The sequence below is a fragment of the Castellaniella sp. MT123 genome, from assembly GCF_039614765.1.
Taxonomy (GTDB): Bacteria; Pseudomonadota; Gammaproteobacteria; order Burkholderiales; family Burkholderiaceae_B; genus Castellaniella.
Window position 1 is genome coordinate 799,627 of record NZ_CP154879.1, and the last position, 113,124, is coordinate 912,750.

Annotated in this window: 107 protein-coding genes, 2 pseudogenes and 1 riboswitch (2 of these 110 cut by a window edge); of the genes and pseudogenes, 54 read left to right on the forward strand and 55 right to left on the reverse strand. The window is 63.1% G+C overall.

Annotation, left to right across the window (positions count from 1 at the left end):
• From ABCV34_RS03645 to ABCV34_RS03670, 6 genes are all read left to right on the forward strand, one after another.
• Window positions 1-898 carry the 3' portion of a D-2-hydroxyacid dehydrogenase gene (locus ABCV34_RS03645; RefSeq protein ID WP_345797871.1) on the forward strand. Its footprint begins 77 nt before the window's first position, so the window shows 898 of its 975 coding nt (coding positions 78-975); the start codon falls outside the window, past its left edge; the stop codon is at window positions 896-898.
• Window positions 899-961: 63 nt separating this feature from the next.
• Complete coding sequence (locus ABCV34_RS03650; RefSeq protein ID WP_345797872.1) at window positions 962-2,011, forward strand: glyceraldehyde 3-phosphate dehydrogenase NAD-binding domain-containing protein; 1,050 nt, start codon at window positions 962-964, stop codon at window positions 2,009-2,011.
• 58 nt (window positions 2,012-2,069) lie between these two features.
• Entirely contained in the window at window positions 2,070-3,473 is a 1,404-nt protein-coding gene (gene fumC, locus ABCV34_RS03655; protein ID WP_345797873.1) for a class II fumarate hydratase, read from the forward strand.
• A gap of 3 nt (window positions 3,474-3,476) precedes the next feature.
• Complete coding sequence (locus ABCV34_RS03660; RefSeq protein ID WP_345797874.1) at window positions 3,477-3,863, forward strand: DUF488 domain-containing protein; 387 nt, start codon at window positions 3,477-3,479, stop codon at window positions 3,861-3,863.
• Window positions 3,864-3,923: 60 nt separating this feature from the next.
• Window positions 3,924-4,307 (forward strand): NfeD family protein, encoded by a 384-nt coding sequence (locus tag ABCV34_RS03665; RefSeq protein ID WP_345797875.1) that lies wholly within the window; start codon window positions 3,924-3,926, stop codon window positions 4,305-4,307.
• Complete coding sequence (locus ABCV34_RS03670; RefSeq protein ID WP_345798689.1) at window positions 4,307-5,092, forward strand: slipin family protein; 786 nt, start codon at window positions 4,307-4,309, stop codon at window positions 5,090-5,092. Before ABCV34_RS03665 ends, ABCV34_RS03670 begins: the two co-directional genes overlap by 1 nt.
• Here the strand turns inward: ABCV34_RS03670 and ABCV34_RS03675 are convergent.
• A complete protein-coding gene (locus tag ABCV34_RS03675) occupies window positions 5,052-5,537 on the reverse strand; it encodes a redoxin domain-containing protein (RefSeq protein WP_345797876.1) in 486 nt (161 codons plus the stop codon). The genes ABCV34_RS03670 and ABCV34_RS03675 overlap by 41 nt on opposite strands.
• 214 nt (window positions 5,538-5,751) lie before the next feature.
• Between ABCV34_RS03675 and ABCV34_RS03680 the strand changes: the two genes are divergently transcribed.
• The 3 genes from ABCV34_RS03680 (at window position 5,752) to nadB (ending at window position 10,768) form a co-directional block, all read left to right on the forward strand.
• Window positions 5,752-6,084 carry a c-type cytochrome gene (locus ABCV34_RS03680; RefSeq protein WP_345797877.1) on the forward strand — a complete coding sequence of 111 codons (333 nt, stop codon included), beginning with the start codon at window positions 5,752-5,754 and terminating at the stop codon, window positions 6,082-6,084.
• Window positions 6,085-6,171: 87 nt separating this feature from the next.
• The gene (locus tag ABCV34_RS03685; RefSeq protein ID WP_345797878.1) at window positions 6,172-9,045 is read left to right on the forward strand and encodes an adenosylcobalamin-dependent ribonucleoside-diphosphate reductase; all 2,874 of its coding nucleotides are present in this window, start codon (window positions 6,172-6,174) and stop codon (window positions 9,043-9,045) included.
• An 88-nt stretch (window positions 9,046-9,133) separates the two neighbouring features.
• A complete protein-coding gene (gene nadB, locus ABCV34_RS03690; protein ID WP_345797879.1) occupies window positions 9,134-10,768 on the forward strand; it encodes an L-aspartate oxidase in 1,635 nt (544 codons plus the stop codon).
• A gap of 6 nt (window positions 10,769-10,774) precedes the next feature.
• Here nadB and nadC read toward each other — a convergent pair whose 3' ends face one another.
• Both nadC and nadA read right to left on the reverse strand, forming a co-directional pair.
• On the reverse strand, window positions 10,775-11,650 hold the full coding sequence (nadC, locus tag ABCV34_RS03695) for a carboxylating nicotinate-nucleotide diphosphorylase (protein ID WP_345797880.1): 876 nt from the start codon (window positions 11,648-11,650) through the stop codon (window positions 10,775-10,777).
• Window positions 11,647-12,783 carry a quinolinate synthase NadA gene (gene nadA / locus ABCV34_RS03700; RefSeq protein ID WP_345797881.1) on the reverse strand — a complete coding sequence of 379 codons (1,137 nt, stop codon included), beginning with the start codon at window positions 12,781-12,783 and terminating at the stop codon, window positions 11,647-11,649. Before nadA ends, nadC begins: the two co-directional genes overlap by 4 nt.
• A 150-nt stretch (window positions 12,784-12,933) precedes the next feature.
• Window positions 12,934-13,103, forward strand: a riboswitch (yybP-ykoY riboswitch).
• A 5-nt stretch (window positions 13,104-13,108) separates the two neighbouring features.
• On the opposite strand from nadA, the gene ABCV34_RS03705 reads away from it, so the two are divergent.
• The 12 genes from ABCV34_RS03705 (at window position 13,109) to ABCV34_RS03760 (ending at window position 26,920) form a co-directional block, all read left to right on the forward strand.
• Complete coding sequence (locus tag ABCV34_RS03705) at window positions 13,109-13,687, forward strand: TMEM165/GDT1 family protein (RefSeq protein ID WP_345797882.1); 579 nt, start codon at window positions 13,109-13,111, stop codon at window positions 13,685-13,687.
• On the forward strand, window positions 13,684-14,961 hold the full coding sequence (locus ABCV34_RS03710) for an arsenic transporter (protein ID WP_345797883.1): 1,278 nt from the start codon (window positions 13,684-13,686) through the stop codon (window positions 14,959-14,961). Before ABCV34_RS03705 ends, ABCV34_RS03710 begins: the two co-directional genes overlap by 4 nt.
• 171 nt (window positions 14,962-15,132) lie before the next feature.
• On the forward strand, window positions 15,133-15,690 hold the full coding sequence (locus tag ABCV34_RS03715; protein ID WP_345797884.1) for a sterol desaturase family protein: 558 nt from the start codon (window positions 15,133-15,135) through the stop codon (window positions 15,688-15,690).
• A gap of 211 nt (window positions 15,691-15,901) precedes the next feature.
• On the forward strand, window positions 15,902-17,794 hold the full coding sequence (locus tag ABCV34_RS03720) for an FAD-dependent monooxygenase (protein ID WP_345797885.1): 1,893 nt from the start codon (window positions 15,902-15,904) through the stop codon (window positions 17,792-17,794).
• A 23-nt stretch (window positions 17,795-17,817) separates the two neighbouring features.
• On the forward strand, window positions 17,818-18,987 hold the full coding sequence (locus ABCV34_RS03725; protein WP_345797886.1) for an ABC transporter substrate-binding protein: 1,170 nt from the start codon (window positions 17,818-17,820) through the stop codon (window positions 18,985-18,987).
• Window positions 18,988-19,030: 43 nt separating this feature from the next.
• Window positions 19,031-19,999: a LysR substrate-binding domain-containing protein gene (locus ABCV34_RS03730; RefSeq protein WP_345797887.1), complete on the forward strand. Its 969-nt coding sequence runs from the start codon at window positions 19,031-19,033 to the stop codon at window positions 19,997-19,999.
• 470 nt (window positions 20,000-20,469) lie between these two features.
• On the forward strand, window positions 20,470-21,237 hold the full coding sequence (gene badH / locus ABCV34_RS03735; RefSeq protein ID WP_345797888.1) for a 2-hydroxycyclohexanecarboxyl-CoA dehydrogenase: 768 nt from the start codon (window positions 20,470-20,472) through the stop codon (window positions 21,235-21,237).
• A 43-nt stretch (window positions 21,238-21,280) separates the two neighbouring features.
• Window positions 21,281-22,063, forward strand: a complete 783-nt coding sequence (badI, locus tag ABCV34_RS03740) for a 2-ketocyclohexanecarboxyl-CoA hydrolase (RefSeq protein WP_345797889.1) — start codon at window positions 21,281-21,283, stop codon at window positions 22,061-22,063.
• Between the two features lie 16 nt (window positions 22,064-22,079).
• Window positions 22,080-23,237: a cyclohexanecarboxyl-CoA dehydrogenase gene (gene aliB / locus ABCV34_RS03745; protein WP_345797890.1), complete on the forward strand. Its 1,158-nt coding sequence runs from the start codon at window positions 22,080-22,082 to the stop codon at window positions 23,235-23,237.
• A 39-nt stretch (window positions 23,238-23,276) separates the two neighbouring features.
• Window positions 23,277-24,917, forward strand: a complete 1,641-nt coding sequence (gene aliA, locus ABCV34_RS03750) for a cyclohexanecarboxylate-CoA ligase (RefSeq protein WP_345797891.1) — start codon at window positions 23,277-23,279, stop codon at window positions 24,915-24,917.
• A gap of 48 nt (window positions 24,918-24,965) precedes the next feature.
• Window positions 24,966-25,742: an enoyl-CoA hydratase gene (locus ABCV34_RS03755; RefSeq protein ID WP_345797892.1), complete on the forward strand. Its 777-nt coding sequence runs from the start codon at window positions 24,966-24,968 to the stop codon at window positions 25,740-25,742.
• Window positions 25,743-25,759: 17 nt separating this feature from the next.
• Window positions 25,760-26,920: an acyl-CoA dehydrogenase family protein gene (locus ABCV34_RS03760; protein WP_345797893.1), complete on the forward strand. Its 1,161-nt coding sequence runs from the start codon at window positions 25,760-25,762 to the stop codon at window positions 26,918-26,920.
• Window positions 26,921-26,938: 18 nt separating this feature from the next.
• Here ABCV34_RS03760 and ABCV34_RS03765 read toward each other — a convergent pair whose 3' ends face one another.
• Window positions 26,939-27,415, reverse strand: a complete 477-nt coding sequence (locus ABCV34_RS03765) for a MarR family transcriptional regulator (protein ID WP_345798690.1) — start codon at window positions 27,413-27,415, stop codon at window positions 26,939-26,941.
• A 203-nt stretch (window positions 27,416-27,618) separates the two neighbouring features.
• Here ABCV34_RS03765 and ABCV34_RS03770 point away from each other — a divergent pair, with 203 nt between their 5' ends.
• The gene (locus ABCV34_RS03770; protein ID WP_345797894.1) at window positions 27,619-28,650 is read left to right on the forward strand and encodes a zinc-binding dehydrogenase; all 1,032 of its coding nucleotides are present in this window, start codon (window positions 27,619-27,621) and stop codon (window positions 28,648-28,650) included.
• 13 nt (window positions 28,651-28,663) lie between these two features.
• Here ABCV34_RS03770 and ABCV34_RS03775 read toward each other — a convergent pair whose 3' ends face one another.
• From ABCV34_RS03775 to ABCV34_RS03795, 5 genes are all read right to left on the reverse strand, one after another.
• The gene (locus ABCV34_RS03775) at window positions 28,664-29,167 is read right to left on the reverse strand and encodes a DoxX family protein (protein WP_345797895.1); all 504 of its coding nucleotides are present in this window, start codon (window positions 29,165-29,167) and stop codon (window positions 28,664-28,666) included.
• Window positions 29,133-29,966, reverse strand: coding sequence for a DNA-binding domain-containing protein (locus tag ABCV34_RS03780; RefSeq protein ID WP_345797896.1), 834 nt, complete (start codon window positions 29,964-29,966; stop codon window positions 29,133-29,135). The genes ABCV34_RS03775 and ABCV34_RS03780 overlap by 35 nt, the downstream gene beginning before the upstream one ends.
• Complete coding sequence (locus ABCV34_RS03785; protein ID WP_345797897.1) at window positions 29,941-30,804, reverse strand: DUF692 domain-containing protein; 864 nt, start codon at window positions 30,802-30,804, stop codon at window positions 29,941-29,943. The genes ABCV34_RS03780 and ABCV34_RS03785 overlap by 26 nt, the downstream gene beginning before the upstream one ends.
• 13 nt (window positions 30,805-30,817) lie before the next feature.
• Complete coding sequence (locus ABCV34_RS03790; RefSeq protein ID WP_345797898.1) at window positions 30,818-31,138, reverse strand: DUF2282 domain-containing protein; 321 nt, start codon at window positions 31,136-31,138, stop codon at window positions 30,818-30,820.
• Window positions 31,139-31,275: 137 nt separating this feature from the next.
• Window positions 31,276-31,857, reverse strand: coding sequence for a peroxidase-related enzyme (locus ABCV34_RS03795; RefSeq protein ID WP_345797899.1), 582 nt, complete (start codon window positions 31,855-31,857; stop codon window positions 31,276-31,278).
• 377 nt (window positions 31,858-32,234) lie between these two features.
• On the opposite strand from ABCV34_RS03795, the gene ABCV34_RS03800 reads away from it, so the two are divergent.
• The gene (locus ABCV34_RS03800; protein ID WP_345797900.1) at window positions 32,235-32,405 is read left to right on the forward strand and encodes a hypothetical protein; all 171 of its coding nucleotides are present in this window, start codon (window positions 32,235-32,237) and stop codon (window positions 32,403-32,405) included.
• On the opposite strand, the pseudogene ABCV34_RS03805 reads toward ABCV34_RS03800, so the two are convergent.
• Window positions 32,402-32,623: pseudogene (locus ABCV34_RS03805) on the reverse strand (MerR family DNA-binding protein); the annotation flags it as partial. The gene ABCV34_RS03800 and the pseudogene ABCV34_RS03805 overlap by 4 nt on opposite strands.
• 267 nt (window positions 32,624-32,890) lie before the next feature.
• Between ABCV34_RS03805 and ABCV34_RS03810 the strand changes: the two are divergent.
• Window positions 32,891-33,358 (forward strand): DUF6789 family protein, encoded by a 468-nt coding sequence (locus ABCV34_RS03810; RefSeq protein ID WP_345797901.1) that lies wholly within the window; start codon window positions 32,891-32,893, stop codon window positions 33,356-33,358.
• 41 nt (window positions 33,359-33,399) lie between these two features.
• On the opposite strand, the gene ABCV34_RS03815 is transcribed toward ABCV34_RS03810, so the two are convergent.
• Window positions 33,400-34,083, reverse strand: coding sequence for a haloacid dehalogenase type II (locus tag ABCV34_RS03815; protein ID WP_345797902.1), 684 nt, complete (start codon window positions 34,081-34,083; stop codon window positions 33,400-33,402).
• Window positions 34,084-34,181: 98 nt separating this feature from the next.
• Window positions 34,182-34,739, reverse strand: a complete 558-nt coding sequence (locus ABCV34_RS03820; protein ID WP_345797903.1) for a carboxymuconolactone decarboxylase family protein — start codon at window positions 34,737-34,739, stop codon at window positions 34,182-34,184.
• Between the two features lie 126 nt (window positions 34,740-34,865).
• Here ABCV34_RS03820 and ABCV34_RS03825 point away from each other — a divergent pair, with 126 nt between their 5' ends.
• Window positions 34,866-35,717 carry an AraC family transcriptional regulator gene (locus ABCV34_RS03825; RefSeq protein WP_345797904.1) on the forward strand — a complete coding sequence of 284 codons (852 nt, stop codon included), beginning with the start codon at window positions 34,866-34,868 and terminating at the stop codon, window positions 35,715-35,717.
• Between the two features lie 91 nt (window positions 35,718-35,808).
• Here ABCV34_RS03825 and ABCV34_RS03830 read toward each other — a convergent pair whose 3' ends face one another.
• The gene (locus ABCV34_RS03830; protein WP_345798665.1) at window positions 35,809-37,086 is read right to left on the reverse strand and encodes an IS256 family transposase; all 1,278 of its coding nucleotides are present in this window, start codon (window positions 37,084-37,086) and stop codon (window positions 35,809-35,811) included.
• Window positions 37,087-37,109: 23 nt separating this feature from the next.
• Window positions 37,110-37,505 carry a MerR family DNA-binding protein gene (locus ABCV34_RS03835; protein ID WP_345798691.1) on the reverse strand — a complete coding sequence of 132 codons (396 nt, stop codon included), beginning with the start codon at window positions 37,503-37,505 and terminating at the stop codon, window positions 37,110-37,112.
• Window positions 37,506-37,647: 142 nt separating this feature from the next.
• Here ABCV34_RS03835 and merA point away from each other — a divergent pair.
• The 6 genes and pseudogenes from merA to ABCV34_RS03865 form a co-directional block, all read left to right on the forward strand.
• Window positions 37,648-39,111, forward strand: a pseudogene (merA, locus tag ABCV34_RS03840) (mercury(II) reductase); the annotation flags it as partial.
• Between the two features lie 24 nt (window positions 39,112-39,135).
• Window positions 39,136-40,191 carry a DMT family transporter gene (locus ABCV34_RS03845; protein ID WP_345798692.1) on the forward strand — a complete coding sequence of 352 codons (1,056 nt, stop codon included), beginning with the start codon at window positions 39,136-39,138 and terminating at the stop codon, window positions 40,189-40,191.
• A 116-nt stretch (window positions 40,192-40,307) separates the two neighbouring features.
• Complete coding sequence (locus tag ABCV34_RS03850) at window positions 40,308-42,146, forward strand: GGDEF domain-containing protein (RefSeq protein ID WP_345797905.1); 1,839 nt, start codon at window positions 40,308-40,310, stop codon at window positions 42,144-42,146.
• Window positions 42,147-42,254: 108 nt separating this feature from the next.
• Window positions 42,255-42,887: a LemA family protein gene (locus ABCV34_RS03855; protein ID WP_345797906.1), complete on the forward strand. Its 633-nt coding sequence runs from the start codon at window positions 42,255-42,257 to the stop codon at window positions 42,885-42,887.
• Window positions 42,884-43,732 (forward strand): YgcG family protein, encoded by an 849-nt coding sequence (locus ABCV34_RS03860; RefSeq protein WP_345797907.1) that lies wholly within the window; start codon window positions 42,884-42,886, stop codon window positions 43,730-43,732. Before ABCV34_RS03855 ends, ABCV34_RS03860 begins: the two co-directional genes overlap by 4 nt.
• Before the next feature lie 2 nt (window positions 43,733-43,734).
• Window positions 43,735-44,235: a TPM domain-containing protein gene (locus ABCV34_RS03865; protein ID WP_345797908.1), complete on the forward strand. Its 501-nt coding sequence runs from the start codon at window positions 43,735-43,737 to the stop codon at window positions 44,233-44,235.
• A 34-nt stretch (window positions 44,236-44,269) separates the two neighbouring features.
• Here ABCV34_RS03865 and ABCV34_RS03870 read toward each other — a convergent pair whose 3' ends face one another.
• A complete protein-coding gene (locus ABCV34_RS03870) occupies window positions 44,270-45,103 on the reverse strand; it encodes an isocitrate lyase/phosphoenolpyruvate mutase family protein (RefSeq protein ID WP_345797909.1) in 834 nt (277 codons plus the stop codon).
• Between the two features lie 295 nt (window positions 45,104-45,398).
• Between ABCV34_RS03870 and ABCV34_RS03875 the strand changes: the two genes are divergently transcribed.
• The gene (locus ABCV34_RS03875; RefSeq protein ID WP_345797910.1) at window positions 45,399-45,815 is read left to right on the forward strand and encodes a DUF411 domain-containing protein; all 417 of its coding nucleotides are present in this window, start codon (window positions 45,399-45,401) and stop codon (window positions 45,813-45,815) included.
• 48 nt (window positions 45,816-45,863) lie between these two features.
• Here the strand turns inward: ABCV34_RS03875 and ABCV34_RS03880 are convergent, their stop codons facing one another.
• Entirely contained in the window at window positions 45,864-47,984 is a 2,121-nt protein-coding gene (locus tag ABCV34_RS03880) for a copper-translocating P-type ATPase (RefSeq protein ID WP_345798693.1), read from the reverse strand.
• A gap of 358 nt (window positions 47,985-48,342) precedes the next feature.
• Between ABCV34_RS03880 and ABCV34_RS03885 the strand changes: the two genes are divergently transcribed.
• A complete protein-coding gene (locus ABCV34_RS03885) occupies window positions 48,343-48,840 on the forward strand; it encodes a cupredoxin family protein (protein ID WP_345798695.1) in 498 nt (165 codons plus the stop codon).
• Between the two features lie 83 nt (window positions 48,841-48,923).
• Window positions 48,924-49,412: a cytochrome c gene (locus tag ABCV34_RS03890; protein WP_345797911.1), complete on the forward strand. Its 489-nt coding sequence runs from the start codon at window positions 48,924-48,926 to the stop codon at window positions 49,410-49,412.
• Window positions 49,413-49,459: 47 nt separating this feature from the next.
• Here ABCV34_RS03890 and ABCV34_RS03895 read toward each other — a convergent pair whose 3' ends face one another.
• Window positions 49,460-50,365, reverse strand: coding sequence for a CopD family protein (locus ABCV34_RS03895; protein WP_345797912.1), 906 nt, complete (start codon window positions 50,363-50,365; stop codon window positions 49,460-49,462).
• Between the two features lie 3 nt (window positions 50,366-50,368).
• Window positions 50,369-50,743, reverse strand: coding sequence for a copper homeostasis periplasmic binding protein CopC (gene copC, locus ABCV34_RS03900; protein WP_345797913.1), 375 nt, complete (start codon window positions 50,741-50,743; stop codon window positions 50,369-50,371).
• Window positions 50,744-51,250: 507 nt separating this feature from the next.
• Between copC and ABCV34_RS03905 the strand changes: the two genes are divergently transcribed.
• Window positions 51,251-52,054 (forward strand): MotA/TolQ/ExbB proton channel family protein, encoded by an 804-nt coding sequence (locus ABCV34_RS03905; protein ID WP_345797914.1) that lies wholly within the window; start codon window positions 51,251-51,253, stop codon window positions 52,052-52,054.
• Window positions 52,051-53,313, forward strand: a complete 1,263-nt coding sequence (locus ABCV34_RS03910) for an OmpA family protein (RefSeq protein ID WP_345797915.1) — start codon at window positions 52,051-52,053, stop codon at window positions 53,311-53,313. Before ABCV34_RS03905 ends, ABCV34_RS03910 begins: the two co-directional genes overlap by 4 nt.
• Before the next feature lie 18 nt (window positions 53,314-53,331).
• Here ABCV34_RS03910 and ABCV34_RS03915 read toward each other — a convergent pair whose 3' ends face one another.
• Window positions 53,332-53,628 (reverse strand): acylphosphatase, encoded by a 297-nt coding sequence (locus tag ABCV34_RS03915; protein WP_345797916.1) that lies wholly within the window; start codon window positions 53,626-53,628, stop codon window positions 53,332-53,334.
• Window positions 53,629-53,849: 221 nt separating this feature from the next.
• On the opposite strand from ABCV34_RS03915, the gene ABCV34_RS03920 reads away from it, so the two are divergent.
• The 7 genes from ABCV34_RS03920 to ABCV34_RS03950 all read left to right on the forward strand — a co-directional run bounded on the left by ABCV34_RS03920 (window position 53,850) and on the right by ABCV34_RS03950 (window position 60,896).
• The gene (locus tag ABCV34_RS03920; protein ID WP_345797917.1) at window positions 53,850-55,112 is read left to right on the forward strand and encodes an FAD/NAD(P)-binding oxidoreductase; all 1,263 of its coding nucleotides are present in this window, start codon (window positions 53,850-53,852) and stop codon (window positions 55,110-55,112) included.
• 63 nt (window positions 55,113-55,175) lie between these two features.
• Complete coding sequence (locus ABCV34_RS03925) at window positions 55,176-55,928, forward strand: SDR family NAD(P)-dependent oxidoreductase (protein ID WP_345797918.1); 753 nt, start codon at window positions 55,176-55,178, stop codon at window positions 55,926-55,928.
• Between the two features lie 143 nt (window positions 55,929-56,071).
• The gene (locus ABCV34_RS03930) at window positions 56,072-56,884 is read left to right on the forward strand and encodes an RsiV family protein (RefSeq protein WP_345797919.1); all 813 of its coding nucleotides are present in this window, start codon (window positions 56,072-56,074) and stop codon (window positions 56,882-56,884) included.
• Between the two features lie 165 nt (window positions 56,885-57,049).
• Window positions 57,050-58,057: a sulfate ABC transporter substrate-binding protein gene (locus tag ABCV34_RS03935; protein ID WP_345797920.1), complete on the forward strand. Its 1,008-nt coding sequence runs from the start codon at window positions 57,050-57,052 to the stop codon at window positions 58,055-58,057.
• Window positions 58,058-58,906 carry a sulfate ABC transporter permease subunit CysT gene (cysT, locus tag ABCV34_RS03940; protein ID WP_345797921.1) on the forward strand — a complete coding sequence of 283 codons (849 nt, stop codon included), beginning with the start codon at window positions 58,058-58,060 and terminating at the stop codon, window positions 58,904-58,906.
• A 17-nt stretch (window positions 58,907-58,923) separates the two neighbouring features.
• Complete coding sequence (gene cysW, locus ABCV34_RS03945) at window positions 58,924-59,811, forward strand: sulfate ABC transporter permease subunit CysW (RefSeq protein ID WP_345797922.1); 888 nt, start codon at window positions 58,924-58,926, stop codon at window positions 59,809-59,811.
• The gene (locus ABCV34_RS03950) at window positions 59,808-60,896 is read left to right on the forward strand and encodes a sulfate ABC transporter ATP-binding protein (RefSeq protein ID WP_345797923.1); all 1,089 of its coding nucleotides are present in this window, start codon (window positions 59,808-59,810) and stop codon (window positions 60,894-60,896) included. The genes cysW and ABCV34_RS03950 overlap by 4 nt, the downstream gene beginning before the upstream one ends.
• A gap of 22 nt (window positions 60,897-60,918) precedes the next feature.
• Here the strand turns inward: ABCV34_RS03950 and ABCV34_RS03955 are convergent, their stop codons facing one another.
• The 5 genes from ABCV34_RS03955 to mltG form a co-directional block, all read right to left on the reverse strand.
• Complete coding sequence (locus ABCV34_RS03955) at window positions 60,919-61,830, reverse strand: ankyrin repeat domain-containing protein (RefSeq protein ID WP_345797924.1); 912 nt, start codon at window positions 61,828-61,830, stop codon at window positions 60,919-60,921.
• A gap of 85 nt (window positions 61,831-61,915) precedes the next feature.
• A complete protein-coding gene (locus tag ABCV34_RS03960; protein WP_345797925.1) occupies window positions 61,916-62,692 on the reverse strand; it encodes a TatD family hydrolase in 777 nt (258 codons plus the stop codon).
• A 20-nt stretch (window positions 62,693-62,712) separates the two neighbouring features.
• Complete coding sequence (gene holB, locus ABCV34_RS03965) at window positions 62,713-63,750, reverse strand: DNA polymerase III subunit delta' (RefSeq protein ID WP_345797926.1); 1,038 nt, start codon at window positions 63,748-63,750, stop codon at window positions 62,713-62,715.
• Entirely contained in the window at window positions 63,747-64,412 is a 666-nt protein-coding gene (tmk, locus tag ABCV34_RS03970) for a dTMP kinase (protein ID WP_345797927.1), read from the reverse strand. Before tmk ends, holB begins: the two co-directional genes overlap by 4 nt.
• Before the next feature lie 15 nt (window positions 64,413-64,427).
• The gene (gene mltG / locus ABCV34_RS03975; protein WP_345797928.1) at window positions 64,428-65,438 is read right to left on the reverse strand and encodes an endolytic transglycosylase MltG; all 1,011 of its coding nucleotides are present in this window, start codon (window positions 65,436-65,438) and stop codon (window positions 64,428-64,430) included.
• Between the two features lie 258 nt (window positions 65,439-65,696).
• Between mltG and ABCV34_RS03980 the strand changes: the two genes are divergently transcribed.
• Entirely contained in the window at window positions 65,697-66,686 is a 990-nt protein-coding gene (locus tag ABCV34_RS03980) for a folate-binding protein (protein ID WP_345797929.1), read from the forward strand.
• A gap of 74 nt (window positions 66,687-66,760) precedes the next feature.
• Here the strand turns inward: ABCV34_RS03980 and mmsB are convergent, their stop codons facing one another.
• The 5 genes from mmsB to ABCV34_RS04005 form a co-directional block, all read right to left on the reverse strand.
• Window positions 66,761-67,660 (reverse strand): 3-hydroxyisobutyrate dehydrogenase, encoded by a 900-nt coding sequence (gene mmsB, locus ABCV34_RS03985; protein ID WP_345797930.1) that lies wholly within the window; start codon window positions 67,658-67,660, stop codon window positions 66,761-66,763.
• A 120-nt stretch (window positions 67,661-67,780) separates the two neighbouring features.
• Window positions 67,781-68,947, reverse strand: a complete 1,167-nt coding sequence (locus tag ABCV34_RS03990; RefSeq protein ID WP_345797931.1) for an enoyl-CoA hydratase/isomerase family protein — start codon at window positions 68,945-68,947, stop codon at window positions 67,781-67,783.
• On the reverse strand, window positions 68,944-70,098 hold the full coding sequence (locus ABCV34_RS03995) for an acyl-CoA dehydrogenase family protein (protein WP_345797932.1): 1,155 nt from the start codon (window positions 70,096-70,098) through the stop codon (window positions 68,944-68,946). Before ABCV34_RS03995 ends, ABCV34_RS03990 begins: the two co-directional genes overlap by 4 nt.
• 184 nt (window positions 70,099-70,282) lie before the next feature.
• Window positions 70,283-70,555, reverse strand: a complete 273-nt coding sequence (locus tag ABCV34_RS04000; protein WP_345797933.1) for an RnfH family protein — start codon at window positions 70,553-70,555, stop codon at window positions 70,283-70,285.
• 1 nt (window position 70,556) lies between these two features.
• Window positions 70,557-70,991 (reverse strand): type II toxin-antitoxin system RatA family toxin, encoded by a 435-nt coding sequence (locus ABCV34_RS04005; RefSeq protein ID WP_345797934.1) that lies wholly within the window; start codon window positions 70,989-70,991, stop codon window positions 70,557-70,559.
• A gap of 124 nt (window positions 70,992-71,115) precedes the next feature.
• Between ABCV34_RS04005 and smpB the strand changes: the two genes are divergently transcribed.
• Window positions 71,116-71,598 carry an SsrA-binding protein SmpB gene (smpB, locus tag ABCV34_RS04010; RefSeq protein ID WP_345798696.1) on the forward strand — a complete coding sequence of 161 codons (483 nt, stop codon included), beginning with the start codon at window positions 71,116-71,118 and terminating at the stop codon, window positions 71,596-71,598.
• 498 nt (window positions 71,599-72,096) lie between these two features.
• Here the strand turns inward: smpB and ABCV34_RS04015 are convergent, their stop codons facing one another.
• The 3 genes from ABCV34_RS04015 to ppsA all read right to left on the reverse strand — a co-directional run bounded on the left by ABCV34_RS04015 (window position 72,097) and on the right by ppsA (window position 75,987).
• Complete coding sequence (locus ABCV34_RS04015; protein WP_345797935.1) at window positions 72,097-72,537, reverse strand: pyrimidine dimer DNA glycosylase/endonuclease V; 441 nt, start codon at window positions 72,535-72,537, stop codon at window positions 72,097-72,099.
• Window positions 72,538-72,802: 265 nt separating this feature from the next.
• Entirely contained in the window at window positions 72,803-73,486 is a 684-nt protein-coding gene (locus ABCV34_RS04020; RefSeq protein ID WP_345797936.1) for a methylated-DNA--[protein]-cysteine S-methyltransferase, read from the reverse strand.
• Between the two features lie 122 nt (window positions 73,487-73,608).
• Window positions 73,609-75,987 carry a phosphoenolpyruvate synthase gene (gene ppsA, locus ABCV34_RS04025; RefSeq protein WP_345797937.1) on the reverse strand — a complete coding sequence of 793 codons (2,379 nt, stop codon included), beginning with the start codon at window positions 75,985-75,987 and terminating at the stop codon, window positions 73,609-73,611.
• Between the two features lie 218 nt (window positions 75,988-76,205).
• Between ppsA and ABCV34_RS04030 the strand changes: the two genes are divergently transcribed.
• Complete coding sequence (locus ABCV34_RS04030; protein ID WP_345797938.1) at window positions 76,206-77,039, forward strand: pyruvate, water dikinase regulatory protein; 834 nt, start codon at window positions 76,206-76,208, stop codon at window positions 77,037-77,039.
• Between the two features lie 59 nt (window positions 77,040-77,098).
• Here the strand turns inward: ABCV34_RS04030 and ABCV34_RS04035 are convergent, their stop codons facing one another.
• From ABCV34_RS04035 to rpsB, 16 genes are all read right to left on the reverse strand, one after another.
• On the reverse strand, window positions 77,099-77,899 hold the full coding sequence (locus tag ABCV34_RS04035; protein WP_345798697.1) for an RNA methyltransferase: 801 nt from the start codon (window positions 77,897-77,899) through the stop codon (window positions 77,099-77,101).
• Between the two features lie 32 nt (window positions 77,900-77,931).
• On the reverse strand, window positions 77,932-78,528 hold the full coding sequence (gene rnhB, locus ABCV34_RS04040) for a ribonuclease HII (RefSeq protein ID WP_345798698.1): 597 nt from the start codon (window positions 78,526-78,528) through the stop codon (window positions 77,932-77,934).
• Window positions 78,529-78,652: 124 nt separating this feature from the next.
• The gene (lpxB, locus tag ABCV34_RS04045) at window positions 78,653-79,912 is read right to left on the reverse strand and encodes a lipid-A-disaccharide synthase (RefSeq protein ID WP_345798699.1); all 1,260 of its coding nucleotides are present in this window, start codon (window positions 79,910-79,912) and stop codon (window positions 78,653-78,655) included.
• A gap of 64 nt (window positions 79,913-79,976) precedes the next feature.
• Complete coding sequence (gene lpxA / locus ABCV34_RS04050) at window positions 79,977-80,774, reverse strand: acyl-ACP--UDP-N-acetylglucosamine O-acyltransferase (RefSeq protein ID WP_345797939.1); 798 nt, start codon at window positions 80,772-80,774, stop codon at window positions 79,977-79,979.
• On the reverse strand, window positions 80,771-81,226 hold the full coding sequence (gene fabZ / locus ABCV34_RS04055; protein ID WP_345797940.1) for a 3-hydroxyacyl-ACP dehydratase FabZ: 456 nt from the start codon (window positions 81,224-81,226) through the stop codon (window positions 80,771-80,773). Before fabZ ends, lpxA begins: the two co-directional genes overlap by 4 nt.
• Complete coding sequence (gene lpxD, locus ABCV34_RS04060; RefSeq protein WP_345797941.1) at window positions 81,226-82,371, reverse strand: UDP-3-O-(3-hydroxymyristoyl)glucosamine N-acyltransferase; 1,146 nt, start codon at window positions 82,369-82,371, stop codon at window positions 81,226-81,228. Before lpxD ends, fabZ begins: the two co-directional genes overlap by 1 nt.
• A gap of 6 nt (window positions 82,372-82,377) precedes the next feature.
• A complete protein-coding gene (locus ABCV34_RS04065; protein ID WP_345797942.1) occupies window positions 82,378-82,929 on the reverse strand; it encodes an OmpH family outer membrane protein in 552 nt (183 codons plus the stop codon).
• Window positions 82,930-82,996: 67 nt separating this feature from the next.
• On the reverse strand, window positions 82,997-85,369 hold the full coding sequence (gene bamA, locus ABCV34_RS04070) for an outer membrane protein assembly factor BamA (RefSeq protein WP_345797943.1): 2,373 nt from the start codon (window positions 85,367-85,369) through the stop codon (window positions 82,997-82,999).
• Between the two features lie 69 nt (window positions 85,370-85,438).
• A complete protein-coding gene (gene rseP, locus ABCV34_RS04075) occupies window positions 85,439-86,776 on the reverse strand; it encodes an RIP metalloprotease RseP (protein WP_345797944.1) in 1,338 nt (445 codons plus the stop codon).
• 12 nt (window positions 86,777-86,788) lie between these two features.
• Window positions 86,789-87,997, reverse strand: coding sequence for a 1-deoxy-D-xylulose-5-phosphate reductoisomerase (gene ispC, locus ABCV34_RS04080; protein WP_345797945.1), 1,209 nt, complete (start codon window positions 87,995-87,997; stop codon window positions 86,789-86,791).
• Window positions 87,998-88,000: 3 nt separating this feature from the next.
• Entirely contained in the window at window positions 88,001-88,840 is an 840-nt protein-coding gene (locus ABCV34_RS04085) for a phosphatidate cytidylyltransferase (RefSeq protein ID WP_345797946.1), read from the reverse strand.
• A gap of 10 nt (window positions 88,841-88,850) precedes the next feature.
• Window positions 88,851-89,612: a polyprenyl diphosphate synthase gene (gene uppS, locus ABCV34_RS04090; protein WP_345797947.1), complete on the reverse strand. Its 762-nt coding sequence runs from the start codon at window positions 89,610-89,612 to the stop codon at window positions 88,851-88,853.
• Window positions 89,613-89,640: 28 nt separating this feature from the next.
• Window positions 89,641-90,201, reverse strand: coding sequence for a ribosome recycling factor (frr, locus tag ABCV34_RS04095; protein ID WP_345797948.1), 561 nt, complete (start codon window positions 90,199-90,201; stop codon window positions 89,641-89,643).
• Window positions 90,202-90,209: 8 nt separating this feature from the next.
• Window positions 90,210-90,926: a UMP kinase gene (pyrH, locus tag ABCV34_RS04100; RefSeq protein ID WP_345797949.1), complete on the reverse strand. Its 717-nt coding sequence runs from the start codon at window positions 90,924-90,926 to the stop codon at window positions 90,210-90,212.
• 102 nt (window positions 90,927-91,028) lie between these two features.
• Entirely contained in the window at window positions 91,029-91,904 is an 876-nt protein-coding gene (tsf, locus tag ABCV34_RS04105; protein ID WP_345797950.1) for a translation elongation factor Ts, read from the reverse strand.
• A gap of 102 nt (window positions 91,905-92,006) precedes the next feature.
• On the reverse strand, window positions 92,007-92,759 hold the full coding sequence (gene rpsB / locus ABCV34_RS04110) for a 30S ribosomal protein S2 (protein ID WP_345797951.1): 753 nt from the start codon (window positions 92,757-92,759) through the stop codon (window positions 92,007-92,009).
• A 170-nt stretch (window positions 92,760-92,929) separates the two neighbouring features.
• On the opposite strand from rpsB, the gene map reads away from it, so the two are divergent.
• From map to ABCV34_RS04125, 3 genes are read left to right on the forward strand one after another with little or no spacing between them, the layout of a single operon-like run.
• Window positions 92,930-93,748: a type I methionyl aminopeptidase gene (gene map, locus ABCV34_RS04115; RefSeq protein ID WP_345797952.1), complete on the forward strand. Its 819-nt coding sequence runs from the start codon at window positions 92,930-92,932 to the stop codon at window positions 93,746-93,748.
• Window positions 93,745-96,375: a [protein-PII] uridylyltransferase gene (locus ABCV34_RS04120; protein ID WP_345797953.1), complete on the forward strand. Its 2,631-nt coding sequence runs from the start codon at window positions 93,745-93,747 to the stop codon at window positions 96,373-96,375. The genes map and ABCV34_RS04120 overlap by 4 nt, the downstream gene beginning before the upstream one ends.
• Window positions 96,372-96,860 carry a disulfide bond formation protein B gene (locus ABCV34_RS04125; RefSeq protein WP_345797954.1) on the forward strand — a complete coding sequence of 163 codons (489 nt, stop codon included), beginning with the start codon at window positions 96,372-96,374 and terminating at the stop codon, window positions 96,858-96,860. The genes ABCV34_RS04120 and ABCV34_RS04125 overlap by 4 nt, the downstream gene beginning before the upstream one ends.
• Before the next feature lie 90 nt (window positions 96,861-96,950).
• On the opposite strand, the gene purF is transcribed toward ABCV34_RS04125, so the two are convergent.
• From purF to aceE, 7 genes are all read right to left on the reverse strand, one after another.
• On the reverse strand, window positions 96,951-98,453 hold the full coding sequence (gene purF, locus ABCV34_RS04130) for an amidophosphoribosyltransferase (protein ID WP_345797955.1): 1,503 nt from the start codon (window positions 98,451-98,453) through the stop codon (window positions 96,951-96,953).
• 22 nt (window positions 98,454-98,475) lie between these two features.
• Entirely contained in the window at window positions 98,476-98,964 is a 489-nt protein-coding gene (locus tag ABCV34_RS04135; protein ID WP_345797956.1) for a CvpA family protein, read from the reverse strand.
• Entirely contained in the window at window positions 98,961-99,830 is an 870-nt protein-coding gene (locus ABCV34_RS04140; RefSeq protein ID WP_345797957.1) for an SPOR domain-containing protein, read from the reverse strand. Before ABCV34_RS04140 ends, ABCV34_RS04135 begins: the two co-directional genes overlap by 4 nt.
• 46 nt (window positions 99,831-99,876) lie before the next feature.
• The gene (gene folC / locus ABCV34_RS04145) at window positions 99,877-101,289 is read right to left on the reverse strand and encodes a bifunctional tetrahydrofolate synthase/dihydrofolate synthase (RefSeq protein WP_345797958.1); all 1,413 of its coding nucleotides are present in this window, start codon (window positions 101,287-101,289) and stop codon (window positions 99,877-99,879) included.
• Between the two features lie 107 nt (window positions 101,290-101,396).
• Window positions 101,397-103,190, reverse strand: coding sequence for a dihydrolipoyl dehydrogenase (gene lpdA / locus ABCV34_RS04150; protein ID WP_345797959.1), 1,794 nt, complete (start codon window positions 103,188-103,190; stop codon window positions 101,397-101,399).
• A 10-nt stretch (window positions 103,191-103,200) separates the two neighbouring features.
• Window positions 103,201-104,553, reverse strand: coding sequence for a dihydrolipoyllysine-residue acetyltransferase (aceF, locus tag ABCV34_RS04155; RefSeq protein ID WP_345797960.1), 1,353 nt, complete (start codon window positions 104,551-104,553; stop codon window positions 103,201-103,203).
• Between the two features lie 14 nt (window positions 104,554-104,567).
• Window positions 104,568-107,276: a pyruvate dehydrogenase (acetyl-transferring), homodimeric type gene (gene aceE / locus ABCV34_RS04160; RefSeq protein WP_345797961.1), complete on the reverse strand. Its 2,709-nt coding sequence runs from the start codon at window positions 107,274-107,276 to the stop codon at window positions 104,568-104,570.
• Window positions 107,277-107,538: 262 nt separating this feature from the next.
• On the opposite strand from aceE, the gene ABCV34_RS04165 reads away from it, so the two are divergent.
• From ABCV34_RS04165 to ABCV34_RS04185, 5 genes are all read left to right on the forward strand, one after another.
• Window positions 107,539-109,296, forward strand: coding sequence for a PAS domain S-box protein (locus tag ABCV34_RS04165; protein WP_345798700.1), 1,758 nt, complete (start codon window positions 107,539-107,541; stop codon window positions 109,294-109,296).
• Window positions 109,293-109,922 (forward strand): response regulator transcription factor, encoded by a 630-nt coding sequence (locus ABCV34_RS04170; RefSeq protein WP_345797962.1) that lies wholly within the window; start codon window positions 109,293-109,295, stop codon window positions 109,920-109,922. Before ABCV34_RS04165 ends, ABCV34_RS04170 begins: the two co-directional genes overlap by 4 nt.
• Window positions 109,919-110,773: a bifunctional methylenetetrahydrofolate dehydrogenase/methenyltetrahydrofolate cyclohydrolase FolD gene (folD, locus tag ABCV34_RS04175; protein WP_345797963.1), complete on the forward strand. Its 855-nt coding sequence runs from the start codon at window positions 109,919-109,921 to the stop codon at window positions 110,771-110,773. The genes ABCV34_RS04170 and folD overlap by 4 nt, the downstream gene beginning before the upstream one ends.
• A gap of 31 nt (window positions 110,774-110,804) precedes the next feature.
• Complete coding sequence (locus ABCV34_RS04180; protein ID WP_345797964.1) at window positions 110,805-112,886, forward strand: M3 family metallopeptidase; 2,082 nt, start codon at window positions 110,805-110,807, stop codon at window positions 112,884-112,886.
• A 128-nt stretch (window positions 112,887-113,014) separates the two neighbouring features.
• Window positions 113,015-113,124, forward strand: partial view of an SCO family protein gene (locus ABCV34_RS04185; RefSeq protein ID WP_345798701.1) — the beginning only. The gene runs 448 nt beyond the window's last position; only the first 110 of its 558 coding nucleotides appear in the window; its start codon is at window positions 113,015-113,017; its stop codon lies off the right edge, out of view.

A 113,124-nucleotide genomic window follows, 5' to 3' on the forward strand; every position in this document is an offset into this window, starting at 1 on the left:
CCATGAACTGGTCTGCCATGCCCGCACCGCGCCCGATCAGGTGGTCGAGCGCATACGCGAAGCCGATATTGTCGTCACCAACAAGGTAATCCTGACAGCCGACATGCTGCACCAGGCTCCGCGCTTGCAGATGATCGCGGTGGCGGCCACCGGGACCGACAACATCGATCTGGACGCTTGCAATCAGCGCGGCATTGTCGTGTCCAATGTGCGGGATTACGCGGTTCATACCGTGCCGGAACATACCTTCGCCCTGATGCTGGCCCTGCGGCGCAGCCTGCTGGCTTACCGCCAGTCCGTGGCCGACGGCCATTGGCACGAAAGCGGCCAGTTCTGCTATTTCGACTTTCCGGTACACGACCTGGCCGGATCCACACTGGGGATCATCGGCCGGGGCGCGTTGGGCGAAGCCGTCGCCGAGATCGCCCGCGCTTTCGACATGAAGGTGCAGTTCGCCGCGCGGCGTGACGCCGATTCGCCGGCCGAGGACTACACGTCCTTCACGCACGTTCTGCGCACGAGCGACGTGATCACCCTGCATTGTCCGTTGAATCCGCAGACCCGGGGCATGATCGGGGCCAACGAATTCGCCCTGATGGAGCGCAAGCCGCTGCTGATCAACACGGCTCGGGGCGGGCTGGTCGACGAATACGCGCTGGACCACGCCCTGCGCACGGGTCAGATCAGCGGCGCCGGTTTCGACGTGGCCTCACAAGAGCCGCCCGCTCCCGATCATCCTCTGATGAAATTGCTGCGCTATCCCAATTTCATTCTGACGCCACACGTGGCCTGGGCCAGTCTGGAAGCGATCCAGGCCATGGCCAATCAAGTGCGCGACAACATCGAGGCATTCTGCCGCGACGCGCCTCGCAACGTCGTGGCGGGCTTCCATGCCTGACCCGCGCGCCATGACTGTGTTTGCCGCTTATCTGGCCAGCCTGCCGCCATATCGCTGAAATTCATGTCCGCTCCTCTTTGTCTTGCCATCAATGGGTACGGCCGTATCGGCCGCTGCATCGTGCGCGCCCTGATCGAGTCCCGCTACCGGGAAACCATGCATATCGTGGCCATCAACGAACCCGCGGACCTCGAGTCCATGGCCTACCTGACCCGGTTCGACTCGACGCATGGCGTGTTCCCGGGCGAGATCCAGGCCATCGAATCCGGCCTGCGCATCGACGGGCGGGACATCCCCGTCTTTCATGAGCGCGAGCCGGCTGCGGTGCCCTGGGGGCGGCTGGGTCTCGATGTGCTGCTGGAATGTTCCGGTGCTTACGCGACACGCGAACGCCTGCAGGCGTTTCTGAACGCCGGGTGTCCGCGTCTGCTCGTCTCGAACCCGGGGCGCGGCGCGGCCGACGTGGACTGCACTGTCGTCCACGGCGTCAACGACGCCTGCCTGAGGGCGGACCAACATATCGTCTCGGCCGCGTCGTGCACCACGAATGCCATTGTGCCGGTGCTGGATCTGCTCGATCGGCAGCTGGGGGTGCGCAGCGCCTTTCTGACAACGCTGCATTCGGTCATGAACGACCAGCCCATGATCGATGGCTATCACCATTCCGACCTGCGCCGCACACGCTCGGCCATGCAATCCATCGTACCGGTCACCACCGGGCTCGCCCAAGGGGTGGAACGCCTGCTGCCGCAGCTGACGGGCCGGGTCCAGGCCAAAGCGGTGCGGGTGCCGATCCTGAACGTCTCGGCGATCGACCTGACCGTGAACCTGACTCAGGCAACGTCCGTGGATGCCCTCAATACGCTCTTCACGGATGCGGCGAGTACGTGTCCCGGCCTGCTGGCCTGCACCCGGCAGCCCCATGCATCGATCGATTTCAACCACGATCCACACTCGGCCATCATCGATCTGGGGCAGACCCGTGTGAATAATGGACACTTTGCGAATCTGATGGTCTGGTTCGACAATGAATGGGGCTTTGCGAACCGCATGCTGGATATCGCGTCAGGCTGGTCCGACCTGTTCAGACAGATCGCCGCGCCCTCAGCCTGAGCGTCCGGATCCGCTCGATTCTTCACTATTTCGCCGATACGACAAGGAGCATGACATCATGGCTGACAGCCGCACCGAAACCGATTCCATGGGCGCCGTCCAGGTGCCCTCGGCACATTACTGGGGTGCCCAGACGCAGCGCTCGATCCAGAATTTTCCGATCGGCGTGGACCGTTTCCGCTGGCAGCCACCCATCATCCATGCCCTGGGGGTACTCAAGAAGGCGGCCGCCCAGGCCAACGCCGAACTGGGCGAGCTGCCGGCCGATATCGGCAACCTGATCGTGCGCGCCGCCGACGAGGTCATCGAAGGCAAACTGAACGGAGAGTTCCCCCTGGTGGTGTTCCAGACGGGGTCGGGTACGCAGTCCAACATGAATGCGAACGAAGTCATCGCCAACCGGGCCATCGAGCTGGCCGGCGGTGTGATCGGTTCGAAGGCCCCTGTGCATCCGAACGATCATGTCAATCGCGGGCAGTCGTCCAACGACACGTTCCCGACCGCCATGCACATCGCCGTGGCGACCGAACTGCAGCACCGGTTCTTCCCCGCGGTGGGCAGGCTGCGCTCCACATTGGACGCGAAAGCCCACGCCTACCGGGACATCGTCAAGACCGGTCGCACCCATCTGCAGGATGCCACTCCGATCACATTGGGGCAGGAGATCAGTGCCTGGGTAGCCCAGCTGGACTTTGCCCTGGATGCGGTCCAGGCGGCGCTACCGGGCATCTACGACCTGGCGATCGGGGGTACGGCGGTGGGAACCGGCCTGAATGCGCATCCCCGCTTCGGCGATCTTGCGGCCGCCCGCATCGCCGACATCACAGGTCTGCCGTTTCGCAGCGCCCCCAACAAGTTCTTCGCCCTGTCGGCGCACGATGCCCTGGTGAACTTGTCGGCGGCCTTGCGCACATTGGCTGGCGCCCTGATGAAAATCGCCAATGACGTGCGCTGGCTGGCCAGCGGCCCGCGATGCGGCATCGGCGAGCTGAACATCCCCGAGAACGAACCGGGCTCATCCATCATGCCGGGCAAGGTCAACCCCACGCAATGCGAAGCCATGACTATGGTTTGCGTTCAGGTCTTCGGCAATGACGCGGCCGTGGCGTTCGCCGGATCCCAGGGCAACTTCCAGCTGAACGTCTACAAGCCCGTGATGGTGCACAACGTGCTCGAGAGCATCGGCCTGCTGGCCGACGCCTGCCTGTCGTTCGACGAGCATTGCGCCACCGGCATCGAGCCCAATACCCAGCGCATCGAACAGAACCTGGAAAAGAACCTGATGCTGGTGACGGCGCTCAACCGCCACATCGGCTACGACAAGGCTGCGGCCATCGCCAAGAAGGCCCACAAAGAGCACAGCACCCTGCGCGAAGCGGCGCTGGTGCTGGGCTTTCTGACCGATGCGCAGTACGATGAATGGATCGTCCCTCTGGATATGACGCATCCCAGCAAAGGCTGAATCATGTCAATTCGCGTGCGGATCAAGCGGGTCTACGAGGCACCCGATGCCTCGGACGGCCTGCGGGTTCTGGTGGACAGGCTCTGGCCACGCGGTCTGTCCAAGGCCGGTTTTCAGCACGATCTGTGGTGCAAGGATCTGGCGCCCAGCACGGATCTGCGTAACTGGTTCGGACACAAGCCCGAACGCTGGGAACAGTTCCGCCGCGACTACACGGCGGAACTGCAGGCCGATACGGCTCAGGCCATGCTCGGCGACGTGGTCGCCGCTGCGCACGCCGGAACCGTGACACTGCTGTATGGCGCGCGGGATACCGAACACAATCAGGCTGTCGTATTGGCCGATGCACTCAGGGCATATGCCAGCCACCACGCGTCGAAACCGGGGTAATCGATCCCGATAGGATCCGGAAGGTCTTAGGCCGCAGGTGCCGTGGGTGCCGGCACGGAAATGCGCACCATCGCCCGGCGCAACTGCCGGGCGCGAGCGACAGAGGGGGAAGGGATGCTGCTGGTCTATTTCAGTTCGCAGTCCGTCTGGGCGCTCGGGTTGCTGGGCTTGGTCATCCTGTTGGCGGTCGTCATTGCCGTCCAGGCACACCGCAGTCGGGCGCAGGGTGGCAACGAAGAACTGCCTGGCATGACGGGCGAGGTCACAGAACCTTCCGATGCGCGCGGCCGCGCATGGGCCCTGGTGCGCGGCGAGGTCTGGCAGGTGCGTGCCGACGTGCCGCTGCACCCCGGACAAGGGGTCCGGGTACTTCGCGCCCGCGGGCTGATTTTGTTGGTCGAACCCATCCCGGAACGGGATGATTCCTTGGGAGAATCCTCATGATGTTCCTGGATCTGGGCTCCGGCGTGAGCCTGCTGGTACTGATTTTCCTCATCATTGTGCTCTTCAAGCTGTTTCACATCCTGCGGGAATACGAGCGCGCGGTGATCTTCACGCTGGGACGCTACACAGGAGCCAAGGGGCCGGGCCTGATCATCGTGATTCCGTTCCTGCAGCAGGTCGTGCGGGTTGACCTGCGGGTAGTGACGCTGGACATCCCGCCGCAGGACGTGATCTCGCGCGACAACGTGTCGGTTCAGGTCAATGCCGTGGTGTATTTCCGCGTCGTGGACCCGGGCAAGGCCATCATTCAGGTCGAACATTACCTGGAAGCCACCAGCCAGCTGGCGCAGACGACGCTGCGCGCCGTGCTGGGCAAGCACGAACTCGACGAGATGCTGTCCGAGCGGGAAAAGCTGAATCTGGATGTGCAGACCATCCTGGACGCGCAGACCGACGGTTGGGGCATCAAGGTCACCAACGTCGAAATCAAGCACATCGACCTGAACGAGACGATGGTGCGCGCCATGGCCCGCCAGGCCGAGGCCGAACGCGATCGGCGCGCCAAGGTGATCCATGCCGAGGGTGAGCGTCAGGCGGCCCAGGCGCTGGCCGAGGCTGCCCACACACTGGCCCAGGAGCCGTCCGCGATGCAATTACGTTATCTGGAAACCCTGACCCAGGTGGCGGGCGACAGGTCATCCACCCTGGTGTTTCCGATTCCCATCGACCTAATGGCGGGGTTCATCAAGCAGTCGAGTCCGTCTCGGCCATCAACTGACCAATGACGGCACCCACCTGCAGATCGTCCAGCTGGCCGAAATGATGCAGCCGGATGCGGCCTTCGGAATCCAGGATGAACAAGGTGGGGGTGCCTTGCATGCGCCAGGCCTGCATGGTCAGCGGGATCGGATTGCCGCGCGGATCGGCGCGATCGATGCCGACCGGAAAATGGATGCGGTATTCGTGCATGAAGGCCCGTAGTGCCACTTCGGTCATGGCGGCGTGGTGTTCGAACACGGTATGCAGGCCCACGACCTGGACCCGCCCGGGCGGGAAGGTCTGGTGGATGGCTTTCGCCTGCGGGATGCCGTGCGAGACGCAGCCCGGGCACAACATCTGAAAGGCATGCACGACCACGACTGAGCCGCGCAGGTCCTGCAGGGATAGCGGGGCATCCGTGTTCAGCCAGGTTTCGACGTCCCATTCGGGGGCTTTGTCACCCGTGATCATTTTCAACGCTCCAGATCCATTGATTTACATCATAGGCTGACCACACCGGCAAAGGAAGACCTACAATTTATGGCGTTACTTTTGTTCCCGACCCCAAGCTATGGTGTAATGAGTCGCTTGCCGTGATCGGCTTGCCGCTTGTGTCCGGCTGGCGTATGCCGTCAGCCGGCTCTGGAACCGAACCTCCTTTTTTCTGATCGTAGGAGACTTGCTCATGAAACTGTCTGCACTGGCCCTGTGCATTCCCCTGCTGGCTTTGGGCCAGGCCGCCCATGCCGCGCCGGATTTTGCCCAGGTCAAAGAAATCCTGGCGAAGAACGCCTGTCTGGCTTGCCACGCCGTCGACAAAAAAGTCGTCGGCCCCGCTTATCAAGACGTTGCGGCCAAACACAAAGGGCAGGCGAATGCCGCCGAACTCATGACTGCCAGCATCAAGGGCGGCAGTTCCGGCAAGTATGGCCCCATCCCGATGCCGCCGAATGTCGGTGTTTCCGATGCCGACATCAAAGTCGTGGTCGAATGGCTGGTTGCGGGCGCCCCGCACTGATCGTCATGACCCGATGAACCCTGCGCGCGGCCGTCGGCTGCCGCAGGGTTTTTACATGAATCATTTGTCCGACCGTTTGGAGCCATCATGAAGCGCGCGGAGATTACTCAGGGGCTGGAGCCCCAGTCGATTTCGACAGAAGTCCTGCGGGAAAAATACGCCAAGGGCGCCGAGACCACGATCACCGAGATCCAGCAGCGGGTCGCACGTGCCCTGGCTGCGGTGGAAAAGCCCCGACAGCGTAAACACCATGAGGCGCTGTTCCTGGATGCGCAGCAGCGCGGCTTCATTCCCGCCGGACGGATCAACTCAGCCGCCGGCACCGACCTGGCGGCGACCCTGATCAATTGCTTCGTCCAGCCGGTGGGTGATTCGGTCTCCAGCGCTGTGGACGGCCGTCCGGGCATCTACGACGCGCTGCAGAAGGCGGCGGAAACGATGCGCCGAGGCGGGGGCGTGGGCTACAACTTCAGCCACATCCGCCCCGCGGGCGCCGCCGTGAAGGGCACGGCCTCGAAGGCCTCGGGACCGGTGTCCTATATGCGCGTGTTCGACCGTTCCTGCGAAACCGTGGAATCCGCCGGTTCGCGGCGCGGCGCGCAGATGGGCGTGCTCAGCGTCAGCCATCCCGACATCGAGGCTTTCATCCTGGCCAAGCAGACGCCGGGCGAACTGACCAATTTCAACGTCTCGGTCAGCGTGACGGACGAATTCATGCGTGCGGTCGAGACCGACTCCCTGTTTCCGCTGACGCACGCCGCGGCGCCCAGCGAGGAACTCAAGGCAGCCGGCGCGCATCAGCGCGAGGACGGCCTGTGGGTCTACCGCGAGGTCCGCGCCCGGGCTCTGTGGGATCTGATCATGCAGTCCACCTACGATTACGCGGAACCCGGGGTGCTGTTCCATGATCAGATCAATCGCGAAAACAATCTGCACTATCTGGAAACGCTGGACGCAACCAACCCCTGCGGCGAGCAACCGCTGCCGGGCTATGGCTGCTGCTGCCTGGGCTCCATCGATCTGACGCGATTCGTGCGCAACCCCTTCGGCTTTGGGGGCGATCCGGAGGTCGACTGGGAAGGGCTTGCCGAGATCACCGCCGTCGCCATCCGGATGCTGGACAACGTGCTCGATGCGACGGTCTGGCCATTGCCGGAACAGGCCGCCGAGGCCGCCCACAAGCGCAGGGTGGGGCTGGGCGTGACCGGCCTGGGCGATGCGTTGATCATGCTGGGGCTGGCCTACGACAGCGACCCCGCTCGTGCGATGGCCTCGCGCTTTGCACGCGAGGTCGCCCATGCCGCGTATCGGGCCTCGATCGCCCTGGCGCGCGAACGTGGCGCCTTCCCCGGATTTGTCGCGAGCGAGTACCTGAAGAGCGGATTCGCGCAACGATTGCCCGAGGATATTCGCGCCGCGATCGCCGATCACGGCATCCGCAACAGCCATCTGACATCGATCGCGCCGACCGGCACGATTTCGCTGGCGTTCGCCGATAACGCATCGAACGGCATCGAGCCGGCGTTTTCCTGGACCTACACGCGCACCAAGCGCATGGGCGATGGCTCCAAGCAGGACTACGTCGTCGAGGATCACGCCTACCGGCTGTATCGCCTGATGGGGGGCGACGTCTCCGGGCAGTTGCCGCCTTCGTTTCGCACCGCGCTGGAGATCTCCGCCCGCGATCATGCCTTGATGGTGGCCGCGGTGAAGGACCACGTCGATGCGGCGATCTCCAAGACCGTGAACGTCGCGGTGGACTACCCGTACGAAGACTTCAAGGACTTGTACCTGCAGGCCTGGAAGCTGGGGCTCAAGGGCATCACCACCTATCGGCCCAGCGGCAAGCGCGGCGCTGTGCTTTCGGTCACGCCCACGCCAGAAGCGCCGGCCCAGCCGGAGGCCATTTCGCTGTCCGAGGCGGACCGCCGGCTGGTGCTCAAGCGCACCATCGAGCCGGTTCTGAACAGCCTGCGCTGGCCTAATCGTCCGCGCCTGCCGCGCGGTGCGTCCTGCTGGGCGTCGGACGCCATCGAGACGCAGGACGGCAGTTTCGTGGTGTTCGTCTCGGACCTGCAGAACCGGCCCTTCGAGATCTGGGTCAACGGCGCCCGTCCGCCGCGCGGTCTGGGTTCGGTGGCAAAGATGCTCAGCCTGGACATGTACACGGACGATTTTCCGTGGCTTACCCGCAAACTGGAAGTTCTGGCACGCACCAACGGCGGGGCTGATTTCCAGATCATCGATCCGGAAACGGGCGAACCGACCTGGATGCCCTCGACGGTCGCGGCGCTGGCCCGCCTGGTCGCCTTCCGCCACCGCACGCTGGGAATCGCCGCGTCGGCGGAGTCCCATTCCGCGATGATGGAGGCCTTGATTGCCCCGCGCGAGCCCAAGACCGGTCCCGACGGCACGATGGGCTGGATCTGCGACGTGCTCAATCCCGTCACCGGCGACGATTTCGTCCTGATGGTGAAGGAACTGCGCATGCCCGACGGTTCGACCCGGCCCTATTCCGTCTGGGGCGCCGGCAAGTTCCCGCGCGCCTTCGAGGGCCTGTTCAAGCTGTTGAGCCTGGACATGCGCATCGTGGATCCCGCCTGGATCGCCATGAAGTTGCGCAAGCTCACGAAATATGCCGAGCCCCAGGGTGATTTTCTCGCGCGGGTACCTGGCAGCGAAAAGTCCCGCTCTTTCCCGTCCACCGAGGCCTATATCGCCCGTCTGCTGATCCACCGCTATGCGATGCTGGGCATTCTCGATGAGCAGGGCGAGCCGATCGAGCAAATGGGCGTGGTCCAGGCCGAATCCGAAGCGCCCGTGGCGACCGGTGTATCCTTGCCACCAGCCGCCCCCGCCATCCAGGGCAGCGAATGTCCGGAATGCCACCTGCATCGGGTGATCAAAAAAGACGGCTGCCAGTTCTGCACCAACTGCGGCTACACCGGCGCATGTGGGTGAGATCGGAGTGGCCTGCAGGCCACGACGTGGAGGGATGCCAGAGGGATGCCACAATGCTAGAAATGTCATATAGGGTGAAGTTCCTGCAATGACTCAAAACTACGACGTTCTCATCATCGGCAGCGGCTTGGCCGGCCTGACCGTGGCCCTGCATCTGGCGGCGGAAAAAAAGGTCGCCGTCCTGTCGAAAAAGGCGCTGCTGGACGGCGCCAGCAACTGGGCGCAGGGCGGCATTGCCGCCGTGCTGGATTCCCAGGACAGTTACGAGAAGCACGTGGCCGACACACAGGTGGCGGGCGCGGGCCTATGCGATCCGGATGCCACGCGCCACATCGTGGAACAGGGCCGTTCAGCTATCGATTGGCTGATCCAGCTGGGTGTTCCGTTCACGCCCGACCAGGGGGCGGAACTGGGCTTCCACCTGACCCGGGAAGGCGGCCACAGCCAGCGGCGCATCATCCACGCGGCTGACGAAACCGGCCATCTGGTTCAGCTGACGCTGGAGCAGCAGGTCAGGGCGCATCGCAATATCACGCTGCTCGAACACCATTCCGGCGTCGAACTGATCACCAGCCGCATCCTGGATGCCCGGCCTCCGGCCATGCCGGACGCGCCGGCCCGATGCCTGGGTGCCTACGCCTATGACGAGCAGGCCGACCGGGTCCGCACGATCCTCGCCAGCCAGGTGGTGCTGGCCACGGGCGGAGCGGGCAAGGTCTATCTGCATACCAGCAACCCGGATACGTCCACGGGCGACGGCATCGCCATGGCCTGGCGCGCCGGCTGCCGGGTCGCCAACATGGAATTCATGCAGTTCCACCCGACCTGCATGTATCATCCGCAGGCCAAGTCCTTCCTGATCTCGGAGGCGGTTCGGGGCGAGGGCGGCGTGCTGCGCCTGCCGGCCAATGCCGGCGCCCAGGCGGGCGAGCGATTCATGCAGTGGCATGACGAACGCCTGGAACTGGCCCCGCGTGACGTGGTGGCGCGCGCCATCGATTTCGAGATTAAAAAGCGCGGCTTGACCCACGTGGATCTGGACATTAGCCATCGGCCCACCGAATTCATCCGCGAGCATTTTCCGACGATCCACGCCCGCTGTCTGGAATTCGGCATCGACATGACGCGCGAGCCCATCCCGGTGGTTCCGGCCATGCACTTCACCTGTGGGGGCGTGGTGATCGACCTGAACGGCCGCACCGACATTCCCGGTCTGTACGCGGTCGGCGAGACTGCCTATACCGGCCTGCATGGCGCCAATCGCCTGGCCAGCAATTCCCTGCTGGAATGCCTGGTCATCGGCCGCAATGCGGCGCGCGACATCGATGCGCAACCGGCTTGCGCGCCAATGGCCGGTCCCGTGCCGGACTGGGATGACAGCCGCGCGCGCGATGGCGCCGAAGCCGTGCTGGTGGCCCACGCCTGGGACGAGGTGCGTCGTCTGATGTCCAATTACGTGGGGATCGTACGCACCCAGAAGCGTCTGAACCGCGCGCGCCAACGCATCAGTCTGCTGGAGCAGGAAATCGATGCCTACTATCAGGAATATCGCGTCACCAGCGACCTGCTGGAATGCCGCAATCTGATCCAGGTGGCCGGGTTGGTGGTGGCCGCCGCCCTGTCACGCAAGGAAAGCCGCGGCCTGCATTACTGCCAGGATTACCCCTGGACGCTGCCGCGCGCCCTACCGACCGTGATGACGCCGGAAGACGGGTTCCGGTAGACGATATCAGACGATCCGCATCGAATAGTCGGTCGCCTTGACGTCCTTGGTCAGGCTGCCGACCGAGATGCGGTCCACGCCCGTCTGCGCGATGGCGCGCACGGTCTCGTGCGTGATCCCGCCGGATGCTTCCAGCAGGGCGCGCCCGGCGTTCAGCGACACAGCCGCCCGCAGGTCATCCAGCGCAAAATTGTCCAGCAGGACCGAGGCGGCACCGGCATCCAGCGCCTGAGTCAGTTCGTCCAGGCTCTCGACCTCGATCTGCACGGGGACGTCATATGGCAGGGCCTGGGCGGCCTTCAGGGCTGGCGCGATGCCGCCCGCCGCCGCGATGTGGTTTTCCTTGATGAGCACGCCGTCATAGAGCGCCAGCCGCTGGTTGCGGCCGCCGCCCACGCGGACGGCGTATTTCTGCCCCTGCCGCAGGCCTGGCAACGTTTTGCGGGTATCCAGCACGGCGGCCTTGGTGCCGCTGATCAGATCCGCGTAACGGCGCGTTGCGGTCGCCACGCCCGAAAAAAGCTGCAGGAAGTTCAGAGCGGTGCGTTCGGCCGTCAGCAGGGCCCGGGCAGGCCCATGCAGCCGGCAGACAACCGAGCCGGGTTCCATCCAGTCACCCTCGGCATAGGCCCAGTCCAGCAAGATCCGGGAGTCGACCCGATGCATGACAGCTTCGAACCAGGGGGCGCCGCATAGCACGGCGCGCTCGCGCACGATGACGCGCGCGGCTTCGATCTGATCCGCTGGAATCAGCAAGCCGGTGATGTCGCCGGTACCGATGTCCTCGGCCAGCGCGCGGTCGATGTTGGCATCGAAAGAAGCCTGCAGGGCAGGGGGAAAAGGAGCGTGGGGATTGCGTAGGGTGGACGGCGAGAGACTCATGCCGGGCCTACCTGCGAGAACAGCGCCTGTTCCTGTGCCAGATCCGGCCCCGGCTGCACCTTGCGCTTGCGCGCGGCCGCGAAATCCAGCATGCGGTCGATACAGACTTTTGCCTGACGACCCAGCGCGGGATCCAGGTGGATCTCGTTGGTACCGAATTCGAGGGCATCGGCCACACCCTTGAGCGAGTTCATGGCCATCCAGGGGCAATGAGCGCAGCTCTTGCAGGTCGCCGATTCGCCCGCTGTGGGGGCAGCGATGAAGGTTTTGCCGGGGGCCGCCAGCCGCATCTTGTGCAGCAGGCCCTGATCGGTCGCCACGATGAAGGTCGTCGCGGACGATTCGGTGACGGCCGCCAGCAGGCGCGAGGTCGAACCCACGACATCGGCCTGGGAGACGACCGCCGCAGGCGATTCCGGGTGCACCAGGATCAGCGCGTCAGGGTGGTCGCGGCGCATCAGGTCCAGCTCGATGCTCTTGAATTCGTCGTGCACGGTACAGGAACCCTGCCACAGCACCATGTCGGCACCGGTTTGCCGCTGGATGTAGGAGCCCAGGTGGCGGTCGGGTGCCCAGAGGATCTTTTTCCCCTGATTGTGCAGGTCGGCGACGATGTCCAGGCCGATGGAGGACGTGACCATCCAGTCGGCTTGCGCCTTCACTGCGGCGCTGGTGTTGGCGTAGACCACAACGACGCGGTCGGGGTGCTGCGCGCGAAACTGGGCGAAGGCCACCGGGTCGCAGCCCAGATCCAGGGAACAGGTGGCATCCAGATCCGGCATCAGAATGCGTTTTTCCGGACTGAGGATTTTCGCGGTCTCGCCCATGAAGCGCACCCCCGAGACCACCAGGGTATCGGCGGCGTGATCGCGGCCGAAGCGAGCCATTTCCAGCGAATCCGACACGCAGCCGCCAGTTTCCTCGGCCAGGTCTTGGATGTCGGCGTCCACGTAATAGTGCGCGACCAGGACGGCATTGCGCAATTTCAGCAGGCTGCGGACGCGGGTCTTCTGAAAGTCGCGTTCCTCGGAAGACAGGGGGGGATTGACCCGGGCCCAGGCCTCGGCAACGCTCAGCGTTCCGCTGGCCATGTCCGGGCGGTCGAATTCAACGATTCGGTTACCTGAAGGCATGATGAAAGGGGATGAAAATGAAGGATAGATACTGAAATCATACGACAAAGGCACCCCTTGCGCGCTCGCGGGGCGGGCAAGACGCCTGCGACTCGCAAAGTCGGCAGAGATAGGGGTTGGCAATTCGACATCGGGGGCAGCTATAATGCCGCACCCGTCACCGGGGAGTAGCCGACCGCGCGTCAGCGCGGGGCCGATGTCAACACACTTGGTCATCCGACCATGGCATCGGCAGCCGATCCAGGCCTGGCCAGACCGCTGACTGCGTTTCCCGTCGCAAGGGGCCGGCGGGGACGTGGTCGCGTCAGCCCCGGAAATCAACTCCATGAATAATGCGTTTCTCGTGTCGACCGGTGTCGTCGCCCTGGGAGAAATCGGTGACAAAACTCAATTGCTGGCCGTGGTGCTGGCCGCGCGCTATCACCGCCCCGGTTTGATCTGTCTTGGAATTCTGATCGCCACACTGGCCAACCACTTATTGGCGGGCGCGGTCGGACTGGTGGTAGCCGACCTGTTGAATCCGACCACCCTGGAATGGGTGCTGGGTGTCTCGTTTGTGCTGATGGCCGGCTGGCTGCTGATCCCCGACAAACTGGACGAGGACCCAAAGCCTTTGCGCGGACTGGGTGTGCTGAGCACGACGATCGTCATGTTCTTTCTGGCCGAGATGGGCGACAAGACCCAGATCGCCACGATGGCGCTGGCCGCGCGCTATGACAGCATTGCGATGGTGGTCGCGGGCAGCACCCTGGGGCTCATGCTGGCCGACATGCCGGCTGTGTATTTCGGCGCCAAGGCCGCGACCCGGCTGCCGCTGAAACTCGTGCATGGGATTGCGGCCGCTCTGTTTGCGGGGATCGGCCTGCTCTCGCTGGCCAGCGCTGCCGGGTTGATCGGGGCGTGATCGCGCTGCTGATCTTCCTGCTGACGCTGCTGCTGGTCATCTGGCAGCCGCGTGGGCTGGGGATCGGTTGGAGCGCAATGGCTGGCGCGGGGTTGGCGTTGCTATTCGGCGTTGTCCGGCCGGCCGACATACCCGTGGTGTGGCACATCGTCTGGAATGCAACCGGGACCTTCGTCGCCGTCGTTATCATCAGCCTGCTGCTGGATGCGGCGGGATTCTTCGAATGGGCCGCGCTGCACGTCGCACGCCATGGCAGGGGACGGGGGTTGCGGCTGCTGGTACTGATCGTGCTGTTGGGCGGGACCGTGTCGGCGCTGTTCAACAACGATGGCGCCGCCCTGATCCTGACGCCAATCGTCGTGGCCATGCTGGCCGCGCTGCGCTTTTCGGCGAAGGCGACCCTGGCATTCATCATGGCGGCGGGCTTTATTGCGGATGCCGCCAGTGTGCCGCTGGTGGTGTCCAACCTGGTCAACATCGTGACCGCCGATTTCTTTGGCATCGAATTCGCGCGGTATGCATCGATCATGGTGCCGGTCGACCTTGCGATCATCATGGCGGCGCTCGCCGTCCTGGCCTGGGTCTTTCGTCGGCATATTCCTTCGCACTACGACGCGCAGCGTCTGCCGTCCCCGGTAACGGCCATCCGTGACCTGGCGGTTTTCCGGGCCGGCTGGTGGGTTCTAGCCTGGCTGCTGCTCGGGTTTTTCGCCCTGGAACCGCTAGGCATTCCGGTCAGTGCAACCGCGGCCCTTGGGGCGCTGGTCCTGATGGCGGTGGCCGGTCGCGGCCAGCGGATCCCGGTTGCCCGGATCGTGCGCAACGCACCCTGGCAGATTATCGTGTTTTCGCTGGGCATGTACCTGGTCGTGTACGGCCTGCGCCATGCCGGCTTGACTCAGGGGCTGACCCACATTCTGAACTGGCTGGCTGGGCAGGGGGTCTGGGGAGCCGCGCTGGGCACCGGTTTCCTGAGCGCCGGTTTGTCCTCGGTGATGAACAACCTGCCCACGGTTCTCGTCGGCGCTCTGTCGATCGACGCATCGGTCGCTCAGGGACCCGTGCGCGAGGTGATGATCTATGCCCACGTCATCGGCTGCGATCTGGGGCCCAAGCTGACCCCGATCGGTAGCCTGGCCACCCTGATCTGGCTGCATATCCTGCAAGGGAAGGGCATCCGGATCGGCTGGGGACTTTATTGCCGCACCGGGCTGGCGTTGACGCTGCCTATCCTGACAGCGGCCCTGCTGGCGCTGGCGTGGCGGCTGGCGTGAAAGCGTCGGGAATCCCCATCGTCACGTCAGGGACTAGAGGGAATCTCGATGAACTGTCTATACTGGTCATGTGCGAGGCAGATCCTGATCGGGGTATCCGGCCTGTCGGCGGTACCCTTGAAATCAAGAGCGGTCCAGGACTGCGACGCGATATTCGATACCGGGTTCGCCATGACACTATTCAAACTCGAACAACATCCAGCCGTCTATTTTGCGGACTTCGTCCTGTATCCGATCGCCATCGCCGCCGGCTTGGGGGCTTTGCTGCTGCGGGCCAACGGCCCCATCTGGGTCCTGGCATCGGTGGCCATTCTGGGGTTCCTGGGCTGGAGCCTCGTGGAATACATCCTGCATCGCTTCGTGCTGCACGGCGTGCAGCCCTTCAAACGCTGGCACGCGGAACACCACCAGCGCCCCTTTGCACTCATCGGCACGTCCACGGTGGTCAGCATGGCGCTGTTCGTCCTGCTGGTGTTCTGGCCCCTGGCGTTGTTGTCCAATCGCTGGATCGCGCTGGCCGCGACGCTGGGCATCACGTCCGGCTATCTGCTGTATCTGGTCGTGCATCACGCGACGCACCACTGGAAGGCCCGGTCCGGGTCCTGGATGCATGACCGGAAGCGCGACCATGCGCTCCACCACAGGCCGGGCGCGCACGGCTGGTACGGCGTGACGACGACGTTCTGGGACCGTGTGTTCCACACGGACGGGATGACGCACGACCACTGAGCGGATCGGCGCAGCCAACAAGCCGGATGAAATCGGTGATAGAACGGAACACCATGCCCGCGATGGGGGTAGGCCTCACAGGTATATGGTTTTCGGTATCTTTAATAGGAATATTTCATTAATAAAATCATGTGAACACGGCGCTTGAACTTTAGAATAACCAGCAGTCCTTCTCGCGAAAAGACCTCACATAATCCTTCAGGAGACTGCTTTGAAATACCATCATCACGGGTATGTGTCGTGTGACCCGCGCATTCAAGATCCTGCAGGCGTCGGCATCGGTCGCCCGGACGACCTTCCAGACGAAGTCGACGTCCTGATCGTCGGGGCCGGCCCCGCAGGCATGATCGCCGCCGCCCAGCTTTCGCAATTCCCCAACATCGTCACACGCATCGTCGATCGCAGGCCGGGGCGCCTCGAGATCGGTCTGGCCGACGGCATGCAGAAGCGCAGCATCGAGACCTTCGAGGCATTCGGCTTTGCTCAAGAGCTGATGGCGGAAGCCTGCCACGTGACCGAGACCGCGTTCTGGAAGCCGGACCCCCAGAAACCCGAGAACATCGTCCGGGTTTCACGAGTCGACGAAGACCCGCATGATGTCAGCGAATATCCTCATCTGACCGTCAACCATGCCCGGGTGCTGGATTATTTCGCCGAATTCATGGCCAATGCGCCCACGCGCATGCGGCCGGATTACGGGTACGAATTCCAGAGCCTGACCGTGGCGGACGAGGGCGACCATCCGGTCACGGTCAGGCTGCTGCGCACCGCGGGTGATCGAGCCGGGCAAGAGCACGTCGTGCGCGCCCGCTATGTGCTGGGGTCCGATGGGGCCCACAGCGGCGTGCGCAAGGCGATCGGCCGTACGCTGCGTGGCGTATCGTCCAATCACGCCTGGGGCGTCATGGATCTGCTGGCGGATACCGATTTCCCGGACATCCGCACCAAATGCGCGATCCAGTCGGAATCGGATGGCAACATCCTGCTGATCCCCCGCGAAGGCGGCTTTTTGTTTCGCGCGTACGTCGATCTGGGCGACGTCGCACCGGACGATCAGGGCGCCATCCGCAAGACACCCGTCGAGCAGATCATCGCCCGCGCGCAACGGATCTTTCATCCCTACCGGCTGGACGTGCGCCACGTGGCCTGGAGCAGCGTCTACGAAGTGGGCCATCGCCTGTGCGAGCACTTCGACGATGTTCCGCTGGATCAGGTCGGCCAGCGCGAGCCGCGCGTCTTCATCGCCGGGGATGCCAGCCACACCCACAGCGCCAAGGCGGGGCAGGGCACGAACGCCTCGATGCAGGACGGCTTCAATCTGGGCTGGAAGCTCGGTCATGTCCTGGAAGGCCGTAGCCCGGTCAGCCTGCTGTCCACTTATTCCGCCGAGCGCCAGAAAATCGGCCAGGACCTGATCGATCAGGATCTGCGATGGGCGACGCAGATGGCGAAAGCCTCGGAAGCCTTCGCCAGCCATGCCGAATTCGAGCAGGCGTACCTGCGGATCACGGAATTCGCCCAGGGGTTCATGACCCAGTACGGACCGTCCATGATCACTGCATCGGGACGTCATCAGCAGCTGGCCTCGGGCTACCCGATCGGCAAGCGCTTCCGGTCCGCCGAAGTGATGCGGGTGGCCGATGCCAACCGTCTGCATCTCGGGCATGAGGCGAAGGCCGACGGCCGCTGGCGGATCTATGTCTTCGCGGATGCCGCGCGCGCCGGCGAGAATTCCGCAACGACCTCCCTCGGGCGCTGGCTGGACGAATCCGCCGAATCTCCCATCCGGGGCTATACGCCAGCCGGTCAGGATGAAAACGCGTGGTTCGATGTTAAGGTAATCTATCAGCAGGCACATTCTGATGTGGACATCGGGCAGGTTCCTCGGGCGTTCCTGCCGCGCGTCGGACCCTACAAGCTGACCGATCTGGAAAACGTCTACGCGGCGTTGCCGGATCAGGACATCTTCAGTCTGCGCGGCATCGACCGGCAGGGTGCGATCGTGATCGTGCGCCCCGATCAGTATGTTGCCGAGGTACTGCCTCTGAATGCGGTCAACGAACTGAGCGCATTCGTCCAGGCATTTGCCAAGCGACAGCAATAATTTTTCCAACAAGGAGCGAGACAATGCAATTTCACAAAGCCTTGGGCGCGGCTGCCCTCACTCTCGGCGCAGCCGCGCTCGCGCTGCCGGCCCAGGCCAAGGATCTGAAGATCGGCCTGGTGCTGTCGGTATCAGGTCCTTTCGCCGATTATGGTCGTCAGATCCAGAACGGCATTCAGGTCTACATGGCACAGCATGGCGACACCGTGGCGGGCCGCAAAGTCAAGCTGATCGTCAAGGACGACACCGGCATCGCTCCCGCCGTGGCCAAACGCCAAGCCCAGGAACTGCTGATCAAAGACAAGGTCGATATCCTGGCTGGTTTCGATCTGACGCCCAATGCCTTCTCCGTGGCGCCCCTGGCGACGGAGGCCAAGGTCCCCATGGTGGTCATGAACGCGGCCACGTCCTCGGTCACTGAAAAGTCCCCTTATATCGTCCGCACGTCGATGACCCTGCCGCAGAGTTCCTGGGCAATCGCCCAGTGGGCCTACAAAAACGGCATCCATTCGGCCTATGTCATGGTGGCGGATTACGGTCCGGGGCATGACGCGCAACTGCAATTCAAAAAGACCTTCACAGAACTGGGCGGCAAGGTTCTGGGCGAAGTCCGGACCCCCGTCAATACGGCGGATTACTCGCCGTTCCTGCAGCGCGTGAAGGAAACGCATCCGGATGCGCTGTTTTTCTTCGTCCCGCCGGGCAGCTCCATGATCGCGCTGGCGAAGAACTTCCGCGAAATGGGTCTCGACAAGTTGGGCATCAAGGAAATGGGACCTGGCGACATGACGGATGAAAATTCGCTGGCCGCCCTGGGTGACAATGCGCTGGGCATGATCACCGCCTTCCATTATTCGGACGCCCACCCGTCGAAAGAGAACGAAGCGTTCACCACAGCCTATGCCAAGGCCCATCCCCAGGACCGCGCCAACTTCATGTCCGTCGGCGGCTATGACGGCATGCAGCTGATCTACAAAGTGCTGGAAAAAACCGGCGGAGATGCAAGCGGCGATGCCTTCATCGCGGCGGCCAAAGGCCTGAAGTGGGAAAGTCCGCGCGGGCCGGTGCAAATCGATCCAAACACACGTGACATCATCCAGAACGAGTACATCCGCAAGCTGGACCGGGTGAACGGCAAGCTGCAAAACATCGAATTCGCCACCTTCGAAGCAGTCAAGGATCCCGGCAAGTAAGTCGCATGGACCCGTTTTTCTCGATTCCGGGCCGAGATATGGCATGAGCAGCGACTGGACCGACCGCATCCGTCTGCGGCATCTCAGGTTTCTGCTCAGCCTGGCCCAGACCCGCAACCTTAGCCATTCGGCGAGCGTGCTGCACACCACGCAGCCCGCCTTGTCGAAATGGCTCAAGGACCTGGAAAACGACGTCGGCCTGACGCTGTTCGAGCGTCATGCCCGGGGGCTGACCCCGACGGTGCATGGCCGGGAATTGATCGCGCATGCCCGCCGCATCGAAGCGCAACTGGATCGGGCAGCGGCCGATATGGGTATCCTGCGGCAGGGTGGTGCGGGCCATGTGGCCCTGGGCGCGTCGGGCGTTGCGGCGACCGAGGCTGGCCCGCTCGCCATCCTGGAGATGACCGCCCGCATGCCGGATCTGCGGATCGATCTGGTCGAAGGCACCATGGAGGTGCTGCTGACGCGGCTGAGCCAGGGCGATCTGGACATCGTCATCGGCCGCACGATGGAAAATGACGAACGGCTGGCAGGTTTCCACTCGGAACCGCTATACACCGAGCCAGTCGATCTGGCGGTCCGCTACCACCATCCCCTGACCGAGCAACCATCGGTCACCTGGGAAGACGTGCTGCGTTACCGCTGGATCGTCTGGCCTCGGGGATCGCCGATTCGCAAGGCACTAGAGGCCGCCCTGGCCGCGCTCGGGCGCGACCTGCCATCGATCTACATCGAGTCCAATTCGGTCATCGCGAACATCACCTTGCTGAACAACAGCGACCTCATCGGCGTGGCGTCGCACCGTTCCGCGAGGATCCTGTCGGAGATGAATCTGTTGCGCATTCTTCCCCTGCAACTGGAGGGGGTCGGTTCGGTCACGATGTACTGGCGCAGAAACGAGCATCACCCTAGATCGGTGGAACTGGCCATGGAATGCATTCGCGGCGTCGTCCGCGACAGGCCATCCCTCAGTCAGCAGACAGTGCAGCCGGCCGCCGAAGCGCGATAGCACGACCAACCACCATGCGGATCAAAGGCCGGTGGTAGCGAGAGTGCGATCACCACATTGACGGCTGCCGATAGGCGGCCGCAGCCTTTTGTTCGAGCAGCTTGCCCACAGTGCGGCGAGATTTCTGCGATCCGGCTGTTGGGATGCGTGGCGGCAGGCGCGTGAGCCCGGCCATTGCCCGAAGAACTCCTGGCCTGATGCAACACCATCCGCCAAACTGTTGGATGTCTCGCCGCCCCATCCCTTCTATTAAAAGTAAATCTATTTACTTATGATCTTTCCAGCCAGGAAAGTTTCATTCATCATTTCTGCATAAGAACAAGGCATACAAGCGATCTCTAGCGATTTTGACTAAAAATGAGCTTGACTCATAAAATCCTAAGTCATAAGATACGTAAACACATTGACGTATATTGCGATGTGCAATTTACAGCTGATATGACAGCGTGCAACGTATTAAGGGGCGTGGAATGCGCAATTTGAGCGGTAAGACCGTAATCGTGACGGGCGGCGGCGGAGGCATCGGTGGTGCGGCATCACGTCGCTTTGCCGAGGAGGGTGCCAAGGTGGCGGTCTTCGATATGAATCTCGACGCGGCACAAAAAGTCGCCGATGCCATCCGGGAGGCTGGTGGCACCGCCAGGGCATATCGGTGCGACATCACCAATCGCGCCGATGTGGATGCCGCGGTTGCTGCCGCAGGAGCGGAGCTTGGTTCTATCGATGTTCTTGTCAACAATGCGGGTTGGGATATCTTCAAGCCCTTCGTCAAGACGATACCGGCAGAGTGGGACAAGCTGATCGCCATCAATCTGACTGGTGCTCTGCACATGCTGCATGCCGTCCTTCCAGGCATGGCTGAGAGAAAATCCGGTCGCATCGTGAACGTCGCCTCGGACGCCGCGCGTGGCGGATCTTCCGGCGAAGCCGTTTATTCGGCCTGTAAAGGGGGCCTGGTTGCCTTGTCCAAAACATTGGCACGTGAACATGCGCGCCAGGGAATCACCGTGAATGTGGTGTGCCCCGGCCCTACCGACACCGCTTTGCTGGCGGGCGTGGCCGAAGGCGCACGGGACCCGGCCAAGCTGCTGGAGGCTTTTCGCAGCGCTATTCCGTTGGGGCGCCTGGGCCAGCCAGATGACCTGGCGAGCGCAATCGCCTTCTTTGGCAGCGACGACGCAGGTTTCATCACCGGTCAGGTCATTTCCGTATCCGGCGGCCTGACGATGCACGGTTGATCAACGGCTTCCCCCACATCCAATCAACGCTGAAGGAACTCACATGAATTTCGAAGACATCCTGTACGAAGTCCGCAATGGCGTCGCGTGGATCACGATCAATCGCCCGGACAAGATGAACGCCTTTCGCGGCCAGACCTGCGATGAAATCATCAAGGCGCTGAACAAGGCCGGTTACGACCGCGAGGTGGGGGCGATTGTCCTGGCTGGTGCTGGCGATCGCGCCTTTTGCACAGGCGGCGACCAGTCCGCCCACAACGGTAATTATGACGGACGCGGAACCATTGGGCTGCCGATGGAAGAACTGCACACCGCCATCCGTGATGTACCCAAGCCGGTGATCGCCCGTGTGCAGGGTTACGCCATCGGTGGTGGCAACGTGCTGGCCACGATCTGCGACTTGACGATCTGTTCAGAAAAGGCAATTTTTGGCCAGGCGGGCCCAAAGATGGGTTCCGTGGATCCAGGTTATGGCACCGCTTTCCTTGCCCGAGTGGTTGGCGAGAAGAAGGCGCGTGAAATCTGGTACCTGTGCCGCCGTTACTCGGGGGCCGAAGCCGTGGCGATGGGCCTCGCGAACGTGTGCGTACCGCACGATGAGCTCGATGCGGAGGTCCAGAAGTGGGGCGAGGAAATTTGCGAACGCAGTCCGACCGCCATCGCGATCGCCAAGCGCAGCTTCAATATGGACACCGCGCATCAGAGTGGCATCGCGGGAATGGGCATGTATGCGCTCAAGCTGTTCTATGACACCGAAGAATCGCGCGAAGGAGTGAATGCACTGAAGGACAAGCGCAAGCCCGACTTCCGGAAATACGCGAAGTAAGGCGAGGAGCCACGCAATGAACCCGAATCCCTACATTAACGAAGATCTCCAGGCATTGGCTGATGCGGCTCGCCGCTTTGCCGAGGAACGTGTAAAGCCTGGTTTTCTGGAGCGTGACAAATCCCGAAATCTCGATCGCGCCCTGTTGCGCGAGATGGGGGAGCTTGGGTTCATCTGCCCCGAATTGCCCGAACAGTATGGCGGGCTCGGCATGGGTTGCATCGCTGCCGGTGTGATTCATGAGGAGATCGCTCGCGCCGATCTGAGCTTTTCTTACCTCAATTTGCTCGCTTCGCTCAATAGCCAGATCCTTTCCCGGTACGGCAACCCGGAAGTCGTCGGTCCGTGGCTGCAGAAGATTGTTCAGGGCGAGGCTATCTGCGCCATTGCCCTGACGGAGCCACGCGGAGGTTCGGACGCAGCCAATCTGCGGCTGCGCATTGAACACGACGGCGATGACTACGTGATCAACGGGGAAAAGACCTCGATTTCCGCTGCTGACCAGGCCGATATTACCGTCGTGTTCGGCCGCACGGGCAAGCCCGAAGACGGCGCCCATGGCGTGACCGCACTGTTGGTCCCGATGGATACACCGGGCGTGACCACCAACCGTTTCGACTGTCATGGACAGCGTGCGATCGGCCGCGGCTCGATCTTCTTCGAGAACGTGCGTGTCCACGCGAATCATCGCCTCGGGGAGGAAAACAAGGGTTTTGTGCAGGTGATGCATGGTTTCGACTTTTCGCGCTCGCTGATTGGTCTGCAATGCCTTGCGGTCGCGCGCGTGGCATTGCAGGAAACCTGGGAATACATCACCCAGCGCGAGGCCTTCGGCCAGCCTTTGTCGGCGTTCCAGGGTGTCACGCACCCGCTCGCGCAGTTTGACACCGAGGTCGAGGCTGCGCGCCTGCTTTGCTTGCAAGGACTGTGGTTGAAGGACAAGGGCCTGCCGCATTCCGCGGAAGCGGGCATGGCCAAGTGGTGGGGACCCAAACTGGCCTACGACGCCATCCATCAGTGCCTGTTGTGCTTCGGGCATGGTGGTTATGACCGTGGACTGATGGAGCAGCGACTGCGCGACGTGCTCGGTTTCCAGATCGGCGACGGCACTGCGCAGATCATGAAAACCATCATTGCGCGTGCGCGCGCCGGACGCCGATTCGTACCGGCCTGATCTTGTTTTAGCCATCACCAATAAAATAAGGAGACTAGTATGGAATTCGATGCCGTCCTCTTGCCCGCCCGGCGCGCCCGTATGATAGAGCAGGGCTTCTGGCATGACCGCACCATCAATCAGGACCTGGATGCCTGTGTACAGGCCTGCCCCGACAAGCTCGCGCTCGCCGCGTTCGCTGTGGAAAAGAGGACGACAAGACGCTTCACCTACCGGGAAATGGCTGCCATGGCAGACCGGATCGCGGTCGGTCTGTCGCGTCTTGGCGTTGGCAAAAATGATGTCGTCGCGTGCCAATTGCCCAACTGGTGGCAGTTTTCCCTGACCTATCTCGCCTGTTCCCGCATCGGCGCCGTGATGAATCCGCTCATGCATATCTTCCGCGAGCGCGAGTTGAGCTTCATGCTCAAGCACGGAGAAGCCAAGGTCCTTATCACGCCAAAAGTTTTTCGGGGATTCGACTTCGAAAAAATGGTGACAGCGTTGCAGCCAGACCTGCCTGATCTCAAGCATGTGGTGATCGTCGATGGAAGCGGCTCCAACAGTTTCGAGGCGCTGCTGAGCGGCCCTGCCTGGGAGCAGGTACCAGATGCGGCAGAAATCCTGAGTCGCAGCCGCCCCGGGCCGGATGACATCACGCAGCTGATATACACGTCCGGTACGACCGGAGAGTCGAAGGGAGTCACGCATTCGGCGAACTCCCTGATGGCCAACATCATCCCCTATGCCCACCGTCTGCGACTCGGCGCGGAGGACGTGATCCTCATGGCGTCACCCATGTCCCATCAGACCGGCTTCATATACGGCCTGATGATGCCCGTCATGCTCAGAGCAACCGCTATCCTGCAGGACATCTGGGAACCGAAGAGGGCCATCGAAGTGATTCGTGAGGAGCGTTGCTCGTTCACGATGGCCTCAACCCCTTTTCTGACGGATCTCACGCGCACCATATCCGAGACATCGACATCCGTTCCGTCCTTGCGTACGTTCTTATGCGCCGGGGCGCCTATCCCCGGGCCGCTGGTGGAGCAGGCGCGCAGCGTCTTGGGCGCCAAGATCGTCTCTGCATGGGGAATGACCGAGAACGGTGCCGTGACGCTGATTCATCTCGACGATGATGACGAGCGCGCCTTCACCACAGATGGCGTACCGCTGCCCGGTGTTGAGCTGAAGATCATCGATGGTGACGGCAACGTCGCGCCGCCGGGGCAGCCGGGAAGCCTCTTCGTGCGTTCCTGCTCAAACTTTGGCGGTTACCTCAAGCGGCCCCAGTGGAACAATACGGATGCTGATGACTGGTTCGATACGGGCGACATGGCGTGCATGGACGAAGCGGGCTATATCCGTATCACCGGCCGCATCAAGGACGTGATCATTCGCGGCGGCGAAAACATTCCAGTGGTGGAAATCGAGTCCATGCTGTACCGCCATCCGGCTGTCGCCATGGCTGCCGTCGTGGCCTATCCGGACGAGCGGCTCGGAGAGCGGGCCTGCGCGGTGGTTGTTCTCAAGGAGGGGCAATCGCTGGATATGGTGGGCATGGTCGACTACTTTAAGTCGCTCAAGATGGCAATGCAGTACATCCCTGAGCGCCTCCAGATCGTGGATGCCATGCCATCCACGCCGTCCGGAAAAATTCAGAAATTCAAGCTGCGCGAACAGCTGAATCACTCGAAGTGAACCAACTGGCAGTTCGCAGCTAGCGTCCAACGACACAAGGAAACAATCATGCCCGAAGCATTGGTCCGAAGGGAAGCCCGCGGACGGGCAGGTCTTATCACACTCAACCGTCCGAAGCAGCTCAATGCGCTTAACGATGCCGTGATGGATCAGTTGGGCGCGGCGCTGCTTGCCTTAGAGGAAGATGCTGGTATCGGTGCCATCGTCATTGCCGGCGGGACCAAGGCGTTCGCCGCGGGCGCCGACATCGACGTCATGGCGGACTGGTCCTTCATGGACGTCTACCAGACCAACTTCATCACACGCAATTGGGAAACGATCCGGCAGATTCGCAAGCCAGTCATCGCCGCAGTGTCAGGTTATGCGATGGGCGGCGGGTGCGAGCTGGCATTGGCGTGCGATATCGTTATCGCCGCCGGGTCGGCACGGTTCGCACTCCCCGAAATCAAGCTGGCCATGCTGCCGGGCGCAGGAGGTACCCAGCGGCTTCCACGCGCCATCGGCAAGGCGAAGGCCATGGACATGTGCCTGTCGGCGCGCATGCTCGATGCCGCCGAAGCCGACCGCTATGGTCTGGTGTCTCGAGTGGTCCCGGATGCTGAATTGCTTGACCACGCCTTGACACTTGCCAGCCAGATTGCCGCATTCTCCCTGCCTGCGCTCATGGCCATCAAGGAGTCGATCAACCGTGCCTGGGAGAGCCCGCTCAGCGAAGGCATCCTGTTCGAGCGACGAGCACTCTACGAGCGCTTTGCCAGCGATGATGCCCACGAAGGCATGCACGCGTTTCTGGAAAAGCGCACACCCACCTTTCACCATCGTTGATTCACGGACGGCATACCATGGCACTTGACCACGAATCCTTTGACATTCTGCTGCCCGCTATCCAGCGCTTCGTTCGCGAGCGCCTGGTGCCGGCTGAAAACTACCTCGAAGAGCACGACGAGGTTCCGGTCGACATCATCGATGACATGAGGGAAATGGGCCTGTTCGGTTTGACCGTGCCTGAAGAGTACGGCGGCATCGGCCTGTCAGTGAGCCAGGAAATCCTGGTGAACTACGAACTCGGCCGCACCGCCTCAGCGTTTCGGTCGGTCTTCGGAACAAATATCGGTATTGGTTCGCAGGGCATTCTGATGGACGGCACTTCCGAGCAGAAAGCCGCGTACCTGCCCAAGGTGGCCAGCGGCGAACTGATCATGTCGTTCGCTCTGACTGAGCCAGCCGCTGGTACCGATGCGGCTTCCCTCAAGACCAAAGCCGACCTTGAGGGCGACTATTACACGCTCAACGGCACCAAGCGCTTCATTACCAACGCACCGCGCGCGGGCGCCTTCACTCTGATGGCGCGCACCGGGGGCCCGGGTGCCGATGGTATTTCCGCTTTTATTGTCCCGTCCAGCTTGCCTGGCCTGATTCTCGGCAAGATTGACAAGAAAATGGGGCAGCGAGGTACCAAAACCTGCGATGTGATTCTCGAAAATGTGCGTGTACCGGCAGAGAACATCATCGGTGGCGTACCTGGACAGGGGTTCAAGACGGCGATGAAAGTGCTGGATCGCGGCCGCCTCAACATTTCGGCTGTTTCATGCGGTCTGGCTTCGCGCATCATTGACGAATCCCGCCGCTATGCACGCGACCGCAAGCAGTTTGGCAAGGCCATCGGCGAGTTCCAGCTGATTCAGGCCATGCTTGCCGACAGCCAGGCCGAACTGCTCGCGGGCTGGTCGTTGGTGAAAGATGTCGCCCAACGCTTCGATGGCAAGCCGCCTCATGTATCAGACCCCGATATCTCCATGCGCGTCTCGTGTGCCAAGCTGTTCGCCACTGAAATGGTGGGCCGGGTGGCCGATCGCGGGGTGCAAATCCACGGAGGAGCGGGTTACATGAATGAATACCCGGTGGAGCGGTTCTATCGCGATGCCCGTTTGCTGCGTCTCTACGAAGGCACGACGCAAGTTCAGCAACTGATTATCGGTCGTGAGCTGCTTCGCCAGGACTGAGGCACAAGAGAGCTCCGGTTAGTCCAGTTCCGCGTCGGACGCTTCCTCGATCCCGGAGTCGAGCCGCTTCATGTTTTCCAGCAGCTTGAGAAGATAATGCAGTGTATGGGCCAGGTCGCCCACCGAGAAATCGTCAAGCGCCTGGTCGTAATAAGCATGGATCTTGGGCTGCGCCCGGAGTAGCCAGATGTCGCGGCCAGGATCAGTCATCCTGACAAGCCGCGAACGGCGATCTCGTTCGTCGGGCGTGATGCAGATGTGGCCGTCGCGCTCCATCCGGCGGATCACACCCGACAAGTTCTGTCGGCTTACCATCAAGTAGCGTGCGAGGTCGTTTACGCTCATCCCGCCTTTGGACTCGGGACGCGATAGCGCCCCGAGGACAGCCCATTGTTGGGTGGTCAAACCTTCGCTTTCCACCGCACGCGAACCTGTCTTGTGCAGCATGTTTGCGCATTGATACAGCCGGAAGAACAGCCGGTTAGCGAGCTCCATTCTTGCGATATCGACACTATTTTCATCTTTTTTATCCGAATTTGATGTCTCGCGTTCGCCTTGCATACTGATTCCAGTTTGTCCTAACATAGGCAAATATATTTACCTATAATTCTTGATTTGTCTATCTTTAAAGATAGTAGTTCCGCGCTTTGCGCGGGAGACGGCACAGCGAACAATGGTATCCCCCTTGGAGACAGACCATGAAAGCAGCATGGATTACCGCACACGGCGGCAACGAGGTTGTGATGGTCGGAGAACATGCACAACCGATCCGTGAGCGCGGCGAAGTCCTTGTGCGCTTGCGCGCTGCGACTCTCAACCGGGTGGATCTCTACATGCGCGACAGTGGTGCCGGCATCACCCACCGGTTGCCACAGATTCTGGGGCTCGACGGCGCTGGCACGGTCGAAACGGTGGACAACGACGAAACGCGGCTGACTCCCGGACAACAGGTGGTCGTTCACCCGGGGATCACCTGCGGCCGCTGCGAATTCTGTTTGCGGGGGGAAAGAGTCCTGTGTTCGCACATGAGTCTGCTTGGCGAACATCGGGACGGCACCTTCGCCCAATATGTCAGCGTTCCCGCCCGCAATGTATTTCCCATGCCGGCGGGGCTTTCGTTCGCCGAGGCCGCCGCTCTGGGCGTGAACCACTTGACCGCCTGGCGCATGCTGTTTTCAAAGGCCCGTCTTAAGGCCTGGGAAACGGTCTTGGTGTTCGGTATCGGTGGCGGCGTATCACTTGCGGCGCTGCAGCTGGCCAAGCGTGTCGGCGCGCGCGTCCTCGTGACTTCGCGTGATCGCCAAAAGCTGATGCGGGCGAGCAAGCTTGGCGCCGATCACACGATCGATGGAAGCACCCAGGATATCGCGAAGGCAGTCATGGCAGCCACCGATGGGCGTGGCGTCGACGTCGTCATCGAAAACGTCGGCGCCGCAGTCTGGTCCTCGGCCATGAAATCGCTTGTGCGTGGTGGACGTCTGGTTACCTGTGGCGCGACAACGGGCGACCAGCCGCCAGCCGACCTGCGCCGCATCTTTATCCGGCAGCTGCAAATCTTCGGCTCGACGCACGGAGAGCTCGGCGAGTTTCAAGACCTGTGCGGCTTCGTCGAGCAAACTGGACTCAAACCGGTCATTGACCGCGAATATCCTCTTGACCAGGTTCACGATGCGCTCGACCGGCTTGAGTCCGGTGCGCAGTTTGGCAAGGTAGTCCTGCGCATCGATTGATGGTTGTTTCGCATCATCGGGCGATACCGTCACGCGACGGCTTTCCCAAAATGCCGTCAACAGACCACTTCCCGGGCCCCCAGGCCACCATCGCGAGCAGCATCATTGCCCACACTTTGTGATCGGTAAAGTCCCCCACGATCATCAATCCACTCCAAAAGCCGTGCGGCCAGAGATCCGGGTATGAAATCACGGCGGTCAGGTTGTAGATGAATAAAAACAGCGCCGTGGCCCGGCCGGCGATGCCAAGCCCGAGCAGCCACGGAGTGATCAGCTCGATCCAAGTCCCCAGCACGGCCGCAATCCCCGGAGCCAGAAGTGGAACGTGATAGAGGCTATCAAACAGCATTTGTGTGCTCGCCGGGTCGGTAAACTTGACCACGCCGGCACGCCAAAACGCGATCGCGACCCAAAGACGCATCAACAGCAGGGCGAATGGGCCGACCCAGCTTTCCAGCCACTGCGTGGTGCGCGAATAGCAACTATTCATGCAGGTGATCAATGCGGTGCTTGTCATGGTGGAGGCCTCGTGTCTCTATAACGGGGTAGGGCAGAACGCGCGTTATCAAGTGGTGCCTGATAAGCTCATTCATGCATTGAGCGGCGTTAAATCCATCGTCAAGCGCGATGGAGCTCGTCCCAGCTTCTTCGAGAGAGGCGCCTGCCGCAAGCGCCGCCACGTACGTGAAAGTGGCCGCATCGACGCTGGTCATCACGACTTCTCCGTCCTCACGCCAAAGCATGACGTTCTCTCCCTGACCCTCTGGATTGAGGATCCCCTCAGGAGCTAGGGCGAAGCGCCAGATCGTGAGTACCCGATGTGGGCTGCCCAGCAAGCGAACACAATTGTGCAAGCCGATGCGCAGGGACCCTCCCGCGCCATCCAGGCATATCATGAAATCATCGAATGTGAGCGCCTTTGCATCGGCTGCGAGAATAGTTTCCTGGCGCAGCCATTCCAGTCGCGCCACGTCGGCCAGATAGGAAAGCGTACGGCCCGCTGGAATCGTCTCTAGGAAATCGGCGAAATGTTCACCGAGTTCTTGCAGGTTTCCAGAATGTGATGGGTAACGGCTTCGATAATGTCGCGCGGTTTGATCAAACCAGTCCTGCCCGACCAATGCCAGCACCGCCGGGTAGCTCGTACGCAGAGCCGCCGTCTGGATTTCAGTGCAACTGCGGCGATAGATACGCAGGCGCGCCTCGGGCGCCAGGCCATTACCCGAGATCGAAGCCACGGGGCCTGGGGCCCCATCGTCAAACAGCGCGGCTAGAAATGCGGTTTGTAATTCACGCAGGTGGGGCTTCGCATTCATCAAGTATCTCCTGTGCATGCGCGGCCTCATCCATCAACACTTCAAGCTCGGGGATTTCGGCATCCCATTCAATCAAGGTTGGCACCTGACCGAACAAAGACACGGCCTCGGAATACAAATCCCACACCGCATCGTCGACACGACGGCTGTGCGAATCAATCAACACCGGCACCGACAAACCCTCTTTGCGCGTGAAACCCGCCAGGTGAATTTCGCGTATGGCCAAGCGCGGCAATGCGCGCAGATAGACGTGCGGGTCGAAGCCATGGTTGACGCTATTGACGTAGATGTTGTTCACGTCGCACAGCAGGCCGCAGCCGCTGCGCTTGACGGCTTCGGTCACGAATTCCCATTCGGTGTAGTCGGCTCCGTCGAAGCGTAGGTACGTCGAAATATTCTCTACGAGGATTTCACGCTTGAGCGCGTTCTGGACCTCGTCGATGTGCGACACCACGCAGTGCAGCGCTTCCTCGGTGAAGGGCAGTGGCAACAGGTCGTTGCTATGGCGGTCGCCGACAGCACCCCAACACAAGTGTTCAGACACCAGTTCGGGCTCATAACGATCCACTAATTCCTGAAGGCGCCGCAGGTGCGCCGCATCCACCCTGTCGGCGGACCCGAGCGACAACCCGACGCCGTGCAGGCTCAAGGGGTAGTTCTCCCGAATGCGCGTCATGGCGTCTTGAAGTGGCCCGCCAAGCGCAAACAGATTTTCGGAATGCGTTTCGAGCCATGGGATGGACGGCTGCTCATGCAGCACACGCGCGACATGCGGGGCGCGCAACCCTATACCGGCGCGAACCGGCATAGGATGCATCATTGCGATGGAATCCGACATCACGAGACGCAGGTCAAGAGGACTTGGGACTGCCACCGATTTTCTCGCAAACCCCGGCAGGCATCAGGACGAACGATGCCGGGTCGTGTGCTTTGGCATCCTGCCCGGCGCATGAATGGCCCGGGGACTGGCAGTCATTCTTGTACGCGGCGTTGACACCAAAGCATTTGGAATAGTGCTCCTCCTTCATGACCTTCATGGTTTTTTGCTGCGCGGCCTTCATCATCTCGGGCGTCATTTTCATGGGCTGGGCTATGGCCAGGCCGGTGGCTGCTGTAGCGCCCAGTGCAGCGGCACAAAGCAGCGTGGATTTCAACAGGTGTGAACCGTTCATGCGTCATCTCCAAAATGGTCAGGAGAACCCTGACGCTTGATAAGAGCGGGGGAGGACTTGAAAGGGTTCGCGGTTCTCTGATTTTTATTTCGGTTTTTGCTACAGAATGAATGTATCCAGTTTGCTTGATTTCCCGGCTACACCGAACCCTTTTCCCCTGTCGGCAGAGCGTAGGACGCAAAGGCTGCATCTACGGGGGTATCGAACAGGTGATTGGTGTAGTTCGAGATCGTCTTGACGGCGATGGCGAGCACGACCTGCAGGGCCTGCTGCTCGCTATAGCCAGCGTTGGTGAAGGCTTGCAAGCTCGCCTGAGACGGATTGCCCCGCGTCTGCACCATTTCCTTGACGAAGGCGGCCAGAGCGCGCAGCTTCGGATCATGAATCGCCGCGCCCTCACGGATTGCCTGAATCGCCTGCGGTGGTACCTTCGATACCTTTTCGGCGATCATACTGTGGGCGGCTACACAGTAGTGGCAGGCATTTTCCCGGCTGATGGCCAGCAATACGACTTCCTGCTCCGCCGGCGTAAAGCCGGACTCCTTGCGAAACCAGTCGTACCCATGGAGGTAGGTCGAGAGCGCGCCAGGGGCGTGAGCCATTTCCCGATACATGTTGGGAATGAACCCCTGTTTCTTGTGCGTGTTGCTCAGGAGCTCACGGCCCTTTTCAGGAGCGGTGTCTTCGGTAAGAAGAGGCAGTGTCAGTTTGGCGTTCATGGATTGCTCCTAAGTGGAAGTATTCCGGCTTCCGGGGTGGGTTTGATGATGGCAAAACATCGAAGTTGTGCGGAGCGTATAAGGCCCTGACCTTCGACCAGCGGTCGTTCCCTAAGAGGCAGGGAAGCACCCAAACGGTTCGCGTCCGAATTGAAAAATCCGCACGGCTGAGCGGCGAAATCCGTCTCCATCTCTCGGACCCCCATTTTGGTGAGCAGGCGAATCGTTTTCAATGTTTGCCGCCTCTCATGATTACCGATGGGACGTTTCGATTCTGCGACCGACTTCCATCATTTCACTGAACATCCCATTTCCGGCGCGAGAGGCTTCCCATGTACTGCAGCACTTCTGTAACGGCGCAACTGGTTCGAGGTGTCATGGCCCTGGCATCCATCGTGGGCGCGATCGTTCTGGCTCCATATTTTTGGCCAGCGCTCGTCCTGCTACCCCTGGCGATCTATTTGATGCGGGGATGCCCCGCTTGCTGGTTCGTTGGCCTGATGGAGGCCATCCGGGCCCGTAGCGAGCGCAAGCGCGCCATCAATTAGCGTTGCTGCAGGGCGGCGATCAGCGGGCACGACACATTACCCTGGATGGCGTGACAGTCACTGATCAGCCTGGAGAGAGCCGCCTCGCTACAGTGAGCGCCATCCCCCAAGATCAGGAGCTGGCCGATTTCGTCGAGGCTGAATCCTAATCGCTGGCCGGGCTTCACGAACTTTACCCGCGCCACATCCGTGCTGCCGTAGTGACGGATGCCACCGTACCTGGTCAGCGCCTCCCAGCGCTTGAGGCAGTAGTCAATCGCCCGTGCCGTCCCCGAGCCATCGGGCACACGATGGCGTTGTGCGATCAACCCCCAGTGTAGTGAATTTTTATTGCGCCTTTAGATGTGTCAAGCTCATTTGATTTCGCGGCTACAGCGAACCCTTTTCCTATCTCAAGGCCTCTAGTGGTTAGGCGGGCAATGGAACAGACCATAAAGGCCCAGACTCGAAATTTTGTATATCTATCCACGAGGAGATTGAAGATCATGAATCGTTATGTCCAGGCAATGGCTGCAGGCTTCGTTGCCACGGTGGTGCTGTCCCTTCTGATGCTAATAAAAGGCGCTATGGGCGTTATGCCGACGCTAAACCCGATAATTATGCTCAGTGGGATGGCTCATGCAAAAATGGGAATGCCCGACGTACCCGCTGTAGGCTGGCTGGCACACTTCGTGCTTGGCACGGTCGTATGGGGAGGGCTTTTTGTTCTGCTATACAACCGATTACCGGGCAAAAACACTTTGCTCAAAGGTCTATCATTTTCCGTACTACCCTGGCTACTGATGATGCTGTTTCCCCTACCTATGGCAGGCGCGGGGATTTTTGGACTGGAGATCGGTATGATGGCGCCTGTATTGACGCTGGTCATGCATCTGATTTGGGGTGCCGTACTGGGCGGCACCTACGGTCGGCTTGCTATCCGATCGAACTCGGAGACACAGGCTGCAGGTTGAGGGAAATCCCACGCCCGAAACGGTGGAAAATCGTCAAGAGTTTACGGGGTTTGTTTGACGGCGCTCACGCGGGCCAGGACAGCGTCCAGGCTCGAGCATTCGTTAAAGTCCGCCCACGTGTACTCGGGTGCGCCGTGCGTCCGGTTGATCCAGAACGTTCGCCAGCCGAACGATGCCGCGCCGGCTGCATCCCAGGCGTTAGATGAATGGAACACGATAGTTTCCGGTTTCACGCTAAATGCCTTGCAGGCTTGGGCGTAGACTTCGGGCGCTGGCTTGTAGCGCCTCAGCGTGTCGGTCGAAAACGTAGTGTCGACGATCTCGTCGAGGCCCGCCGAGACCAGCGCGTCGTGCAACATGCTTGGTGTTGCATTGGAAAACACGGCGGTGCGTACGCCGAGGTCGTGATAGCCTGTCAAAGCCGCACGGACGTCCGGATACGGATCCAAGGTACGATAGGCAGTGAGCAGCGCGCCTCGCAGCTTTGTATCATCGACTTTGCAGGTTGACAGGGCATAGTCGAGGGCGTCTTCCGTGACCTGCCAGAAGTCGGCATAGCGGCCCATCAAGCTCCGGGTCCAGGAATATTCGAGTTGCTTGTCGCGCCAGAGTGCGGAAACGCGCCCAGCGTTCGCACCGGCGGATCCCGCCACACGACGTACAGCCGAATGGACGTCGAATAGCGTGCCATAGGCGTCAAAGACGGCAATCAAAGGTAGTGGCATGGGAAACGATCCTAAGTAAAAACGTCGTTGGGTGGCTCAGGTGCCGGACGTATTCTTTTGGATGAAGAGGCCCCTCGTTGAAGAGGCCGCTCATGCGATTACATCTTCCGTTTCCAGCTCTCCGCAGCGAATTCGGGGTTGGTCTTGGTATGGGTCAGGTGGTTGGCGTAGTTGCTCAAGGTTTTCATCGACACGGCGAGAACGACCTCGATGACCTGCTGGCGGGTAAAACCTGCCTTGACGAATGTGTCGACAGCTGCCGATGGGACAAAACCGCGCTCGCGTACCACTGCCCGCGTGAATGCGGCGAGTGCTTCGAGATGGGTATCCGGCAGAGTGGTACCCGCGCGCAACGCATCGACTACCGCGTCCGGCACTTTGACCATCTTACGCGCAATGACGGAATGCGCGGCCACACAGAATTCGCAATTGTTCTCGACGCTGATGGCGAGCAGCGTGACTTGGCGTTCCACCGGCGTCAAGGAAGTTTTATCGAACTGGGCGGACAGGTCGAAATAGGCCTGCAGCGCCGCTGGTGCCTCAGCCAGGTTGCCATAGAGGTTGGGGATGAATCCGAGCTCGGCCTTCGCCGCCTCAAGCGCTGGACGAGCGGCGACGGGCGCGGATTCAATGGTGTGAGTCACAAATTCGGTCATGATGCTGGTTCCTTGGTTGCGTGTTGACCGTGCTAGACGGCACCAGTCCAGTATCGGCTGTGCCACCGTGCGAGACCATGCCCGTCGCGCGCATATACTTGTCCAAACGTCTCACTGGATCCATGCATGGACAACCTCAGCCTGTTGATGCGTCAGCTACGCCTCGAGACACGGGTTTTTCACCGCAGCACCCACTGTGGGACTTGGATCCTCGATGCCGAGTATGAACGCAAGGCGATGTTCCACCTCGTTGCCGCAGGCAATTGTGTGATGCAGATCGGTCGCGCGCATCATGAAATTGCGCTCGCGGCTGGGGATACCGTCATGTTTTTGCGGCCTGCGGAGCACCGGGTCATCTCGGTACGGGATGCTCAGGATGATGCGACCACGCTACTGCTATGCGGTTATTTCGAATTCGGCTCACCGCTTGCCGAAGTGCTGCTGGCAGCGCTGCCGGCGCAGGTCGTGATGCGCCGCGACACAAAAGGAAGCGAAGCGGCTTCGCTATTGACGCTGATTATGCACGAGGCAAGCGGCGATGCGCCTGGCGCCGCCACCGTTCTCGACAAGCTTTCGGACGCGCTGTTCATTCAAGTACTGCGCCACTGCCTTCAACACGGACAAGTGCAGCGTGGGGTGCTAGGAGCGTTGGCCGACCCTAAACTATTTCCACCGCTGCTGGCGATGCACGGGGACATCGCGGCCGACTGGAGTGTCGACAAGTTGGCCAAGCTTGCGCATATGTCGCGCGCTACATTTGCCCGGAATTTCGCGGGTACCGTCGGCGTGGCACCCATGGCCTATCTTACCCGGCTGCGTATGCAGAGCGCACACGAGGCGCTGCTCAACGAGCGCCTGACTTTGGCGCAGGCGTCGGAAGTTGCCGGCTACGCCACGGAAGCCGCATTCAGCCGCGCATTCAAGCGTACTTATGGCTTTTCGCCGGGTACTCTGCGTGGCAAGCGCGCCATCAATTAGCGTTGCTGCAGGGCGGCGATCAGCGGGCACGACACATTGCCCTGAATGGGGGAGTGTCAGATTTTTTGTGGGCGGGGCGATTTGACATTGGTTAATCCCTGGCCTCAGTGAACCGTTCACCGAACAGAATGGCGAACTGGTTCATCGCCGCCTTCCAAGTGTGAACGGATCGGGATGGCTTGGCCAGGATGTTTCTGAGCGCCAGCCACAGCAGCTTCACAGCCGCCTCATCGCTGGGGAACTGGCCCCGGTTCTTGATAATTTTACGCAGCTGCCGGTTCATGTTCTCGATGGCGTTGGTGGTGTAGATCACTCGCCGGATATCGGGCGGGAAGATGAAGAACGGCACCACATGCTCCCAAGCCCGTTCCCAGGCGGCCACAATGGTCGGGTAGCGGGTACCCCAGGGGCCATCGGCGAAGGCCTGCAGGGCCTCTCGGGCCTGCTGTTCGTTGGCGGCGGTATAGATGGGCTTGAGCGCGGCAGCGACCAATTTACGGTCCTTCCAGCCCGCGTAATCCAAGCTGTTGCGCATCAGGTGCACGATGCAGGTCTGCACCGTCGTCTTCGGGAAGACCGCGTTAATGGCCTCGGGCAGGCCCTTTAAGCCATCCACCACGGCGATCAGGATGTCCTGGCAGCCTCGGTTTTTCAGTTCATTGAAGACCTTGAGCCAGAATTTTGAGCCCTCGGTTTGTTCGATCCACAGCCCCAGCACGTCGCGTTCCCCGTTGGCGTCGATGCCCAGGGCCAGGTAGACGGCCTTGTTGACCACCAAACCATCAGTGCGGATCTTCACCCGCAGTGCGTCAAATAAGACGACCGGGTACATGCGCTCCAAGGGGCGGTTCTGCCAGGCGACGGTCTCGGCCATCACCTCGTTGGTCACCTCGCTGATGAGCTCGGGCGAAACGTTCGTGCCATAGGTCTCGGCGAGAAAAGCCTGGATCTCGCGCACGCTCATGCCACGGGCATACAGGGCAATGATGCGCTCATCGAACCCGGCGAAATGGCGTTCATGCTTGGGGATGAGCACCGGCTCGAAGCTGCCGTCGCGGTCTCGGGGCAGCTGTACCTGCACCGAACCGTGCTTGGTCAGCAGCGTCTTGGTGCTCACGCCGTTGCGCTCATCGGTCTGCGCGGCGGGCTTGTCCTCACCGGGGCGGTAGCCCAGGTGCACGTTCATCTCCGCACCCATGGCCCGCTCGATGACCGCGCGGCCGAAGGCATCGATCAGGTCCTCGACCTCCATGGCTGACATCGGGCCTTCGACCAGGCCGTCCAGTAGGTGCTCAGGCAGCTTGGGCAGCCGCGCCTCGCGGGCGGCCGCCTGCGCCGCGATGGATGGTTTCTTGTGTTTCACGGGCATATCCATGATCGTTTTCTCTCATGTTATGCCTCGCCCACAAAATTCCGGACACTCTCCTGAATGGTGTGACAGTCACTGACCAGCCGGGATAAAGCCGCCTCGATCCGGGCCAGATCAGCCAGCTTGGCACGGACGTCGCTCAGTCGCTGCGCGGCCAGCTCGGCCGCCTCGCTGCAGTGGGCGCCATCCTCCAAGATCAGGAGCTGGCCGATCTCGTCGAGGCTGAACCCCAATCGCTGGCCGGACTTCACAAACTTTACCCGCGCCACATCCGTGCTACCGTAGTGACGGATGCCACCGTACGGTCGCTTCGGAGTCGGCAGCAATCCCTTGTGCTGATAAAACCGGATCGTTTCCACATTGACCCCGGCCGCTTTAGCAAAAGTACCGATGGTCAGGTTTTCCGAGCCTTGCTCTATCACGCTTGCCCCCGTAGTTGACTACGGAAGTAAGGTTACAGCATCGAGCAACAATCAAAGGAAATCAATCATGACCCGGTTGAAAACCGCCCCTATGATCGGCGAGCCACGCACGGAGCGCGTCAAGGGCGCGTCGGGACAAGCGCCTGCAAAGCCAAGCGAACGAGTCAAAGATGCGAGTAGGGCAAACGGAGCCGACCATCGAGACGATAAGCTGCGCGTTGCCGTGATCGGAAGCGGCGGTGCGGCGATGGCTGCGGCGCTCAAGGCCGTCGAGCAGGGCGCGCGGGTGACGCTCATCGAGCGCGGCACGATTGGGGGCACTTGCGTCAATACCGGCTGCGTGCCATCCAAGATCATGATCCGCGCCGCTCATATCGCTCAACTGCGCCGCACCAGCCCGTTTGATGACGGCCTGCCTCCCGTGCCGCCAAAAGTGCTGCGCGGGCGGCTGCTGGCCCAGCAACAGGCACGCGTCGAGGAACTGCGACATGCCAAGTACGAGGCTATCCTGGCCGACAACTCAGCTATTACAGTGCTGCACGGCGAGGCACGATTCAATGACAGCCATAGCCTTCTGGTGCAACTGAATGACGGCGGACGACAAGACGTCGCGTTTGACCGCTGTCTGATCGCCACTGGCGCTAGTGCGGCACTTCCCCCGATCCCTGGCCTCGAGGACACACCCTACTGGACGTCGACAGAAGCGCTCGCAAGCGACACCATCCCGAAGCGCCTGGCCGTGATCGGTTCATCGGTCGTGGCCGTCGAACTGGCGCAAGCCTTCGCTCGGCTCGGCAGCCACGTCATAGTCCTCGCGCGGAGCAAACTGTTCACCCGCGAGGACCCCGCCATTGGCGAGGCCTTGACGGCAGCGTTCCGCGGCGAGGGCATTGAAGTGCTGGAGCACACGCAAATCAGCCAGGTCGACTCTCTGGATGGCGAGGTCGTGCTGACGACGGGTCACGGTGAACTACGCGCCGATCGCCTGCTGGTCGCGACAGGCCGCGAGCCGAACACGCGCAGCCTTGCCCTCGAAGCGGCTGGAGTTGCCATCAACGTGCGAGGAGCGGTTGAAATCGACGCCGGCATGCGCACCAGTACCCCGCACATCTACGCCGCTGGCGACTGCACCGACCAGCCGCAGTTCGTGTATGTGGCGGCGGCGGCAGGCACGCGCGCGGCAATCAACATGACCGGCGGCGACGCGACGCTGGATTTAACTGTGACGCCGGCGGTGGTGTTCACCGACCCGCAGATCGCGACCGTGGGCCAAAGTGAACAGCAAGCTCACCGTGCCGGCATCGAAACAGACAGCCGCACGCTCACACTCGACAACGTGCCGCGCGCACTCGCCAACTTCGACACACGCGGCTTCATCAAATTGGTGATCGAGGCCGACAGTCATCGACTGATCGGCGTGCAGGCGGTCGCACCGGGGGCCGGTGAGCTGATTCAGGCCGCGGCGCTTGCGATCCGCGCCCGGATGACGGCGCAGGAGCTAGCCGATCAGTTGTTCCCCTATTTGACGATGGTCGAGGGCCTGAAGCTCGCCGCGCAAACCTTCAGCAAGGACGTGAAGCAGCTGTCGTGTTGCGCTGGATAGCTGCTTATGCTTGCCGCTTTCGTCATGAACCTATCCAGATCAGCCGCAGCCGCACTCGGTGCCGCACTGCTTTTTGGCGCGAGCACGCCATTTGCCAAGCAACTCGTGGGGAATATGCCCCCCGTGCTGCTGGCTGGCCTGCTGTATCTAGGAAGTGGCGTCGGCTTGTGGGCATTTCGCCTCGTCAGGGAACGCACCGTCGCGGTGCCGCGTCTGAGCGGCCGGGAATGGCTCTGGCTGCTGGGGGCGATCGCCAGTGGCGGCATTTTTGGGCCAGTACTGTTGATGGTGGGCCTGAGCCATACGTCGGCGTCTCAGGCCTCTCTGCTGTTGAACCTGGAAGCGGTTCTGACCGCGGTCCTGGCCTGGGTGGTATTCCATGAGAACGCGGACCGACGGATCGTCATCGGCATGTGCCTCATTGTGGCGGGCGGGGTTCTACTGACGCTCCCGCAAAACGCGATGTTCGCCTCTGGCGGCACCCTGGGCAACCTTGCCGTCGCCGCTGCCTGCCTATGCTGGGCGCTGGACAACAATCTCACGCGCAAGGTGTCCGCAACCGACGCCGTGTTCCTCGCCGGCACCAAAGGGCTGATCGCAGGCGTCACCAACACGTCAATCGCATTGGCGCTGGGCTATTCGCTGCCCGCCTGGTCCTTGACCGTTGAGTCCATGGTGGTCGGCCTAGCTGGCTACGGGGTCAGTCTCGTGCTCTTCGTGCTGGCGCTGCGTGGCTTGGGCTCGGCAAGAACCGGGGCCTATTTCTCCACAGCGCCCTTCATGGGGGCCGCCATCGCCATCATGGGCTACGGCGAATCGACACCGGTCGCATTCTGGATTGCCGCCGTCCTGATGGCAGCGGGCGTCTGGCTGCATCTCACGGAGCGGCATGACCATCTGCATACGCACGAGCCGCTGCTGCACAGCCACCGGCATGTGCATGATGAACATCACCAGCATCATCATGACTTTCCCTGGGATGGCACCGAGCCGCATACGCACGAACATCGGCACGAAGCCATCACGCATCGGCATCCGCATTATCCGGATATTCACCATCAGCATCGGCATCCCAGGTAGGCCGGGATATGGGATGGAAGATCCCCTCGACCAGCCGGGGAGGGACTTGCCGAGTCACAAATCTGTCATCCATTCTGGCTAAGATGCAGTTCGCTGCGTGAACTCACGGTAAATGAATGGATTCGGTGTCTTCAGTCGTCGGGCTTGGGGGATTGCCACAGGCTGTGCCGGCCGCCAAACAATCGGCGCTCTATCATCAGTTGAGCGGACTGCTGGCCTCGGATAGTCTGACGCCGGTGTTCCAGCCCATTCTCTGGCCGCACAAGGGGACTGTCCTCGGCTACGAAGGACTGATTCGTGGCCCCGAGAGCGGGACGCTGCATCAGCCCGCTGCGCTGTTCGCGGCGGCACACAGCGTCGGTTTGAGTGTCGCCCTGGAGCATCACTGTGTGCGTGCCATTGTTCATCGCTTTGTGGCATTGGGTTTGAGCGGGCAGCTGTTCGTGAACATCAGCCCTCGGGCCTTGGTATGCGCCGAGGAGCAGGGCTTGAACATCGGCACGCTACTGGCCCAAACGGGCCTGGCAGGCGAGCGGCTGGTGATGGAGCTGACCGAGCAGGCAGATGATGGCTCGTGGGATGTCCTGCAGCCCATTCTGGGCAGATTCCGCTCCCGAGGCGTGCGTTTTGCAATAGATGACCTGGGGGCAGGTTCCTCGAATCTTGGGCGCTGGCTGGAATTACGCCCAGAATTCGTCAAGATCGATAAAACCTTTTCATTGGGCATCCACAACGATTTGCTGCGTCAGCAGATGATGCGCTCAGTCAGCGATATCGCGGCCGTGGCGGGTGCCGTTGTGATTGCGGAGGGTATCGAGACGCAGGAAGATTTCGCCTGCGTGGGGGATCAGGGGGTGGCCTTCCTTCAAGGGTACTTCATCGAACGTCCGTCCGCCGAGCCGGATCAGGACCGGATTCATGCGGCTTCCGTACGTCTCGCCGACCGGCACCTGCTCGTGTCGTCATCCGGCACCGAACTGGATTTGCCTGTCGACGAAACCGAGGGAAGGGCGGTACAGCTGCTGCGGCGTGTCCCCAGCGTGAGTTCCGACACGCCCAATGAGATCGTCCTCGAGAGGTTCATGGCTCACTCGGATCTGCACACCCTGCCTGTGGTGGATGAGGGCGTCCCTGTGGGCATCCTGACCCGCGGCGGCCTGGTCGAGCGGTTCTCCCAGCCGTATCAGAGGGAGGTCTACGGCCGCAAACCATGCCGGATTTTCATGGACGACAAGCCTCAGGTTTTTGAGATGCGCACACCCCTGATCGCGCTGAGCCGCTCACTGGCCGAGGGCAATGGTATGGTCAGCGACTTCCTGATCACACGGCACGGGCGTTACCTGGGAATCGGCTCGAGCCAGGATCTTCTGCTGGCGCTCACCCGCATGCAGTTGCGCGCCGCGCGTCATGCCAACCCGCTGACTCAGCTTCCAGGCAATGTGCCGATCGATCGGCAGATCCAGCGGTATTTGGCAAGCGGCCTGTCTTTCAGCGTGTGCTACGCCGATCTGGACAATTTCAAACCCTTCAACGATGTTTTCGGTTATCAGCAAGGCGATGAGGTGATCCGGCTGCTTGGCAGTGTGCTGTCGCGCCATGTCGATGTACAGCAGGATTTTCTCGGCCACATTGGCGGTGACGATTTCCTTCTGCTGTTTCGCAGTGCTGATTGGCGTTTGCGGTGCGAGCGCATGCTGGCGGACTTTTCCAATGAGCTCGCCCGCAAACTGGCCGATGCGGGCGTGAGCGCATCTGAAGGCTACGAAGCGGAAGATCGTCAGGGCCAGTGCCGCCATTACGATCTGCCCACGTTGTCGCTGGGCGCCGTCGAAGTGGAGCCGGGCGACTATGAATCGCACCACCAGGTCGCCCAGGCAGCGTCTGAGGCCAAATCCCAAGCCAAGAAGTCCCGGGGTGCCGTTTTGTTCATAGAGCGACGCAGCTCCGCAGTCTGAGCTCGGACGCGGGCGACAGCAGAGGTCATCATACCGAACACCATCCCGCATGGCGGCATGGTGTTCGGTATGATGGGTCAGGTTATTTCGTGATCAAGGAGAGCGCTCATGCGCAAAGTATGGACTCTGCTGCTAATTGTGCTGACGCTGAGCCTTTCCGGCTGTGGCTATAACACGTTGCAGTCCAGCGACGAACAGGTCAAATCGAACTGGTCGGAGGTGTTGAACCAGTACCAGCGCAGGGCGGATCTCGTTCCCAATTTGGTCAACACCGTCAAAGGGTATGCGGCTCATGAAAAAGACGTGCTGGAACAAGTCACGAACGCTCGCGCACGAGTCGGGTCGGTCCAAGTGACGCCAGAGCTGTTGAATGATCCCGAATCCTTTGCCAAGTTCCAAGCGGCACAAGCCCAGTTGACGGGTGCGCTATCCCGACTGTTGGTGGTCTCGGAAAATTACCCACAACTGAAATCCGACGCCAATTTCCGCGACTTGCAAGCGCAGCTCGAGGGCACCGAGAATCGGATTACCGTTGCACGCAACAGGTACATCAAAGCCGTTCAGGACTACAACATTACGGTAAGAAGTTTCCCGTCCAACTTCACCGCAATGGCCTTCGGCTACAAGGTGAAGCCGAGTTTTGCCGTGGAAAATGAAAAAGCCATTTCCGCCCCGCCGCGTGTTGATTTCGGCACGTCCACCGGGACGGGACAGGCAGGCGCCCAGGGCGGTAGCAAATGAGAACCTCGCGTGGGGTGAGGATCTTACTGGCGGTAGCCACGCTGTGTTGGAGCTTGGCTACCGTTGCTCAGCCAGTGCCTATCCCCCCTTTGGCTTCTCGCGTCACTGACCGAACAGCCACCTTGACCCGTGAGCAGACAGCGGCCTTGGAGCAAAAGCTGCAGGCCTTCGAAGCCGCCAAAGGGAGTCAGCTTGCCGTACTTATCATTCCAACCACGGGAGATGAGCAAATCGAGCAGTATTCGCTTCGCGTGGTTGAGCAGTGGAAGCTCGGGCGCAAGAACGTAGATGATGGCGCGCTGTTGATTGTCGCCAAAAATGACCGAACGCTGCGCATCGAGGTCGGTTATGGCTTGGAGGGCGTGCTCAACGACGCCACCAGCAAGCGCATCATCAGTGAAGTCATCGTGCCACGCTTTCAACAGGGCGACTTCTATGGCGGTATCGAGGCTGGGGTCGATCGCATGATCGGATTAGTCAACGGCGAGCCGCTACCCGCACCCACCCGACGTGACCGCAATGACGATGGCGCTTTCGGGCAACTGGTGCCAGTCATCTTCCTGTTGGTGCTCGTCATCGGAGGGATCCTGCGGCAGGCCCTCGGGAGGTTCCCTGCGGCCATTGCCGCGGGTGGCGGTGCCGCAGTGCTGGCTTGGCTGTTTATCGGGGCCTTCTCGGTGGCATTAGGGGCTGGGTTGATCGCCTTTGTGTTCACCTTGGTGGGGGGAGGCATGGGTGGACGTGGCGGTTGGCATAGTGGCGGGGGCGGGTCTGGGGGGTTCGGCCGGGGCGGCGGAGGATTCGGTGGTGGCTTTGGAGGCGGTGGCGCCTCGGGGAGGTGGTAAAGATGGACCTCAAACGCATTTGCCTGCATCTCGTGACGACAAGCTGGCAAGTCAAAAGAATTTTTACCCCACCCACCTTACGAGCCATCGAAACAGCCATCACACAAAGTGAAAAAACCCATGCTGGCCAAATCCGCGTCGCGGTGGAGGGCGCACTGAATAGTGCGGCACTGCTGCGCGGTCAGACGGCCAATGAGCGTGCCATCGAGGTATTTTCCCTCTTGCGGGTATGGGACACCGAACACAACAACGGTGTGCTGATCTATGTTTTATTGGCGGATCGAGCCGTTGAGATCGTTGCCGATCGCGGCATTCACGTGAAGGTCGGCACCCAGGAATGGGCAAAGATCTGCCGTTCGATGGAAGTCACCTTTGGCCAGGGCCGCTATTTGCAGGGGGTGGAAGCAGGGGTCCTGGCAGTGACACACTGCCTCGCAAAACATTTTCCAGCTGGTGACGGTGAATCATTGGGGGAATTGCCGGACAGCCCTGTGCTGCTGTAATAGCCCACCAGCATCGGCACGAGACCGTCATGCTTTATCGAGCCGTCTCTTTAAACCGTTCGCAGAGCTGAAAGTAATCGACAGAATTACCAAACCCATCAATTTCCTGGTTTTTGAGTCGATCCACCGCCTGTGCAAACCCGGTCCACGCGGCAAGCGCCAGAGTACTGGCGGTGCTGATTCGACGCACGCCGATATCCCTGAGCGTCTTGAAACCGAGCTTGGCGGCGGGACCCATCATGATATTCACGGGCTTGGGCACGACGGCTTTGACAACGGCGCTGATCTGTTCTTTGGTGGAAAGTCCAGGTGCATAGAGGCAGTCCGCCCCCGCTTCAGCATATGCCGATAGGCGCTTGAGCGTTTCGTCGAGATCAGGCTGACCGACCAGGAAGCACTCGGCGCGCCCAACCAGCATGACGTTCGGGTCTATGGCGTCGATAGCTTCGCGTGCCGCCCGCATGCGTGCAACCGCGCTATCGAAATCATACAGTCGCGTCCCTTGTGCGTCTTGCACGGAATCTTCGATCGACAACGCCGATATGCCTGTAAGGACACACCTTTGGACGTTTTCCCTCAGTCCTTCAAGGGTACTCGCATAGCCGTCCTCGAAATCGACATTCACTGGCAGTTGAGTCGCCTGTACCAACTCGGTGCAATGGCGCAGCACCTCATCGACACCGATCTTGCGATCCGGCATTCCCCGCGAAAAGGCATATCCTGCGCTGGTGGTTGCCAGCGCCTTGAACCCAGCCTGTTCCAGCCAGCGAGCCGACCCCGGATCCCAGGGGTTAGGGAGAATGAAGCAGCCGCTTTCGTGCAATTTTCGAAACGCGGTGTGGCGAAGCGAGGGTGCTTGGCTGGTCATGAGGATATCCTCCGGAAATTAACCCAAAACGGGTGTTGATGGTGTGGCGGTTGCGGGCGTCGGCTGCCTTTCTATCGGTAATCAGGAAGGGAAGGCACATCGGCCGTCTGCGATGCCTGACATCAGGATGATCCCTCGATGACAATATTGTAATGAGCCGGTCATCCGGTGGTCAGGCACAGGTGGATAAAATGACCGTGATGAAGGCGCAGGCAGATGTTATCTTGCGGCAGCGCAAGTGATCCGTGCAGGCGTGCTGGTCCCGTCCGATATTGAATTTATCAGGAGTTTATTCATGAAAAAGTGGCTTGCCATGACGATGCTCTCAGTGGCGTCATCAGGTGCATACGCAGCCGGGAGTGCAATTACCGTTTATCAGGATCCCAACTGCGGCTGTTGCTCCGGCTGGGTCAGCCACATGCGTGACGCCGGTTTTGAAGTGAAGGCGATCAAGACGAATGATATCGTTTCCGTCAAACAGAAATTGGGTGTGCCGATGGAGCTTGCCTCTTGCCATACGGGCGTGGTGGAAGCTTCAGGTCAACTCGTCGAAGGGCACGTGCCGGCAACCGTCGTGCGCAAGCTTCTGGCGGATACTTCAGTGAAGGGCGTGGCCGCGCCTGGAATGCCCTCGAATGCGCCAGGCATGGGTGTGCAGGACGGCAATCTGGTGACTGTCGACTTCAACGGCAAGCCCTTTTCCAGAGATTGATTGCCTGAAGAGATCCGTCACGTATTGAAACCGCCGTTATTTCCTCAGTTAAGCCGAATTCCGCAGGCGCAAGGCGTTGAGAACCACGGATGCTGAACTCAGGCTCATTGCCAGCGCGGCAACCATGGGTGAAAGTAATAGCCCGGTAAAGGGGTACAAGACGCCCGCTGCCAGTGGCACGCCCAGCGTGTTGTATATGAATGCGAAGCCCAGGTTCTGCTTCATGTTCGCGATTGTTCTCTCTGAGAGGTGGCGGGCAATGGAAATCCCACGCAAATCTCCCTTGACCAGGGTGACTTGCGCGCTGCTCATCGCCACATCGGTGCCGGTTCCCATGGCGATGCCGACATCGGCTTTGGCGAGCGCCGGCGCATCGTTAATACCGTCTCCAGCCATAGCGACAATCCGGCCTTCCGCCTGAAGGCGGGTAACGAGGTCCAGCTTGTCGGCGGGCTTCACTTCTCCGTAGACCTCATCGATGTTCAGCTGCTGCGCAACGTTATGAGCCGTCGCGACGCCATCGCCCGTCGCCATGATCACGCGGATTCCCGCGTCATGCAGGTTCTGAACTGCTTCTGGTGTGCTCTTCTTGATGGGATCTGAGACTGCCAACAGGCCAATGAGTCGGCCATCCGCTGCCAGAAACATGACGCTTGCGCCTTTGGCGCGCAATGAGTCGGCGGCTTCAGTCATGACAGCGGTATCCACGCCCTCTTGCTGCATCAGGGTAGTGTTGCCGAGAATAAGCCGCTTTGCGTCGACTTCTCCACGAACACCAATACCGCTGCTGGATTCGAATTCATTGACGGCGCTTAAGGAGAGGCCGCGTTCGTGGGCGGCTTCCACGATGGCATGCGCAAGAGGGTGTTCGCTGCCCTGATCGAGGCTGGCCGCAAGCCGCAGGACGTCATCCTCCGTTGCGTTCTCTGCAGGTATGGCTTGCTCGAATGTCGGCCGCCCCTCGGTCAAGGTCCCCGTTTTGTCGACGATCAGGGTGTCAACCTTGCGGAAGTTTTCGATCGCGGCCGCGTCGCGAAAGAGCACGCCTTGGGTGGCGCCTTTACCGGTTGCCACCATGATCGACATGGGTGTGGCCAACCCCAGCGCGCAAGGACACGCAATAATCAGGACGGAGACGGCATTGATCAAGCCATACACCCAGCTCGGTTGAGGACCGAACAAGCCCCAGACGATAAAGGTGGTCACCGCAATCATCACCACAGCCACGACAAAGTAGCCGGCCACGATGTCCGCCATGCGTTGCATGGGCGCGCGCGAACGCTGCGCCTGCGCAACGAGTTGAACAATCTGCGAAAGCACAGTCGCGGAACCCACTTTTTCGGCGCGAATGACCAGGGAACCCGAGGTATTCATCGTTGCGCCGATCACGGTGTCGCCCGGACGCTTGCCAACTGGAAGCGGTTCGCCCGTCAGCATCGATTCGTCGAGCGAACTACTCCCTTCTTCCACAATGCCATCCACCGGCACTTTTTCGCCGGGGCGTACGCGAATACGATCCCCTTCATGGACGTGGGTCAACGGAACGTCTTCTTCGGAGCCATCCGCATTGATTCGTCGAGCGGTCTTGGGTGCGAGCCCCAGCAGTGACTTGATGGCGGCCGAGGTCTGCGACCGGGCCCGTAGTTCAAGTATCTGGCCAAACAGGGTCAGCGAAATAATGACGACTGCGGCTTCAAAGTAGACGGAAACACGCCCCATCGACACGAATGACTCGGGAAATACGTCCGGCGCAACCGTCGCCACGACGCTATAGACGTATGCGGCCCCTGTTCCCAGCCCAATCAGCGTCCACATGTTCGGGCTGCGATTGACGATCGATCGCCAACCGCGAATGAAGAAGGATTTCCCAGCCCAGAGTACAACGGGTGTCGATAACACCAGCTCGATCCACGTTTGTACGCCCATACTGAACCAGCCCAGCCGGTGGCCGAACATGGCGAGCACGGTCACGATGACGGTCAGTGGCAACGTCCACCAGAAACGGTGTGTGAAATCTTTGAGTTCGGGGTTCTCGTCATCGAGACTGGGCATCAACGGCTCGAGGGTCATGCCGCATTTTGGGCAGTTTCCCGGATGATCCTGCCGGATCTCGGGATGCATTGGACAGGTGTAGATCGTCCCTGCGGGAAGATCCACAGACTGCGCCATGTCCCGATTTTGGTCATGGCCTGAATGCGAGTCATGAAGGTGCGCGTGATGGTGGTCCATGCGGATCCTCTTTGATGTGATCATTGGCCTCATCCCCAATGAAGAGCAATGTCATGAACCTGCTCTCCCATATATTTGGGTTGCTGCGATATGAAAGGGGACTGCAAGACAGCCGTTGCTCGATTCTAGTCGGGAGGAAGTGACGCCACCATGACGCGTAGATGACAAGATTGTCATGGTGGCGTCATCAGTCTGACAGCCGTACTCCCGTAGAGTATCGGTTCCCGCGGTCACATGAACAGGAACTGCGTTCGTGGAAAGCCCCGGTTCATGTCAATTTTCAAGAGAAATTCTAATGATGAACAGACCTTTTGCCATCCTGGCACTGAGCATCTTGCCGGCCTTGTCCTGGGCATCGGGCGGACATGACGCGCCTGCGCACGGCATGCCGGGGCACGATATGTCCACCATGTCGGCGGCGCCATCCACTATTGGCCGACCTGGCGATTCAGCCCAGGTCACCCGCACTGTCGAAATCAAGATGGATGATTCCATGCGGTTCACGCCTGCCGAAATTCCGGTGAAGGCGGGAGAGACCATTCGTTTCGTTGTGAAGAACACCGGGCGGCTCATGCACGAGATGGTGATAGGCACGATGGCCGACCTGAAGGAACATGCCATGGAAATGCGGAAAATGTCTGGGGTGAAGCATGCCGAGCCCAACATGATCACGCTCGCAGCTGGCAAGATCGGCGGGCTGGTATGGACCTTCGATCAAACCGGCACGGTGGACTTTGCGTGCCTTATCCCCGGTCATATGGAAGCAGGGATGGTGGGCAAGGTGACAGTTGGCTGATGTCCGCACTCACGCCCAAGTAGTGATCTTCCCAGGCCTGCGGTACTTACCTCCGTTGAACAGAATCAGTTTCAGCTCAGATCATGGCATTTCTTCAATTCAATAAAAAATGGGCCGTTGCAGCCGCTGGTGCCGCCGCACTAGCTGGCGTTGCCTTGCTGTATTGGGCCAGTCGCCCATCTGGCGCGACTTTCATCGACCCCGCAAACCAGGAACTGGTCGTACAGGGCAGGGCAATTTATGCGAACACGTGCGCAGCTTGCCACGGCGCAAAGCTGCAGGGCCAGCCGAACTGGCGCGAGCGTCTGGCCAACGGGCGATTGCCGGCCCCACCGCATGATCGTACAGGTCACACCTGGCACCACCCGGATGCGGTGCTCGTCGACCTGGTGAAGAACAGCTTGGTTCCCGGGCGCACTGCGCCGCCCGGTTACCAGAGCGACATGCCGGCTTTTGGCAGCACACTGAACGATGAGCAGATCGTTGCGGTGCTCACTTACATCAAGAGCACCTGGCCTGCTGACGTCCTGCGCATGCAAAAGGAAGTCACCGAACAGCAGCAGCGGCGGTGACGCTGCCGTGGCCGTGGCCCGCACTGGTCTGTGCCGTGCAAGATCCGTCAGGTCGGCGTAGCCATCGTGCCCAGTTTGGCGGCCAGCAGCAGCACACCGCAAAGCGCAATAGCCTCGACCGCAAGGACCGTGGCAAAGCCGCGCAGTGCATCCACCCGGCCGGCATCCAGGGGCACCATCCAGATCCAGCGATTCCAGCTGCCTAAAATCACGACCACGGCGACTAGCGCGAGTTTGGCCAGCAATATCCACAGGTACGGCGACCCCCAGACATGAGCTGCCTCACCGAGCGTACGAAAGGCATCCACGACGCCCGTTGCAGCCACCAAGGGAACAACGATAGTCGCAAGCGCCGAGAGCCGATGCGCCAGCCGGCTCTGCTCGGACAGCGTCCAAGTCTTCCAAAGGGATAAAAGGCGAACGGATACGACAGCCGAGCCGACCCACAGGCACGCCGCGAGGACATGCGCGGTATGTGCCATGATCGCGAGACTGAAGAACCCCTGGTCGGCTGCATGTCCTGTGGCGGCACGTGCATAGGCAAGAAGAACCCCACCAGAACCCCAAAGCACCAGTGCCCATGGAGGTGGACGGTCGACCGCCTGTCGTGTGGCGTGCTCTGAAAACGCAGTCAGCATCAGCATAAGCCAGGCACAGGCTGCCACCCAGATCATGACACCGAAGTCCGTCCCCGTGAGGACAATCCACAGATAGCCGACAAAATCAGCGGGGCCGGTATCGGTCATGGCCACTGTCGCCACGCCCAGGTACGCAACGAGCCCCAGCCCGAGCAGCACAGTGGCAGCGCGCAGGACAGCGAGCAGCGGCTTTCGGGTCCGCTGCGGAACCGCACCAGACATCACCCACACACCCCCCACGACGGCGAGTGTGGCATCGACCCAGAAGGAAAAAAACGGCTGTAACCAGTTGGCGGCCAGGCTTACCACGCTCATCCGCTATTTGACGGCGAAGGTATAGCTGCCGTGTGAGCGGTGCCCATCGTCCGCCACGACGGCCCACTGAACCTTGTAGTGTCCTGATGACAGTTTTGGCAAAGCGACCTCCAGCGACTTGTGGTTGCTGTCCGTGACATGGGCCTTTGCCGTGTTGACCTGCTTGCCCTGCGCATCCAGCACATTCAGGCTGCTGAGGGCAGCTTCGATCGGCTCGGTATAGACGATGGTGACGGCCCCAGGAGCACTGATGGTCGTATCCGGGGCAGGGGTCTGCTGTACCGGATGGGCGTGCGCCCAGGCCTGGCCCATGCTCACGACCAGAAGCAGGCCCGTGGCGGTCGCGATCGAAAATGCAGTCTTAACGGCAGTGTGCATGGTGATGCCTTATTCGAGGATGTGCTTGACGATATTGATAATCATATCGCGAACGCGGTGCCGGCACGGTGGTTGAGCATCAGGCCGATCAGCACGGGTACCTGCGGCGACCGCCAGGTAGCCGTAGCTATGGATCAGGCCGGCAACGTCCAATTTCTGTCTCCTGCGATGATGGCCAGGAACAAGGTAATGGTCCAGGCGGTGCCCATGCCCATTTTCCGCCATCGCCCTGGGTTGTGTGAGTCAGTCTTCTTCGTCGTGGTTGGCCTTGCGGGTGGCGCAATGAAGAGACTACGGACGTACTCTTAGACCAGTATGAGGAATTATCTTATACTTTACATAATACACATTATGCGAATTAACACAGGAACCAAAGGTGTGGCTTTAAAGCCTGCGACATCGCCCGGCATGCCGCCCTGACGCGCCCATGTCACATGTTTTCCGGACGGATCACGGTAAGATGCAGACTTTCGTCCAGCCCCTCCGGTTTTCCTGCCGGCCTCCCGCATGAATCCCTCGACCCTGATCGGCATTGTCGCCAGCATCCTGCTGCTGGCCATCGTCTTGGTTTTTTCCGCCGAGAATCCGCGCCTGTTCATCGATCTGCCAGGCCTGGGCATCGTGCTCGTGGGTACGGCGGCAGCCACTTTCATCGCGTATCCGCTGCGCGAGGTCATGCGCGTCTTCGGCCTGATGCGCAGCATCGTGCACCACGAAAAACTGCAGATCGACAAGGATCTGGAGGATCTGGTGGAAATCGCCCGGATCTGGATGCAAAGCGATATCCGGACGGTTGAAGCAGCCCTGGAGCGCGTGTCCAATCCCTTTCTGCGCAGCGGCGTCCAGTTGGTGATCGACAATGTCCCGGAATCCGACATTCTGGACCTCCTGCAGTGGCGCATCGCCCGGATGAAGGCCAAGGAACACGCCGAAGCCCAGCTGTTTCGTGTCATGGCGGGTTTCGCCCCGGCCTTCGGAATGGTGGGCACATTGGTCGGGCTGGTGAATCTGCTGTTCGTGCTGGGCGGCGGCGATATCGCTGTCATCGGCCGCCAGATGGCGCTGGCCCTGATGACGACCTTTTACGGCGTTCTGCTGGCCAATCTGGTCTTCAAGCCCATCGCCGTCAAGCTGGAACGGCGCACCGAGCAGCGGCTGGTCCTGATGAACACGATCATGCAGGGCATCTCGATGATGAGCCAGAAGCGCAGTCCTTCGTTGATGCGCGAGACCCTGAAGGCATTCGTGGCCGATGTCCGCGACGAGATCAAGGACACCGAGGCCACACCGCGCGCGGAACCGGCCGCATGAGATCGCGCACCGCCGAACTGCAGCCTGCGCGCGAGTTCGTGCAGCGCATGCATGCGCTCGAGGCCGAGCTCGAACGCGCGCGGCACGAGCGGCGTCGTCTCGGTCATGGTTCGGGGTCCGCGAACCGTTGGGGGCTGGATCAGCCGGTCCAGACCGAGCATGAGGATAGTTGGTTCCTGACCTATCTGGACATGATGACACTGATGCTCGTGGCGATCATCGTCATGCTGGCGTTCGCGGGCACCATGAACCGGAAGGGCCACGCTGAGCCGCCCGCCGACCGCCCCACCATCGCATCCATCGTCGGAGAACCGGACGCATCGGTCATGGATGCCGCCAAATCCGCCGCGATCCCCCTTCCCGATACGTCCGCCCCCTACCCGGCCGCGCCGACGGCGGAATTCATGCCGCAAGTTGCCTCGCAACCCATGCTGGGCCCTCTGGCGGGGACTTTTCCGCCGTTGAATGTCCCGGCAGTCAGCGCTCCAGCAACCGTACCCCCGGTTTCCATCATTCCAGACACAACAGATCCTGAGTTGGTAGCGTCCACACCACGATCCGCCACGCCGGCGGCGCCGTCCGAACCTGCCAGCCAGCCTGCTGTGCCCCTGGTGGCCGCCGCCCAAACGTCACAGCCGCCCGTCGATCCCGTGGAGGCTCTCCAACCGGATACCCCCGGCGCCACGGCGCAGCCTTCGTCGGCCACATCCATCAAAGCGCCGGAAACACCAGCTGTTGCGGAGAAGCCCGTGGATGCGACGTCCGAGGGCGCGTCCCTGGCCGCCGCCCTGCCGTTGGGCGGACTGGGCAGCGAGGTCGAGGTCATCGTCAACAAACGGACGGTCAGTCTGCGGGTAAACAGCGAGATCCTGTTCGATCCGGGGCAGGCCGACCTCAGCCGTCATGGGCTGTCGGTCCTGAAACGCATGGCGCAGGTCCTGACGAAAAAGGGTTACGACCTGACGGTCGAGGGCCATACCGATTCGGTGCCGCTACGGGCCAGCGCGAAGTACCCTTCGAACTGGGAACTGTCCAGCGCGCGCGCCAGCAGCGTGGTCCGCTATCTGCAGACCAACGGCATCGACAAGACGCACCTGAAAGCCGTGGGCTACGCGGATACCCACCCCATCGGAGACAATCACGACCCCGACGGCCGCGCCCGCAATCGCCGCGTGGAACTGGTGATCGAAAAGGCCCAGGCGGGCGAGAAACCAGCACCGCCCATTGCCAGCACGCAGAAACCGGGCAACCCTGGCTGAGGCTTGCCAGTCAGGAGATCAGACCTGCTCGAAACGGTCGTAATGCCGTTCGGTGCGGGTTTCCTGGTGGCTGACGTGGGTGACCCGGGCTGCGGGCGGCCCCTGCAACAGCCAGGACAGCATCTGGTCGACGGCCGCGTGCGGGCCCTGCAGCAGCGCCTCGACGCGCCCATCGGGCAGGTTGCGCACCCAGCCGCCTAGTTTGAACAGATGCGCCTGGCGCACGGTGGCGGCCCGGAATCCGACGCCCTGCACCTTGCCTTCCACAAAGACGGACAAGGTTTCCAGCTGATGTGAATCGGGTAAATGTTTCATGGCAGATCGTCATCTTACCTGAAGCGGGTCGAGGAGGAAGGCCAGCTTCAGGCGCGACACAAGCGATATCCCCGCTGCCCTTCCGGACCTGCCTGGCCTGGTGCGCCGGTCATAAGGACATAGCCGATCCGTCGTTCTGTTCATGAAGGCCGGTGCCTAGAATGGGTCCATCGCCGATCGGGCCGGGGGCCCACGGCATTATCGACCCATTCGAGGCCTTCATGAGCAACGCACCGTCTATCCGCAAACATGCCGTGGTGATTATCGGCGCTGGCACCGGCGGAGCCACCGTCGCCGCGCGCCTGCGCCGGAACCAGCCTGGCCTGGATATCGCCATCATCGATCCGTCCAATCATCACGATTATCAGCCAGCCTGGACGCTGGTGGGCGGAGGCGCCTACCGCGCCGAGGATACGCGACATGCCCTGCATGACTGCCTGCCGCATGACGTCCGCCACATCGCCCAACGTGTCAACGCGCTGCTGCCCGACGAGCGCCTGGTGGAACTGGATGACGGCAGCCGTGTGGCCTATGACTATCTGGTAGTGGCTGCCGGCATTCAGATCAACTGGAACGCGATCGACGGCCTGGCTGATGCTCTGGGGAAAAATGGGGTCACCAGCAATTACCGCTATGACCTGGCGCCCTATACCTGGGAACTGGTCCGTCAGTTTCGGGGGGGCACGGCGATCTTCACGCAACCGGCGGGCGCGGTGAAATGCCCTGGCGCCCCGCAAAAGGCCCTGTACCTGGCGGCCGACCACTTCCGCCGTCAAGGCATCAAGGCAGACAGCCTGCAGTTTCGCACGGCCGGCGCGACGGTATTCGGCGTCCCCTTCTACGCCCAGGCGCTGGACAAGGTGATGGCGTCCTATGGTGCCGACACGCGTTTTGGCCAGCACCTGGTCCAGGTGCGCGGCGCAGACCGGATCGCCGTGTTCGAATCCGTGGTCAACGGCCAGCCCGTCCGCGAAGAGGTCGCCTACGACCTGCTGCATGTGGTGCCGCCGCAAAGCGCCCCTGATTTCATCCGTCAGAGCCCGCTGGCCGATGCGGCCGGCTGGCTGGAAGTGGACAAGCAGACCCTGCGCCACCCCCGCTATCCCAACGTCTTCGGCCTGGGGGATTGCACATCCACCCCCAACAGCAAAACGGCGGCGGCCATCAAGAGCCAGGCGCCCGTGTTGGTGGGCAATCTGCTGGGCGCCCTGCGCGGCGCGGGTAACGTGGAATCCTACGACGGCTACGCGGCCTGCCCGCTGACGACGTCACGGGGCAAGGTGTTGCTGGCGGAATTCACCTACGGCGGCACAATTACACCCAGCTTCCCGCTCGACCCCCGCGTACCCCGGCGGTCGTACTGGTGGCTCAAGCGATCCTTCATGCCCTGGTTCTACTGGAACATCCTGATCAAGGGACGCGGTCTGCCGGTCACGCACAAATCCCGCCAGTTTCCCGCCGGGGTGCCATCGGTGCAGCCCTGACCAGAGAGTCCCTTCTCTTCTGTTAGGATGGCACATCGCCGTCTCTTACAGAAAGGATCTCTCATGTCCAAGATCGCCCTGGTCACCGGTGCCTCGGCCGGGTTTGGCGCCGCCATCTCCCGCCGGCTGATGGCTGAAGGATACACGGTCGTCGGCGCCGCCCGCCGACTGGATCGCCTGCAGGCCCTGCGGGCGGAATTGGGATCGGGCTTTCATCCCCTGGTGATGGATGTCACGGATGCGGCATCCGTCGAACAGGGGTGCGCCCAGGTGACGAGCGACTTCGACGGGATCGACCTGCTCGTCAATAATGCCGGCCTGGCGCTGGGCGTCGCCCCGGCTCAAGACGCATCGATGGCGGACTGGGATCGCATGATTGCGACCAATGTGCTGGGCCTGACCCGATTGGTCCACACCATCCTGCCCGGCATGGTCAGGCGCAATCAGGGGCACATCGTCAATATCGGCTCGGTCGCGGGCAGCCACCCCTACCCCGGCGGCAACGTCTATGGCGCCACCAAAGCCTATGTGCGGCAGCTGAGCCTGAATCTGCGCGCGGATCTCTGGGGCACCCAGGTCCGGGTGACCAATATCGAGCCAGGCTTGTGCGGAGGCACCGAATTCTCCGTGGTTCGCCTGGGGGATCCGGAGCGGGCGGCGGCGGTGTATCAGGGAACCGACCCGCTCACGGCCGATGATGTGGCCGATGCCGTCGCGTGGGTAGCCACGCGGCCCGCGCGTGTGAACATCAATACGATCGAGCTGATGCCGGTCAGCCAGGCCTTCGCAGGCCTGCGGATTCATCGTCGTACCTGAAGGCTTGTAAGCGGGCTTCCGATGCGGCGGTTATGGTAGATTGCCGTTCATGTCGCGTGCGGATTCCGGCAGATGTCGTTGACTCCGAAATCCCACCTGGCGCCGCCCGCGACAGCCGATCCTGCCCCACGGAGATGTATTCCATGCCGATCCGCCCGTCTTCCTCGATCATCCGGCCACTGCCTGCCGTTCTGGCGCTGACGCTGCTGCTCGCCGCCTGCGCCAGCGGCCCGAAGGACAATCTGTCCCTGATTCCGGCGCAGCTGGACCAACAGACCAGCCAGGAAGGTGTGTTCTCGCAGCCCGTGAAATGGACGCGAAAGCAACCCGGTTGCACCGGGGAATGCGCCAAACTGGTGGTGGACTCGCTGGCGTTTCCCGGCCGCCCCCGTCTGACCGCGCTGATCGATCACGCGCTGGCGTCCATGACCTGGCTCGACACCCAGCGCCCCGCCCCCTATGACTCCCTGAATGGCTACGAGGCGTACTTCTGGAAGACCGCCAGCCCGCGCGACGAGACCGACTTGGTCGCACGCACCCGCTACCGCAACAGCCGCCTGACCGTGGTGGAACTGGACGCCAGTCAGTACCGTACCGGGATGGCCCACGGTATGTCGGGCTCGCAATTTCTGAACTGGGACAATCAGACGGAAAAGGCGCTGACCATCGACAATCTGCTCGCGCCCGGTGCCCGTCCGGCCTTCGACCAGGCTTTACGCCAAGCCCATGCCGACTGGCTGAAGAACAGCCCGGCTGCACGCGAGGATCCCGAAAACTTCGCCCGTATGTGGCCCTTTGTGTCCAGCGACAACGTGGCTCTGACGGACACAGGTCTGGTCGTGAAATACCAGCCCTATGAAATCGCCCCGTATGCCTGGGGCCAGCCTGAACTGCTTATCCCGTATCCCCGGCTCAGCGGCATTCTCAACCCGAAATTCCTGCCGCCTTCGCCCTGACACATCGGGCCGTCACAGGTCCTGGCCTGGCGCATCGGCCATACGCATATAGCGCAATCCCCTAATGCGCATTGCCCATATCGTTCGATAAAACAAATCGTTCTGTCGCGACAGGGAGCTCTTTAAGCTGGTGGCTTGATCCACTGGTTGACAAGGCTTCCTTCCATGCGATTCCGATTGTTGCTTTCCCTGGCGGCTGCCGTCAGCCTGGCGGGCGCGGCGCACGCCGCCGACGTCACGCTGCTGAACGCCTCCTACGATCCCACGCGCGAACTGTATCAAGCCTACAACCAGGCATTTTCCCGCTACTGGCTGGACAAGACGGGCGACCGTGTCACGGTGCGCCAGTCGCATGGCGGATCCGGCAAGCAGGGACGCTCGGTCAACGATGGCCTGCAGGCCGACGTCGTCACCCTGGCGCTGGCCTCCGACATCGACGCGATCGCCGCGCACGGGGCCATCCGCACCGACTGGCAGCGGCAGTTTCCCCTGGATAGCGCACCTTACACCTCCACGATCGTTTTTCTGGTGCGCAAGGGCAATCCTAAAGGCATCCACGACTGGAATGATCTGATCCGGCCGGACGTGCAGGTCATCACACCCAACCCCAAGACATCGGGGGGCGCCCGCTGGAATTACCTGGCAGCCTGGGGATACGCCCTGCGCCAGCCGCAAGGCAATGAGGCCAAGGCCCGCGAATTCGTCGGCAAGCTCTACCGCAACGTCCCGGTGCTGGATTCCGGTGCCCGGGGATCGACCACGACCTTCGTTGAACGCGGGATCGGCGATGTCCTGCTGACCTGGGAAAACGAAGCACGCCTCGCCGTCCGGGAACTGGGTTCCGACAAGGTGGATATCATCACGCCATCGGTCAGCATCCTGGCCGAGCCGCCCGTGGCCGTGGTGGATCGCGTCGTCGATGCCCGCGGCACGCGGACGGTCGCCCACGCTTACCTGGACTATCTGTATTCCGAGGTTGGCCAGGAAATTGCGGCGCAACAGGGTTACCGGCCCACGCTGAAGTCCGTCGCCGACCGGTATGCGCGGCAATTTCCGTCCATTGCCCTGTTCAAGCTGAACGAAATCATTCCCGGCGGCTGGGCCGAGGCGCAAAAGACGCATTTCGGCGATGGCGGGATCTTCGACCAGATTTACCAGCCGGGCGCACGCTAAATGACCGCATCCCTCGCCTCACGGGCCCCCGCCGATCCCGTCCTGCCAGGCCGTAATCTGACGCTGGGTCTGACGCTCAGCTATCTGGGCTTGATCGTCCTGCTGCCCCTGTCCGCCCTCTTCCTGAGCGCATCGACTTCCGGGATCGACGCCTTCTGGCGAGCCGCCACCGCGCCCAGGGTGCTTGCCTCATACCGCCTGAGCTTCGGCAGTGCTCTGCTGGCCGCCTGTGTGAACGCCGTGTTTGGTGCCATCGTGGCCTGGGTGCTGGTGCGCTACCGCTTTCCTGGGAAGCGGCTGGTCGATGCCCTGGTGGATCTGCCGTTCGCGCTGCCCACCGCCGTCGCCGGGATCGCGCTCACCGCCCTGTATGCCCCCAATGGCTGGCTGGGCGGCTTGCTGGCCCCGCTGGGTATCCAGGTGGCCTTCAAGCCGCTAGGGGTGGTGATTGCGCTGATCTTCATCGGTCTGCCCTTCGTGGTCCGCACCGTTCAGCCCGTGCTGGAGGACATGGCCACCGAGTACGAGGAGGCAGCCAGTAGTTTGGGCGCGTCGCGCATACAGGTCTTCGTGCGCGTGGTGTTCCCGACCCTGCTGCCGGCCCTGATGACGGGTTTCGCCCTGGCGTTCGCCCGCGCCGCCGGCGAATATGGGTCGGTGATCTTCATTGCCGGCAACATGTCCATGGTGTCCGAAATCACGCCGCTGCTGATCGTCACCAAGCTGGAACAGTACGACTATACGGGCGCAACCGCCATCGCCGTCGTGATGCTGGGCATTTCCTTCGCGCTGCTGCTGACCATCAACCTGCTGCAGGCGTGGGTGAGACGCCGTATGGGCAGTCACTGACACGACCAGGAAACTTCATGGCTTCGATTGCACTGGATCCGATTCTCTCCGCAGGAGCGGCTCGCCTGAACGACGAGGGCCGATACGTTCGCCTGGCATTGATGGGGGTGGCGTTTTCCTTCCTGTTCCTGTTTCTCTTCATCCCGCTGCTGGCGGTCTTTCACCAGGCCCTGGCCAAGGGCTGGGCCGTCTGCCTGGCGGCCGTGACCGACCCGGACGCGCTGGCGGCCATCCGCCTGACGCTGACCGCGGCGGCCATCGCGGTCCCCTTGAATCTGGTGTTTGGCGTCTGTGCCGCCTGGGCTGTCGCCCGCTTCGAGTTCCGGGGCAAGTCACTACTCCTCACCCTGATCGATCTGCCATTTTCGGTGTCTCCCGTGATCGCCGGCCTGACCTACGTGCTGCTGTTTGGCGCCCAGGGCTGGTTTGGTCCCTGGCTGCAGGCGCATGGCATCCAGATCCTGTTTGCCGTGCCCGGTATCGTGCTGGCCACCGTATTCGTGACTGTGCCGTTCGTCGCGCGCGAACTGATTCCGCTCATGCAATCCCAGGGTAGCGACGAAGAGGAAGCCGCCCTCGTCCTGGGCGCCTCGGGCTGGCGTGTCTTCTGGCACGTCACCCTGCCCAACATCCGCTGGGGCCTGTTTTACGGCGTGATTCTGTGCAACGCCCGCGCCATGGGAGAGTTTGGCGCCGTGTCCGTGGTGTCCGGCCACATCCGCGGGCAGACCAACACCTTGCCGTTGCACGTGGAGATCCTCTACAACGAATACCACTTTGCCGCCGCCTTTTCGGTGGCGTCCCTGCTGGCGCTGTTGGCACTGCTGACGCTGGCGCTGAAATCCCTGGCGGAGTGGCGTCTACGCACCCAGGCCGAGAAGGCCGCATCGGAGCTCTCCTCATGAGTATCGAAGTCCGTCGGATCCACAAGCAGTTTGGCGCGTTCACCGCGCTCGACGATGTGTCCCTGGCGTTTCCGGAAGGGCGCCTGACCGCCCTGCTCGGCCCCTCGGGCTGCGGCAAGACGACACTCTTGCGCATCATCGCGGGCCTGGAACACCCCGACCGGGGCCAAGTCCTGCTGGAAGGCCGGGATGCTTCGGGCACGCACGTGCGCCAACGCCAGGTCGGTTTCGTGTTCCAGCACTACGCGCTGTTCAAGCACATGACGGTGTTCGAGAATGTCGCCTTCGGCCTGCGCGTCAAACCGCGCGGGCAGCGGCCCGACGAACGCCGGATCCGCGACAAGGTCATGGGCCTGCTGGAACTGGTGCAACTGGACTGGCTGGCCGACCGCCGGCCGGCGGCCCTGTCCGGTGGACAACGGCAGCGCATCGCCCTGGCCCGCGCCCTGGCGGTCGAACCGCGCGTCCTGCTGCTCGACGAGCCCTTTGGCGCACTGGACGCCAAGGTCCGCAAGGAACTGCGCCGCTGGCTGCGGCGGCTGCATGAGGAACTGCACATGACCAGCCTGTTCGTCACCCACGACCAGGAGGAAGCCCTGGAAGTGGCCGACGAGGTCGTCATCATGAACAAAGGCCGGGTCGAACAGGCGGGCGCGCCGCAGGCCGTCTACGACAGGCCGGAAACCGCTTTCGTCTACGGCTTTCTGGGGCACGTGAATCTGTTCCACGGCCGCGTGCGCGACGGCCGCCTGCACACGGGCGATGCGGCTTTCGACATGCCCGACCTGGATGGCGCCGCCGGTGCGTCGGGAACGGCCTATGTCAGGCCGCACGACATCCAGATCGAACCGCTGCCGGCAAGCGGCCAGCCGCCGGCAGCTTCGGGGCTATTGGTCGATCTGCAGCGGGCGCATGCCTTCGGCCCGCTGGCGCAGCTGGAGCTGCGGCGCGCGGACACCCAGGAGATCATCGAGGTTGTCATGCCCAGCCACGAATTCGATCAGATCCGGGCCCAGGGCCATCGGCGATTCATCGCCCGACCGCGCGAGGCCCGGGTGTTCCTGAATCCGGCCGCGTCACTCTGAGGATCGCCCTGACCGCCGCGTATCAGTGCCCGGACGGCTCGTCAAACCGGCCCAGGTCGAAATAGCGCGAGAACGAAGACTGGTCTTCCTGCGGGCTGCCCTGGGCGGCCGTCCCCGCCGTGCTGGTGGCCTGACCACCCGGCGCCGCGGGTGCTGCCGGCGGGGCCATCCCGGACGGCGTGACCGGTACGGGCACCGCACCCTGCCCGGCACTCGCGCCGGGATGCTGCGCCGGATTGCTACGCGCGCGGGCTACCTTGGCGGCCAGCGCATCCAGCTGCGCTGCCAGTGCCGTGTTGTTGCGCTTGCGTGCCCAATCGGCGGCCGTTTCATGGGCGGCATTGAACATCGTCGCGTCCGCACCCTGCGACAGCAGCAGGCGCACCATGGGTTCCTTGCCCGACAGCGCTGCCATCATCAGCGGTGTGGTGCCGTCCGGCCCGGGGGCATTGACGATCGCCCCCCACTCGATCAGCGCACTGGCAGTTTCGACCTGCCCCTTGGAGGCGGCATAATGCAGCGGCGTCCAGCCCAGGCGGTTGACCTGTGCGCCTGCCTGTATCAACGTCGCCGCGCGTTCGGTCTGGCCCTGGATACACAGATACATCAGTGCCGTTTCATCGTGCGCATTGGGTTCGTCGATCTGCACGCCGGGAGCGATCCGCAGCACGTCGAATACGCGCCAGGACTGGTCCCGCGCGGCCTGGGTCAGCGCCGGGTTGCCCAGGCGGTTGAAGGCAGTCGGATCCACGCCGCGCAGCAGCATGCTCTGTACCGCTGATACGTCGTCCCGACGGATCGCCGACCACCAATCGGCTGTCGGCTGCTGCTGGGCGCGTACCGAAGCCCCCCAGAAAGTCAGCACCAGAAGGGCCAGCAGGATCAACAGTTGCGGATGGCGGCACGCTGGTTGGCGAACTTGGTGCGAAAACATGGCGGAAATCCTCCGTCGGAAGGTGCTGTGGCGGGCGACTGGCATCCGGCCATCAGGCCGGGGTCCCGGGGGTTCGCTGGGGACGCTATCGGGCAATCTTGTCGAACAGCGTGAAATAGTTGTCTGTCGTGGCCTTCGCGATCGTGGCGACCGGGACGCCGCGCAGTTCGGCGATCTTTTCCGCGACGTGAATGACCCTGGACGGATCGTTCATCTTGCCCCGGTATGGAACCGGCGCCAGATAGGGCGAATCCGTCTCGATCAGCATGCGGTCCAGCGGCACCTTTTGCGCGACTTCCTGCAGCTGTGCCGCACTCTTGAAGGTCACGATGCCGGAAAAGGAAATGTAGAAACCCAGGTCCATGGCGGCCTGCGCGACATCCCAGGATTCGGTAAAGCAGTGCATCACGCCCCGGCTGGCCTTTTCCTCGCGCATCAGGCGGATCGTGTCATCGGCCGCCGAGCGGGTGTGGATGATGAGTGGCAGACCGGTCTCGCGCGCTGCCTGGATGTGCAGGCGAAAACGGTCCCGCTGCCAGTCCAGCGGCTCTGGCAGGCGATAGTAGTCCAGCCCGGTTTCCCCGATCGCCACGACCTTCGGGTGCGCGGCGCGGCGCAGCAGATCGTCGAGCGTGGGTTCGGCATTGTCGTCGTCTTCGGCGTCATTGTCCGGATGCACCCCCACCGAAGCATGCAGGTGGGCGTAGGCCTCGACCAGCGCGATCAGGCCCGGCCAGTCGCGCAGGTTGACGCTGACCACCAGTGCGTGGCCAACCTCGGCCGCCCGCATGCGGGTGAGCACGTCCGGCAACTGGGCCAGCAGGTCCGGGAAATTGATGTGGCAGTGGGAATCGACGTACATGGCAATTGTGAGGATGAGTGTCAACGACCTGCAACAGGGCGCACCGCCTGCAGCAGGCGGTGCGCCGCGTGATCGGTCAGCAGTTTCGGGTTCAGGGGGTGCCGGGCCAGGCGCTGCTGTTCGCGCAGCCATTTGCCGGTCTGGGCCAGCAGTGCCGCATCCGCCGCCCGGGCCACCGCCGAAATCCGGGATGCCTGTTCAGGATAATAGCGCGGCGGCAGATCATGCGCGGCCAGACTCAGATCCAGCCAGAGACGCTGGAAGCCATCGAGCCACACGGTGGGATCGAGTCCGACCAGGATATCGGCCAGGCGTGCGGACGCGCCACCCTGGGCCGCGAAGTCCAGGAACTGTTCCAGCCAGACCGGCGCGGGAGGCTGCTTGCTCTGGGCCTGCTGCAAGGCCAGCAGCGGCGCACCGCCCGCCGCCGCCAGGTGGGCGGCCGGCTGATCCACACCCTGTGTCTGCAGCCAGCCCAACGCGGCATCCAGCGGCGGTACCGCCAGCGGCAAACGTCGGCAGCGCGATACCAGCGTCGGCAGCAGCCGGTCGGGCGCCTGGGCGGCCAGCAGGAAGACGGTATGGTCCGGCGGTTCCTCCAGCACCTTCAGCAGCGCGTTGGCGGCCATCGTGTTCAGCGCTTCGGCCGGATACAGCAGAGCGACCCGCCAGCCGCCCCGGTGTGTGGCGGTGTTGAACCAAGGCAACAGGCCCCGGATCTGTTCGATGCGGATCTCGCGCGAAGGCTGCTTCTTGTTGCCGGATTCATCCGATTCCTCGGTGGCCGCGCCTTCCTGGGCCGCGACCGCGTCCGGACGGATGCGCCGCAGGTCGGGATGGTTGCCCGCCCGCACCCAGCGGCAGGCCTGGCACTGTCCACAGGCCAGGCCATCCCGGGGAGACTCGCATAGCAGGCTGGCCGCCCCGGCGGCGGCGAATTCCAGCTGGCCGACGCCCGGCACACCATGGATCAGCCAGGCGTGGGCGAAGCGCTCGCGGGATGCGAGCCAGTGTCGCGCCTGGGTGTCCTGCCAGGGCAGAAAATCTGGAGTGTTCATGCCGTCGGCCCCGTCCGGGTTGCGGGCGTCCGGTCATGATGAGCCCGCAGCAGAGCCTGCAAGGCTTCTTCCAGCGTCGCACGGATGTCGGCGATGCCGCGTTGCGCGTCGATCACGTGAAAGCGGGCGGGATCCGCCGCAACCCGCGCATGGTAGGCCTGACGCGTGCGCTCGAAAAATGCCGCGCCTTCGCGCTCGAAGCGGTCGGCGGATTCGCGGCCCTGTTGCAACCGTTGGCGGGCCACCGCCAGCGGCACGTCGAACAGGAAGGTGCAGTCCGGCCCCTGCCCCTGCTGGACCCAGTCTTCCAGGATGCGGATGGGCTCGGGCCCCAGTTCACGTCCCCCACCCTGATAGGCGAAGGATGCATCCGTGTAGCGGTCGCACAGCACCCAGCGGCCCTGATCCAGCGCGGGCCGGATCACGGTGCGCCAATGCTCGTTGCGCGCCGCGAACATCAGCAGGGTTTCGGTACGCAGGTCCATGGACTGGTGCAGGACCAGTTCCCGCAGGCTTTCGCCCAGCGGGGTGCCGCCAGGCTCGCGCGTGCACAGCAGGTCCAGGCCCGCGCGCCGCAGCCAGCCGGCCATCCAGTCCAGGTGCGTGCTCTTGCCGGCTCCGTCCAGGCCTTCGAGGGTGATGAAACAGCCGCGTCGCGTCATGGTTTGCGTGTCGCCTCAGTTGCGCTTCAGGATGTATTTGCCCACCGCGCGATTGTGCGCCGACAGATCCTTCGAAAATTCGCTGGTGCCGTCGCCACGCGACACGAAATACAGGAAATCGTGTTTTTCCGGGTGGATCGCCGCCATCAGCGCCGCCTTGCCGGGATTGGCGATGGGTGTGGGCGGCAGGCCTGGGCGAGTATAGGTGTTCCAGGGCGTGTCCTGCTCCAGGTCTTTCTTGCGCAGGCGTCCCTGGTAGTCCGCACCCAGGCCGTAGATGACAGCCGGGTCGGTCTGCAGGGGCATGCCGATGCGCAGACGGTTGATGAAAACCCCGGCGATCCGGGCGCGATCGCTGCCGTGCCCGGTTTCCTTTTCGATGATCGAGGCCAGGATCAGGGCCTGGTAGGGCGTCGTCAACGGCAGGTCCGCGTCTCGTTGCGCCCAGAGGCGATCGAGCACCTGATGGCCTGCCTGCGCCGCCCGGCGCAGGATGTCCAGGTCCGACGTGCCGGGGCCGAAAACGTAGGTGTCAGGGTAGAACAGGCCTTCGGGCGTGTCGGTGTCCAGACCCAGACGTCTGGCGACAGCCGCATCGTCCATACCCAGTGTGTCGTGGCGCACCTTCGGGTCGGCATTCAGCGCGGCACGCATCTGGTCGAAGGTTCGGCCTTCCGGGAAGGTTAACCGCGTCTGGGTCATGTCGCCATTGGCCATGCGCTCGAGCAGCAGCCAAGGCGTATCGCCGGTACGCGCCTCGTAGGCGCCAGCCTTCAGCAACTTGTCGCGGCCGCTCAGGCGCGCAAGCCAGACGAAACCTTCCGGATCCAGATCGATACCGGCAGCCTGCATGGCCTGCGCGATCTGTCGTGGCGTGCTGCCTGTGTCGATCAGGTAATCGATCACCGGGCTGGTCATGGGAACCGGCCTTTTCCAGCCCCACCAGGCCGCGCCGCCGATGCCGACGGCCAGCAGCGTCAGGCACACGATCAGCAGCCAGAGGGACAATCGTAATAGCTTTTTCATGGACGCCAGTTTACTCGACAGCCCCCCTGTCCTGCGCCTCGGGCGGTATCAACTGGTAGCCAACCGGAACAGGGCGCCGGCCGCGATCCGGCGGGCCTTTCGCCCTCTGGTGCCGGCACCACCCGATATGGACGGCGATGCTGGCGGCGGGCCTGCGGTACCACGGAACCGGCATGCGGGAACAAGGGTTTTGGCTTGGTGCCGGCCGGCGTGGCCGCTATGATGATATGTTTCACACTTCAACGCATCGAATTCGTCATGAGCATCTCCGCCGTCGAAGGACACTGGCCTCTGGCCGATATGGCCCTCATCCACCTGCAAGGGCCGGACGCGATCGGCTTCCTGCATGGCCAGTTGACGAACGCGGTCCAGGGGCTGCCCGCCGATCGGGCGCACCCGGCTGGCTATTGCACCGCTCAGGGTCGGCTGCTGGCCAACGGCATGATCTGGTCGTCCGGGACGGATGCCGTTTGCTTCATGGTGTCGCGGGACCTGGCCGAAGGCGTGTTGCGCCGGCTGCGCCTGTTCGTGCTGCGCGCCAAGGTCACTCTGTCCCTGGACGATTCCCGTGTCATTCATGGGGTCTGGGGGGGCGGCGTGCCCGCCGCCCTGCATACCCTGCCCGCCTGGTCGCGGCGTGATCTGGATGGGGCCACCTGGATCGTGGCGCCCCATTCGACCGTCGACATGCCCGCCGCGTGGCGCATCAGCGCTGTCTCTGATTCCCTAAACGATGCAGCTGGCACGCCGCTGCTGGGTGCGCAGGCGGTTGTCGTGACCGATACTGACGACGAAGCCTGGGCCAACGATAGCGCGGCCGCCTGGCGCGCCGCCCGGCTGGCCAGCGGCTGGCCCTGGATCCGGGCAGCCAGTCAGGACGTCTTTCTGCCCAGCGCACTGGACATGGACATCAACGGCGGTATCGACTTCAAAAAAGGCTGCTATCCGGGGCAGGAAGTGATCGCCCGCAGCCACTACCGGGGCACCGTAAAGCGCCGCATGGCCTATGGCATGGCGCCATGGCCCGCCGACAGGCCTGCGCCAGTAGCCACGGCCGACCTGTACGCCGCCGGTGATACCGCCGGCCGGCCGGTGGGGCGCATCATCGAATCAGCGGTTCACCAGGGGCAACTGCACGTTGCAGCGGAAATCACGCTGACGGACTGGCCGGCCATGCGCTACGCGGTCGGGTCGCCCGACGGGGCCGAACTGGCCATGAATCCGCCGCGCGGTCTGGAACCCGCCTGAAGCCGAGACGACCCAAAATACCGATCTTTTGTGGATCTTCGGGTCTCTGGTCTATCGGGTGTATCTATGCTGCATCAGGATTTGCGCGGCTGGTGATACAGCTTCAGGATGCTGGAGAAATCCAGCTTGCCGTTGCCCTGGGTGCTGTGCAGCGCGTATAGATTGCGTGCCAGCTCGCCCAGCGGCGTCGTCGCCCGCGTCTGCATCGAGGCCTCGGCCGCGAGCCCCAGGTCCTTGAGCATCAGGTCCACACCAAAGCCACCCTCGTAGTCGTGCGAGGCCGGCGCATTGGCCATGACGCCCGGCCACGGGTTGTACAGTTCGGTCGCCCAATTGCGCCCCGAACTTTTGGCGATGATATCCGACAGAGTCTTGGGGTCCAGGCCATTGGCCACGCCCAGTGCCAGCGCCTCGGCGGTGCCCGCCATCTGGATGCCCAGCAGCATGTTGTTGCAGATCTTGGCGACCTGCCCCGCCCCGGCCTCGCCGGCGTGAAAGATGTTCTTGCCCATCACCTGCAGATACGGCATGGCGGCCTGCAGGTCCGCCGTGGCCCCGCCGACGATGAAGGTCAGCGTGCCCGCCGCCGCCCCGGCGGTGCCGCCCGATACCGGCGCGTCCAGCATGGGGATGCCGTGTTCGGCCGCAGCCTTCGAAACCTTGCGGGCGGATTCGGGCGCGATCGTACTGCATTCCAGCACCAGCGTGCCCTTGGCGATGGATTCCAGCAGACCGCCCTTGCCCAGGTACAAGCCTTCGACGTGGCGGCTGGCCGGCAGCATCGTCACCACCAGATCGACGCCCGCCACCGCCTCGGCCGCCGACGACACTGCCGTGGCGCCGGCCTGGATGGCCGCCTTCAGGGCCTCGGGCATCAGGTCAAAGACCTTCAGGGAGTGGCCGGCCTTCAGCAAATTTTGCGCCATCGGGCCGCCCATGTGGCCCAGACCAATGAAACCGATCTTGCTGCTCATTATGTGTCTCCTCGGAAGTGATATTGGAACGATATCGTCATTTCCAGCCCGGTGAATCCACCCCCGGAATTCGGCGGGCAAGCTGTCGTCCGGACTGCATTGGAAATCCCCAGGCTTGCTTCAGGTCCCGAGATCCGCCAGCGGGTGGACCTGTCCGGCCGGCCAGGGTTGCGCGAGAAAGCGCCTCACCCAATCCGGCGAGGCCTGCTCCAGGGTGGCGGGCCGCCAGCGCGGGGATTTGTCCTTGTCGATCAGCAACGCCCGGATGCCTTCACGAAAATCGGGCTCGGCGCAACAATGCAGCGAGGCGATGTATTCCATGCGAAAGACATCGGCCAGAGACTGACGCCGCGCGCGGTTCAGCAGGGTAAAACTGAGTCGTGCCGAACCCGGCGACCCCGCCAGGAAAGTCGTGGCCGCCCGCGCCAGCCAGGGGTCGGCATCGCGCTTCCAGACCGCGATGTCGGCGCCGATCCGCAGGAAATCCGCGCGGCCGCAAGCCTCGCGGATCCGGCTGGCGTGGCGCTGCAGGGGCCCCGGTTCCGGCGCCGCAATCTGAAGGTCATCCAGCACCACATCCACCTGAGCGGCATGGTTGGCCGCCTGGTCGGCCCAGTCCACCGCGCCCAGCGCCACCATCAGCGCGTCAAACCCATCCGCATCGCACATCCGGTCCGCCATCCCGTAATGCAGGCAGTCGGCGGCCCCCAGTTGGGCGCCCGTGAACGCCAGGAACTCGCCGATACCGCGCGGCAAGCGGCTCAACATCCAGGTCCCCGCGACGTCCGGGTACAGGCCGATCGTGACCTCGGGCATGGCAAAGCGGGTCGTCGGCGTCACCAGACGGTGGCTGGCGCCCAGCATCAGCCCGACCCCGCCGCCCATCACGATGCCGCTGCCCCAGCACAGGACTGGTTTCGCGTAACGATGGATCTGGTAATCCAGCCGATATTCGGTTTCAAAGAAGGTCCGGGCCTGCACATTGGCCCAGGCATCGCCCGCCGGGCTATCCAGCATGCTGCGGTAGAGGTTGTGCAGATCGCCACCGGCGCAGAAGGCCTTGTCACCCGCACCGCGCAGCACCACGGCGACGATGCGGTCATCGTCGGCCCAGGCTTGCAGGCGCTCGTCCAGTAGCCGGCACATAGGCAGCGACAGGCCGTTGAGCGTCTGCGGGCTGTTCAGCATCGCCAGCCCGATGCGACGCCCCCGCCCCGAGGGTACTTCCGTGAACAAAACCGGGTCCTGCGCTTGCGGCTCCGGTGTCGTGGCAGGGTTTGAACTCATCGCAGATCGGCTCCCTGGGTCAGGATGTGGCGGGCGACGATCACCCGCATGATTTCATTGGTGCCTTCCAGAATCTGGTGCACCCGCGTGTCGCGCACCAGGCGTTCCAGCGGGTAGTCCTTCAGATAGCCGTAGCCGCCATGGATCTGCTGCGCGTCCAGGCAGGACTGGAAACACAGATCCGTAGCAAAGCGCTTCGCCATGGCGCAGTAGGCGCTGGCCTGTGGGTCGCCCTGGTCCAGTTTGGTCGCCGCCAGGCGCACCATCTGCCGCGAGGCCACGATATTGGCGAGCAGGTCCGCGAGCTTGAACTGCAGTCCTTGAAAGTCGGCCAGTGGCTGGCCGAACTGGCGGCGTTCGCCCATGTAGCGGCGCGCGGCCTCGTAGGCGCCCTGGGCCGCCCCCACCGAGCAGGTGGCGATGTTGATGCGCCCGCCATCCAGGCCCTTCATGGCGAAGCGGAAACCCTCGCCTTCCTCGCCCAGGCGGTTTTCCACCGGCACACGGACATTTTCGAAGGTGATGGGGCGAGTGGACTGGCTGTTCCAGCCCATCTTGTTTTCCTTGCGGCCGTAGGTGATGCCCGCGCTGTCGGCCGGTACGACCAGAGCCGAGATCCCGCGCGCGCCCGCCGCCCCTGTGCGGGCCATGACCACCAGCACGTCGGTATCGCCCGCCCCCGAAATGAAGGCCTTGGCACCGTTCAGGACGTAATGATCGCCCTCGCGACGCGCGCTGGTGGTCAGCGACGCCGCATCCGATCCCGAGCCGGGCTCGGTCAGGCAGTAGGAGGCGAGTTTTTCGCCGCTGGCCAGCAACGGCCCCCAGTGATCGCGGACCGCGGGTTGCGCCCAGGTGCCGATCATCCAGGTGGCCATGTTGTGAATCGTGATGAAGGCCGTGGTCGAGGGATCGACGGCGGACATTTCCTCGAACACCAGCGTGGCATCCAGGCGCGGCAGCCCCAGGCCGCCGATGGATTCCGGCGCATACATCGCGCAGAAGCCGAGTTCACCCGCCTTGGTGAAGGCCTCGCGGGGGAAAATGTGTTCCTCGTCCCAGCGCGCGGCATTGGGGGCCAGTTCCCCCTGGGCAAATTCGCGCGCGGCCAGTGCAAAGGCCTGTTGTTCTTCGCTGAGGCGAAAATCCATGTGTTTGTCTCCGGATTCGTTGTCGTCGCGGTCGCGGGGCGCTTGTGGCGCCGTCCGAGGCAGCCTGGCCTGATCGAGGCCCGCCGCTGCGTTGCTGGCTTACTGTAGCACCTGGCGCCGGCACCCGTTTGAGCGAATTGACCTTAGATCAACCCGCGCGCCCTGGCTGTCAAGCGGACGACAATCACCGGCGGTGCGCAGCCCGCCGACGGCGCGATTCCAGCGGATCGAACACCAGCGGCCGATAGAGCTCCACCCGATCGTTTTCGTGCAGCACGCGCCCTGGGTCACAGCGTTCACCGTATACCCCCATCGCGGGCAAATGATCCGTGAATTCCGGGAATTCCCGTGCGAAACCGCTGAGCGCCACCGCCTGCCCCGCCGTCGTCCCGACCGGCACGTCCAGCGATTGCCGCCAGATGCGGGTCGGCGCCGCGAATGCAACATGGATGCGCATCTCAGCTTTTATAGACCGCGTAGGCGCGCTGCGTGAAGGAATCGATGAAACTGGTCGCGATGCGGTTGAACACCGGCCCGATCACCGCCGACAGCGCCCGGCTGGAAAAGGCATATTCCATGGTGTAGAGCACCTTGCAGCCGTCCTTGCCCAGCGGCTGGAAGGCCCAATACCCCGTCAGGTTGGAAAACGGGCCATCCACCAGATGAAAGACGATCTTGTGCGGATACTCGTGATCGTTGCGCGTGGTGAAGCTTTGCCGGATGCCGGCAAAATGGATCTGCACCGTCGCCTGCATTCCCTGTTCGTTTTTCCACTGCACGTGCGCGCCACCGCACCAGGGCATGAATTCCGGGTACTTCGCGACATCGGCGACCAGATCGAACATCTGTTCGCAGCTGAAGGGAACCAGGACGGAGCGTTGGATGGAGGGCATCTGTGAAACGGGCGGTTACGCTAGAATGTGAGGATTTTATCAGTGCCCGCGCCGCAGGCACGGAAACCCGCCATCCCATCCCGGGAGAATCGGCGGCGCGCCGTCAATCGGGAGCCTATCCCCGATCGATAGGCAGTCCAGGGCAGACAACATGAGTATTGTAGACAACCGCAAAGCCACCCACGACTACTTCATCGAAGAACGCTTCGAGGCCGGCCTGGTCCTGGAAGGCTGGGAGGTCAAGGCGATCCGCGCCGGCCACGTCCAGCTGAAGGAAAGCTACGTCATCGTGCGCGACGGCGAGATCTGGATCCTGGGCATGCACATCAGCCCGCTACCCACCGCGTCCACCCACATCCACCCCAACGCCACCCGCACGCGCAAGCTGCTGCTGAAGGCCGAGGAGATCAGCAAGCTGATCGGCAAGGTCGAACAGCGCGGCTACACCCTGGTGCCCCTGAACCTGCACTACAAGGGTGGCCGCATCAAGCTGGATTTCGGCCTGGGCCGCGGGAAGAAACTGCACGACAAGCGGGACACCCAGCGCGACAAGGACTGGGCGCGGGAAAAAGAGCGGTTGATGAAGCACGATACGAAGCGGGGGTGACGGATCTGAATATCGCGGGAGAAGAAGCACTTCAAGAGTGAGTAGGAAATGGCTGTTAACGGCCATAACCAGCCTCTGGCGACCGTCCGCTATTGGGGAGGCTGGTAACGCCCAGATTTAACGGCGCGCAGCGCGTCCGCTGGAATAAGTTGTTAGGCCAACCTGTTGCATTAGCGGCCTAACCCACCAACAGCGCAAGCAAGCACCCCAGCTACTGCAAGCACCAACGAAAGACGACCACCTATTACTTTGAACTTTCGGTATTTGACGAGGGCCTGCCCAAATTCTTGGGTAGCGAATGTATTTGGTGTCAGCAGCTCGCAGAAATACGAATGCCTACTTTGTGCAAGCAACGCAAAGATTGCCACCATTGCACCGCCTGAAACAATGTATGGCGTGGGCGACGAGCGCCACAGACAGACAAGGACGCCCAACAGGGCCGCGATGGCAATGATCACAGCGCTGCAATTGCCACAACACACGCCCCACCTTGAGTTGTTAGGCGCCACCTTGCGCCCGCTCCCATGATGCCACTTGTCCGGGCCGACGGCAAAACAGTGGGTGGCAAGCCGGAGAATCCGTGCCCTGCAGCTGTGCAAACCTCTCGGGGCTGCGCGTTGCCAGCTTGCGTAGCAAGTGCTGCCACTCAAACTCGACTTGGCCAGAGCTGACCGTAATGGGCTGTGCAACCCGGGCCGGCCCGAGCTTGGATTTGTTGAATGTATAGCCGCGTGCGACAGCCTCGGCATAGACGCCTGCCAAATACGAATTGATGGCGACGCGCGGATGTGCGTGAGCCCAGAACCGCTCAAGTTGCGGATGGTGAAGATACCCACGCGTTTCGCCGCGAAGCACTGCCCTGGCAAGTAACGACTCGCGCCACAAGGCGACCAAACCTTGCGGATCGAGGTACTTGGGATGCAATGACCATAAACGCATTTGTGACGCCTAACTACTGAATATACGAACTCGACGTTCAGTTATACACTTGGCGGCGCATACCCTCGCGGCAGCACCAGGTGTTTGATTCGATGAGAATGCCGCCTCCCCAGGTCCAGCTGTCCAAGGCGAGTATAGCCTGACGTCGATGGTGTGGCGCTTGCGCTACGTTGACGTTTTTTCGACGGCATGCGGAGGCCCAGTGTCCGCTATGCAGCGGTGCGATTCGAGCCGCGAAGGTCCGGTTGGGGTCGCAACCAGCCCCTCACCCCACCCGGAATCCTTCCAGTTCCAGCAACTTCACCTTCCTTCCCAGCCCTCCCCCATACCCGTTCAACGTATGGTTGCTGGCCAGGATTCGGTGGCAGGGAATGATGATGCTGATGGGGTTGCTGCCGACGGCGGTACCCACGGCGCGGCCATAACCAGCCCCCAGGCCCGCTTGCTCGGCTAGTTGGCCGTAGGACAGCGTCGAACCGCAGCGCACCGCCAACAGGGCCTGCCAGACGCGCTTCTGAAAGTCAGTCCCGGGAGGATCCAGTGGAACATCAAATACCTGCCGCGCACCGCGCCAGTATTCGTCCAGTTCCTGCGCGGTGCGGTTCAGTACGGCCAATGCGTCATCCGGCGTGTCATCCTGCAGCATCCGCAGAGATGAAACAATGGATGCCGGCAGCGTGGCAGCGCGAGCCATATCGCCAGCCAGAATCGCATCCATGCCAGGCAGCTGTTCGTCTGCGGCGTCAGGCCGCACTGCCTTGAAGGATCGGATCGGCTTTCCCTTTGCCATGCCGGCAGAGGGATCGGAAATATCGTCGGCTGTGGTATCCATGCCAGGAACGGCCGGACAATCCCGCTGATCGGTGAAATGCAGGCCTGTCAGGCTGTAGGCATCGGCAGTCAGCAGGATGTCGCCCAACGGCGACGGGACAATGGCGTGAAATGACATGGAAGCACCTCAAGATCGGCAACCTGTCGACCAGTGTACCGATCCTGACAAAAAAAACCCCAGCCTTCACAGGCTGGGGTTTCCATTCAGACCTCTGAAGAGCGCCGCAGGCGCCCCCGCGATCAGGCGGCGATCTTGGTGTCCGCCAGGCGCTGCCAGGTATCGACCACTGTGTCCGGGTTCAGCGACATGGACAGGATGCCCTCGTCGCGCAGCCATTCGGCCAGATCGGGGTGATCGCTGGGGCCTTGGCCGCAGATGCCGACGTATTTCCCGGCCTTCAGGCAGGCCTGGATGGCGCGGCGCAGCATGAACAGCACGGCGGGATCGCGTTCGTCGAAGTCGGCGGCCAGCAGTTCCATGCCGGAATCGCGGTCCAGGCCCAGGGTCAACTGGGTCATGTCATTCGAGCCGATGGAGAATCCGTCGAAAAACTGCAGGAATTCATCGGCCAGGATGGCGTTGGATGGGACTTCACACATCATGATCAGGCGCAGGCCGTTTTCCCCACGCGTCAGGCCGTGGGCGGCCAGCAATTCGATGACGCGCTGCGCCTGGCCCAGGGTGCGCACGAACGGCACCATGATCTCGACGTTGGTCAGGCCCATCTCGTCACGCACTTTTTTCAAGGCTTCGCATTCCATCCGGAAGCACTCGGCAAAGTCGTCGGCGATGTAGCGCGACGCGCCCCGGAAGCCCAGCATGGGGTTTTCTTCCTCGGGCTCGTAGCGCGAACCGCCGACCAGTTTGCGGTATTCGTTGGACTTGAAATCCGACAGGCGCACGATGACCGGCTTCGGGTAGAAGGCGGCCCCGATGGTGGCCACGCCTTCGGCCAGTTTTTCGACGAAGAAGGCGCGCGGGCTGGCGTAACCCCGGGCGGCGGATTCAACGGCCTTTTTCAAGTCGCTGTCCACGTTCGGGTAGTCCAGGATCGCCTTGGGGTGGACGTTGATGTTGTTGTTGATGATGAATTCCAGACGCGCCAGCCCCACCCCGCTGTTGGGGATCTGCGAGAAGTCGAACGCCAGCTGGGGATTGCCTACGTTCATCATGACCTTCAGGCCGATGTCGGGCATGTCGCCCCAGCGGACTTCCTCGATTTCGGTCTCGATCAGGCCGTCGTAGATACGACCCTCGTCGCCCTCGGCGCAGGATACGGTGACCTCGCGCCCGTCGGTCAGCACGTCGGTGGCGTCGGCGCAGCCCACGACCGCCGGAATGCCCAGTTCGCGGGCAATGATGGCCGCGTGGCAGGTGCGCCCGCCGCGGTTGGTGACGATGGCCGAGGCCAGCTTCATGACGGGTTCCCAGTTCGGGTCGGTCATGTCGGTGACCAGAATGTCGCCGGGGCGTACCTGGTCCATTTCGGAGGCATCGCCCACGACGCGCACGGTGCCCGAGCCGATCTTCTGGCCGATCGCGCGCCCGGTGACCAGGACTTCGCCGGTGGCCTTCAGGCGGTAGCGTTCCTGCACGTCGTGATGGCTCTGCTGAGACTTCACGGTTTCGGGGCGCGCCTGCAGGATGTAGAGCTTGCCGTCCACGCCGTCGCGGCCCCATTCGATGTCCATGGGGCGCTGGTAGTGGGATTCGATGATGGTGGCGTAGCGGGCCAGTTCGATGATCTCGTCGTCGGTCAGCGAATAGCGGTTGCGCTCGGACGCGGGGACTTCCACGGTGCGCACGGCATGGCCGGAGGCGCGCTGCTCGTCGAATTCCATCTTGATCAGCTTGGAGCCGATGCGCCGGCTGATGATGGGATAGTGCCCGGCTGCCAGCGTGGGCTTGAAGACGTAGAACTCATCAGGGTTGACCGCGCCCTGCACCACCGTTTCGCCCAGGCCGTAGGACGAGGTGATGAAGACGACGTCCTTGAAGCCGGATTCGGTGTCCAGGGTGAACATGACACCCGCACTGCCCTTGTCCGAACGCACCATGCGTTGAATGCCGGCCGACAGAGCGACCTCGGCGTGCGCGTAGCCCTTATGCACCCGGTAGGAGATGGCGCGATCGTTGTACAGGGACGCGAAGACGTGGCGGATTTTTTCCAGCACGTCGTCGATCCCGACTACGTTCAGATAGGTTTCCTGCTGGCCGGCGAACGAAGCGTCGGGCAGGTCTTCGGCGGTCGCGGACGAACGCACGGCAAAGGAGCCCTTGCCGTCGGCGTCCAGTTGCGCGAAGGCATCCCGGATTGCCTTTTCGAATGCGGCCGGAAACGGCGTGTCGATCACCCACTGGCGGATTTCGGCACCTGCGGACACCAGTTCGCGCACGTCGTCGGCGTTCAGGGCGTCGAGGCGCGCGTTGATGCGGGCATCCAGGCCCGTGGATTTCAGGAAATCGCGGAAGGCATCGGCAGTGGTCGCAAAGCCGCCCGGCACGCGGACGCCGGCACCGGCCAGCTGGCTGATCATTTCGCCTAGAGAAGCGTTCTTGCCTCCTACCGAGTCCACGTCCGACATGCGGAGCTGCTCGAACGATACAACATACGACATGGTGTCACCTTTGAGATAGAAAAAGCGTGTTTGCCCGACGTACGCCGCATCGTGAAACCCGATGAATCACAACCAGCCCGATCGCTACGGCACCTGGATTGGTGCTGTGCAGCAACGGGCGGTCGGCATGCGTCCGGCAAACCAGCCTTGCCTGTCGATCAGGTGACTGGTAACCTTCGCGGATTGTACCGTTTCTGACGCCAGCTGGCTCAAAATCCATGACCGACCCCGCAATCGAACGACCCGTATTCATCGTCTCGGACAGCACGGGGATTACCGCCGAGACCTTCAGCCACGCGGTGCTCTCCCAATTCGAGGAAATCCCCTTCCAGGCTATCCGCCTGCCCTTCATCGACTCGGTCGAAAAGGCCAACGCGGCGGCGCGGCGCATCACCCAGCGGGCCGAACTGGGCGGGCCGCCTCCGTTGGTGTTCAGTACGCTCGTCGACCCGGAAATCGCCGACCGCATCCGCGAGTCGCCCTGCATCTTTCTGGACCTGTTCGGCGCCTTCGTGCAGCATCTGGAAGGCGTCCTGGGGGTCAAATCCAACCGTTCGGTGGGCCGGTCCCACACCAATGGGCTGAGCAAACAGTACAACAACCGCATCGAGGCCATCAATTTCAGCCTGGCTCACGACGACGGGCAGTACATCCAGGGGCTGGAACAGGCCGACGTGATCCTGGTCGGGGTCTCGCGCTGCGGCAAAACCCCCACCAGCCTGTATCTGGCCATGCAGTATGCCGTCAAGGCGGCGAACTACCCGCTGATCCCCGAGGACTTCGACCGGGGCGCGCTACCGGCCACGCTGCTGCCCTACCGACGCAAGCTCTTTGGCCTGTCGATCCAGCCGGAACGGCTGGCCGAGGTGCGCAATGAACGTCGCCCGAACAGCACCTACGCGTCCCTGAAGCAGTGCCGCCAGGAAATCGCCGACTCCGAGCGGCTGATGCGCATGGAAAACATCCCCTGGCTGTCGACCACGACGCGTTCGATCGAGGAAATCTCCACGAAGATCCTGGACGAGGTCGGGCTGGACCGGATGAGCTACTGAGGGCCGGATGAACTGCTGAAGGCAGGATCCACAACCGTCGGCCGGGCCATCCGCCGGATTCAACTGGCCTGCTGTCGCCGCTGCTCGAACAGGCAGATCGCGGCGGCCGCTGCGACATTGAGAGATTCCACACCCGCCGATTGCGGGATGTGCACCCGCCAGTCTGCCTGATCCAGCAGTTCGGGTGCCACGCCACGCCCCTCGTTGCCGAACAGCCAGGCACAGGGTCCGCGCAGATCCTGTTCATAGACCGACCGTGCCTGCTCCAGCGTGGTGGCCGCCAGCGGCACGGCCAGGCGTTCGTGCAGCGCCAACAGATCGACCCCTTCATGGATCCGCAGTGCAAAATGCGCCCCCTGGCCGCTACGCAACACTTTGGATGACCAGGCGGCCGCGCAGCCCGGCGACAGAAATGCCTGTGTCAGCCCTGCCGCCGCCGCAGTGCGCAACAGGGTGCCCAGATTGCCCGGATCCTGTACCCGATCCAGGCACAAACAGCCGTCGGCGACCTGATCCGGCAAGGCAAAGTGCGGCGTCTCGACCAGGAAGAACACGGCGGGCCCGTGTTCCACCTGCGACAATAGATGGGCCAGACGATCCTCCAGCACCACGCGCCGCGCCGACTCGCACGCTTGCCACAGCGGCTTGATCCAGCCGGGCGACTGCGCCTGTACGGCTTCTCCCACGATCAGCGCCAGCGGCGGCCCCATGTGCTCCATCCAGGCGCGGCACAGATGCTCGCCTTCCAGGATGACCCGGGTCTCACGCCGGCCGGACCGGCCCTGAGCCAGCCGCAGCCAGAGCCGGTAGTCGGGATTGTCGCGCGAAGCAATGTGACGAACGGGGGCGGACGATGTCATGACGGCGGAAGCGGCCTGGATCGAGGTTGTGATCAATCGGTGCGGTGTGCTGACGTGAAGTCCGCGGCATCCTCGGGCAACAGTTTGCGCACGGGGGCGAAGCTGCGCCGATGCGCGGGACACGGGCCGAATTCAGCCAGCCGGGCCAAGTGCAGCGCCGTGCCGTAGCCCTTGTGCTGGTCGAAGGCGTATTGTGGATATTGCGCGTGCAGCGTCAGGCAGCAGGCATCCCGTGCGGTCTTGGCCAGGATCGACGCGGCGGAAATCGCCGGCACCAGGGCATCACCGCCCACCACCGCGCGCGCCGGCGCCGGCAGGCCGGTCGGCAGGCGGTTGCCGTCAACCAGGATTAGCTGCGGCGCGTGCGACAAGGCCAGGCAGGCCTGGCGCATGGCCAGCAGCGTCGCCTGCAGGATGTTCAGGCGGTCGATGTCCTGGACGTCGACCTGGGCGATCGCCCAGGCGAGAGCCTGAGCGCGAATTTGTTCGGCCAGCTGCTCGCGCCGCTTCGGGCTGAGCTTTTTCGAGTCGTCCAGCCCATCGATGGGCCGATCAGGATCCAGGATCACGGCGGCGGCGAACACCGGCCCGGCCAGCGGCCCGCGCCCGGCCTCGTCCACGCCCGCCATCCATGACGGGCGGCTGTGCAGCGCACCAGAATCGCCTGCCGGCCCCCCGCCGGTGTCCGGTCCGAACAGATCGGGCTGTTCGAACAGATCGGTCTGTTCGAGCGAAGAAGACCGCCTTGACCGATCAGATCGCGTGGCCATGGCAGACGTCCAGAATGGCCTGCGCCGCCAGGCCCGGGGTATCCCGGCGTAATGTGCCGTGCAGCGCGGTGAAGCGATCCGAGATGCGCATGCCCAGCGCGGTGTCGGTCAGCGCCGTCCAGGTGTGTTCGGCCAGGGCCTCTGGCGTGGCGGCTTCTTGCAGCAGTTCGGGCACGACGAAATCGCGTTCCAGGATGTTCGGCAGGCCGACCCAGGGCAGGCTGGGCGCGGTCTGGCCGGATTTCCAGGCCATGAGGCGCCGCATCCACGGGGTGATGACGTAGGAAATCACCAGCGGCCGCTTGAACAGGGCGGCCTCCAGCGTGGCGGTGCCGCTGGCGACGAGCACGGCGTCGGCCGCCTCCATCGCGTGCCAGGCAACTGGCCATTCGCGCGTGTCCAGGCCGTCCGCCCGGCGTGCGGCCCCATCCTGCCCGCCGACAGCGGTCATATCCAGCACGCGGCAGTCCGGCACGGGATGCTGCGCCAGGATGCCGTCGAACTGCGCCCGGCGCCGGGCATTGACCACCGGCACGACGATCTGCAGGCCCGGGTCCTGGCGGCGTAAAAGCTGCGCGGCCTGCAGGAAACGCGGCGCCAGCAGACGCAGTTCGGATTCCCGGCTGCCGGGCATCAACGCCAGCACACGACGGGCGGGATCCAGCCCCAGCAAGGATCGGGCGGCCTGGCGGTCGGGGTGTTCGGGGATCAGTTCCGCCAGCGGATGGCCGACGTAGGTCACCGGGACACCCTGTTCGCGGTAGAGATCAACCTCGAAGGGGAACAGCACCAGCATATGCGAAACGGCGCGCCGGATCTGGTGGATGCGCTCGAAGCGCCAAGCCCAGATTGAAGGGCCCACGAAATGCACGGTGGGGATGCCGGCCGCGCGCACCTTTTCTTCCAGGCGCAGATTGAAGTCTGGCGCATCGACGCCGATAAAGACGTCGGGACGCTGTGCCAGCACCCGGCGCCGGGTGTCGTACCAGGTGCGTACCAGCCGTGGCGCCTGCCGCAGGGCATCCACATAGCCGAACACGGACAGCGCATCCATCGGGTGCCAGGCCTGAAAACCGGCGCGCGCCATGGCAGGCCCCCCGATACCCATCGTCTGTGCGGCCGGATCCCGCGCCAGCAGGCCCCGGATCATGCGGGCGGCCAGCAGATCCCCGGACGGCTCGCCGGCCACGATGGACGCGCGAATCCCGCCCCCGGATGACAGCGGGCCAGCTGCCCGATCCATCGTCATCGAAAGCCCCGGAGGTGCCCTGGCCTTGCGGCCGAGGGGCACCGAGCCGATGCTGCGTTCATGGACGCGCGATGCCCCGGGTGGAGGCGCGCAGGAAGTCGATCAGGGTTTGCACGACGGGGGCCTCGGACGGATGGGCCTGCTGAAGATCAACCAGGGCGTCGGCCGCCTGCTCGATGTTGAACTGGCGCCGATACAGGGTCTTGTAGGCTTCTTTCAGCACCTGGATGTCGTCCGGCGTAAAGCCGCGTCGGCCCAAGCCTTCGGAGTTGATGCCGACCGGCCGGAAAGAATCGCCCGCGCCGATCATGTAGGGCGGCACGTCCTGGCGCACCGAACTGGTGCCACCGATCATCGCATGCGCGCCGATGCGTACGAACTGGTGCACAGCGGATAATCCGCCGATGATGGCCCAGTCGCCGATGTGGATGTGACCGCCCAGCTGCACGCTGTTGGCGATCACGATGTGGCTTCCCAGCTGGCAATCATGCGCGATGTGGACGTACGTCATGATCCAGTTGTCGTCGCCCAGGCGGGTGGTCCCCACGTCCTGGACCGTGCCGATGTTGATCGTGACGTGTTCGCGGAAGGTGTTGCCGGCGCCGATCTCCAGCGCGGTGGGCTCACCCTGGTATTTTTTGTCCTGAGGAATGCCGCCGATCGAGCAAAACCGATAGAAGTGGTTGTTCGGGCCGATGGTGGTGTGCCCGTCGATGACGCAATGCGGCCCGACGCGCGTGCCGGCACCGATGCGGACGTGTTCGCCGATGATGCTGTAGGGGCCGACACTGACATCGTCACCCAGCACCGCGCCCGGCGCGACGATGGCCGTTGGATGAATCCGCGCCGTCGTCATGCTTCGTCCAGGACGCGCACCGCACACATGATCTTGGCCTCGGCGGCGATCTGGTCGCCGACTTTGGCGACGGCCGTGTACTTGCAGATCGAGCGGCTGAGCTTGTCGGCCGAGACTTCCATGCGCAACTGGTCCCCCGGCACGACCGGGCGGCGAAAGCGCGCGCCGTCCACGCCGACCAGATAATAGGCGACCTTGGTGCTGGCCAGGTTCGGGGCCCCCGCGTCGGCGAACGAAAACAAAGCTGCCGCCTGGGCAAGGGCCTCGATGATGAGCACGCCGGGCATCACCGGGTGGTGCGCGAAATGTCCCTGAAAGAACGGTTCGTTGTAAGTGACATTTTTGATGGCGACGATGCTCTTGCCCGGGTCCATCTCCAGGACGCGGTCCACGAGCAGCATAGGCTGCCGATGCGGCAGCCGCTCCATGATGTCTTTAATGTCGAGTTCCATTATTCTCTGTCCTGCTTGTTGTTCGCGGACTGCCTGGCGATCCCGGTAGCCGCTTGTCGTTCGGCGGACCGCACGCGCTTGCGTAATTGCGCCAGCTGGCCGATCACCGCCGCATTATGTTGCCAGGCGGCATGTTCAGCCACCGGGAATACCCCGGTATAGCGCCCTGGCTTGAGGATGTCGGATGTGACCGCCGTCCCGCCGGAAATGTGCACGTCGTCGCCCAGCGTCAGATGGCCGCCGAACATGGCCGCCCCCCCGATCACGCAGCGCTGGCCCATCGTGGTGGACCCAGCCACCCCTACACAGGCCGCCATCGCCGTGTGATCCCCGATACGGCAATTATGGCCGATCATGATCTGGTTATCGAGCTTCACGCCGTTACCCAGCACCGTGTCCTCGACCGCGCCCCGATCGACCGTGGTATTGGCGCCGATCTCGACGTCATCACCAATACGAACGCCCCCCAGCTGGGCGATCTTGGCCCAAGCCCCCGGGGTGCGCGGATCGGGCGCAAACCCGAAACCATCGGCGCCCAGCACCACACCGGAATGCAGAATGGCGCGCGCGCCCACGGACACCCCGTGATAGAGCGTGACCTGCGCATGCAGCAGACTGTCAGGCCCGATCGAGCAATCCGGACCGATCACGCAGCCGGCCCCGATCCGGGTACCGGCCCCGATCCGGGTGCCGGCCTCGATCACGGCCAGCGGCCCGATATGGACGCCGTCTTCCAGGACGGCAGTCAGTGCAATGATGGCGCTGGGGTGGATGCCCTGCGGCAGGCCGGCCACGCGGTGGCGGTCGAACCACTGGGCGAGCAGCGCATACATGAGATACGGCTGCGGGCACAACACAGCGGCCCAGGCGGGCGCCTGGGAGTGGCTGTCCTGGAAGGACGCCCAGTCTTCCGGACGCAGGATGACCGCGGCGGCGCGGCAGTCATCCAGCTGCGAGTGCAGTCGCGGATTGGAGAGAAAGCTGATCTCGGTGGGCCCCGCCGTGTTCAGCGAGCCGAGCCCCGCGATGCGCAGAGTGTCTGCGGCCGCGGTGCCGGTGATCCTGCACCCCAGCCCGACCGAGTCGGCTGCCTGCAACAGGTGCGGCAAGACTGGAGCCCGATCGGGCGCGAGCAGCACCGGCATCTGAAATCAGCCACCCAGGGCTTTGATGACCTGGTCGGTGATATCCACGCGCGGACTGACCGTCACGGCGTCCTGGATGATCAGATCATAGTTCTGCTGTTCGGCGATTTTTTTGATCGCGGTGTCGGCCTTTTCCACGATCGCGGAAAATTCCTCGTTCCGACGGCGGTTGAAGTCTTCCTGGAACTCGCGACGCTTGCGCTGCAGATCGGAATCGATGTCCTGCAATTGACGCTGGCGTTTGACACGGTCGGCCTCGGACAGCACGGGCGCGTCCTTGTCGAGTTTCTGGGCCTGGGAACGCAGACTGTCGGCCTGCTTCTGCAGATCCTGGTCACGTTTCTTGAATTCGGCCTCGATCTTGGCCTGGGCGGCCTTGGCCGGCTTCGAGTCGCGCAGAATGCGTTCCGTGCTGACGAAACCGATCTTCGTTCCCTGGGCATACGAGGGGACGACGAACAGCGCCCCAAGCCCGATCGCAGCAGCCACAGCCAGGGCACGATGGCCACGGACGGCGTGTTGCGCCAATGTTGAAACATTCAAACCTGAAAGACTCATGATGAAAAAACCACCTGCGGTGAACGCTGCGATAAAAAGGAACTATTGTGCCATTAAACGGAGGGAATCAGAACCCTGTGCCGATCTGGAACTGGAACAGTTGTTTCTCGTCGCCGTCCTTGGCATTCAGAGGACGACCGAACGACAATTGCAACGGCCCCAGAGGCGATTCCCAGGACAGGCCGATACCCGCCGAGAACTTCCAGCCGCAAGGATCGGAGACGCCGTTGTTGATGCCTTGTGTGCAAGGCGAACTGTCGGTGTTGGCGACTTGCCCGGCATCCGTGAAGAGGAACCAGCGCAGGGTGCGGTCCCGGGTGGCGCCCGGGAACGGCAGATACAGCTGCAAGTTGCCCACGATGCGCCGCGAGCCCCCCAGGTAGGTGTTGGTCAGGGTATCGCGGGGGCCGAGCGACGCGCCCTCGTAGCCGCGCACCGACCCGATGCCGCCCGCGTACATGTTCTTGATGACCGGGAAGGCCTTGCCGCTGCTGCCGTAGGTCTTTTCCCAGTCGGCCTGGCCGTTCAGGGCCAGGGTGAACGAACGCCCCATCGGCCAGAAGAACTGCTGCTGGCCGCTGAGCTTGTAGTATTTCAGATCCATCGTGGAGACATCCGCCGACAGGCGGGTATAGCTGCCCTTATGCGGCGCCAGCGCGCTGTCGCGCGTGTCTTTGGCCCAGCCCAAGCTGCCGATGACTGCGTTCGTGGTGTCGCCGTACTGGTCGACGAAATTCTGATAGGCCAGCGGCGCCGGATTCAGATTGAGATCCGTGCCCATGGTCATGTCGCGCAGGGAATTGCGCTCGAAGGTCGCGCCGGCGAACACGCGGTCCGTCTCGGAGATCGGGACCCCGAAATTCAGGCCCAGGCCCAGGGATTCGACGGCATACCAGCCCAGCGAGCCGCTATCGGCCACGGCATACGGCGTCGTGCGCCGGTAGTAGATGGACGTGGTCTTGCTGATGCCGTCCTGGGTCCAGTAGGGGTTGGTGTGCGAGATCACGGCAGCGCGGTTGGTGGCGCTGGTATTGACATTCAGCGACAGCGAGTTGCCGCTGCCGAATACGTTGTCCTGGCTGATCCCGGCCGAGAGCATCAGCTTGTCGGTCGTGCCGTAGCCAACCCCCAGGTTGATCATGCCGGTGGGTTTTTCCTTCACGTTCACGTCGACGTCGACCTGGTCGGGCGAGCCCGGCACGGGATCGGTCTTGACGTCGACCTCGCTGAAGTAGCCCAGCCGGTCGATGCGGTCCTTCGAGGTCTTGATGCTGGAGGAGTCGTACCAGGCGGCTTCCTGCTGGCGCATTTCACGGCGCACGACCTGGTCGCGGGTGCGCGTGTTGCCGCCCACGTTGATGCGGCGCACGTATACGCGGCGCCCGGGATCGACGTAGAACGTGAGCTTGGCGACATGCGTGTCGTGATCCAGGACCGGGCTGGGGTTCACATTGGCGAAGGCGTAGCCCAGCGACCCCAGGTAATCCGTCATGGATTTCGCGATCGCGTTGGTCTTTTCCGCCGAGAAGGTTTCGCCTTCGTGGACCGTGATGATCGGTTTGAGTTTGTCTTCCAGACCCAGCAGGTCGCCGGCCATGTCCACTGGCCCGAGCTTGTAGGGCTCGCCCTCGTGCACGGTCATGGTGATGTAGATGCTCTTGCGGTCGGGCGAGATCGTGACCTGGGGGGGTTCCATGGAGAATTCCAGGTAGCCGCGATCCAGGTAGTAGGAACGGATGCGCTCGACATCGCCCTCGAGTTTTTCGCGCGAATATTTGTTCGTGCCCGTGTACCAGGTCATCATGCCGCCGGTGGTCAGCTGCATCTGGTCTTCCAGGGTACCGGCGGAAAAGGCCTTGTTGCCGATGAATTCGATCTTGCCGATCGTGGTGACTTCGCCTTCGAAGATGTCGAAGCTGACACCGACACGGTTGCGCGGCAACGGTGTGATGACCGGATTGATCTGGACGCCGTACTTGCCTTTGGATAGATACTGCTGCTTCAGTTCGAAGACCGCGCGGTCCAGCATGGCCTGGTCGAAGATCCGGCCCTGGCCAAAGCCCACCTGGGACAACGATTTCGTCAGGGCTTTGGCATCGAATTCGCGCATGCCGTTGAAGTTGATCGAGGCGATCGTGGCGCGTTCCTTGACGGACACCACCAGGACATTGCCGCGTGCGTCGATCTTCACGTCGCTGAAGAACCCCGTGCCGTAGAGCTTCTGGATCGCGGTGGCGGCTTCTTCTTCGGTAAAGGTCTGGCCGATTTTCACCGGCAGATACGTGAAGATCGTTCCCGGATCGACCCGCTCGATGCCCTGCACCTGAATATCGCGCACGACGAAAGGCGTGAAGGCGGCCGCCACGGCGGGTGCCAGCAAGGCCGCCAGCACCACGGGAATGGCGCGCTTGATCAGACGAGAGTTCCGGAGAGACGACATCCTGGCAATCCTTTTCAGCCGTGACGGGGGTTGGAGACAAATGATGCGCGATTGTAAGTCACAACGCGATCACCTGAAAAGCCGCGAAAAATCATTGAACAAGGCCAGGAACATCAGGCCCAGAATTACACTCATGCCGATGCGCAGTCCCGCGTCGCGGACGCGATCCGGGACCGGGCGGCCGCCACGCAGCACCTCGATCAGGTAGAACAGCAAATGGCCACCATCCAGCATGGGAATGGGCAGCAGGTTCAACACCCCGATGCTGATGCTGATAAGCGCCAGAAAGCTGAGGTAGGCCTCCAGCCCGATCCGGGCGGTCTGCCCGGCGTATTCCGCGATCGTCACCGGCCCGCTGACGTTGCGCCAGGATACCGCGCCGACCACCATACGACCCATCATGCGCAACGTAAAGAGGCTCGTGTCCACCGTGCGCCGCACGCCGGCCCACAGGCTATCCAGGGGACCGAGGCGCACCAGCACCAGGGGTTGGCGCCCCTCGATCAGAGCGCCGATCCGGCCGATGGTCTTGCCCGCACCCGTGGCCGTCGCCGCAGGCGTGACGCTCAGGGTGACTTGCGTCGACTGGCGCAGGATAGTCAGCGGCAGCGGCTGGCCCGCATGGTCCTGGACGAACTGAACGAAGGCCTGGACCGAGGGCTGGGTGAGCCCACCCGCCGAAAGAATCACATCGCCAGGCCGCAGCCCAGCCAGCTGAGCCGCACCACCTGCCGTCAGCGACCCCACGACGGGTTGCGGTGCCTGCAGGACGAGGCCCGCCTGCTTCAGGGGATCGGGCCCGTCCGGACTCATCGCCTGGGCGGCCAGGCGCAGGTGCAGTTGCCGATCGGCGCCATCCGGTGACTGCACCGTCAGGGCGACCCGTCCGCCTCCGGCCAATGGTTCGAGCAATTGCCAGCGCGCCTGGGCCCAGGATGCGACGGGCGTGCCGTCAACCGCCTTGAGCGTGTCGCGGGCTTGCACACCGGCCAGTGCTGCCGGCGTTCCGGCGGGTGGCGCGGCCAGGATAGCGGCCGGTTCCTGTGTGCCCCACATGCCGAGCACCGTGTAGATCAGTGCGGCCAGCACCAGGTTGGCCACAGGCCCCGCCGCAACCACGGCGATCCGCCGCGACAGCGGCTGCGCATTGAAGGCGGACCGTCTGGTGGCCTCGTCGGCATCGGGCGGCGCGTCATCGAGCATCTTGACGTAGCCCCCCAGCGGAATCGCCGACAAGGCCCATTCCGTGCCATGGCGGTCATGACGCCGCAGCAGTACCCGCCCGAAGCCGACGGAGAACCGCAGGATACGGACCCCCGACAGACGCGCGACCCAGTAGTGGCCAAGCTCGTGAAAGGTGATCAGCAAGCCCAGAGCAAGGGCAAAGGCAATCAGGGTCAGCAGCATGAAGGGACGGACTCAGGAAACCGATTCGCAAAACCCGGAGGCCATCCGCCGGGTCCGCGCATCCAGATCCAGGACTTCGTCCAGCGACGTGGGCATCCGGACGGAACTGGTCGCTGAATCATCCAGGCAGCGTGCGATGATGTCGGGTATCTGAGTATAGCGAATGCGCCCGTGCAGAAAGCCGTCCACCGCCACTTCGTTGGCGGCGTTCAGGGTGATGCACGCCCCCTGCCCTTTTTCCAGGGCGTCCAGCGACAGCCGCAGGCAGGGGAAACGTCGCAGGTCCGGGGTTTCAAAATCCAGCCGGCCCAGGCGGGTGAGTTCCAACAGGCCGACGCCACTGTCGATGCGATCGGGATAGCCCAGGCCATAGGCGATCGCCGTACGCATGTCGGGCTGCCCGAGCTGCGCCAGGATCGAGCCGTCGGCATATTCCACCATGGAATGGACGACGCTCTGCGGATGAATGACGACCTGGATGCGTTCCAGCGGCATGGCGAACAGCCAGTGCGCTTCGATGACCTCCAGGCCTTTGTTCAGCATGGTGGCCGAATCGACGGAGATCTTGCGTCCCATGCGCCAGTTGGGATGGGCGCAGGCTTGGTCGGGTGTGACGTGTTCCAGTTGATCCAGGGCCGTGCACCGGAAGGGCCCACCCGAGGCCGTCAGCAGCAGGCGCCGTACGCCCGGCGCGGGCCGGTCGGGTGCACGGGCTCGGTCCGTCGACTGGGGCAGGCACTGAAAGATGGCGTTGTGTTCACTGTCGATCGGCAGCAGTTCGGCCCCCGAATCGCGCACGGCCTGCATGAACAGAGCCCCGGCGGCCACCAGGGCTTCCTTGTTGGCAAGTAGGACCCGTTTGCCCGCACGGGCGGCGGCCAGTGCGCCTGGCAGGCCAGCGGCGCCGACGATGGCCGCCATTACGGCGGTCACTTCGGGATCGGCCGCCGTATCGGCCAGCGCCTGTGCGCCTTGGCGGATCTCGGGCAGCGATCGTCCCGCGGGCCAAGCGGCGATGAAACGTGCCCGCGCGGCATCGTCGGGCACGATCACGACACGGGCCTGGTGCCGCACCGCCTGCGCGGCCAGCGCTTCGATCCGGCTGTGCGCGCTGAGCGCGTAAACGGACAAGCGATCCGGGTGACGCGCCACGACGTCCAGGGTGCTCACCCCGATGGAACCGGTGGAACCGAGAATGCAGAGACGTTGTACGGCAGGCATGGCTTATCCGAGGAGCAGCAAAAGAATGGCGGCCGGTGCGACTGGCAGCACGGCATCGATCCGATCGTACACCCCGCCGTGCCCGGGCAACAGCTGGCTGGAGTCCTTGACGCCGGCGCGGCGCTTGAGCAGCGACTCGAACAGATCTCCCAGGATGGACCACGCGGCGAGCACGACTCCTGTCAGAATCAGCCCGGGCCAGCCCAGGCGATCGACCAGCAAAGCGCCGTAGCTGCCGGGCCACCAGGCTGCGGTGACCACGAGCCAGGCCGTCGCGGCCACCACGCCCCCGGCCGCGCCTTCCCAGGTCTTGCCGGGGCTGACCCGGGGGGCCAGTTTATGCCGCCCGAGGCTGCGGCCGGTGAAATACGCCGCGATGTCGGCGCACCAGATCAGCGCCCACAGGCTGATCAGCGCCGCCGCTCCCTGTTGGACGAAGACCCAGGCCAGGGCATACCAGGTCGCTGCCAGCGTCACCACACCGGCCAGCACCAGCCCTGCCGACGGGCAACGCGCCGGCACCTGTGCCCGCAGGACCATGAAAGGTGCGGGTAGCAGCCAGAACAGCACTGCCAGCGGCAGGACACCGTGCTGGAAGATCCGCGACAGATCGCCCTGCCCGTCGACCAGCAGACGCGACGCGATGACCAGCAGGCAGACGGCCAGCACCGCCCCGCCGCCCCGGGCCAGCGGATTGTTCCAGACGAGTCGCCACCATTCCCATAAAGCGCAACCCGTCATCAGGCTGAGCAATGCCAGCATGGGCCATGGCGTGGACGCGGAGACGGCGCCCGCGACGATCAGCAGCAGGACGATCGCCGTCAGGACTCGTTGGCGAAGCATGGTATGCCCCTCAGGTTGGTGTGCGCAACTGCTCGCTAGTGCGCCCGAAGCGCCGCTCGCGATCTGCATACCAGGCGAAGGCCTGGTCAATCTGCGCCGCGCCGAAATCGGGCCAATAGCAGTCCGTGAAATACAGCTCGGTGTAGGCCAGCTGCCAGATGAGAAAATTGGAGATCCGCTGTTCCCCCCCCGTCCGGATGAAGAGATCGGGTTCGGGCGCATAGGCCATCGCCAGCCAGGGATTGAGCGCGTCCTCGTCCAGTTGTTCGGGATGCTCCGCCATTTCCGGATGCGCCTTCAGCAGCGCCTGCATGGCCTGCAGAATGTCCCAGCGCCCGCCGTAGTTGGCGGCGATGGTCAGCGTCAGGGTGGATTGCTGCTCGGTGCGTTGCTCGGCCTCGTCGATGAGGCGCCGCAGTTTCGCGTCGAATGCGCCCAGGTCGCCCACGATGCGCAGGCGCACGCCCTGGGCGACGAGCTTGTCGACTTCCCTTTCCAGGGTGCGCACGAACAGGCGCATCAGCAGGGAGACTTCCTGGGCCGGGCGGCGCCAGTTCTCGGAGCTGAAGGCAAACAGCGTCAGGTATTCCACGCCGCGGTGTCCGCAGGCCTCGACGGCGCGGCGCACCGCCTGCACGCCGCGCACGTGACCCGCCGTGCGCGGCAGTTTGCGCTGCGTCGCCCAGCGACCATTGCCATCCATGATGATGGCGACGTGTCGGGGGATCCTCCCCGTGACAGGGATCGTCCGGGTGGAACTGATCTGGCTCATGCCGCTTGAATCGATCGGGATGCCGGGATTAGACCGTCATGATCTCGGCTTCCTTCTGGGAGACGAGCTTGTCGATGTCGGCTACGTAGCGATCGGTCAGTTTCTGCACCTCGTCCTGGCCGCGACGCTCTTCGTCCTCGGAAATTTCCTTGTCCTTCAGGAGCTTTTTCAGGGTGTCGTTGGCGTCGCGGCGCAGGTTGCGTACGGCGACCTTGGCGTCTTCTCCTTCGACACGCACGACCTTGGTCAGGTCGCGGCGGCGTTCCTCGGTCAACGCCGGCATGGGCACGCGGATGTTATCGCCCATGGCGATCGGGTTCAGGCCCAGGTCGGATTCCCGGATGGCCTTGTCGACAGCGGCGGCCATGGTTTTTTCCCAGACCTGGACGCTGAGCGTGCGGGCGTCGATCACCGCGACATTGGCGACCTGGCTGACCGGCACCGGCGAACCGTAGTAGTCCACGTGCACATGGTCCAGAATACCGGCATGGGCGCGGCCCGTGCGGATCTTGGCCAGATTGGTCTTCAGGGATTCGATGGATTTGCCCATGCGCTCGTCGGCGGAGCGGCGAATGTCGGATAGACTCATGAAGGTTCCTATACCTGGACCAGAGTGCCTTCGTCCTCGCCGCAGATGACGCGTCGGAGGGCCCCGGGTTTGTTGATCGAAAAGACCTTGATCGGCAGCTTCTGGTCACGGCACAAGGCGAACGCCGTGGCGTCCATGACCTCGAGGCGGCGCACGATGGCCTCGTCGAAGCTGATGCGCGAATAACGCGTGGCGCTGGGGTCCTTGTTGGGGTCGGCGCTGTAGATACCGTCGACCTTCGTGGCCTTCAGGACCATTTCCGCACCGATCTCCGCTCCCCGCAGGGCGGCGGCTGTATCCGTGGTGAAAAAAGGATTGCCGGTGCCGGCCGCGAAGACCACGACCTTGCCTTCTTCCAGGTAGCGCAGGGCTTTGGGCCGGATATAGCGCTCGACCACCTGATCGATGTTCAGGGCAGACTGGACGCGGGCATCCACACCGTGATTTTTCAGGGCGTCCTGCAGCGCCAGACCGTTCATGACCGTGGCCAACATGCCCATGTAGTCGGCCGTGGCCCGATCCATGCCCTGGGCGCCGGGTGCCACGCCGCGAAAAATGTTGCCCCCGCCGATGACGACGGCCAGCTGCACCCCGAGCGACACGACGCCATGGATTTCTTCCGTCATGCGAAGAATGGTCGCGCGGTTAATGCCAAAGGCATCACCCCCCATCAACGCTTCGCCCGAGAGTTTCAGAAGAACGCGCTTGTAGGCCGGATTTGACATGCACCAGATTCCTGGAAGGATGTAACTAAGGGAAACGCCCCGAAGGGGCGTGACACGGCATCGCGCGCAAGCGCGATGCCATCGTACCTGAATCGGCCGGAATCAGGAACCGCTGGCGGCCGCAGCCACTTCGGCGGCGAAGTCCTCGGACTTTTTCTCGATGCCTTCGCCGACGACGAACAGGGCGTAGCGATTGATGCGCGCGCCCTTTTCCTTGAGCATCTGCTCGACGGACTGTTTGTCGTTCTTGACGAAGGGTTGGGACAGCAGGGTGACTTCCTTCAGGAATTTCTGCACGGAACCCTCGACCATCTTGGTGACGATCTCGGCCGGTTTGCCGGATTCGGCGGCCTTTTGTTCGGCGACGGAACGCTCGGCGGCAATCAGGGCGGGATCGACGCCATCGGCATTCAGGGCGCGCGGCTTGGTCGCGGCGATATGCATGGCCAGGTCCTTGCCGACTTCATCGGCACCGGCATAATCCACCAGCACGCCGATGCGCCCGCCGTGCACGTAGCTGTTCAGACGGTCGGCGGTTTCGAAGCGCTGGAAACGGCGCACGGACATGTTCTCGCCGATCTTGCCGACCAGCGCTGCGCGCGTGGACTCGACCGTGCCTTCGCCCATGGCGCAGGCGCCCAGGGCGGCCACGTCGGCGGGATTGCGTTCGGCGACCAGACGGGCCAGGTCATTCACGAAGGCGATGAAATCGTCGTTCTTGGCGACGAAGTCGGTTTCGCAGTTCACTTCGACCAGGGCGCCGGACTTGCTGTCGTCGGCGATGAACAGGCCCACCAGACCTTCGGCGGTCACGCGGCCGGCGGCCTTGGAGGCCTTGCTGCCGAGCTTGACGCGCAGCAGTTCTTCGGCGCGAGCCAGATCACCCTCGGATTCCGTCAGGGCCTTTTTGCATTCCATCATGGGCGCGTCGGTCTTTTCGCGCAGTTCCTTGACCATGGCGGCAGTGATTTGAGCCATTTGATTCTCCTGTTCGATCAATGCGGATACCGGCGGTCGCCGGTATCGGGCTGGTCGGTCCGGGGCATGTCCGGACCGGCGGAGGCGGCGGGAAACGAGGGCTCAGTCCTCGTGCTGGTCCTGCTCGACTTCGATGAATTCCTCGCCTTCGGCCAGTTCTTCGACCAGACCGTTGAGGCTTTGCTCACGACCGGCCAGAACGGCGTCGGCCATGCCGCGGGTGTACAACGCGATCGCCTTGGAGGAGTCGTCGTTACCGGGAATGACGTAGTCGATGCCTTCGGGCGAGTGGTTGGTGTCAACCACGCCGACGACCGGAATGCCCAGTGTGCGGGCTTCGGCCACAGCGATCTTGTGGTAGCCCACATCGATCACGAACAATGCTTCGGGCAGGGTGTTCATGTCCTTGATGCCGCCGATCGACTTGTTCAGTTTCGCCAGTTCGCGTTCGAACATGAGCGCTTCTTTCTTCGTCATGTGCTCGGTCACGCCTTCGGCCTGCTGGGCTTCCATGTCCTTCAGGCGTTTGATCGAGGTCTTGACCGTCTTGAAGTTGGTCATCATCCCGCCCAGCCAGCGGCTGTCGACGAAGGGCATGCCGCAACGCTGCGCTTCGGCGGCGATGAATTCGCGGGCCGAACGCTTTGTGCCGACGAACAGCACGTTGCCGCCACGGGCCGCCACCTGGCGCACGAACTGGGTCGCTTCCAGGTATTTTTCAACCGTGCGTTCCAGATTGATGACGTGGATCTTGTTGCGTTGGCCGAAAATGTATTCGGCCATTTTCGGGTTCCAGTAGCGGGTCTGGTGACCGAAATGGACACCAGCTTCCAGCATTTCGCGCATAAGGCTCATGAGATTCTCCAAAGGGTTTGGTCTTGTACATGGCCAGCATCCCGGACTAACATGGATCAATTCCATCGAACCGATCCACCACCCGCGAACACCCATTGTGGGCCATGCACGCTATTTACAGCGAAGCCTATAATTCTACTATTCATCCCCCATTTTCAGCAAGCCTCTCCATGACCCAACTCGTTACCGATCCCCAGGAACTCGATCAGATGCGCGCCGCCTGCCAGGCGGCGGCCAGCGTGCTGGATTATCTTGAACCGCACGTCCGGGTGGGCGTCACCACCGGGGAACTCGACCGCCTGTGCATGGACTACATCACCAACGTGCTGCAGGTGAAATCGGCCACGATCGGGTACGCGCCCCCAGGCTACCCGCCCTACCCGGCCTCCATCTGCATTTCGGTCAATCATGTCATCTGCCACGGCATTCCGGGCGACAAGGTCCTGAAGAACGGTGACATCCTGAACATGGACATCACCATCATCAAGGACGGCTGGTTCGGCGACACGAGCCGCATGTTTCGCGTGGGCGAACCCTCGATCCTGGCGCAGCGCCTGATCGATACGACCTATGAATGCATGTGGCTGGGCATCGAACAGGTGCGCCCGGGGGCGACTCTGGGCGACATCGGTCACGCCATCCAAAAGCACGCCGAGAGCGCCGGGTTCTCCGTCGTCCGCGAATACTGCGGCCATGGCGTGGGGCGGCGCTTTCACCAGGACCCGCAGGTGCTGCACTACGGCAAGCCCGGCACGGGCGAGCGGCTCGAACCCGGCATGATCTTCACGATCGAACCCATGATCAACGCCGGGCGCCGCGAGATCCGCACCCTGGCCGACCAATGGACCGTCGTCACCCGTGACCACAGCCTGTCGGCTCAATGGGAACACAGCATCCTGGTGACCAATCACGGCTACGAGGTCCTAACCGTGTCACCCGGCATGCCGGCCCCACCCGCGTTCGTCAGAGCCGCCACCACGCCTGCATGACCCCCCTTTCGCTCGATGGTCTTGCGGCCCTGCGTGGCCGTCTGCTGGAACGCCGTACCCAGGCCATCGAGGCTTACCGCGCGCATCTTCGGCCCGACACCCTGCTGACGGCGCTGCGCCGCATCGCCGACGACCAGGTCCACGAACTGCTGCGGATCCATCCCCTGCCAAAGGGCGCCTGCGTCGCCGCCGTCGGCGGCTACGGACGCGGTGAGCTCTACCCGGGGTCCGATCTGGATGTCCTGGTCCTGCTGGACCGCGGCCCGGATGCAGCCGACCGGGCCCACATCGAGGACTTCGTCGCAGCGCTCTGGGACGTCGGCCTGGAGCCCGGCCACAGCGTGCGCACCCTGGCGCAATGCCGCCACGAGGCGGCTGCCGACATCACGGTGCAGACCGCCCTGCTGGAAGCCCGCTGGCTGGCGGGCAGCCGAAAACTGTTCCAGCGCTTCCGCGATCAGATGCAGGCCGACCTGGATCCCCGCGAGTTCTACCTGGCCAAGCGCACCGAGATGCAGCAGCGTCACGTGCGGCACCAGGACACGCCCTATGCCCTGGAACCCAACTGCAAAGAAGCGCCCGGCGGGCTGCGGGATCTGCAGGTGCTGCTATGGTTGGCACGGGCGGCGGGCCTGGGCGCGACCTGGAAGGACGTCGCCCGCACCGACCTGCTGACGTCGGTCGAATTCCGCACCCTGCGGCGCGCGGAGCGTGCCTTCAAGCGCCTGCGCATCGAACTGCACCTGTTGGCCGGGCGGCGCGAGGACCGGGTCCTGTTCGACCTGCAGCCGCGTCTGGCGCGCATCTACGGCTTCGTCGACCAGCCGCACCGGCGCGCCAGCGAATTGCTGATGCAGCGCTACTACTGGGCTGCGCGCGTGGTCTGCCAGGTCAACCGCCTGCTGATGCAAAGCCTGGAAGAGCGTCTGTTTCCGCTGCCCCAGGCCGACACGGACATCGACGACGATTTCTGCATCCGTCGCGACTATCTGGCGTTACGCCGTGACGATGCCTTCGAGCGCAACCCCGCGCTGCTGCTGCGCGTCTTCCTGGTCATGCAGCAGCACCCCGAACTGCAGGGCATGGCAGCCGGCACCTTGCGGGCCATGTGGCACGCCCGGCGTCACATCGATCAGCAATTTCGCGACAATCCCGTCAATCAGAGCCAGTTCCTGCAGATCCTGCAGCAGCCGCGCGGCATCGTCCACGCACTGCGGGATATGACAATGTGGAATATCCTGCCGCGCTACCTGCCGGTCTTCCGGCGCATCGTCGGCCAGATGCAGCACGATCTGTTCCACGCCTACACCGTGGATCAGCACATCCTGATGGTGATCCGCAATCTGCGGCGTTTCACCATGCCGGAACACGCCCAGGAATATCCGCTGGCCAGCCAGCTGATCGCCGACCTGGACGAACACTGGCTGCTGTACATCGCCGCCCTGTTCCACGACATCGCCAAAGGGCGCGGGGGCGACCACTCGCAACTGGGCGAGGCGGAAGTGCATCGATTCGCGGGACGCCACCACCTGCCGCGTGAACAGACCGGCTTCCTGGAATTTCTCGTGCGCGAACACCTGACCATGTCCCAGGTGGCACAGAAACGCGACCTCAGCGACCCCCGGGTGATCCATGAATTCGCCGCCCGGGTCGGCAGCCAGCGCAACCTGGCCGCCCTGTACCTGCTGACGGTGGCGGATATCCGAGGCACCAGCCCCCGGGTCTGGAACGCCTGGAAGGGCAAGCTGCTGGAAGACCTGTACCACCTGACGCTGGCCGCGCTGGGCGGCGCCCGGCCGGACACGGGCACGATCCTGGCGCTGCGCAAGGACGCCGCGGCCGCCGAAATCCGTCGCATGGGGCTGCGCGACGAGAGCCGGGACGCCTTCTGGTCCCAGCTGGACGTTGCCTACTTCCTGCGACACGACGCCAACGAGATCGCCTGGCACACGCGTCACCTGTACCACTGCTTCCAGGGGCCGAACCCCGTCGTGCGCGCCCGGGTCCTGGGCCAGAGCGAAGCGCTGCAGATCCTGGCCTATGCGCCCGACCGCAACGACCTGTTCATGGACATCTGTACCTATTTCGACCGTCATGGGCAGAGCATTCAGGATGCGCGCATCCACACCACACGCCAGGGCTGGGCGCTGGACAGCTTCATCGTGCTGCTGCCCGAGGGCGACCGTGACTACCGGGCCCACGCAACGCTGATCGAGCACGAGCTGCTGGCCGCCCTGTCGGCGCCGCGCCCGACCCCGCAGCCCCAGCCCGCGCAGCGCCGGGGATCGCGCCGTTCGCGAATTTTTCCCATCATGCCCAGCATCACCCTGCAGGCCGACGAGCAGGGCGGCAACTGGCGCCTGTCGGTGACGACGGCCGACCGGGTCGGCCTGCTGCACGACCTGGCCCGGGTGTTCACCCGCCATGGTGTCAACCTGAAGATGGCCAAGATCATGACCCTGGGCGATCGGGTCGAGGACATCTTCATCCTGCAGGGGTCGATCCTGGATCAGCCGCGCGGCCAGCTGCAGTTCGAGCGCCACGTCTTCGACGCGCTGACCACCGAAATTCCCCCGGGGGCGCGTCCCCTGTTCCAACCCGCTTCACCTCCGCTTCCGACATCATGAAAATCACCCGATCCGACCGCATTCTCCGAATGATCGCCCTGCTGTGCCTGGCGGCCGTAGGCTTCGCCCTGATATCCCAGTACGGCTTCAATATGCAGCCCTGTGCCTGGTGCGTCCTGCAACGGCTGATCCTGCTGGCCATCGCCGCCGTCTGCGGTCTGGCCAGCACCGGCTGGGGATCCATTCTGGTGCGCAGGATCGGCGCCGCGGCTGCGGCCGCGCTGGCGATTTCCGGCGTCGTGGCCGCCTGGTACCAGTACAGCGTGGCGTCGCACTCGTTCTCGTGCGCCCAGACTTTCGCCGACCGATTCATTGCCGGCTCCGGGCTGGACGCCGCTCTGCCCTGGCTGTTTGGCATCTATGCCAGCTGCCTGGACGCGCGGGTCAGCCTGCTGGGTGTGGAATACGCCCTGTGGGGCCTGATGCTGTTCGTTGCCTGTGCCGTACTGGCCCTCTGGGCGCTGGGGCGCTCGGGACGCGACTGAATCCCTGTGGCAGGCACGAGGTCAGTCCACGCATGAACAGGCCAGGCCCTGACAGCGCCCGGAAGCTGGCTCGGGCCGGCTTGGTACGAATCAGCCCTCGTCGACCGGGGCCGCCATCGCGCCCGATAGCGCCGCCATCCCGCGCGTGCGGCTCAGGCGTTCCAGATAGGCCGCATCGATGTCGCCCGTCACGTAGCGGCCGTTGAAGCAGGACGACTCGAAGCCATGCAACGCCGGATTCAGATCCCGGAGTGACTGCTCCAGATCTTCGAGATCCTGGTAGACCAGCCCGTCGGCACCGATTTCCCGCGCGACCTGTTCGGTATCCCGGCCCGTGGCGATCAATTCCGCCTGGGTCGGCATGTCGATGCCATAGACGTTGGGATAGCGCACGGCGGGAGCGGCGGAAGCGAAATAGACCTTGTGGGCGCCGGCGGCCCGGGCCATATCCACGATTTCCCGGCTGGTGGTGCCGCGCACTATGGAATCGTCCACCAGCAGCACGTTCTTGCCACGAAATTCCATGTCGATGGCACTGAGCTTCTGACGCACGGATTTCTTGCGCACCGCCTGCCCCGGCATGATGAAGGTGCGGCCCACATAGCGGTTCTTGATGAAGCCTTCGCGGTAATTGAGCCCGAGACGGGAAGCCAGCTGCATGGCCGATGGCCGCGAGGAATCAGGGATCGGCATGACCACATCGATGTCGCCCAGCCGCAGGGTCTTGGCGACATTGTCGGCCAGATACTCGCCCATGTGCAGGCGGGCATCGTAGATGGAAATGCCGTCCATCACGGAATCCGGTCGGGCGAAATAGACGTATTCGAACGCGCAAGGGGTCTGCGCCAGCCCGGGGTCGGCACACAGTTCGTGACTGATCTCGCCGTCCTCGGTGATCACGATGGCTTCGCCGGGGGCGATGTCGCGCACGAGGGTGAAGCCGCTGGCCGTCAGCGCCACCGATTCGGACGCCAGCATCCACTCGGGGCCCGTGTCAGTGTCGTGGCGCCCCAGGCACAGCGGCCGGATACCGTGCGGATCCCGGAACGCCACCAGACCGAAGCTGCTGATGTTCGCGATGACGGCATAGGCGCCCTTGGCGCGGTGATGGACGGCGCGTACCGCCTGGAATACGGCATGCGCATCCAGCGTGACGCCATCGGAAGCCTGCTGAAGTTCGTGCGCGAACACGTTGAGCAGGACTTCCGAATCCGAATTGGTGTTGATGTGGCGCCGGTCGTGCTTGAACAGCGCCTCGCGCAGTTCGCGCCAGTTGGTCAGGTTGCCATTGTGGACAAACGTGATGCCAAAGGGTGCATTCACGTAGAACGGCTGTGCCTCGTCCACGCTGGCGCTGGACCCTGCCGTCGGATAGCGCACCTGGCCCAGGCCGCTGTTGCCGGGCAGCGCCCGCATGTTGCGGGTGCGGAACACGTCCCGGACCAGGCCGTGCGCCTTGTGCATGCTGAAGAACTGATCATGGGCCGTCGCAATGCCAGCCGCGTCTTGCCCGCGATGCTGCAACAACAACAGACTGTCATAGATCAACTGATTGACGGGGCCCTTGCCCATCACACCCACGATTCCACACATGATGATTGATATCCGAGACTGACTAATAAGGGAGCAGCTGCGCCACATCCATGGGCAGCAGGAATTTGACTTGCTGGAAACCCTTCACCAGGGCGGCCGACGTGCGTGCTTGCTGCCACCAGGCTTCCCGGGGCAGTTCGGTGTAGCCGGCCAGACCGATCAGCGCCAGTACCAGCACGGCACCGCGCACCGCGCCGAACACGGCACCCAGGCCATGATCCGCGGGGGTCAGCCCGGTCCGATCCACTAGCGCGCCCAGCGCCATGTTCAGCAGCCCCACCCCCAGCAGCGTCAGCACGAACACCGCGCCATAGGCTGCCAGCGTGCGCAGCAGGCCGTTATCGATCACGGTATCCAGCCAGATCGAGGCCGACGGCCCCCACCAGATGGCGGCGACAAATGCGGCAACGTAGGCAACCAGCGATAGCACTTCGCGCAGGAAGCCCCGCAGCAGGCCGATCAGGCTGGACACCGCCACGATCGTCAGGACGATATAGTCGAAGCTGGTCACTTGTCGGAAATCAGACCGTTCTGATATCCCAGCGCCCGCAGGCGGGTCTGAGCCGCCTGGGCCGCCTCGTGCGAGCTGAAGGGGCCGACTCGCAGCCGATAGACCGTGCGCCCGGCCGACTGGCCCTGTTCGACGTAGGCATCGGTCACCCCGGACTGGCGCAGGTTGTCACGACGCCGCTGTGCGTCCTGTTCGGTGGTGTACGCCGCAACCTGCAGGAAGTAGCGGCCCGACTGCGATGTCGTGGCGGGCGCGGCGCTGCGCGCCGTGGACGGCGATTTCCCCGCCAGCAGCGCCAGCGCCACGGAACCGTCATCGGTACGTTCGACAGCGGGTTTTGCGGGCTTTTGGGGCTTGCTGGCTTCGGCCACCGGCTTCGCCGGAGCCGGCGATTCGGGACGAACCGCGGGTTTAGGCGGCGCCACAGGAGCCGGTTGCGATACCGCGCCGGCGGCCGGCGCATTCTGGGTCACGGCCGGCGCCGCAGCACCGGTTTGCGGCGGGTTGGTGCCTGTCGTGCCGGCATCACCCAAAGGCGGCTGAACGGTGCCCTGGGCTACGGAACCGCTGGCGGGATTCGTGGCCGCACCCTGCGCGGCGGCATTATCCGCCTGGTTTGCCATAGGGTCGGGCGCAGCCGGCAGCCCGGCGGGAGCCGCTGGCACAACGACCGGAGCGGGCATGTTGTCCGAGGGCGGTTTTTCGAAGAGCCAGGGAACAACGATGAAGGCAGCCAGCACCAGCGCGAGCGCGCCGATCAGGCGACGACGCGCCTTGCCGCGAAGTTCCTTGAGCTGGGCCTCGCTGGTTGCGCTGGAACGTGCCGATGCGCGTTTCCCCGTGTCGGTCCCGTGACGAAAAAACATCGTGCAGCTCACCCATTACAAAGGGCGGGCCGACGCGCCCGCCCGGTCAAGAGAGGACGTCCCTGCCTTCGAGGCGCAGGACCTGAAGTACCGGGCCGACCGTCGCAAATGACCCGAACACGAGAATTCTATCATTGTCGGTCGCCAGCTTTCTGGCCTCGGCAAAGGCTTGTTCCGGACTGTCAAATGTCGATACCTGAACATCCCGGCTGGCGACGGCGGGCCTGGGCTTGGCCCGTACCCCGGGCTTATGGTCGCCCGATGCGCGGGATACCTCGGCCGTCTGGGCGATGAAGGGATCGACCGGCGTCTCTTCGCCGGTGATGCGACGCACGACATCGGCCAGTTCCTGCGCGCTCGTGCCGCGCGGCCCGCCCAGCGTGACGCACATCCAGCGGTCGACCCGGTTTGCGAGGCGCGACAGAGTCGTTTCGATATCCTTGTCGTGCAGCATGCCGACCACCGCGTAGGTGTGCGGATAATGGCCCATGCTGTCCAGGTTCTGCCCCAGCGCCGAAGCCGCATGCGGGTTATGCCCCACATCCAGGATCGTGGCCGGCAGGCCCGGCAGGATCTGCATGCGCCCAGGCAGGCTGACATGCAGCAGGCCATTACGGACGTTCTGCTGCGTCACGACCAGACGGTCGCGCAAGGTTTCCAGCGCCGCCAGGGCTGCGGAGGCATTGAGCAACTGATTGGCACCCCGCAGCGCCGGATAGCCCAGCGCGTTGCGGCGCTGATCGCGTCCGCCGTAGGCCCATTGCTGGCGGTCGCCCGAATAATTGAAGTCAGTCCCGAAGCGCCAGAGATCGGCGCCGATTTCCTGGGCGTAGTCGATGACCGTCTGCGGTGGCACCGGATCGGCGCAGATGGCGGGCTTGCCGGGACGGAAGATGTGCGCCTTTTCCCACCCGATGGCTTCCCGGGTGTTGCCCAGATAGGCCATGTGGTCCAGATCCACGCTGGTCAGGATGGCGCAATCGGCGTCGATCAGGTTGACGGCATCCAGACGCCCGCCCAGACCGACTTCCAGCACCACGACGTCCAGCCGGGCTGCCTGGAACAGCAACAGAGCGGCCAACGTAGTCATCTCGAAGTACGTCAGCGTCACGTCACCCCGGACGGATTCGATGCGTTCGAGCTGGGCCACGATGTCCGCGTCGCCCGCTTCCTGACCATCGATCCGGATGCGTTCGTTGAAGCGCAGCAGGTGCGGCGAGGTGTATTCCCCGACATGGTAGCCCGCATCCAGCAGGATGGATTCCAGCATGGCGCAGGTCGAACCCTTGCCGTTGGTGCCCGCCACCGTGATCTTGACGCAATCGAGGGAGAGTTCCAGGCGCGCCGCCACAGCACGGATGCGATCCAGCCCCAGGTCGATGGCTTTCGGATGCAGGGTTTCCAGATAGGCCAGCCAGTCGGCCAGCGCGGCGTCCCGGGCAGGAGCAGAAGATGACATGAGAATGAGAACCACAAAGAAAAACGGCAGGTGCCGATATTAGCACCTGCCGTCGAGCCACACGCAGGCAGCCCTACTGCCCGTGCAGGCTGCGCAGCGTGGGAGGACTACTTCTTTTTTGTTGGTGGCACGTCGGTGCAATGACCGTCCGCGACCTCGGCGGCCATGCCGATCGATTCGCCCAGCGTCGGATGCGGGTGGATCGTCTTGCCGATATCCACGGAATCCGCCCCCATCTCGATGGCCAGGGCCACTTCGCTGATCAGGTCCCCGGCATGGGTGCCCACGATCCCGCCACCCAGCACACGGCCGGTTTCAGCATCGAACAGCAGCTTGGTGAAACCCTCGTCACGCCCGTTGGCGATCGCACGACCCGATGCCTGCCACGGGAACAGGCCTTTCTTCAGGGCGACGCCCTGCTTTTTGGCCTCTTCCTCGGTCAGACCGACCCAGGCGACTTCCGGGTCAGTGTAGGCGACCGATGGAATCACGCGGGCATCGAAGAAGGCCTTTTCGCCAGCGATCGCTTCCGCCGCCACATGCGCCTCGTGCACGGCCTTGTGCGCCAGCATGGGCTGGCCCACGATGTCACCGATGGCGTAGATGTGCGGCACATTGGTGCGCATCTGCTTGTCCACGGCGATGAAGCCGCGATCCCCGACGATCACGCCGGCGTTCTCGGCCCCGATCTTCTTGCCATTGGGCGAGCGGCCCACGGCCTGCAGCACCAGATCATAGCGCTGGGGTTCCTTCGGCGCGGCCTCGCCTTCGAAGGTCACCCAGATCCCGTCGTCCTTCGCCTCGGCCGCCACGGTCTTGGTCTTGAGCATGACATGATCGAAGCGCTGGGCGTTCAGCTTGTCCCAGACCTTGACCAGATCGCGGTCGGCCCCGGTCATCAGGGTCGGCAGCATCTCGACCACGTCCAGGCGGGCGCCCAATGCGGAATAGACTGTCCCCATCTCCAGGCCGATGATGCCGCCGCCGACGATCAGCATGCGCTTCGGGATGGATTTCAGCGCCAGGGCACCGGTCGAATCCACGATGCGTGGATCGTCGGGCAGGAACGGCAGCTTCACGGACTGGCTGCCGGCGGCGATGATGGCCGAGGCGAACTTCACCGTCGTCTGCCCGCCGTCGGGCTTGGTCACTGTCAGATGGTGCGGATCGGCAAAAGTGCCCACGCCCTGAATGACCGTGACCTTGCGCGCCTTGGCCATCCCGGCCAGGCCGCCCGTCAGCTTGCCGACGACGGAGTCCTTATAGCCGCGCACCGCATCGAGATCGATCTTCGGTTCGCCGAAGGTGATGCCGTGAGCCGAAAGGGACTTGGCTTCCTCGAGCACGGCGGCCGTGTGCAGCAGGGCTTTGGACGGAATGCAGCCCACGTTCAGGCAGACCCCGCCCAGAGTGGTGTAGCGTTCCACCAGCACGACCTTCAGACCGAGGTCGGCGGCACGGAAGGCAGCGGAATACCCGCCGGGGCCCGCCCCCAGCACCAGCACATCGCAATCAGCGTCGGCGGTGCCGGCAAACTGCGCCGGCGCTGGCCCGGCCTGGACGGCAGGTGCCGCGACAGCCACAGCCGGCTGCGCGGGCGCGGCATTGGTGGCCGCGGCAGGTGCCGGGGCAGCCGGTGCCGGAGCAGAGACGGCAGCCGAGTCGGTGGAATCAATCCGCAGGATAGCCATGCCCTGCGACACCTTGTCGCCGATCTTGACCAGGATTTCCTTCACTACCCCCCCCTGATCGGCCGGGATTTCCATGGAGGCCTTGTCGGATTCGACCGTGATCAGGCTTTGTTCGGGCTGGATGGTGTCGCCCACGGCGACCAGAATCTCGATGACATCGACTTGATCGAAATCGCCGATGTCGGGAACGTTGACGTCCTTGATGCTCATGCGCGCCCCCTTACAGGATGATGCGGCGGAAATCCGCCAGCAGGCCAGCCAGATAGGCATTGAAGCGGGCTGCGGACGCGCCGTCGATCACGCGGTGATCGTAGGACAGCGACAGCGGCAGCATCAGGCGCGGCTGGAAGGCCTTGCCGTCCCACACCGGCTGCATCGCGGACCGCGACACGCCCAGAATGGCGACTTCGGGGGCGTTGATGATGGGAGTGAAATCGGTCCCCCCGATGCCGCCCAGCGACGAAATCGAGAAGCATCCCCCTTGCATCTGCGAGGGCGAAAGCTTGCCTTCGCGCGCCTGAGCCGCCAGTTCGGACGTCTCTGTCGCCAGTTCCAGCACACCCTTCCGATCCGCGTCGCGGATGACCGGCACCACCAGCCCGTTGGGCGTATCGGCCGCAAAGCCGATATGGTAGTAGTGCTTCAGGACCAGATTGTCGCCGTCCAACGAGGCATTGAATTCCGGGAATTTCTTCAGAGCCGCGACAACTGCCTTGATCAGGAAGGCCAGCATGGTGACCTTGACGCCGGACTTCTTGTTTTCCGCGTTGAGCTGCTGGCGCAGGGCTTCCAGTTCGGTGATGTCGGCCACGTCGTTGTTGGTGACGTGGGGAATCATGACCCAATTGCGGTGCAGATTGGCGCCCGAGATTTTCTTGATGCGCGACAGGGGCTTGCTTTCGATCTCGCCGAATTTGGCGAAGTCGACCTTGGGCCAGCCCAGCACGCTGAAGCCCTCGCCAGCGGGCAGGGTCGAGCCCACAGGGCTTACGCCGCCGGTGGCCAGCGCCTGCTTGACGTAGCTGCGGATGTCGTCGGCCGTAATGCGGTTTTTCGGGCCACTGCCGGTGACTTGACTGAGATTCACACCCAGTTCACGGGCAAATTGACGCACCGAGGGCGAGGCATGCGGCAGATTGCGCAGCGGCACATCGGCTTCGGCGAACGCCGCGGTCGGCGACACGCGATCCGGCGTGGCCGCCACCACGGCGGGGGCCGATGCGGGTGCGGGTGCCGGAGCAGCGGGGGCCGGTGCGGGGGCCGCCTCGGTGGCAGGAGCGGGAGCGGGTGCTGCGGCGGCGGGCTGAGCCGCCGGTGCGTCAGCCACTGCGTCAGCGGACTCGACCTCCAGGATCACGGAGCCCTCGGCGACCTTGTCGCCGACCTTGACCTTCAGGGTCTTGACCACCCCGCCCTGCGAGGCCGGAATCTCCATCGAAGCCTTGTCGGATTCAACCGTGATCAGGCTTTGTTCGGGCTGAATGGTGTCGCCGACGGCCACCAGAATTTCGATGACGTCGACGTGATCGAAATCACCGATGTCGGGGACCTTGATTTCCACGATAGCACTCATGTTCCTCGTCCTCCTCAAGCGTGGTGCGGGTTGGCCTTATTGGCATCAATCCCGTATTTGGCGATTGCCTCGGCGCATTTCCCGATGTCGATGGTGCCTTCGTCAGCCAGGCTGCGCAGGGCGGCCAGGACCACGAAATGGCGGTCGATCTCGAAGTGCTTGCGCAGTTCGGAACGGAAATCCGACCGACCGAAACCATCGGTGCCCAGGACCTTGAAGTGACGGCCGTCCGGAATGAAAGGCCGGATCATGTCGCCATAGGCCTTGATGTAATCGGTGGAGACCACGATCGGACCCTGGGTGTTCTTGAGCTGCTGGGTCACGTAGGGCACCTGAGCCGGTTGGGCCGGGTGCAGCATGTTGTGCCGCTCCACGTCCAGACCGTCGCGGCGCAGTTCGGTGAAGCTGGTCACGCTCCAGATGTCGGACGTCACGCCCCAATCCTTTTCGAGGAGTTCCTGGGCGGCCTGCACTTCGCGCAGAATCGTGCCCGACCCCATCAGCTGGACGTGCGCCTTGGCCGGCTTGGCGCTGGACTGCAGCTTGTACATCCCCTTCAGGATGCCTTCCTCGTCACCCGCCTTCAGGCCAGGCTGAGAGTAGTTCTCGTTCATGACCGTGATGTAGAAGAACACGTCTTCCTGGTTGTGCATCATGCGCTGCAGGCCGCTGCGGATGATGACCGCGACTTCGTGCGCGAAGGCCGGGTCGTAGGCCACGCAATTGGGGATCAGGGAAGCCTGAATGTGGCTGTGGCCGTCTTCGTGCTGCAGACCTTCGCCATTCAGCGTGGTGCGCCCCGCCGTCCCGCCCAGCACAAAGCCGCGCGCCAGCATGTCGCCCGCCGCCCAGGCGTGATCGCCAAAGCGCTGGAACCCGAACATCGAGTAATAGATGAAGAACGGGATCATGATGGTATTGCTGACGGAATACGACGTCGCCGCCGCGATCCACGAGCAAAAACCGCCGGCTTCGTTGATGCCTTCCTGCAGCAGCTGGCCGTTGGCCGCCTCGCGGTAGTACATCACCTGGCCCTTGTCGACCGGGACGTACTTCTGGCCTTCGGGCGCATAGATGCCGATCTGACGGAACAGGCCTTCCATGCCGAAGGTGCGGGATTCGTCCACCAGGATGGGCACGACGCGCGGGGCGAGATCCTTGTCGCGCAGAATCTGGTTCAGCACGCGCACGAAGGCTTGGGTCGTGGAAATCTCGCGCCCTTCGGCGGTCGGTTCCAGCACGGCCTTGAAGACGTCGAGATCGGGCACCGGCAGGGACTGGTCGGCTTTCTGGCGGCGGTGCGGCAGATAACCGCCCAGCGCCTTGCGATGGTCATGCAGGTACTTCATTTCCGGCGAGTCTTCCGCCGGTTTGAAGAACGGAATCTCGTCGACCTTGTCGTCGGGAATGGGGATGTTGAAGCGGTCGCGGAACTCGCGCACCGAGTCGATGTCCAGCTTTTTCTGTTGGTGGGTGGGGTTCTTGGCCTGGCCGACGTGGCCCATGCCGTAACCCTTGATGGTCTTGGCCAGGATGACCGAAGGCTGGCCCTTGTGGCTCGCCGCCGAGGAGAACGCCGCATAGACCTTGTGCGGATCGTGGCCGCCGCGATTCAGGCGCCAGACGTCCTCGTCGCTCATGCGGCTGACCATCTCCAGCAGCTTGGGATGCTTGCCGAAGAACTTCTCGCGCACGAACTTGCCATCGTTGGCCTTGTAAGCCTGGTATTCGCCGTCCACGGTTTCTTCCATGATGCGGCGCAGGATGCCGTCCTTGTCGCGGGCAAACAGCGGATCCCAGTAACCGCCCCAGATGAGCTTGAGCACATTCCAGCCATTGCCACGGAATGCGCCTTCCAGTTCCTGGATGATCTTGCCGTTGCCGCGCACCGGGCCGTCCAGGCGCTGCAGATTACAGTTGACGACGAAGATCAGGTTGTCGAGCTTCTCGCGCGAGGCCAGGCCGATCGCGGCCAGGGTTTCAGGCTCGTCGATCTCGCCATCGCCGACGAATACCCAGACCTTGCGCTCGGCCGTGTTGGCCAGACCACGGGCATGCAGATACTTCAGGAAGCGGGCCTGGTAGATGGCCATCATGGGGCCCAGGCCCATGGATACCGTCGAGAACTGCCAGAAACCGGGCATCAGTTTCGGGTGCGGGTAGGACGACAGGCCCTTGCCCTGGCCGCCAACTTCCTGGCGGAACCAGTTCAGGTTTTCCTCGGTCAGACGGCCTTCCATGAAGGCACGGGAATACATGCCGGGCGAAGAGTGGCCCTGGAAATACACGAGATCGCCGCCGTGATCCGGCGACTCGGCGTGCCAGAAGTGGTTCTGGCCGCATTCGATCATGGTCGCCAACGACGCAAAAGAGGCGATGTGCCCACCCAGGCTGCCGCCATCGGCGGGCTCGTGCTTGTTGGCGCGCACCACCATCGCCATCGCGTTCCAGCGAATATAGGAACGGATCCGCTCTTCGAGCACCATGTTGCCGGGATGCGGAGGTTCGAGCCCGGGCGGAATGGTGTTGACATACGCCGTATTCAGCGAATATGGGATGTGGGCGCCGGAACGGCGCGCCAGATCGATCAGGTTTTCGATCAGGTAATGGGCGCGTTCGGCGCCTTCCCGGTCAAGAACGGCTTCGAGCGCGTCGAGCCATTCCTGGGTTTCCTGACGATCGGGGTCCGCCGCGGCGGCGTTGGCTAGATCAAGAGAGGACATGGGGTGTGTCTCCTGGGGTGTGGTTCATGGACGCGACCACACATCGCGCCTGCCAGAAATCGAGCCGGACTTCGAGGGATTCCGGATGCCTGCGCGCCCGGGTTTCGGGACGAGCGGCACCCAGCCAAGCCGGCACCTGCGCCCATTCTAGGAAAGACCTGGATCCAGCACAAGCAAAATTTCACCTTGTGGTACGTATTTTTATTATGTGAAAAATTGAATAATGATTTCGCGTCTAAAATGGCGCAACCGTAAGACCATCATGGCCATGGCACACCCCAACCGCAAGTCCCTGATCCCGACGACATTCTATGAGCACGCCCGCCATAGCCGTCGTCTGTATTGGCTGACGCCGGCAATCGTGCTGGTGCTCTATCTGTGCGTGATGGGCGCCTTCATCTGGCTGCAGCGCCTGCAGAGCGATAGCGTGATGTTCGTCACGATCGATCAGGAAACACGCCAGCAGCGCCTGATGATGGTGGTCTTCGCGTTGTCGCTGGTCATCGTCTTCAGTTTGCTCGCGCTGTGGCGCTACACGCGGTTCCGCACCCTGGCCGAGGCAGCCCTGATTGCCGAAACCGGCTTCCGCCGCGCCATGGAAAACTCCATGTCCACCGGCATGCGGGTGTTCGACATGCAGGGGCGCATCGCCTACGTGAATCCGGCGTTCTGCCGCATGATCGGCTGGAACGAGGCGGATCTGATCGGCCGCACGGCGCCGTTTCCCTACTGGCTACCCGGGCGCCACGACCACCACCGGGAAACGCTCGCACAATTGCTGTCGGGCCGCACACCCAGCAGCGGCCTGGAAATCGAAGCCCAGCGCCGTGACGGTTCACGCTTCACCGCGCGCATGTACGTCTCGCCGCTGCGCGACCCAAAAGGGGAACAGATCGGCTGGATGACCTCCATGACCGACATCACCGAACCCAAGCGCATCCGCGAGGCCCTGACCGCCGCCCATGAGCGATTCATGACGGTGCTTGAAGGCCTGGACGACGCGATCTCGGTCGTGGCCGACACCCCCGAAGGCCTGGAGCTGCTGTTCGCCAACCGCACCTACCGGCGCATCTTCGGCGCCCAGACCAGCGGGCACGCGGAACTGTTGGGCGGGCGCCTGGGGCGCTTCACCGACGAGACGATGGAGCTCTTTTCGCCGACTGCCGAACGTTGGTTCGAGGTCCACCACCGCATGCTGGCCTGGACCGATTCCCGGCGCGTACGGCTGCAGGTGGCGCGCGACATTACCGAACGCCGCAAACACGAGGAAGAATCCCGGGTCCAGCAGGAAAAGGCGCAGCTCACCAGCCGCCTGACCACGATGGGGGAAATGGCGTCCTCTCTGGCGCATGAGCTCAACCAGCCCCTGACGGCCATCAGCAACTACAACATGGCGGCCGTGGCGATGGTCAAATCCGGCAAGGCACCCACGGAATCCCTGCTGCAGGCGCTGGAAAAGGCCTCGCAGCAGGCGGAACGGGCCGGCAAGATCATCAGCCGCATCCGCGAGTTCGTCAAACGCAGCGAGCCGCGCCGCCAGGCTGTCGGCCTGACGCGCATCGTGGAAAACGCGGTCGGATTCGCCGACATCGACGCCCGCAAGCGCAGGATCGAGATCATCCAGAGCCTGCCCGACCCCATGCCCGAAGTCATGGCCGACCCGATCCTGATCGAACAGGTACTGCTGAACCTGCTGAAAAACGGCGTTGAAGCCATGGAGCACAGCGAATACCGCAGCCTGCACGTCAACATCACCGATCAGGACCCCCAGATCGAGATCGCCGTGATCGACCGGGGCCACGGACTGCGCAATCCCGAACGGCTGTTCGAGCCCTTCTACAGCACAAAATCCGAAGGTCTGGGCATGGGACTGAACATCTGCCGTACCATTATCGAATCGCATCACGGGCGCCTGTGGGCCACCCCGAACCCGGAAGGCGGCACCATTTTCCGCTTCACCCTGCCCAAGGCGCCGCCTGATCGGCAAGTCCAGGCAACCACGGAGGAAACGCAAGCATGACCGACCCTCAAGTCTCCAGCACCATCTATATCGTCGACGATGACGAAGCCGTCCGCGACTCGTTGCGCTGGCTGCTCGAAGCCAATGGCTATGCCGTACGCAGTTTCGCCGGCGCCGAGGAATTCCTGGACGCCTACAACTCCGACCAGGTCGGCGTCCTGATCGCCGACGTGCGAATGCCCGGCATGAGTGGCCTGGAACTGCAGGAAACCCTGATTGCCCGCAAGGCCCCGCTGCCCATCGTCTTCATCACCGGCCACGGCGACGTGCCGATGGCGGTATCCACGATGAAGAAAGGCGCGGTCGACTTCCTGGAAAAACCCTTCAACGAAGCGGACCTGCGGCGCATCGTCGCCGGCATGCTCGCGCATGCCACCGAACGCGTGCGCGAAGCCCAGGCCCAGCGCGACCAGCAGGCCGTGCTCAGCCGCCTGACGGCCCGCGAGCAGCAGGTGCTGGAACGCATCGTGGCGGGTCGCCTGAACAAGCAGATCGCGGGCGATCTGAACATCAGCATCAAAACAGTCGAGGCGCACCGCGCCAACATCATGGAAAAACTCGAAGTCACCACGGTCGCCGACCTGATGAAGATTGCATTGACCCGTGCCGAGGAAGCCGGATCATGACCGCACGCATCATCGACGGCAAGGCCCTGTCGGGCAAGGTCCGCGCCGAGGTCGCACAGCGCGTCCATGCCCTGCAAAAACACGGCGTCACCCCAGGCCTGGCCGTGGTGCTGGTTGGCGAAAATCCGGCGTCGCAAGTCTACGTCCGCAACAAGGCGGCCGCCTGCGAGGCTGCCGGCATGCTGTCACGCGTGATTTCGCTGGGCGAGGACACGCCCGAAGAGGAACTGCTGAACGTCATCGAAGCCCTGAATGCCGATCCGGCCATCCACGGCATCCTGGTGCAGCTCCCCCTGCCCGGCCACATCGACACCGGACTGGTCATCGAGACCATCAGCGCCACCAAGGACGTGGACGGCTTTCACGTCAGCAACGCTGGCCTTCTGATGACCGGACGCCCCCTGTTCCGCCCCTGCACGCCCTACGGCGTCATGAAGATGCTGGAATCGGAAAACGTGCCGCTGCGCGGCGCCGAGGCAGTCGTCGTCGGTGCCAGCAACATCGTCGGCAAGCCCATGGCCATGCTGCTGCTGGCCGCCGGCGCCACCGTCACGATCTGCAACTCCAAGACCCGCGACCTGGGCGCGCAGACCCGGCGCGCCGACGTGCTGGTGGTCGCCACCGGCAAGCCCGGCATGATCCAGGGCGACATGATCAAACCCGGCGCCGTCGTAATCGACGTCGGCATCAACCGGCTGGAATCCGGAAAACTGACCGGCGACGTGGATTTCGATGCCGCCGCGCAGGTTGCCGCGGCCATCACACCGGTGCCCGGCGGCGTGGGGCCCATGACCATCGCAATGCTGCTGGTCAACACCCTGGAAGCCGCCGAGCGCTCCCTGCGGACTTGAAAAATGGGGGCCTGGCCCCCATGTGGCGCACATGAAATCAGCACTCCTTGCCGAAAATCCCCTCCTCGTACCGGCCGAGGCCCATGTCGATTATGCTGCTGTGCGACCGACCCATATCGAGCCGGCCATCCGCGAACTGATCGCGGAAACCCGCGCGGCCATTGATGCCGCCGCCGTTCGCAGCGACCCGCCGGACTGGGAAAACCTGGTCGAAACCATCGAGGATCCATCCGAGCGCCTGCACCGCGCCTGGGCGATCGCGGGACATCTGAACGGTGTGGTGAACACCCCTGATCTACGGGCTGCCTACAACGAATGCCTGCCGCTCATGAGCGAGTTTTCCACCTGGGTCGGCCTGCACCGGGGCCTGTACGAACGTTACCGGGCGCTGGCCGCCAGCCCGGCCTATGCGACGCTATCCGCGACCCGCCGGCGCATCGTCGATCTGGCCTTGCGCGACTTCCGCCTGGGCGGGGTCGAACTCGAAGGCCAGGCCCGCGAAACCTTTGCGCGCAATGCCGACCTGCAGGCGCAGGTCTCCCAGAAATTCTCCGAAAACGTCCTGGATGCGACCGACGGCTGGACACTGCTGATCTCCGACGAGGCCCGCCTGCGTGGCCTGCCGCCCAGCGTCATCGCCGCCGCGCGGCAGCTGGCTCAGTCGGCGGGCGAAGACGGCTGGAAACTGACCTTGCAAATGCCCTGCTACCTGCCTGTCATGCAGCATGCGCAGGACCGCGATCTGCGCCTGGCCGTCTACCGTGCCTACGGCACTCGCGCCTCCGAGCAGGGGGATTCCGCCTTCGACAACTCGGAATCCATCGAATCGCTGCTGGCCCTGCGTGCCGAAGAGGCCTCCCTGCTGGACCATGCCGATTACGCGGCGCTGCGACTCGAAACCCGCATGGCCGACAGCGCGGACCAAGTCCTGCGGTTCCTGCGCGAACTGGCCGCCAAGGCGCGGCCCAGCGCACAACGGGATCTGGACGAACTGCGCGCCTTCGCCGCCGATCAACTGGGGCTGGACACGCTGGAACCCTGGGATATCGCCTATGCGTCCGAACGGCTGCGCGAGCAGCGCTACGCCTATTCGGACGAGGAACTGCGCCCTTACTTCACGGAATCACGCGTGCTGGACGGCCTGTTCGAAGTGATTCACACTCTCTTTGGCGTACGCCTGGAGGCGTGCGACGCCCCCACCTGGCACCCGGATGCAAAGATCTACCGCGTGCTGGATGTCGAGGGGCAGGAACTCGGCCGCCTGGGCATCGATCTGTATGCCCGCCCCGGCAAACAGGGCGGCGCCTGGGTGGACAGCGAGCGCAACCGGCGCCGCCACGGCCAGGAACTGCACCGCCCGCTGGCCTGGCTGACCTGCAATTTCGCGGCGCCGCACGATGGACGCGAGGCACTATTGACCCACGACGAGGTCATCACCCTCTTCCATGAAAGCGGTCACGCCATGCACACGCTGCTGTCGCGTGTGGACGATCCAGGCGCCGCGGCTTTCGTCGCGGTCGAATGGGATGCCATCGAACTGCCTTCGCAGTTCATGGAAAATTTCTGCTGGGAATGGGGTGTGCTGAAATCCCTGACCCGCCACATCGACACCGGCGAAACACTGCCACGCGCCCTGTACGACAAACTGACGGCCGCCCGCAATTTTCAGAGTGGCCTGCAGACCCTGCGCCAGGTGGAATTCGCGCTCTTCGACATGCTGATCCACACGCAGAATCACGGGCTGTCGATCAGCGCCGTGCTCGACACGCTAGATCAGGTGCGCCACGAAGTCGCCCTGCTGACACCGCCGGCTTGGCACCGTTTCCCGCATGCGTTCTCTCACCTGTTCGCGGGCGGCTACGGGGCGGGCTACTACAGCTACAAATGGGCCGAGGTGCTGTCGGCCGACGCGTTTGCCGCCTTCGAGGAATCCGCGCGACCCGGCGCGGACGGCACCCGCGACGTGTTCGATCCAGCAACATGCCACCGGTATCTGGATGAGATCATCGCGGTCGGCGGCGCACGCCCGGCGGCCGAATCCTTCCGGGCGTTCCGGGGCCGCGCCCCGACGCTGGACGCCCTGCTGCGCCACAGCGGGCTGGTGGAGGAATGAAGATGTTGCCCCCACGCCGCGCGGGCGTCGCCCGCTTGCTGCCCCCCGAGGGGGCGCTTTTCGCCTTGGGGCGGCCCGGCGGCGAAAAGGAACCCCCACGCCGCGCAGGCTACGCCGTCCGGCGGCTGATGGCCAGCCTGGCCCTATGGGTGGGCTGTCTGGGCGCGGCCCTGGCGGCTGTCCATCCGGTGCGCGGCTTCCTGCCGGATCTCCAATTCTCGCTGCAGGGCGCAGGTGG

Excerpts from the sequence above, each read along its gene's own strand:
- ABCV34_RS03650 (WP_345797872.1), top strand. The coding sequence starts at position 962 with ATGTCCGCTCCTCTTTGTCTTGCCATCAATGGGTACGGCCGTATCGGC.
- ABCV34_RS04085 (WP_345797946.1), bottom strand. The coding sequence starts at position 88,840 with ATGCTTCGCCAACGAGTCCTGACGGCGATCGTCCTGCTGCTGATCGTC.
- ABCV34_RS03795 (WP_345797899.1), bottom strand. The coding sequence starts at position 31,857 with ATGAACGCCAAACTGACACTGCCTCTTCTTACCGAAGACACCGCTCCT.
- folC (WP_345797958.1), bottom strand. The coding sequence starts at position 101,289 with ATGTCATCTTCTGCTCCTGCCCGGGACGCCGCGCTGGCCGACTGGCTG.
- ABCV34_RS03730 (WP_345797887.1), top strand. The coding sequence starts at position 19,031 with ATGAGCAGCGACTGGACCGACCGCATCCGTCTGCGGCATCTCAGGTTT.
- rpsB (WP_345797951.1), bottom strand. The coding sequence starts at position 92,759 with ATGAGCCTTATGCGCGAAATGCTGGAAGCTGGTGTCCATTTCGGTCAC.
- ABCV34_RS03850 (WP_345797905.1), top strand. The coding sequence starts at position 40,308 with ATGGATTCGGTGTCTTCAGTCGTCGGGCTTGGGGGATTGCCACAGGCT.
- copC (WP_345797913.1), bottom strand. The coding sequence starts at position 50,743 with ATGCACACTGCCGTTAAGACTGCATTTTCGATCGCGACCGCCACGGGC.
- ABCV34_RS03680 (WP_345797877.1), top strand. The coding sequence starts at position 5,752 with ATGAAACTGTCTGCACTGGCCCTGTGCATTCCCCTGCTGGCTTTGGGC.
- lpxD (WP_345797941.1), bottom strand. The coding sequence starts at position 82,371 with ATGCCGGTGCTGCTCGCGCCCGATCGGGCTCCAGTCTTGCCGCACCTG.
- ABCV34_RS03925 (WP_345797918.1), top strand. The coding sequence starts at position 55,176 with ATGTCCAAGATCGCCCTGGTCACCGGTGCCTCGGCCGGGTTTGGCGCC.
- ABCV34_RS03785 (WP_345797897.1), bottom strand. The coding sequence starts at position 30,804 with ATGTCGGATTCCATCGCAATGATGCATCCTATGCCGGTTCGCGCCGGT.
- rnhB (WP_345798698.1), bottom strand. The coding sequence starts at position 78,528 with ATGGCGGGCGTGGACGAGGCCGGGCGCGGGCCGCTGGCCGGGCCGGTG.
- ABCV34_RS03870 (WP_345797909.1), bottom strand. The coding sequence starts at position 45,103 with ATGACCAGCCAAGCACCCTCGCTTCGCCACACCGCGTTTCGAAAATTG.
- ABCV34_RS03950 (WP_345797923.1), top strand. The coding sequence starts at position 59,808 with ATGAGTATCGAAGTCCGTCGGATCCACAAGCAGTTTGGCGCGTTCACC.
- ABCV34_RS03760 (WP_345797893.1), top strand. The coding sequence starts at position 25,760 with ATGGCACTTGACCACGAATCCTTTGACATTCTGCTGCCCGCTATCCAG.
- nadC (WP_345797880.1), bottom strand. The coding sequence starts at position 11,650 with ATGAGTCTCTCGCCGTCCACCCTACGCAATCCCCACGCTCCTTTTCCC.
- badI (WP_345797889.1), top strand. The coding sequence starts at position 21,281 with ATGAATTTCGAAGACATCCTGTACGAAGTCCGCAATGGCGTCGCGTGG.
- fabZ (WP_345797940.1), bottom strand. The coding sequence starts at position 81,226 with ATGGAACTCGACATTAAAGACATCATGGAGCGGCTGCCGCATCGGCAG.
- nadA (WP_345797881.1), bottom strand. The coding sequence starts at position 12,783 with ATGCCTTCAGGTAACCGAATCGTTGAATTCGACCGCCCGGACATGGCC.
- ABCV34_RS03810 (WP_345797901.1), top strand. The coding sequence starts at position 32,891 with ATGAATCGTTATGTCCAGGCAATGGCTGCAGGCTTCGTTGCCACGGTG.
- bamA (WP_345797943.1), bottom strand. The coding sequence starts at position 85,369 with ATGTCGTCTCTCCGGAACTCTCGTCTGATCAAGCGCGCCATTCCCGTG.
- rseP (WP_345797944.1), bottom strand. The coding sequence starts at position 86,776 with ATGCTGCTGACCCTGATTGCCTTTGCCCTTGCTCTGGGCTTGCTGATC.
- ABCV34_RS04000 (WP_345797933.1), bottom strand. The coding sequence starts at position 70,555 with ATGCGCATCCATGTTGCATTCGCGGCGCCGACCCGCATCTGGCGGCAA.
- ABCV34_RS03910 (WP_345797915.1), top strand. The coding sequence starts at position 52,051 with ATGAGATCGCGCACCGCCGAACTGCAGCCTGCGCGCGAGTTCGTGCAG.
- ABCV34_RS03825 (WP_345797904.1), top strand. The coding sequence starts at position 34,866 with ATGGACAACCTCAGCCTGTTGATGCGTCAGCTACGCCTCGAGACACGG.
- ABCV34_RS03860 (WP_345797907.1), top strand. The coding sequence starts at position 42,884 with ATGAGAACCTCGCGTGGGGTGAGGATCTTACTGGCGGTAGCCACGCTG.
- ABCV34_RS04125 (WP_345797954.1), top strand. The coding sequence starts at position 96,372 with ATGAAAATCACCCGATCCGACCGCATTCTCCGAATGATCGCCCTGCTG.
- ABCV34_RS03820 (WP_345797903.1), bottom strand. The coding sequence starts at position 34,739 with ATGACCGAATTTGTGACTCACACCATTGAATCCGCGCCCGTCGCCGCT.
- ABCV34_RS03885 (WP_345798695.1), top strand. The coding sequence starts at position 48,343 with ATGAACAGACCTTTTGCCATCCTGGCACTGAGCATCTTGCCGGCCTTG.
- lpdA (WP_345797959.1), bottom strand. The coding sequence starts at position 103,190 with ATGAGCATCAAGGACGTCAACGTTCCCGACATCGGCGATTTCGATCAA.
- ABCV34_RS03660 (WP_345797874.1), top strand. The coding sequence starts at position 3,477 with ATGTCAATTCGCGTGCGGATCAAGCGGGTCTACGAGGCACCCGATGCC.
- frr (WP_345797948.1), bottom strand. The coding sequence starts at position 90,201 with ATGAGTCTATCCGACATTCGCCGCTCCGCCGACGAGCGCATGGGCAAA.
- ABCV34_RS03875 (WP_345797910.1), top strand. The coding sequence starts at position 45,399 with ATGAAAAAGTGGCTTGCCATGACGATGCTCTCAGTGGCGTCATCAGGT.
- aceF (WP_345797960.1), bottom strand. The coding sequence starts at position 104,553 with ATGAGTGCTATCGTGGAAATCAAGGTCCCCGACATCGGTGATTTCGAT.
- ABCV34_RS03990 (WP_345797931.1), bottom strand. The coding sequence starts at position 68,947 with ATGAGTTCAAACCCTGCCACGACACCGGAGCCGCAAGCGCAGGACCCG.
- ABCV34_RS03915 (WP_345797916.1), bottom strand. The coding sequence starts at position 53,628 with ATGAAACATTTACCCGATTCACATCAGCTGGAAACCTTGTCCGTCTTT.
- ABCV34_RS04180 (WP_345797964.1), top strand. The coding sequence starts at position 110,805 with ATGAAATCAGCACTCCTTGCCGAAAATCCCCTCCTCGTACCGGCCGAG.
- ABCV34_RS03800 (WP_345797900.1), top strand. The coding sequence starts at position 32,235 with ATGGCCCTGGCATCCATCGTGGGCGCGATCGTTCTGGCTCCATATTTT.
- ABCV34_RS04015 (WP_345797935.1), bottom strand. The coding sequence starts at position 72,537 with ATGCGTTTATGGTCATTGCATCCCAAGTACCTCGATCCGCAAGGTTTG.
- ABCV34_RS03955 (WP_345797924.1), bottom strand. The coding sequence starts at position 61,830 with ATGTTTTCGCACCAAGTTCGCCAACCAGCGTGCCGCCATCCGCAACTG.
- uppS (WP_345797947.1), bottom strand. The coding sequence starts at position 89,612 with ATGAGCCAGATCAGTTCCACCCGGACGATCCCTGTCACGGGGAGGATC.
- ispC (WP_345797945.1), bottom strand. The coding sequence starts at position 87,997 with ATGCCTGCCGTACAACGTCTCTGCATTCTCGGTTCCACCGGTTCCATC.
- ABCV34_RS03775 (WP_345797895.1), bottom strand. The coding sequence starts at position 29,167 with ATGACAAGCACCGCATTGATCACCTGCATGAATAGTTGCTATTCGCGC.
- ABCV34_RS03755 (WP_345797892.1), top strand. The coding sequence starts at position 24,966 with ATGCCCGAAGCATTGGTCCGAAGGGAAGCCCGCGGACGGGCAGGTCTT.
- ABCV34_RS03780 (WP_345797896.1), bottom strand. The coding sequence starts at position 29,966 with ATGAATGCGAAGCCCCACCTGCGTGAATTACAAACCGCATTTCTAGCC.
- cysW (WP_345797922.1), top strand. The coding sequence starts at position 58,924 with ATGGCTTCGATTGCACTGGATCCGATTCTCTCCGCAGGAGCGGCTCGC.
- pyrH (WP_345797949.1), bottom strand. The coding sequence starts at position 90,926 with ATGTCAAATCCGGCCTACAAGCGCGTTCTTCTGAAACTCTCGGGCGAA.
- ABCV34_RS04020 (WP_345797936.1), bottom strand. The coding sequence starts at position 73,486 with ATGTCATTTCACGCCATTGTCCCGTCGCCGTTGGGCGACATCCTGCTG.
- aliB (WP_345797890.1), top strand. The coding sequence starts at position 22,080 with ATGAACCCGAATCCCTACATTAACGAAGATCTCCAGGCATTGGCTGAT.
- mmsB (WP_345797930.1), bottom strand. The coding sequence starts at position 67,660 with ATGAGCAGCAAGATCGGTTTCATTGGTCTGGGCCACATGGGCGGCCCG.
- ABCV34_RS04140 (WP_345797957.1), bottom strand. The coding sequence starts at position 99,830 with ATGTTTTTTCGTCACGGGACCGACACGGGGAAACGCGCATCGGCACGT.
- ABCV34_RS03995 (WP_345797932.1), bottom strand. The coding sequence starts at position 70,098 with ATGGATTTTCGCCTCAGCGAAGAACAACAGGCCTTTGCACTGGCCGCG.
- ABCV34_RS03770 (WP_345797894.1), top strand. The coding sequence starts at position 27,619 with ATGAAAGCAGCATGGATTACCGCACACGGCGGCAACGAGGTTGTGATG.
- cysT (WP_345797921.1), top strand. The coding sequence starts at position 58,058 with ATGACCGCATCCCTCGCCTCACGGGCCCCCGCCGATCCCGTCCTGCCA.
- ABCV34_RS03980 (WP_345797929.1), top strand. The coding sequence starts at position 65,697 with ATGAGCATCTCCGCCGTCGAAGGACACTGGCCTCTGGCCGATATGGCC.
- ABCV34_RS04165 (WP_345798700.1), top strand. The coding sequence starts at position 107,539 with ATGGCCATGGCACACCCCAACCGCAAGTCCCTGATCCCGACGACATTC.
- map (WP_345797952.1), top strand. The coding sequence starts at position 92,930 with ATGACCCAACTCGTTACCGATCCCCAGGAACTCGATCAGATGCGCGCC.
- aceE (WP_345797961.1), bottom strand. The coding sequence starts at position 107,276 with ATGTCCTCTCTTGATCTAGCCAACGCCGCCGCGGCGGACCCCGATCGT.
- ABCV34_RS03685 (WP_345797878.1), top strand. The coding sequence starts at position 6,172 with ATGAAGCGCGCGGAGATTACTCAGGGGCTGGAGCCCCAGTCGATTTCG.
- holB (WP_345797926.1), bottom strand. The coding sequence starts at position 63,750 with ATGAACACTCCAGATTTTCTGCCCTGGCAGGACACCCAGGCGCGACAC.
- fumC (WP_345797873.1), top strand. The coding sequence starts at position 2,070 with ATGGCTGACAGCCGCACCGAAACCGATTCCATGGGCGCCGTCCAGGTG.
- ABCV34_RS03930 (WP_345797919.1), top strand. The coding sequence starts at position 56,072 with ATGCCGATCCGCCCGTCTTCCTCGATCATCCGGCCACTGCCTGCCGTT.
- ABCV34_RS04120 (WP_345797953.1), top strand. The coding sequence starts at position 93,745 with ATGACCCCCCTTTCGCTCGATGGTCTTGCGGCCCTGCGTGGCCGTCTG.
- folD (WP_345797963.1), top strand. The coding sequence starts at position 109,919 with ATGACCGCACGCATCATCGACGGCAAGGCCCTGTCGGGCAAGGTCCGC.
- purF (WP_345797955.1), bottom strand. The coding sequence starts at position 98,453 with ATGTGTGGAATCGTGGGTGTGATGGGCAAGGGCCCCGTCAATCAGTTG.
- ABCV34_RS03960 (WP_345797925.1), bottom strand. The coding sequence starts at position 62,692 with ATGTACGTCGATTCCCACTGCCACATCAATTTCCCGGACCTGCTGGCC.
- ABCV34_RS03815 (WP_345797902.1), bottom strand. The coding sequence starts at position 34,083 with ATGCCACTACCTTTGATTGCCGTCTTTGACGCCTATGGCACGCTATTC.
- ABCV34_RS03705 (WP_345797882.1), top strand. The coding sequence starts at position 13,109 with ATGAATAATGCGTTTCTCGTGTCGACCGGTGTCGTCGCCCTGGGAGAA.
- ABCV34_RS03725 (WP_345797886.1), top strand. The coding sequence starts at position 17,818 with ATGCAATTTCACAAAGCCTTGGGCGCGGCTGCCCTCACTCTCGGCGCA.
- ABCV34_RS04035 (WP_345798697.1), bottom strand. The coding sequence starts at position 77,899 with ATGACATCGTCCGCCCCCGTTCGTCACATTGCTTCGCGCGACAATCCC.
- ABCV34_RS03865 (WP_345797908.1), top strand. The coding sequence starts at position 43,735 with ATGGACCTCAAACGCATTTGCCTGCATCTCGTGACGACAAGCTGGCAA.
- mltG (WP_345797928.1), bottom strand. The coding sequence starts at position 65,438 with ATGAAAAAGCTATTACGATTGTCCCTCTGGCTGCTGATCGTGTGCCTG.
- lpxA (WP_345797939.1), bottom strand. The coding sequence starts at position 80,774 with ATGACGACGGCGCGGATTCATCCAACGGCCATCGTCGCGCCGGGCGCG.
- ABCV34_RS04030 (WP_345797938.1), top strand. The coding sequence starts at position 76,206 with ATGACCGACCCCGCAATCGAACGACCCGTATTCATCGTCTCGGACAGC.
- ABCV34_RS03880 (WP_345798693.1), bottom strand. The coding sequence starts at position 47,984 with ATGGCGCAGTCTGTGGATCTTCCCGCAGGGACGATCTACACCTGTCCA.
- ABCV34_RS04065 (WP_345797942.1), bottom strand. The coding sequence starts at position 82,929 with ATGAGTCTTTCAGGTTTGAATGTTTCAACATTGGCGCAACACGCCGTC.
- ABCV34_RS03895 (WP_345797912.1), bottom strand. The coding sequence starts at position 50,365 with ATGAGCGTGGTAAGCCTGGCCGCCAACTGGTTACAGCCGTTTTTTTCC.
- ABCV34_RS03905 (WP_345797914.1), top strand. The coding sequence starts at position 51,251 with ATGAATCCCTCGACCCTGATCGGCATTGTCGCCAGCATCCTGCTGCTG.
- ABCV34_RS03845 (WP_345798692.1), top strand. The coding sequence starts at position 39,136 with ATGAACCTATCCAGATCAGCCGCAGCCGCACTCGGTGCCGCACTGCTT.
- ABCV34_RS03665 (WP_345797875.1), top strand. The coding sequence starts at position 3,924 with ATGCGCACCATCGCCCGGCGCAACTGCCGGGCGCGAGCGACAGAGGGG.
- ABCV34_RS04005 (WP_345797934.1), bottom strand. The coding sequence starts at position 70,991 with ATGCCCTCCATCCAACGCTCCGTCCTGGTTCCCTTCAGCTGCGAACAG.
- ABCV34_RS03935 (WP_345797920.1), top strand. The coding sequence starts at position 57,050 with ATGCGATTCCGATTGTTGCTTTCCCTGGCGGCTGCCGTCAGCCTGGCG.
- ABCV34_RS03920 (WP_345797917.1), top strand. The coding sequence starts at position 53,850 with ATGAGCAACGCACCGTCTATCCGCAAACATGCCGTGGTGATTATCGGC.
- aliA (WP_345797891.1), top strand. The coding sequence starts at position 23,277 with ATGGAATTCGATGCCGTCCTCTTGCCCGCCCGGCGCGCCCGTATGATA.
- badH (WP_345797888.1), top strand. The coding sequence starts at position 20,470 with ATGCGCAATTTGAGCGGTAAGACCGTAATCGTGACGGGCGGCGGCGGA.
- ABCV34_RS03890 (WP_345797911.1), top strand. The coding sequence starts at position 48,924 with ATGGCATTTCTTCAATTCAATAAAAAATGGGCCGTTGCAGCCGCTGGT.
- ABCV34_RS03675 (WP_345797876.1), bottom strand. The coding sequence starts at position 5,537 with ATGATCACGGGTGACAAAGCCCCCGAATGGGACGTCGAAACCTGGCTG.
- ppsA (WP_345797937.1), bottom strand. The coding sequence starts at position 75,987 with ATGTCGTATGTTGTATCGTTCGAGCAGCTCCGCATGTCGGACGTGGAC.
- lpxB (WP_345798699.1), bottom strand. The coding sequence starts at position 79,912 with ATGGATCGGGCAGCTGGCCCGCTGTCATCCGGGGGCGGGATTCGCGCG.
- ABCV34_RS03765 (WP_345798690.1), bottom strand. The coding sequence starts at position 27,415 with ATGGAGCTCGCTAACCGGCTGTTCTTCCGGCTGTATCAATGCGCAAAC.
- ABCV34_RS04170 (WP_345797962.1), top strand. The coding sequence starts at position 109,293 with ATGACCGACCCTCAAGTCTCCAGCACCATCTATATCGTCGACGATGAC.
- nadB (WP_345797879.1), top strand. The coding sequence starts at position 9,134 with ATGACTCAAAACTACGACGTTCTCATCATCGGCAGCGGCTTGGCCGGC.
- ABCV34_RS03790 (WP_345797898.1), bottom strand. The coding sequence starts at position 31,138 with ATGAACGGTTCACACCTGTTGAAATCCACGCTGCTTTGTGCCGCTGCA.
- tmk (WP_345797927.1), bottom strand. The coding sequence starts at position 64,412 with ATGACGCGACGCGGCTGTTTCATCACCCTCGAAGGCCTGGACGGAGCC.
- ABCV34_RS03715 (WP_345797884.1), top strand. The coding sequence starts at position 15,133 with ATGACACTATTCAAACTCGAACAACATCCAGCCGTCTATTTTGCGGAC.
- ABCV34_RS03830 (WP_345798665.1), bottom strand. The coding sequence starts at position 37,086 with ATGCCCGTGAAACACAAGAAACCATCCATCGCGGCGCAGGCGGCCGCC.
- ABCV34_RS03670 (WP_345798689.1), top strand. The coding sequence starts at position 4,307 with ATGTTCCTGGATCTGGGCTCCGGCGTGAGCCTGCTGGTACTGATTTTC.
- ABCV34_RS03855 (WP_345797906.1), top strand. The coding sequence starts at position 42,255 with ATGCGCAAAGTATGGACTCTGCTGCTAATTGTGCTGACGCTGAGCCTT.
- tsf (WP_345797950.1), bottom strand. The coding sequence starts at position 91,904 with ATGGCTCAAATCACTGCCGCCATGGTCAAGGAACTGCGCGAAAAGACC.